The following is a 109,156-nucleotide window of genomic DNA, read 5'->3' as shown; positions in this document are numbered from 1 at the left end:
GCGCGAGGAAGCAACCGAACGCGCGCGCCTCGAAGCGCCATTGGTCGCGCTTGCCGAGCGCGAACGGCCCAAGATCCAGTCGATCCGCGGAGCCAATGCGGCATGACGACCGCCGACGACTTTCCCGAAACGCCCGGCGGGCGGCCGGTCTGGCTGATCACGCTCGCTGACCTTGCGTTGCTGCTGGTCGGCTTTTTCGTGTTCATCCAGGCCAATAGCCATTTGGACGGCCACAAGCTCGCGCAGGGCTTTCGCGCCGGCTTCGGCATCGACAAGGCGCCGGCAGCCGAGGCGAGCCCCGATCCGATGCCCGTTGCCGCTGCCGCGATGCTCGATTTCGCGCCCGGCTCGGCGACGCTGCCGCAATCGCCCGCCGGGCTGGTCGCTTGGGCGCGCGCCGCTGCGGCCGATCCGCGCGTCACGCTCAAGGTGTCCGGCGAAACCGACGGAAGTACCACGGACATCGATCCCGCCAGCGGCAGCCGCGCGGTGCTCGCCGCCGATCGCGCCCGCGCCGTTGCCGCCGCGCTTGCCGCCGCGCATGTCGTCCAACCGGGGCGCCTGACCATCGTCAACGCCCCCGAATCCGCCGGCAAAGGTCGCCGCGCGGTGCTCGTCACCCTGGGTTTTGTCGGAGACCGGCAATGACCGACCGGCAACCGGCAATGCCTTGCCGCTCACGCTTCACGAAGGAGAAAGCCATGCTCCGCATCCTGATCCCCGCGCTCCTCGCCGCCACGCCCGCCGCGGCGCAGAATGCGTTCCAGGACACCGCCGGGCTCGATCGCGCGGTGGCCAGCTTCACCGGCCATGCGATCGGCGAGGAGGGCGGCGCGCGCATGCCGATCGACCACAAGCTCAAGCTGGCGCAATGCCCGACCGTCGCGCTGTCGTGGCACGGCCTCAACCATGACGCGGTGACGGTGACCTGCTCGGGGCCGAACTGGCATGTCTATGTGCCGGTCATCATGCCCGCCGCCGAGCCCAAGAGCCCATCGATCGCGCCGACCGTGATGATGGCGGCCAAGCCCGAGATCGTCATCCATCGCGGCGATCCGGTGATGGTCGAGGCAAGCCAGGCCGGCTTCACCATCTCGCGCGAGGCAGTCGCCCAGGGCGATGCCGCCGCCGGCCAACGCTTCATGGCCAAGGGCGACGGCGACCGCCAGGCATTCCAGGCGATCGCCATCGGCAGCGGCCGCGCCACCCTGCCGGGTTGGCCCATTAATTGATCTTGTTGCGGCGCCGGCCCGCTCCCCACCCCGCCTCCCAAAACATTATGCTGAATGGGAGGCGGGGTGGGGGAGCGGGCCGGTGCCCTAACCGTCGCCAAAGTCGACCCAAAAAAATTCCCGAAATAATTTCTAAAGGAATCCGGGACGCGGTCGTTTTCCCTCGTGTAGCTTCGACACAGAGGACACACGAACCGTGGTCGACCCCGTTGGATCAAAGCCGGTTTCCCCGATCGACCCGCGCGTAGCGCCGGTCGCCGCCGGGCAGCCCGCCGCCAGCGTCACCCCGGTCGCCGATCCGCGCGACGATACGAAGGCCAGCTCGGTCACCGAGGCCGCGCGCCGCGCCGCCGCCCAGCCGCCGGTCGATCACGAGCGCGTCGCCACGCTGCGCGCGGCGATCGCCAACGGCAGCTACCGCCCCGCCCCACAGGCCATCGCCGACAAGCTGCTCGGCGCCAAGCAGGAATGGATCGCCAAATGACCCGTCGCGATGCCCTGGTTCGCGTGATCGACGCTCTCCATACCGAGATAGCCGCACTCAAGGCCAATGACGTTGCCGCGCTCGAGCGCGCGACGCAGACCAAGCTCGCCGCGATCGAGGCGGTTGCCGCGGCTAGCCACGAGGATCTCTCTCCCGAGATCAAGGAACTCGCCTCGGAAGCCAATCGCCTCAACGAGACCGCGCGGATCTACGTCAACCTGATGGCGGCAAATGTTCGCCGCCGCCTGCAAGATTTGACCGGTGCCGCCGGCAACGCCTACGCCCCCGGCCGCGGAATCGCCGCTTACGCGTGAATCCCTCCCGTTCGCGAAGGGCGATTGAGGCGCTCCTCGGGCTTCGACAAGCTCAGCCCGAACGGTTTTCTCACTAGCGCGCGATCACCGTCGGTGAATTGGCACGGCTCTTGCTGAACTGCCCTTCCGTAACAGGAGGCATTTCGCGAACAGCCGATGAGCGTCAATCCGATCACCAGCGCGACGAACAGCGTCACCGCGGCGATCCAGCGTGCCGCGCAAGCGACGGGCGTCGATTTCGATTACCTGCTCGGCCAAGCCAAGGTCGAAAGCGGGCTGCGCGCCAATGCGCATGCCCGCACCTCGAGCGCCTCGGGCCTTTATCAGTTCATCGATCAGTCCTGGCTCTCGGTGGTCAAGAAGCACGGCGCCCAGCATGGCCTCGGCTGGGCGGCCGACGCGATCCAACAGAGTTCGAGCGGCCGCATGACGGTCAGCGATCCGGCGACCAGGCAGGCGATCCTGCAGATGCGCAACGATCCGGCGATCGCCTCGATGATGGCGGCCGAATATGCCTCGGACAATCAGGACGCGCTGCAGAGCTCGCTTGGCCGCGCCACCACCGGCACCGATCTCTATATGGCGCATTTCCTGGGCCTGGGCGGCGCGCGCAGCTTCCTCAAGACGATGGCCGCCAACCCGTCGGCAAGCGGCGCCGCACTGTTTCCTGCTGCTGCCGCCGCCAACCGCAATGTCTTCTATGAAGGCAATGGCGCGCCGCGCACGCTGGCGTCGATCTATCAGCATTTCGCCGACAAGCTCGGCTCGGCCGCCTCGGCGGTATCCGGCGCCGCCGGCACGGTGATGCAGGCCGCCACCGATTCCGCCTCGTCGCTCGAGGCGCTGGCAATGGCCGACGGCTCGACGGTTATACCCGGCCTCGGCGAAAGCGCATCGAGCGCCGCGACCTGGGCCGAGAACACGCTTGCCGCGCTCAACGGCGGCGCCCGCGCCGCGGCGAGCGATGCCTCCTCGCTGATCCGCCCGACCCCGGCGACCGCCAAGCTCGCCTATCTCATGCTCGCCAGTCTCGGAGCCTGACCGACTTATGGCCACTGCCCCCGCCACGTTGCTTTCCGCGCCCCAGGGCAAGGCCGCGCCGATGCTGCGCAGCGCCGCGCTGCCGGTCGCGATCCTGCTGCTCGTCGTGCTGCTCGCCGTGCCGATCCCGCCGGCGATGCTCGACGTGTTCTTCATCATGAACATCACGATCAGCCTCGCGGTGCTGATGGTCGCCTTGAACGCGCAGAAGCCGCTCGATTTCTCGGCTTTCCCGACCGTGCTCCTGTTCGCGACACTATTCCGGCTCGGCCTCAACGTCGCCTCGACGCGCGTCGTGCTGAGCCACGGCCATGAAGGCGATGCCGCCGCGGGCCGCGTGATCGAGGCGTTCGGCAGCTTCCTGATCGGCGGCGATTATGTCGTCGGCATCTTCGTCTTCGCGATCATCGTCATCATCAACCTGATCGTCGTCACCAAGGGCGCCGGCCGCGTCTCCGAGGTTTCCGCGCGCTTCACGCTCGACGCCTTGCCCGGCAAGCAGATGGCGATCGACGCCGATCTCAACGCCGGTCTCATCACGCCCGAAGAGGCCAAGGCGCGCCGCGTCGAGGTCGCCACCGAGGCCGATTTCTACGGCTCGATGGACGGTTCGTCGAAATTCGTGAAGGGCGACGCGATCGCCGGCCTACTGATCCTCGCCGCCAATATCATCGGCGGCCTGATCCTCGGCCCGGTCAGCCACGGCCTGTCGCTCAGCGACGCCGCGCACGATTACGTGCTGCTGGCGATCGGCGACGCGCTGGTCGCGCAGCTTCCATCGCTGATGCTGTCGATCGCCGCGGCCGCCATCGTCACCCGCGTTACCTCCAGCCACGATCTCGCCGGCCAGATCGGCAGCCAGTTTGGATCGGTGAAGACCTGGGCACCGGTCGCCGCGATCCTCGCCCTGCTTGGTGTGATGCCCGGCATGCCGCACCTCGTCATCCTGCCCGCCGCTGCCGCCGCCGGCTATGCCGCCTACCGCCTGCATCAAAAGGCCAAGCGCCCCGCGCCGGCCGTCGCCGAACCTGCCGAAACCGCCGATCTGTCACGAATCGGCTGGGACGAGGTGACCGATGCGATGCAGATCAATCTCGATATCGGTTACGGCCTCGTGCCGCTGGTCGACGAGCGCAAGGGCGCGCCGCTGATGGGCCGCATCACCGGGGTGCGCCGCCAGCTTTCCAAGGAACTGGGCTTCGTCGTGCCGCAGGTGCGCGTGCGCGACGACATCAACCTGCCGCCCTATACCTATCGCGTCGTCGTCGGCGGCGTCACGATGGGCGAGGATTCGGTATCGCCCGACGAGATGCTTGCGCTCGATACCGGCCAGGCGGTCGGTGCGCTGAAGGGCAAGACCGTCAAGGACCCGACCTTCGGGCTCGACGCGACCTGGATCCGCCCCGGCGACGCCGATGCGGCGACTGGACAAGGCTTTCTGGTGGTCGATCCCGGCACCGTTATCGCGACGCACCTCAATCACGCGCTCGGCGCGCATTCGCCGGAATTGCTCGGCCCCGACGAGGTGCAGAAGCTGCTCGACGGCCTCAAGGAGCGCGCCGGTCAGCTTGTCGCTGCCCTGTCGCCCAATCCGCTGCCGCTGACCACGCTGACCCAGGTGCTCAGGAGCCTGCTTGCCGAGGGCATTCAGCTCAGGGAATTTCGCCGCATCGCCAGCGCGATCGCCGTTGCCGCGCAAAAGACGCTGGACGCCGACGAGATCGTCGAACTGATCCGTCCCGAGCTCGGCCCGTTGATCATCGAGAAGCTGTGCGGCGTGCGCGATCCGCTGCGCGTGATGACGCTGGAAGGCGGGCTCGAAGGCCTGCTCGGCCAGGCCGTGCGCGGCGATCCGTCGAAGCGCAACACGATCGAGCCCGATCTCGGCCGCCGCATCGTCGATGCGCTGCAACGCGCCGCGCAGCCGCTGATCGCCGAGGGCAAGCCGTTCGCGCTGGTCGTCCAGCCGGCGATCCGCGTCGCTATCCGCAAGCTGGTAAAAACCGTTCTTCCCGATACGCCCGTCATGAGCTTCTTCGAAGTGCCCGAGGACAAGGCCGTCGAAGTCGTCGCCGTGATCGGCGCCCCCGAGGCGATCCCCGCATGAACGCGATGCCCAATTACAAAGCGAGCTTCGCCGCTCGCACCCCCGCCCCGCTGGGCGAGGCGCCGCTGGTCTATGGCCGCGACGGGCACACGCCCGGCGAGGTCGAGGCGCTGGCGAAGAAGCATCTGCCGCTGGTCCGCCGCGTTGCCTGGCATGTCCATGGCAGCATGTCGTCGGCGGTCGAGGTCGAGGATCTCATCCAGATCGGGCTCGTCGCGCTGATCGAGGCGTCGCGCAGCTTCGAGGATCGTGGGCAAGTCAGCTTCGAGCAATATCTCCTCACCCGCGTGCGCGGCGCGATGATCGACGAGCTGCGGCGCCAGGCGACGCTGACCCGCGGCGCGATGCGCCGGCGCAAGGCGTATAACGAGGCGGTGGCGTCGCTCACCGATGCCCAGGGCCGAGGGCCCGAGGAAGCGGCGGTCGCCAGTCATCTCGGTGTGTCTGTGGAAAAGCTGCGCGCCGATTATACCACCGCCGAGCCGGTTCGCTTCGAGCCGATCGACGACGTCTATTCCGACGACCAGCCGTGGTTCGCCAGCGAAGAGGCCGACGCATTCGAGCAGCTCGCCGAGTCTGATCTGCGCGAGGCACTGGTCGCCGCGATCGGCCGCCTGCCCGAGCGCGAAGCACAGGTCGTCCAGCTCTATTATGTCGAGGAGCTCAATCTCGAGGAGATCGGCCTCGTCCTCGGCGTCGGCGCCGCGCGCGTCTGCCAGATCAAGGCTTCCGCCCACCAGAAACTGAAGAAGGCGCTTGCGGCGCGATTGGGGTGATCGCGTTCCGATCTCCCCGCAGGTGAGTATGTGAAGGCTCTCGCTACTCCCCGTCCGGCCCGAAATTGAGCCGGCGGGTGATGTTGTAGTCGAGCACCGCGACGGCGAAATAGGCGAGCGCCTGCTTGATGCGTTGCCAAGGCCCGGCGTGGCGCTTCCACCACGCCTTGGTGATCCGTTCGCTGTCGGCGATCTCGCCGTGGACATAAGCGCGGACATGGTCAGCGAAGGCCTTGTCCTCGATCCTCAGCATGACCTCCATGTTGAGGAACAGGCTGCGCACATCGAAATTGGCCGAGCCGATGTGCACCGCGTCGTCGACGACGTAGAGCTTGGTATGCAGCTTGGTGAGCTGATATTCGTAGATTTCAACGCCTTTGCGCAGCAGCCCGGCATACGTGAAGCGGGCAGCCGCGATCGTCGCGTTATTGTCTGATTTCGCCGCGGTGATGATCCTGACGCGGGCGCCGCGCCGGCGGCCGGTCCTGTCGAAGCGACGCAGCATCGCCGGGGTCGGGCAGAAATAGGCGGCGATGATGTCGGCGCGCATCGCGTCGCGCAGATCGATGCGCACCGTCCTGGCCCAGGCCGACAGCCGCCGGGTCGGACCGCCGATCAGCCAGCGAAGCGCACCGCGGGTTTCGCTGAAGCGGTAGATCGAGCGGCGCAACGTGCGGATCTTCGAGCGGGGGCCACGCACCCAGGCTGACAAGGCATCGAAATAGCCGGCAATCCGCGCCGCCGCAGGCCCCTCGACGATCAATCCGAGATCGCGCCACGCCTGATCGGCTGGCGTGCCGAAATAGGCGTCGTCGACGTTGAAGCCGCCGATGATCGCACGCGGCGCCTCGCCCTCGGCATCGGCCAGCGCCAGCTTCTGGTGATTGCGCAGCAGATAGCGCCGGCCGAAGCGCGGCTCGAACCGGCAGACCGCCCCCCCAGCCTGTTCAAGCGGCGCGAAGAAATGCTCGTCAGAGACGGTGTCGCTGCCGAACGCATCGACCACCAGCGATACACGAACGCCCCGCTTCGCCGCCGCAAGCAGTGCCGCGCGGACGCGACGCCCCGATGCGTCGTCGCGGTAGATATAATAGATGATCCGGAGCGAGTGTTGCGCGGCGTCGATCAGCTCGATCAGCGCCGCGAGCCGCCGCGGCCCGGTATCGAGCAGCGCCAGTCGGTTGCCGTCGATGGTGAAGATCGGCTGTTCGGCGGGCGCTTCCATCGCGTCGCTGTGCCCGGCAGCTTGGCGCCGGGCAACCCCGATTTCCTTGACTCTGCGCGCCGCCGCCCTTAGGTGACACGCTCTTCATCCCATCGTCGTTTGCGAAGGAAGCGTTTCATGGCGCGCGTTACTGTCGAGGATTGCGTCGACAAGGTTCCCAACCGGTTCGATCTGGTGCTGCTCGCCGCGCAGCGCGCGCGGCAGATTTCCGGCGGCGCCGAGCTGACGCTCGATCGCGATCGCGACAAAAATCCGGTCGTCGCGCTGCGTGAGATCGCCGAGGAGACGGTGCGTCCCAGGCATCTTGAGGAAGCGCTCGTCACCGGCCTGCAGAAGGTGCAGATCGACGAAGAGGATACGCCCGACGAGGTCGGCAGCCTCGCCGCGTCGGCCGAGGCGCTGCGCCTCACCGCCGCCGCGCCGCCGCGCAACACCAATGTCGGCGGCGACTACGAGGGCTGAGCCCCGATCACCAGATGACACGAAGGGCCTGCGGCATCGTCGCGGGCCCTTTGTTTTTGGGCGCGATCTGCCGACATACGCGCTTCGCCACCCTGAATTTGGTTCGGGGTTCATAGAGCAGCGCCAACGCCGCACGAAACGGCAATGATGCACCCTGGATGCTGAAACAAGTTCAGCATGACGAAGGTGTTGAGGCGGGCTAGATGAGCCTCGCATGACCGACGTCGACGATCGCCCCATCCTGTTCTTCGATTCGGGTGTCGGCGGCCTGTCGGTGCTTTCCGAGGCCCGCCGGCTGTTGCCGCAGGCGAGCAATGTCTATGTCGCCGATTCGGCCGGCTTTCCCTATGGCACCAAAAGCGAGGCGGAAATCGCCGCGCGCGTGCCCGCACTGCTCGGGCGGCTTGCCGAGCGATACCATCCACGCCTGATCGTCATCGCCTGCAACACCGCCTCGACGATCGCGCTGGCCGCGGTGCGCGCCGCGCTCGATCTGCCGATCGTCGGCACCGTGCCCGCGATCAAGCCCGCCGCGCTGATCAGCAAGACGCGCGTGATCGGCGTGCTCGGCACCGACGCCACCGTTCGCCAGCCCTATGTCGATCGCCTCGCCGCCGAATTCGCTGGCGATTGCCTGGTGCTGCGTCACGGCTCGGCCGAGCTTGTCGACCTCGCCGAAGCGGAACTGCACGGCCAGCCGACCGCTGACGATTGCTACCGCGCCGTACTGGCCGGGTTGTTCGATCAGCCGGGCGGCGACCGGCTCGACGTGATCGTCAATGCCTGCACTCACTTCCCACTGGTCGCCGACCGCCTCGCCGCCGTGGCGCCGCACGCAGTACGCTTCGTCGATGGTAGCGCCGGGATCGCGCGACGCATCGCGACGCTGACCGAGGGCCAGGGCTGGCCCGAACGGCCGCATGGCCTTGCCGTCTTCACGCGGCGCGACGCCGCTGCCGACGCGCTCGCGCCGGCGCTATCGCGTTTTGGCCTTACCGCGATCGAGTCGCTCTAGATCAGCCGGCCTCGCGCGCCGAAACGGCGAGGACCATCTCCTCGCGGACGAGCGCGGCATAACGATCGGCCATGCGCAGATGCACCGATCGTACCGCGCAATCGCCGGCGCCTGCCGCAAGGCGCCGCTCCTGCGACTCGCGCAAGCTGAAATAGTCCCGATTCCCAGGCGGCCTGTCGATATCGGCCATGACGTGCTCCTTCTCGCCAAACGGAACACCCTTACCCGCCGGACTCGCCTCCATGTCGAAGCCGGCGACCGACTCGCTATACCATCCCGACCGGCCCGGAGTCTTGATCAAGAGCAATTCAATCGCAGGATTTTCGGCCTATCGCCCGAATCACGGGAAAGCGCTGGAAATCGGGCGCTGACGGCGATAGGGAAACCGGTATGGACAGCGACGGCATGGCGACGCGCGGCGTGAATTATTCCCGCGTCTTCTCGCAAGCGATCGACCGGCTCCACGCCGAGGGACGCTACCGGGTCTTCATCGACATCCTGCGCAACAAGGGTGCCTTCCCCAATGCGCGCTGCTTCGCCGGGCATAACGGGCCGAAGCCGATCACCGTCTGGTGCTCGAACGACTATCTCGCGATGGGCCAGCATCCGGACGTGATCGCGGCGATGGAAGAGGCGCTGCACGATGTCGGCGCCGGATCGGGCGGCACCCGCAATATCGGCGGCAACACGCATTACCATATCGATCTCGAGGGCGAGCTTGCCGATCTCCACGGCAAGGAAGCGGCATTGCTGTTCACCAGCGGCTATGTCTCGAACGAGGCGACGCTGTCGACGCTAGCCAAGCTGTTTCCCGGCATGGTGGTGTTCTCGGACGAGATGAACCATGCCTCGATGATCGCCGGCATCCGCCATGCCGGGTGCGAGAAGCGCATCTTCCGCCACAACGATCTCGCGCATCTCGAGGAACTGCTCGCCGCCGAGGATGCCGACGCGCCCAAGCTGATCGCGTTCGAGAGCGTCTATTCGATGGACGGCGACATCGCGCCGATCGCCGATATCTGCGACCTTGCCGATCGCTACAACGCGTTGACCTATCTCGACGAGGTCCATGCGGTCGGCATGTACGGCGCGCACGGCGGCGGGATTTCGGAACGTGACGAGGTTGCGCACCGCTTGACCGTGATCGAAGGCACGCTGGGCAAGGCATTCGGCGTGATGGGCGGCTATATCGCTGCCGATCGCACGGTGATCGACGTGATCCGCAGCTACGCGCCGGGCTTCATCTTCACCACTTCGCTGTCACCGGTTCTGGTCGCCGGCGCGCTGGCCAGCGTCAGGCACCTCAAGGCGTCGTCGGTCGAGCGCGACGGGCAGCAGCAGGCTGCCGAGACGCTCAAGCGCATGATGCGCGAGGCCGGCCTGCCGGTGATGGACTCGACCACGCATATCGTGCCGCTGATGGTCGGCGATCCGGTCAAGGCCAAGAAGATCAGCGACATCCTGCTCGCCGAATACGGCGTCTATGTGCAGCCGATCAATTACCCCACCGTGCCGCGCGGCACCGAGCGTCTGCGCTTCACGCCGGGCCCGGCACATGACGAGACGATGATGCGCGAGCTTTGCCAGGCGCTGGTCGAGATCTGGGACCGGCTGGAGCTCCGCGCGGCGGCGTGATTTGAGGTCTGGCGGGCCCGCGCCCAAGCAGCGACTACCGAACCCGGCCGTTCGTTCGCGCCAAACGTAATTCGGCGAAATCCGTGACGCGCCGTCTGCCCGGTCAGGTCCGCAGCTTGCGGATGAAACCGATGATCCCGGTCTGCCGCGATCGCTTGAGCCGCTCGGCGGCGAGGATCGTCTTCACGCAGTCGAAACATTCCTCGACGTCATCATTGACCAGGACGTAATCATAGCCGTCCCAATGGCTGACCTCGGCCTCCGCGCGCGCCATGCGAGCGTCGATGATCTCCTGCGAATCGGTCGCGCGGCGTTCGAGCCGCTGGCGCAGTTCGGCCATCGACGGCGGCAGCACGAACACGCGCACCACGTCGCCGCCGGCGAGCTGATAGAGCTGCTGCGCGCCCTGCCAGTCGATGTCGAACAGGATATCGCGCCCTTCGGACAGGACGTGAAAGACATCGTTCTTGGGCGTGCCGTACCGCTGGCCGAAAACGTGCGCCCATTCGAGGAATTCGTGGTTCGACACCATCTCGCGGAATTTCTCGAGATCGACGAAATGATAGTCCTTGCCGTCGACTTCACCCTCGCGCGGCGGGCGCGTGGTGTAGGAAACCGACATCGACAATTCGGGCTCGCTGGCGAGCAGCTTGCGCGCGATGGTCGATTTGCCGGCGCCCGAGGGCGAGGAGAGGACGAACAGGACGCCGCGACGTTTGAAACCGTGCGGGTCGTGCTGGATCGGTGCGGCCATGCCCGCTAGTGACCATAGCGAGCCGAGGCGTCAAGCGGGGGACAGGATGGCGCGGGGGAAAAGCTGGGTTCTGGCGGCGCTCGCGGTGGCGGCGGTCGCGGCGATCGCAGAACTGGCGATGGGCCGATCGCCGTTTTGCCCGTGCGGGCATTTCGCCTTGTGGCACGGGGTCGTGCAGTCGAACGAGAACAGCCAGCAGCTCACCGACTGGTACAGTTTCAGCCACGTCATCCACGGCTTCCTGTTTTACGGCGCGACCTGGCTGGCGCTGCGCCGCGCGCCGCTGGGGGCGCAGTTGTTCGTCGCGGTAGTGATCGAATCGGCGTGGGAGGTGCTGGAGAATTCGCCGGTCATCATCGATCGCTACCGCGCGGTGACGATGGCGTACGGCTATGCCGGCGATAGCGTGCTCAACTCGATGTCCGATATCGGCTGCATGGTGATCGGGTTCTTCCTCGCCCGCGCGCTGCCCTGGTGGGCGACGGTGGCGATCGGGATTGTCCTCGAACTGTTCACGCTATGGGCGATCCGCGACAACCTGACGCTCAACGTGTTGATGCTGATCGCGCCGAGCGCGGCGATCCGCGCCTGGCAAACCGCCGGTTAGTCCGCCGCCGTATCGTCCCCCCTCACCTTGTCCCATGCCGCCCCCGCACCGCGCAGGACGAGCCAGCCGACCGCCCAGGTAGCCGCTACGGGGAGAGCGATTTTCAGGACGTTGGCGGTAACCGCGCCGATGATCGCGCCGTCGACCTCGCCATCATCGCCGCTCATCGAGTCGATCGCCGCGCCGACCACGGCGCCGATGGTGGTTGCACTCATAACATGATCCCATTGTTTGTAAGGAGAACGGCGGTGAGCAGAGGCAGTTCCCCGCTTCGAGCTACCGCCCGATCATCGTCTCGGGCCGCACGACGCGGTCGAAGGTCGCTTCGTCGACCAGCCCGAGCTCGAGTCCGGCTTCCTTGAGCGTTTGCCCCTTCTGGTGTGCATGCTTGGCGATCTTGGCGGCGTTGTCATAGCCGATCTCAGGCGCGAGCGCGGTGACCAGCATCAGCGAGCGGCCGACCAGTTCCTTGATCCGTTCCTCGTTCGCCTCGATCCCATCGACGCAGCGTTCGGCGAAGTTGGTCATGCCGGTGCTGAGCAACTGGATCGAGCGGATCACGTTGGCGCCGATCAGCGGCATGAACACGTTCAGCTCGAAATGCCCCTGCGCACCACCGATCGTCACCGCCTGGTTGTTGCCCATCACTTGGGCGGCGACCATCGTCAGCGATTCGCACTGCGTGGGATTGACCTTGCCCGGCATGATCGAACTGCCCGGCTCGTTGGCGGGCAGCGACAGCTCGCCGAGCCCCGAGCGTGGGCCCGAGCCAAGGAAGCGGATGTCGTTGGCGATCTTGTTCAGCGCCACTGCCAGTGTGTTGAGCGCGCCGGAGAAGAACACCAGCCCGTCCTTCGCTGCGAGCTGCTCGAACTTGTTCGGCGCCGGCTCGAAATCGATCCCGGCGATGTCGGAGATCGCCGCCGCCATGTCCTCGGCCCAACCCTTGGGCGCGTTCAAGCCGGTGCCGACCGCGGTGCCGCCGATCGCCAGCTTCTTGAGGTTGCCGTTAAGCGCACCGTCGATCCGCGCCTTGCAGCTGATGAGCTGTGCGGCATAGCCGGAGAATTCCTGCCCGAGCGTCAGCGGCGTCGCGTCCTGCGTATGGGTGCGGCCGATCTTGACGATATGGTCCCAGTCGCGCGCCTTCTTTTCGAGCGCGCCTTCGAGCCGATCGAGCGCGGGGACCAGCGCGTCACGCGTCGCGCGCGCGGCGGCAACGTGGAGCGCGGTGGGGAACGAATCGTTCGACGATTGGCTCATGTTGACGTGATCATTGGGATGCACGGGCGACTTGCCGCCGCGCGTGCCGGCGAGCATCTCATTGGCGCGGCCGGCGATCACCTCGTTGACGTTCATGTTGGTCTGGGTGCCCGAGCCCGTCTGCCAGATGACGAGCGGGAACTGATCGTCGAGCTTGCCGTCGATGATTTCCTGCGCCGCCACCTCGATCGCGTCGGCGATCTTGGCATCGAGCCCGTGCTTGCGGTTCACCCGCGCCGCCGCCTGCTTCACGATCGCCTGGGCATGGACGATGTCGATCGGCATGCGCTCTTGAGGCTCAAACGGGAAATTCTCGATCGAGCGTTGCGTCTGGGCGCCCCAATAGGCGTCGGCAGGCACCTCGATGGCGCCGATCGAATCGGTTTCGGTGCGGGTGTTCGTGCTCACAAAGCCTCCGTCATGCCGGGCTCGTTCCGGCCTTCGCCAGGCAACAAGCTCATCGGCCGCTGCCTATGCGGAACGGTGGACCCCGGAACAAGTCCGGGATGACGACACAACGGCTATTTTTTTCGTTTGAAGTCCACCGAGACGACGTTCGAGCCGTCCTCGATCGGCTCGGCGACGGGGCCGTCATTCTCGGCATCGTCATGCGGCTCGGGCGGCTCGGCGTCCTGCACCTGGAAGCGCAGCTCGAAATTGACCGCGGGATCGTGAAAGCCGGTGATCGCCGCATAGGGAATGACCAGCTTCGACGGCACCTGATTGAAGCTGAGGCCGACCGAGAAGCGCTCCTCGTCGACGATCAGATCCCAGAAGCGGTTCTGCAGCACGATCGTCATCTCGTCGGGGAAGCGTTCGATCAGCCGCTGCGGGATATCGACCCCCGGCGCCTGGGTCTTGAAGGTGATGTAGAAATGATGCTCGCCGGGCAGCCCTTCGGCTGCGACCTGGCCGAGCACGCGGCCGACCACGGCACGCAACGCCTCCTGGACGATTTCGTCATAGGGGATCAGGCTGTCGGGCAGACCATCGCTCATGGCCCCTTGCCTAACGCAGTTTGGCGGTCGGTCAAGATTGCATGGTGCGGCAGAGGCGCTATGGGGGCGGGCATGCGCACCGCCACGATCGCCCGCAACACCAGCGAAACGAAGATCGACGTCACCGTCAATCTGGACGGCACCGGCGTCTATGAGGTGTCGACCGGAATCGGCTTCTTCGATCACATGCTCGAACAGCTCTCGCGGCATTCGCTGATCGATCTCGCCGTCCGGACCGAGGGCGATCTGCATATCGATCAGCATCATACGGTCGAGGATACCGGGCTTGCGATCGGCGAGGCGATCGCCCAGGCGCTGGGCGAAAAGCGCGGCATCCACCGCTATGCCGAAGCGCTGAGCCCGATGGACGAAACGCTGACCCGCGTCGCGATCGACATTTCGGGGCGGCCGTTCCTCGTCTGGAAGACCGAATTCTCGCAGAAGCGCCTCGGCGAGATGGACACCGAAATGTTCGAGCATTTCTTCCACAGCTTCGCGCAGACCGCCGGCGTCACGCTGCACATCGAGACGCTGTACGGGCAGAACAACCACCATATCGCCGAATCGGCGTTCAAGGGGCTGGCGCGCGCGTTGCGCACCGCAGTCGAGATCGATCCGCGCAAGGCCGATGCGATCCCCTCGACCAAGGGGACGCTGTAACCGTGGCGGGCTATCGCAGCGAGGGCCCGCTCTGCCTGATCCTGTTGACCTATGTCGCGCCGCTCGCCGATGTCGACGCGCAGTTGAAGGCGCATATCGACTGGCTGGAGGTCGGCTTCGACGAGGGCGTATTCCTGGTCGCGGGTCGCCGCACGCCGCGCACCGGCGGAGTGATCCTGGCGCGCGGCGAAGCCGACGCGGTGACCGAGGTCGCGCGGAGCGATCCGTTCGTCACCAGCGGCGTCGCCAGTTTCGAGGTTGTGCCGTTCAGCGTCAGCTTCGCGGCGCCGGCGATTAACGACCTGCTGACATGACGATCGCGCTGATCGATTATGGCGCGGGCAATCTTCACTCGGTCGCCAACGCGCTGCAGGCGGCAGGCGCCAGCGATCTCGCGATCACCGCCGATCCCGATGTCCTCGCGACGGCGGATCGGATCGTGCTCCCCGGCGTCGGCGCGTTCGGCGCGTGCGCCGGGGCGTTGCGCGCCGTGCCGGGCATGGTCGAGGCGATCGAGCGGCGCGTTCGTGGCGATGGCGTGCCGTTCCTCGGCATCTGCGTCGGCATGCAGTTGATGGCGGAAACCGGCGAGGAGCTCGGCATTCACCAGGGCCTCGGCTGGATTCCCGGCACGGTGCGCCAGCTGACGCCGACCTCGCCCGCCGCCAAGGTGCCGCACATGGGCTGGAACGACGTCACACCGACCGCGCCGCATCCGTTGATCGAACCCGGCGAGGCCTATTTCCTGCACAGCTACGCCTTCACCGGCGACGCCGTGCTCGCGACCACCAACCATGCCGGCCCGGTTACCGCCGCGATCGGCCGCGACAACATGCTCGGCGTGCAATTCCACCCCGAAAAGAGCCAGCGCTACGGCATCGCGCTGCTCGAAAGGTTTCTCGCATGGCGCCCCTGATCGTCTTCCCCGCGATCGATCTGAAGCAGGGCAAGGTCGTCCGCCTCGCCGAGGGCGACATGGACCGTGCGACGATCTACGGCGACGATCCCGCCTCGCAGGCGCTCGCCTTCGCCGACGCCGGGGCGGAGCATCTCCACGTCGTCGATCTCGACGGCGCCTTCGCGGGCGGATCGGTCAATGGCGAGGTGGTCGGCCGCATCGTCGAGGCCTTCCCCGGCTACGTCCAACTGGGCGGCGGCATCCGCAGCCGCGAGGCGATCGAGCGCTGGTTCGATCTCGGCGTCGCGCGCGTCGTGATCGGTACCGCCGCCTTGAAAGACCCCGATCTGGTCCACGCCGCCGCGAGGGATTTTCCCGGCGGCATCGTCGTCGCGGTCGACGCGCGTGACGGCATGGTCGCGACCGAGGGCTGGGCCGATGTATCGGACGTATCGGTGGTCGACATGGCGCGCCGCTTCGAGGACGCCGGCGTCGCATCGCTGCTGTTCACCGATGTCGGCCGCGACGGATTGCTCAAGGGCGTCAATATCGACGCGACCGTCGATCTCGCTCGCGCCACCGACCTGCCGGTGATCGCGAGCGGCGGCGTTGCCGGGATTTCGGACATCCACCTGCTCGCGCTCCACGCGCAGGATGGCATCGAAGGCGTCATCACCGGCCGCGCGCTCTACGACGGCCGCCTCGATCTCGCCGCGGCGCTCAGCGTGGCGAGGGCAGCGTGAGCGTCCGTGCCCGCGTCATCCCCTGTCTCGACGTTGCCAACGGCCGCGTCGTCAAGGGCGTCAATTTCGTCGATCTGAAGGACGCCGGCGATCCGGTCGAGCAAGCGCGCGCCTATGACGCGGCGGGGGCCGACGAACTGTGCTTCCTCGATATCACCGCCAGCCACGAGGCGCGCGGCACGCTGATCGACGTGGTCCGACGCACCGCCGAAGTCTGCTTCATGCCGCTGACCGTCGGCGGCGGCGTGCGGACAGCCGAGGACGCGCGCGCGCTGCTGCTCGCCGGTGCCGACAAGGTTGCGGTCAATTCCGCCGCCGTCGCGCGGCCCGAGCTGGTCGCCGAGATCGCCGAGCGGTTCGGCAGCCAATGCTGCGTAGCCTCGGTCGACGCGCGCCGCGTCGGCGACCGCCGTTGGGAGGTGTTCACCCATGGCGGCCGCCGCGAAACCGGCATCGATGCAGTGGGCCATGCACTGCGGCTCGCCGAGCTCGGCGCGGGCGAATTGCTCGTCACCTCGATGGACCGCGACGGCACCCGCGGCGGCTACGACCTCGAGCTGATCCGCACGATCGCCGACCAGGTGGCGGTGCCGGTGGTCGCCTCGGGCGGCGTCGGCGGCTTGGGCGACCTCGTTGCCGGCATCCGCGACGGCCATGCCTCCGCCGTGCTCGCCGCCTCGATCTTCCATTTCGGCGAAGCGAGCATCGCCGACGCGCATCGGGCACTGGCCGCGGCGGGTATCTCGGTTAGAAAGCCGATTGCCGTACCCTCGTCATGCTGAACGCGCTTCGGGATGGCCGATCGCACGCGGCGTCTGTCGCTCCGCGGGCGCTGAAACAAGTAAGCGTTGACGAAGGCTGTCGTTAACCCGCTTCCGCTAAGCCGTTCTCATGCGCGCGCTCCTCCTCCTCGCCCTGCTCGCTGCCCCGGCGCTCGCCGACGATCCCGCCGCGCATTCGGGCGTCGCCAAGGTCCGCACCGGGCCGGCGGCATCGGATATCGCGCTGTTCGTGATGGCCGCGATCGGTGTGTGGCTTGCGCGCCGGGCGATGATCCGTCGTGCGCAAAAGCGCCGCGAGGACTAACGCCGCCGCCCCTGCGCCACAATCGGCCCGCCGCAGCGCGGTCGGCCATTGCCAGTAACGAGTCCCGACCCTAAGCAGCTTGGCCCATGGCTTCCGACCAGCTCGACGCGCTCGAAGCGCTGATCCGCTCGCGCCGGGGCGGTGATCCCGACGCCTCCTATGTCGCCCGGCTGTTTGCCAGGGGCCGCGCCAAGATCGCGCAGAAGCTCGGCGAGGAAGCGGTCGAAACGGTGATCGCTTCCTGCTCGGGCGACGATGCCGCGATCGTGCCGGAAGCGGCCGATCTCGTCTTCCATCTGATGGTGCTGTTGGCCGACGCCGGGCTGTCGCTCGACGACGTCCGCGCCGAGCTCGCGCGGCGCGAAGGCTTGTCGGGGCTCGAGGAAAAACGCCAGCGCAAGGAGTGACTTCATGGCTGTCGACGCCACGCAACCCTATGACGATCAGAACGTCTTCGCCAAGATCCTGCGCGGCGAAATCCCCTCGAAGAAGATTTATGAGGACGATGTCGCCTTCGCCTTTCACGACATCAACCCACAGGCACCAACGCATATCCTGGTGATCCCCAAGGGCGCCTATGTCTCGTGGGACGATTTCAGCGCGCGCGCGAGCGACGCGGAGATCGCCGGATTCGCGCGCGCCGTGGGCCGTGTCGCGCGCGAGGCGGGGCTGGTCGAGCCGGGCTATCGCCTGCTCGCCAATACCGGGCCGGACAGTCATCAGGAAGTCGCGCACCTCCACGTCCACATCTTCGCGGGCAAACCCCTGGGGCCAATGCTGGCGCGTTGATTGTCGGCCAGCGATACACCGCCCGATCGCGCAACGGGCTTGCGCGGGGCGCTTTTGCGGTTAGGCTCCCCCGCCATTGCAACCGGCGGTGCGCAATGCGTGCCGTTCTGACCGGGGGACCTGTATGATTTTCGGGCGCGTTAAGCCTCTCGACGCCATTCTGGCGACTGCCGAAAAGAAAGGCCTGCACCGATCGCTCGGCGCCTTCCAGCTTACCATGCTGGGCGTCGGCGCGGTGATCGGCACCGGCATTTTCGTTCTCACCGCCGAGGCCGCGCAAAAGGCCGGGCCCGGCATGATGATCAGCTTCGTGATCGCCGGCTTCGTCTGCGCGGTCGCCGCCTTGTGCTATTCCGAACTGGCCTCGATGGTGCCCGTCGCGGGCTCCGCCTACACTTATACCTATGCGGTGATGGGCGAGCTGCTCGCCTGGATGGTCGGCTGGGCGTTGATCCTCGAATATGCCGTCGGCGCCAGCGCGGTCGCGGTCGGCTGGTCGGGCTATTTCGTCGGCTTCATGGAGCATACGTTCGGCATCGTCATACCGAACTGGATCGCGGTCGGCCCGAGCCAGGGCGGCTTCATCAACCTGCCCGCGGTCGTCATCTCCGGCCTCGTCACCTGGCTGTTGATCATTGGCACGACCGAGAGCGCGCGCGTCAACGCCATCCTCGTGTCGATCAAGGTCGCCGCGCTGACGCTGTTCATCGTGCTCACCGTACCGGTGCTAAAGAGCGAGCAATTCACCCCGTTCCTGCCCAATGGCTGGGGCACGATCGGCGTGATCGGCGCCGCCTCGTCGATCTTCTTCGCCTATGTCGGGTTCGACGCGGTATCGACCGCGGCGGAGGAAACCAAGAACCCGCAGCGCAACGTGCCGATCGGGCTGATCGGCAGCCTGTTGATCTGCACGGTGTTCTACCTGCTGGTGTCGGCCGGCGCGATCGGCACGATCGGCGCGGAGCCGGTGCGCGGCCTGGCCGGCGAGATCCTCGCCCCCGGCTCGCCCCAGCTTGCCGATCGCTGCGCCCAGATCGTCGCGTCGGGCGCCACCGAGCCGCTGGCGTGCAGCCATGAAGCGCTGGCCCATGTGCTGCGCTACGTCGGCTGGACCAAGATCGGTAACCTGATGGGTCTGGCCGCGTTCATCGCCCTGCCCTCGGTCGTGCTGATGATGATGTTCGGCCAGACCCGCGTTTTCTTCGTGATGGCGCGCGACGGGCTGCTGCCGGCGAGCCTCGCTAGCGTGCATCCGAAATGGCATACCCCGCATGTGGTGACCGCGTTCACCGGCATCGTCGTCACGCTGGCGGCGGCATTCCTGCCGGTCGGCCAGCTTGCCGATTATTCGAACTCGGGCACATTGTTCGCCTTCGCGATGGTCGGCGTCGCCGTGCTCGTCCTGCGCCGCACCGATCCGGGTCGCCACCGGCCGTTCCGTACGCCGCTGGTGTGGATCGTCGCGCCGCTGGCGATCGCCGGGTGCGTGGCGCTCTATCTGTTCCTGCCGCTGCTGGCGCAGATGGTGCTGTTCGTCTGGGGCGGGATCGGGCTGCTGGTCTATTTCGGCTACAGCCGCTCGCGCAGCCATGTCGGGCGCGGGATCATCGAAATCGACGGCGATCCCAATCTCCAGCCCGAACTGGCCGAACCGATCGACCGCTGATCGGCGCCGGCGCAAAAAAGGGGCCGCGAGCACCACGCTCGCGGCCCCCTTTTTGTTATTCGGCAGCGGAAATCGGCTAGCGCAGGGTTCAGCCCGAGGGCCGAACCCGAACTGGCCGACGCTCAGCCGAGCTTCCTCGCGATCAGCGCCTTCATGTCGCATTGCGGCCGCGCGCCGACATGGCTGATGATCTCGCCCGCGCAGATCGCGCCCATGCGCAGCGAGGTTTCGAGATCGTGGCCCTGCGCCTGGCCGTGCAGGAAGCCGGCCGCGAACAGATCGCCGGCGCCGGTCGTGTCGACGACGCGGTCGATCGGTTCGGCCTCGACCGAGACGTGCTTGCCGTCGCGCACCGCCATCGCGCCCTTCTCGCTGCGCGTCGCGACCAGTGTCGGAACCTGCGGCGCGATGCGATCGACCGCGACTTGCCAGTCCTCGGTCTCAGCGAGGGCGAGCAGCTCGTTCTCGTTGGCGAACAGGATGTCGATCAGGCCGTCGGCGATCAACGCGCGGAAATCGTCGCCGTGGCGCGAGATGCAGAAGATGTCCGAGAGCGTGAAGGCCACCTTGCGCCCCGCCTTGCGCGCGACCTCGATCGCGGCGCGCATCGCCGCGCGCGGCTCCTCCGGATCCCACAGATAGCCTTCGAGATAGAGGATCGCACCATCGGCGATGAGATCGAGGTCGAGCGCGCTTTCGGGCAGGAATTGCGAGGCGCCGAGAAAGGTGTTCATCGTCCGCTGCCCATCGGGCGTAACGAAGATCAGGCAGCGCGCGGTGGTCGGATCGCCGGCACGCGCCGGGGTATCGAAATGAATGCCGAGCGAACAGATGTCGTGCGCGAAGATCTGGCCCAGTTCGTCATCGGCGACCTGGCCGATGAAGCCGCATGTGCCGCCCAGCGCCGCGATGCCCGCAACGGTGTTCGCGGCCGATCCGCCCGAAACCTCCTGGCCCGGCCCCATCTTGGCGTAGAGCGCATCGGCGTCCTCGGGCGAGAACATCAGCTGCATGGATCCCTTGGTCATGCCTTCCTGGGCGAGGAAGGCGTCGTCGGCCTGGGCGAGCACGTCGACGATGGCATTGCCGATCGCGACGACGTCGAAACGGGGAGAGGTCACGCAAGTCTCCTGCGAAAGAACGGGAAGAGCGGCCGAACGGCCGGATGGGCGTGCGTTAAAGCCCATGGCGCATCACTGCAACCGCTCGCCGCTGACGCCCCTTGCCCGCGGTGCTGCCACGCGGCAGGAGGAAAGCGATGACGCGCCTGCTGCCCCTCGCCCTCGTTGCGCTGCCGCTCGCCGGCTGCGTCAGCGCCCCCGTCGCCCGCCCGACCAAGCTGCCCGATCGTGCCCCGCCCAGCTTTACCGACGTCGGCCTGGAACGCGTGATGGGGCAGAGCGCGCCGGCGCTGATCGCGCTGTTCGGGGAGCCTGATGCCGATGTTCGCGAAGGTGATGCGCGCAAGCTGCAATTTGCCGGGCCGATCTGCGTGCTCGACACCTATCTCTACCCCAAGCACGGCAAGCAGGTGGTTACCTATGTTGACGCCCGCCAGCCGAGCGGCGCGGCGATCGACCGTGCGAGCTGCGTTGCCGCCCTCACCCGGCGCAAGGGCGGCAAGTAATTCGAATCAAAGGACGAAACGGCTGAGATCGGTGTTGCGGGCAACCTCGGCGAGTTGCGTGTCGACATAGGCCGCGTCGATCGTCAACTTCGCGCCGGCGCGATCCTCGGCGTCGAAACTGATCTCCTCGAGCAGCTTTTCCATCACCGTCTGCAACCGCCGCGCGCCGATATTCTCGATCTCGCTGTTCACCTCGGCGGCGATCCGCGCGACCGCCTTGATACCGTCCTCGGTGAACGTCACCTCGACGCCTTCGGTCCCGATCAACGCCTTGTATTGCTGCGGCAACGAGGCGGTGGTGTCGCTGAGGATCGAGACGAAATCGTCCTCGGTTAGCGCCTTCAGCTCGACGCGGATCGGCAAGCGGCCCTGCAGTTCGGGCAAGAGGTCGCTGGGTTTCGCGACGTGGAAGGCACCCGACGCGATGAACAGGATATGGTCGGTCTTCATCGGCCCGTATTTGGTCGCGACCGTGGTGCCCTCGATCAGCGGCAAGAGGTCGCGCTGCACGCCCTCGCGGCTGACCGAACCGCCGCTGCGATGCTCGGACATGGCGATCTTGTCGATCTCGTCCAGGAACACGATGCCGTTGGCCTCGGCATCGGCCAGCGCGACACGGCTGACCTCGTCCTGATCGAGCCGGGCGTCGGCTTCCTCCTCGACCAGCTTGTCCCACGCCGCGGCAACGGTGATCTTGCGGCGCTTCTTCTGGCCGCCGCCGAACGCCTTGCCCATCATGTCGGAGAGGTTGATCATGCCGACCTGCCCGCCGCCGGGAATCTCGAACGGCATCTGCGGCGCGGCTTCGAGATCGAGCTCGATCTCCTTGTCGTCGAGATGGCCGTCCTTGAAGCGCTGGCGAAAGGCCTCGCGCGTCGCGGTCGACGAATCCTTGCCGGTCAAGGCATCGAGCAGACGGTTCATCGCCGCTTCCTCGGCCTTGTCCTTCACCGCGGCGCGGCGGCGCTCCTTCTCCAGCCGGATCGCTTCCTCGACGAGATCGCGGGCGATCTGTTCGACATCGCGGCCGACATAGCCGACCTCGGTGAACTTGGTCGCCTCCACCTTGACGAACGGCGCATCGGCGAGCTTCGCCAGCCGCCGCGAAATCTCGGTCTTGCCGCAGCCGGTGGGGCCGATCATCAGGATGTTCTTGGGCGTTACCTCGTCGCGCAGCTCGGCCGGCAATTGCTGACGGCGCCAGCGGTTGCGCAGGGCCACCGCGACGGCGCGCTTGGCGTCCTTCTGGCCGATGATGTGTTGATCGAGCGCGGCGACGATCGCCTTCGGAGTCAAATTGTCGTTCATTGGTCTCTCAAGTGGAAGTGCGCGCCATATCGGTAGCGGGGGACGGTCGATCAAGCGCAGGCCAGCCGCCGGGCGATCGCGCTGTGCCGCGCGATCAGGCGCTGGGTGGTGGCGGGATCGACCTCGGTCGACCAATCGCCGCGATCCGCGGTGCCGCCGAGGATGACGCCGTCGCTGCGCGAGAACATGTACATGCCGTTCCCGGTTTCAACGGCATAGTCGACCTCCGGCTGGGGCAACAGCACGGCGAGCTGGCCGCGCATCGGCGTGATCTCGTCATCGCCGAACAGCGCGCCGGCGCCGAGGCCGGTGCAATTGAACACGAGGCTTTCGGGCAGCGCCGCAACCTCGGCGGGCGATGCGAAGGCGCGGACATCAACGCGGCCGCCGGCGATCCGGATATCGCGCAGCATCGCCCGCAGGAACCGCGGCGGTTCGATCAACATGCCATCGAACTGGCCGACATATTTGTAATCGAACCCGCGCGCGCCGGCGCCGAGATCGCGCGCCTCGGGCAGCATCGATTGCATCAGCCGATCGGTGTCGCTGTCGCCCGGCGCGCGATCCGACAGCAGATAGTTCGTCATCCAGCGCACGCCATAGTCGTCGCCGATCATGATCTGATAGCGCTGATAGGCATAGCTTGCCGCAGCGACGAGCTGCTGCTCGAACGCGGGCGTGAGCTTGTCCGAATCGTAGAGGATCGACGGATACCATTGCCCGCCGGCGATGTTCGAGGTCGTCTCCGGCGGCAGCGCCTCGGCATAGATCGTCACCGGATAGCCCGCTTCCTGCACGAGGCGTGCCGTCGTCAGCCCGACCACGCCCGCACCGAGCACCGCGACCGGCCCCTGGTGGCCCGGCAACCCGAGATTGGTCGCCAGCCGCGAGGTGCCCCAGGACAAGGTGATACCCGATCCGCCGTGGCCGTAATTATGCACCAGCGTCTTGTCGCCGAAGCTCTCGGCACGGACGACGAAGCCCGAGGGACGGTAGGGCCGCAAGCCGACCAGCGTGCGGATCACGCGATCGGCGGCGACATTGACGCGGGGGAGACAAGCGGCGTGCGCTGTGGCGGGCCTGACGCCCGCCGCGCAGCCTGGGAGCGCGAGGGCGCCGGCCCCGGCAATGACGGAGCGCCGCGAAATACTTCCAGTTCCCCGGCGAAGGCCGGGATCCAGTCGGGAAAGCGGTTGTAACGACGCGCGGCGCCCGACAACCGAAACCTTCCCCCCTGGGCCCCGGCCTGCGCCGGGGTGCGGTGACGTCACGAAGCGCTCTCCAGCGTCTCCACGGTGAGGTTGTCGTTGGTATAGACGCAGATTTCCGCGGCGATCTTCATCGCCCGCCGGGCCAGCGTCTCGGCATCGGGCTCATATTCGGCAAGCGCGCGCGCCGCGGCGAGCGCATAATTGCCGCCCGATCCGATCGCCGCGATCCCGCCATCGGGATCGAGCACGTCGCCATTGCCGGTGAGGATCAGCGTCACATCCTTGTCGGCGACGATCATCATCGCTTCCAGATTGCGCAGATATTTGTCGGTCCGCCAGTCCTTGGCGAGCTCGACCGCGGCGCGCAGCAGCGCACCGTGATGCTGTTCGAGCTTGCGCTCCAGCCGTTCGAGCAGGGTGAAGGCATCGGCGGTGGCGCCGGCGAACCCGGCCAGCACCTTGCCATCGGCAAGCGTGCGCACCTTGCGCGCGCTCGGCTTCATCACCGTCTGACCCATCGAGACCTGCCCGTCGCCGGCGATCACCACCTTGCCGTTCTTGCGCACGGAGACGATCGTCGTGCCGTGCCACGTCATGTCGTTGCTCATGGCGCGGCATATGGGGTAATATCGGCGCCGCCGCAACGCGGGGGCCTGTCGCGTCTGTGCTATAGTTCGATCATCGAAAGCGTCATCGTTCCCGCGTCCGCGAAGCGAAACAGGGGGATGGAACCTATGGCATCGCATTTCGACCACGGGGCGCCGGCCGGCATCGCCGCTCGCGCCAAGCGACTGATCCTGCAACCCAAGGCCGAATGGCCGCGCATCGACGCCGAGCCGATGAGCGTGCGCGGCATCATGACCGGCTGGGTAGTGCCGCTGGCCGCGATCGGGCCGGTGGCGCAGCTGATCGGCTCCCTGCTGTTCGGCTACGGCCTGTTCGGCATCCATTACCGCCCGACCATCGGCGCGGCGATCACCACCGCGGTGCTGGCCTATATCACCGCGCTGATCGCGACCTGGGTGCTGGCGCTGGTGATCGATGCGCTGGCGCCAAGCTTCGACGGCACCAAGAATCCGGTCCAGGCGATGAAGGTCGCCGCATTCTCGGCGACCGCGGGCTGGCTCGCCGGCATCTTCGGGCTGATCCCGAGCCTGGCCTTTCTCGGCCTGCTTGGCCTCTACAGCCTCTATCTGCTCTATCTCGGCCTGCCGCTGCTGATGAAGGCGCCGGCGGAAAAGGCGATGAGCTACACGATCGTGACGATCATCGTCGCGGTGGTGCTGTTCGTCGCGGCCGGGATGATCACCGGCGCGATCGCGCGCGCCCTGGTGCCCGCACCGCGGCTCGGCGACGGCACCATATCGGGCAGCGTCACCGTGCCCGGCGTCGGCAAGATCGATCTCGGCAAGCTGCAGGACGCGAGCAAGCAAATGCAGGCCGCGGCCGATTCGGCCGAGGGCAAGGCAGCCGCGGGCACGCCGAGCGCGATCGATCCGGCGGCGCTCCAGGCGATGCTGCCCGGCGCGATCGACGGCTGGCAGCGCACCGAGACCGAGAGCAGCGGCGGCGGCGCAGCGGGCATCGCCGGCAGCAACGCCAGGGCGACCTACGCCTCGGGCGACGACAGCTTCACGCTCTCGATCACCGATTCGGGCACGCTGGGATCGATCGCCACGCTGGGCGGCGCGCTGACCGGGCAATCGAGCCGGCAGACCGCGACCGGCTATGAAAAAACCGCGATGGCCAACGGCCATATGGTGCACGAGCAATGGGATAACAGCGCGCATTCGGGCAGCTACGGCACGATGGTCGCCAGCCGCTTCATGGTTTCGGCCGAGGGCAGCGCGCCGAACATCGACACGCTCAAGCACGCCGTCGCCGCGATCGATCCGGACAAGCTCGCCTCGCTCGGCAAATAACCGGCGCGAGTTGCCCGACGACGCCATCTGGTGCAGGGCCGGCGGGGTTGATCGGGGGAAGCCATGCCGCGCCTGCATTTGAGACCGGTTCAGTTCGTCGATTCGCCGGCCGGCCATGCCGACGGCGCGGTGGCGCGGCTCGCCGGCGGGATGCTGTGGTTCGCCGCTTACGAGCTGATCGAGGACGGCGTGCGCCGCACCGTGCCGCTGGCCGATCTCGGCGAGCGCCTGCGCGACGACGCCCGCGCCGCCGAGCTGCACGCGCGGATCACCGGCCCGCGCGCGCCGCTGACGCTGGGCAACCGCACGTTGCGGTTCGATCAGCCGCTGGTCGCCGGTATCCTGAACGTGACCCCCGACAGCTTTTCCGATGGCGGCGCGACGCATGGCGATCCCGCCGCGGCGGCCGAGGCCGGGCTGGCGATGATCGAAGCGGGCGCGGCGCTGATCGATCTCGGCGGCGAATCGACCCGCCCGGGCGCGCCGCTGGTGTGGGAAGGCGAGGAAGAGGCGCGCGTGGTGCCGGTCGTCGAGCGGCTGCGCGCATCGGGCGCGCCGATCTCGATCGATACGCGCAAGGCGCCGGTGATGGAGGCCGCGCTCGCCGCGGGGGCGCATCTGGTCAACGACGTCTCGGCGCTGCTGTGGGACGATCGCGCACTCGACATCGTGTGCCGCGCCGGCTGCCCGGTGGTGCTGATGCACTCACCCGATCCGAAAAAGGGCCCGCATGGCGAAGCGCGCTACGGCCATGTTCTCACCGACGTGTTTGACTGGCTGGAAGCGCGCGTCGCCGCCGTCGTCGCCGCCGGCGTGCCGCGCGAGCGGATCGTGGTGGATCCCGGCATCGGTTTCGGCAAATCGCTGCAGGACAATCTCGCGCTGATCAACGGGCTGGCGCTGTTCCACGGGCTCGGCTGCCCGATCATGCTCGGCGCGAGCCGCAAGCGGATGATCGGCGCGCTGTCCAATGCCGCGCCGGTCGATCAGCGGCTCGGCGGCTCGATCGCGCTGGCGGTGAAGGGCGCATCGCTCGGCGCGCAAGTGCTGCGCGTTCACGACGTGGCGGAGACGGTGCAGGCGCTCGCCGTGTGGCGCGGGTTGCAGGACCAGGCGCTGGTCGCGCTCTAGGGTGCGCAGGTATTCAGCCCAGGGCGGGCTGCAAAGCGCGGCTTTCTGCGCTTCCGGTGCTCACGTGCCTTAAGCACGCTGCGCGCCGGTTCTCGAAAGCCACCCTTTTCGCCTCACCCCGGACTGAATCCCCGCACACCCCAAAGTTTATCTCACGGATGCCGTCATGCCGAACTTGGTTCAGCATGAAGATGTTTATACGGGTTTTTCCCGATCCACGGCCGTTCGCCCGACAGGTTGGATTTGCCGCGCGCTCAGCTCTTGCCGACCTCGCTGACGCTGCCGGCGAATTCCTCGAAATCGCGCGCCTCGCGGAAATCCTTGTAGACACTCGCGAAGCGGATGTAGGCGACCGAATCGAGGCCTTTCAGCCCCTCCATCACCATCTCGCCGATCTGCTTGGCGGGGATTTCCGGATCGCCCTGGGTTTCCAGCCGGCGCTGGATGCCCGACACCAGCTTCTCGATCATCACCGGATCGATCGGCCGCTTGCGCGTGGCGATCGCGACCGAGCGCATCAGCTTGTCGCGATCGAACGGCTCGCGCTTGTCCTCGCTTTTCAGCACCCACAGCTCACGAAGCTGGATCCGCTCGAACGTGGTGAAGCGCGCCGCGCAGCCCTCGCATTGCCGCCGCCGCCGGATCGCGGCGCCGTCCTCGGTCGGGCGGCTGTCCTTGACCTGGCTCGCTTCGTGGCCGCAGAACGGGCAGCGCATTATTGTGTGTCCTGACGGACGCCGGCGCGGAAGCGCTGCACGTCACTCATAAATCGGGAAGCGCTCGCACAAGGCACGAACCCGCTCGCGGACATTGGCCTCGACCTGCGCGTCGCCCGCCTCACCATTCTTGCGCAGGCCATCGAGCACGTCGGCGACCATGTTGCCGATCTCGCGGAACTCGGCCGTGCCGAAGCCGCGCGTCGTGCCGGCCGGCGAGCCGACGCGGATGCCGCTGGTCTTGACCGGGGGAAGCGGATCGTTGGGGATGCCGTTCTTGTTGCAGGTGATGCCGGCGCGCTCCAGCGCCTCGTCGGCATCCTTGCCGGTGACGCCGAGCGGGGTGAGGTCGATCAGCGCGAGATGCGTGTCGGTGCCGCCCGAAACGATCGCGGCGCCGCGCTCCTTCAGCGTCGCGGCGAGCACCTTGGCATTCTCCACCACGGCGGCGGCATAGCCCTTGAAGCCCGGCTGCAGCGCCTCACCGAACGCGACCGCCTTGGCGGCGATGACGTGCATCAGCGGCCCACCCTGCAGCCCCGGGAACACCGCCGAGTTGATCTTCTTGGCGATCGCTTCGTCATCGGTCAGCACCATGCCGCCGCGCGGGCCGCGCAGCGTCTTGTGCGTCGTGGTGGTGACGACATGGGCATGACCGAACGGCGTCGGGTGCACGCCGCCCGCAACCAGCCCGGCGAAATGCGCCATGTCGACCATGAAGAACGCGCCCACCGCGTCGGCGATCTGGCGGAAGCGGGCGAAATCGATGTGGCGCGGATAGGCCGAGCCGCCGGTGATGATCAGCTTGGGGCTGTGCTCCTTCGCCAGCCGCTCGACCTCGTCGTAATCGATCAGGTGCGTGTCCGGCGTGACGCCGTATTGCACGGCGTTGAACCACTTGCCGCTCATCGCCGCGCGCGCGCCGTGGGTCAGGTGCCCGCCCGAATCGAGGCTGAGCCCCATGATCGTCTCGCCGGGCTTGACCAGCGCCAGCATCACCGCGCCATTGGCCTGCGCGCCCGAATGCGGCTGGACGTTGGCGAAACCGCAGCCGAACAGCTGCTTCGCGCGATCGATCGCCAACTGCTCGACCTCGTCGGACGGATGGCAGCCCTGATAATAACGCTTGCCGGGATAGCCTTCGGCATATTTGTTGGTGAACACCGAGCCCTGCGCCTCGAGCACGGCCTTGGAGACGATGTTCTCGGATGCGATCAGCTCGATCTGGTGCTGCTCGCGCTTCAGCTCGTGCTCGACACCGGCGAACACCGCCGGGTCGGCCGCGGCGAGGCCGCGCGTGAAGAAGCCGTCGGGCTGGACGTCGGAAAGGGCGGTCGGGTTGCTGCTCATGCGGGTTCCTTCGCGAAAGCGGGATGGCCGAGCTTGTCGACGCGGCCCCCGTGACGGCCGCCGGCAAAATCGGTCGAGAGAAAAGCGGTAATGCAGGCCTTGGCCATGTCCTCGCCGGTCAGCCGCGCGCCGATCGCCAGCACATTGGCATCATTATGCTCGCGCGCCAGCGTGGCGGACAGCGGCTCGGAGACGAGCGCGCAGCGGCACGCCGGATGACGATTGACCGCGATCGAAATGCCGATGCCCGATCCGCACAGCGCGATCCCGCGTGCCGCCCGGCCCGCCGCGATCGCCTCGGCAAGGCGGTAGCCGTAATCGGGATAATCGACGCGCGCGTCGTCATACGGGCCGAGATCGTCGACCTCATGCCCAGAATCGCGCAGCCACGCGGCAAGCGCGCCCTTCAGCGCGACGGCGGCGTGATCGGAAGCGATGGCGATGCGCATCGTGGCGGCGCCCTTCGACAGTGAACGAATGGCCGCGTCTTTAGGCGAGGCGGACGGCGAACGCCACAGGAGATCAACCCTGCCCGGCAAGATCGAGGAAACGCGCGCCCGCGTCGAAATCGGCACGATGGGCATCGCGCGCGCGGGCGGCGAGTTCGTCCTCGCCCCATTGCTCGGCCTGCCAGTCCTCGTCGATGCGCGCGGCGCGCCAGATCGAGTCGGCATCGGCTGCGCCGTCGCCGAGCGCCAGCGCCGCCACCAGCGAGCCGGTGACGGTGACGACCGGCGACAGCCCGGCCAGCTCGAACGGCGTGCATGCCGCCACCGCCTCGGCGAGTCGCGCGACGGTCGCTTCGGGCTGCGGCCGGTGGATGACGCCGGTGGCAATCTCGAAATGCACGTCGTAGCGGCGCCGCGCCCAATCGAGCAGCGGATCCCAGGCATCGCGCTGGCGAGCGACCAGTTCGTCGGGCGTCTCGGCACGATAATAGAGCAGATCGCTCTCGCCATAGCGGGCGAGGCCCGCCGCGAACGCCGCGGGATCGGGCGCGATACGATCGATCGCGGCATTGGCCAGCCCGGTCATCGGCATCGCGCGCGGATCGATCTCGCCATCGACCGCGCGCCATTCGTCCGCCACCGCCTCGGCCAGGCCCGCATTGGGCAGCACCAGCGGCGCGCGGCCCGGCGTGCGCACCGGCCGCCCGTCGAGGCGAACCTCGCCATCGACGATCGTCACCGCTTGCCAGAAGCGCTTCATTCGGGCGGCGTCCGCCAGCGATGCGCGAGCGAGCGCGGCACGATCGCGATCATCGCCAGCGCCGCCAGCACGATCGCCGCGCCGAGCAGCTTGTCGATCGTCGCGGTCGCGCGGGCGAGCAGGACCAGCCCGAACACCGCGCCGGCGGTGCCGATCAGCCGCACTGCGACGAGCGCGAAATAGCGGGTACGCGCGGTGGTGTCGGGATCGCTCATCGCGCCTGCCTCATCCATTCGGCGATCGCCGGCCGCCCCGCCGCCGCGATCGCCTCGGCCGCCGCGAGACGTGCGGCATCGGGCTTGTTCTGGCCCAGCTTGGCGGTGCCGCGCCACGCCCGCACCGTCATCGCGAACCCGGTGATGCCGCGCAGCAGCGCATCGAGCGCCGTGGCGTCCATCTTGTCGCGTGTCCACGCCGGCTTCGGCGCGAGCCGCGCTTCCTGCGCCGCCGCCAGCGCGTCGATCTGCGCGATCAGGCCGGCGCGATCGAGCGCCTCGACCGGCCCTTCAAGCTCGACCGCCAGATAATTCCAGGTCGGCACCTGATTGTGATCGAGCCCATACCAATCCGGGCTGACATAGCCATCGGGGCCGAGCACGGTGAACAGCGCGGTCGCGCCGGCGAGATGCCGCGTCAGGCCGTTGCCGCGCGCGAGGTGGAACAGCAGCCGGTCCTCGCCATCCCACACCGCCGGCAGATGCGCGACGCGCGGCCCGTCGGGCGTCGCCGCGAACAACGCGCCGAAGCCGATTTCCGCCACCAGCTGGCGCATCGTCCCCCGGTCTTCCCAGCGAAAGGCCTGATTGGGGTGCATCAGCCGCGCCGCCGGCCGCGTTCGCCGCGGCGTTCCTTGCGCACCGTCTTGGCATGCGCCTTCGCCCGCGCTTTCTGCGTCGCGCGGCTCGGCGGCGGGGCGTCTTCATCAAGCCGCATCGCATCACCCAGCACGGGATCGAAGCCGAGCAGCGCCATGCTCTCGCGAAAATGATCGGGCAGATCGGCCGAGACGTCGAGCTTGCCGCCATCGGGATGATCGATACGGATGCGCCGCGCGTGCAGGTGCATCTTGCGGCTCACCCCACCAGTGAGGAACGCCGCCTGCCCGCCATATTTGCCGTCGCCGACGATCGGGTGGCCGATCGCCGCCATATGCGCGCGCAACTGGTGCGTGCGCCCGGTAAACGGCTGCAGCTCGACCCAGGCGGCGCGATTGCCGGCGCGCTCGATCACCCGATAGCGGCTGCGCGCGGGCTGGCCGTTCTCCTCATCGACGTGCATCTTCTCGCCGCCGGTGCCGGGCTGCTTGGCGAGCGGCAGATCGATCATGCCATCATCGATGCTCGGCACGCCGACGACCAGGGCCCAATAGACCTTCCGCGCCGTCCGCCCCGAAAAGCTCTTGGCGAAGAATGCCGCGGCGCGCGCCGTGCGCGCCAGCAGCAGCGCCCCCGACGTATCCTTGTCGAGCCGGTGGACCAGCTTCGGCCGCGCCTCGGCATCGAATTGCAGCGCATCGAGCAGCCCATCGACATGATCGTGGGTCTTGGTGCCGCCCTGCGTCGCCAGCCCCGGCGGCTTGTTGATGACGATCGCCTGGGGATCGCGATGGATCACCATCGCACGGGCATAATCGACCTGATCGGGGCTGAGCGGCGGCCGCTCGCGCTTCGGCCGCGCCGGCTTGTCCTTGACCGGTTCGAGCGGGGGGACGCGGATCACCTGCCCGGCGACGAGACGATCGCCCGGCGTCGCGCGATTGCCATCGACGCGCAATTGCCCGGTGCGCGCCCATTTGGCGACGATCGTGTAGGTCGTTTCCGCCATGTGCCGCTTGAACCAGCGATCGAGGCGGATGCCGTCATCATCCTCGCCAACGGTGAACTGGCGGATTTCGGGCGAAGTGGCGGAAGGCGCGGGCATGATCCGCCCGCGTTAGCGCGATTGGCCGCTCGCCGCTACATCTCGTCTGAACGGCACCGGCCCGCTCCCCCACCCCACCATCCAGTCAGCATAATGTCTTGGGTGGTGGGGTGGGGGAGCGGGCCGGTGCCGCAGCAACGACTCACTTTCCGTTGTTGACGACCAGATCGACCGCGCTGCCGCCGCCATCGGCGGGATCGACGAACACGACATAGGCGCCACCGTCCTTTGCCCGCGTGCCACCGAGCACGCGCTCGCGCCCATCGGTCTGCTGCTCGCCGTCATAGCCGGCCTTCACCGCCTGGGTATAATACCAGTCGATCACCCGGTCCGCCGCAGCGGTGGTGGTGAAGCTGACGACGCGGAGCGCGCAGCCCGGCTTGTTCGATCCCGCCGCTTCGCTGACCTGGGCGCCGGGATAGACCGGCAGATCGCCGAGCCGGTTGACCCAACCGGCCGAATATTTGACGTCCGCCGAGCAATTGCCCTCGCCTTTCTGGCGGCTGGCAAGCTCGCCCAGCGTCAGCGCGCCCTTGCGCGAGGCGCATTGGGGGCAATCCTTGCCCGCGGCGGGCGCGTGGCGCAGCGGGCCGCTCGCCTGATCGGCACCCGCCGTCGCGGGAGCTTCCGCCGAATAGGGCTTGGCCGGCGGCCGCACCGCGGCGCCGTTGGCTTGCTGCGTCAGCGCCGGATCGACCATGATCTGATCGTTGAGCGCGCCGGCCAGCGCCGGATCCTGATCGTTGGCAGTCAGGCTGTTGTCGAGCGCATCGACCTGCTTGCGGTTCGAATGGCAGCCCGCGAGCAGCGCCGCGGCGGCGATGGCGAGCGGAACATGGTAGCGGAGCGACATCGGCAATTCCCCTTTGTTACGGGGGAATCTCGCGCAAAGCGTCAACAAAGCAATAATGATTCCGATGAAATCGCCCGAGCCGGCCGCCATGTCCCATCGCGGCACGAAACGCTTGCGCAACAACCATGGCGATCACATGTTGGCGGCATGTTCAACATCATCTCGATCCTGATCGGCTTGTTCGCGTTGCTTTGCGCGATCCCCGCCTTCATCCCGTTCCTCGGCGCGCTCAACTGGATCGTCGTGCCGATCGCCGTCGTCGGGCTGGTGTTCGGCATCTTCTCGTCACACAATAGTGGCCGCAACCTCAACATCCTGGTGATCGTGATCGGCGTGATCCGCCTGATGCTCGGCGGCGGGATTTTCTGAAGGGTCTGGCGCCGAAGTCCGGCACTGGCCGGCTCACCCCAGGCTGGCGCGAATGCCGTCGATCACGAATTGCGAGGCCAGCGCGGCGAGCAGCACGCCGAGCAGCCGAGTAATCACCGCCTCGATCTTCTGGCCCATGATCCGCATCAGCGGCCCGGCGAGCAGCAGCGCCGCCAGCGTGAGCAGCAGGATCGACCCCATCGCGCCGAGGATCACCAGCGTGCGCTCGATCCCGTGCCCGCGTGACATCAGCAGCATCACCGAAGCGATCGAGCCCGGACCGGCGATCATCGGCATCGCCATCGGGAAGATTGACACGTCCTCCACCTCGGGCGTGTCGATGATCTTCTGCGCGCGATCCTCGCGCCGCTGGGTGCGCTTTTCGAACACCATTTCGAGCGCGATCAGGAACAGCATGATCCCGCCCGAGATACGGAAACTGTCGAGGCTGATGCCGAGCGCCCTGAGGATATCCTGCCCGAACAGCGCGAACACGAGCAGGATCGCGGCGGCGACCATCACCGCGCGCAGCGCCATCGCGCGGACGTGCGTGCGATCGACCCCGGCGGTGAGCCCGGCATAGATCGGCGCGCAGCCCGGCGGATCGATCACCACGAAGAAGGTGATCAGCGACGAGACGAACAGCCCGGCGAGCCCGGTCGTCGGCATCACAAGGCGTCTTCGTCGAGCGCGAAGCCCTCGGCCCGCGCGGCGGAGACGAGCGTGTTGTGCATCAGGCAGGCGATCGTCATCGGGCCGACCCCGCCCGGCACCGGCGTGATCGCGCCTGCGACCGATGCTGCGCTGTCGAAATCGACATCGCCGACCAGCCCGTCCTCGGTACGGTTGATGCCGACGTCGATGACCAGCGCGCCGGGCTTGATCCAATCACCCTTGATCATCTGCGGCCGGCCGACCGCGGCGACGACGATATCGGCGCGGCGCACCACGCTGGACAGGTCATGCGTCTTCGAATGCGCGATGGTGACGGTGCAGCTTTCCTTGAGCAGCAGCGCCGCCATCGGCTTGCCGACGATATTCGAGCGGCCGACCACCACCGCGTCGAGCCCGGCGAGATCGGCGCGCTGGTCCTTGAGCAGCATCAGGCAGCCGAGCGGCGTGCACGGCACGAAGCCGGCAAGCCCGCTCGCCAGCCGCCCGGCGTTGACCGGGTGGAAGCCATCGACATCCTTGTCGGGATCGATCCGGGTAATCACCGCGCGCTCGTCGATCTGCGGCGGCAGCGGCAATTGCACCAGGATGCCGTCGACCGACGCATCGGCGTTGAGGCGATCGACCAGGGCGAGCAGCACGTCCTGGCTGGTGTCGGCGGGCAGGCGATGCTCGAAGCTCTCCATGCCCGCGGCAACCGTCGCCTTGTGCTTCGAGCGTACATAGACCGCCGAGGCCGGATCGTCGCCGACCAGCACCACCGCGAGCCCCGGCTTGCGGCCGATCGCCGCGGTGAAGCGCGCCACCTCGCCCGCCACCCGCTCGCGCAGGCCGAGCGCGAAAGCCTTGCCGTCGATGATCGTCGCGGTCATCTCGTCGTCCTCACATCGGCATGCCATAGGCGATGTTGAGCGCCAGGCGGTTGAGCACGATCGAGATGATCCCGATCAGGATCAGCACCACCGCGGGCGAGAAATCGATCGCACCGGTATTGGGCAGGATGCGGCGGATCGGCCGGTACATCGGCTGGCACAGCCGCTGGATACCGTCATAGAGCGAGCGGACGAAGCCGTTGTAGGTGTTGACGACATTGAACGCGATCAGGATCGATAGCACGAAATCGGCGATGACGATCCACCACACGACGTCGAGCAACACCTGAAGAATCTGGATGATGGTGAGCAAGCGGGTCCTCCCGGAGGCGTAACGATAGTGCTTTAGCGAAATAAGGCGGCGAACGACAGCCTCAACGCCCGACCAGCGTGCCCGCGCCGCGGCGGGTGAAGATTTCGAGCAGCATCGCGTGCGGCACCCGGCCGTCGAGGATCACCGCCGCTTCCACCCCGGCCTCGACTGCGGCGATGCAGGTCTCGAGCTTGGGGATCATGCCGCCGGTGATCGTGCCGTCGGCGCGCAACTCGGCGATGGCGGCGGCATCGAGATCGGTCAGCAGATTGCCGCTCTTGTCGAGCACGCCGGCGACGTCGGTCAGCAGGAACAGCCGCTTGGCGTCGAGCGCGCCGGCGATCGCGCCGGCCATCGTATCGGCGTTGATATTGTAGGTATGGCCGTCGGCGCCGATCCCGATCGGGGCGATCACCGGGATCATGCCCGAGGCCGAGACGGTGTCGATCACCGTGCGATCGATCGCCTCGGGCTCGCCGACAAAGCCGAGATCGACCGCGCGCTCGATATTGCTATCGGGATCGCGCGTCGTGCGGCTGACCTTGGCCGCGCGGACGAACCCGCCGTCCTTCCCCGAAATGCCGACGGCGCGGCCGCCGGCGGCGCCGATCCAGCCGACGATCTCCTTGTTGATCGCGCCGGAAAGGACCATCTCGGCGATCTTCGCGGTTTCCGCATCGGTGACGCGCAGGCCATCCACAAAGCTCGATTCGACACCGAGCTTCTTGAGCATCGCGCCGATCTGCGGGCCACCGCCATGCACCACCACCGGGTTGATGCCGACCGCCTTCAGCAGCACGACATCCTCGGCGAAATCGCGCGCCAGCTCGGGATCGCCCATCGCATGGCCGCCATATTTGACCACGAAGGTGGCGCCGGCATAGCGCTGCAGATAGGGCAGCGCCTCGGTCAGCGTCTCGGCCTTGGCAAGCATCGCGGGATCGGGGGCGTGAGTCATGCCCGCGCCCTTAATCGACCGCCGCGCGGCCGTCACCCCCATGCGGATCAGGCGTCGGCATGCTCGCGCGTCTCGGCGGCCGGCGCGGCGAGCGCCCGCTCGGCCGCGATCATGTAATCGCGCGTGATCGGCAGCGTGTGGCGATCGCGAGCGAATTGGAGCTGGTAATTGACCAGCCCGCCGTATCGGAACGCGGCATCGGCCCCGGCGAGATAGAATTGCCACATGCGATAGAAACGCTCGTCGTACAGCGCGACGATCGCCTCCTTCGCCGCCACCGTGCGCTCGTACCATTTCTTGAGCGTATGGGCGTAATGCAGCCGCAGCACCTCGACATCGGTCATCAGCATGCCGAGCCCTTCATACCCGCGCGCGATCTCCGACAGCGCCGGATTGTAGCCGCCGGGGAAGATGTATTTGGTCGTCCAGTCGTCGGTGACGCTGGGCTTGCCCTGGCGGCCGATGGTGTGGATCAGCATCACGCCGTTCGGCGCCAGCAGGTCGCGGCACTTGCGGAAGAAGGTGCGGTATTGCGGCGGGCCGACATGCTCGAACATGCCGACCGAGACGATGCGATCGAACGTGCCCGTCACGCTGCGATAATCGATCAGCTCGAATTTGACCTTGTCGGCGACGCCGGCTTCCTCGGCGCGGCGGCGGCAGACCTTGATCTGCTCCTCCGACAGAGTGACGCCGAGCACTTCGGCACCGGTTTTTTCGTGGATGTAGAGCGCCATCCCGCCCCAGCCGCAGCCGATGTCGAGCACCCGCATCCCTGGCTCGAGCGCCATCTTCGCAACGATATGCGCCTTCTTGTCGAGCTGCGCCTGATCGAGCGTCTCGTGCTCGGGATCGGTCCAATAAGCGCAGCTATATTGGCGGTCGCGATCGAGGAACAGATCGTAGAGCCGGTCGGAAAGATCGTAATGGTGCGCGACGTTGCGTTTCGACCGGCGCGCCATGTTGACCCGATCGATACGATGCTTGATCGCGCCGACGCCGCGCGCGATCGCGCTGCCGTCGAGAAAATCGGAGCCGCCGCCATAAGGCGAATTGGCCTTGGCGAGGCGGATGACGTCGTAGATGTCGCCTTCCTCGACCGTCACCCGGCCGTCCATATAGCCTTCGCCGAACTTGAGCGCCGGATTGCGCATGATCTCGCCGAGCATGCGATTGTCGTGGATACGGATCGTCACCGACGGGAAATCGGGGCTGGGATCGGGCGACCCGTAGGCCTTGGCCTGCCCCTTGTGGTCGATGACGGTCATCTGGCCGCGCTTGATCCCGCGCGTGAGGAAGATGTCGATCAGAGCCATGACGGCCTAGTTACTTATCAAATTCCAGCATACCAGTCATAATTTACACGATCCTCCCAATAGCCCCCCTTGCCGAGCCCGATTCCGGCGAGACTGGCGACCGCATCGATCGCCATGACGTACTTGGCCTGCTTGTAGCCGAGCTGCCGTTCGACCCGCAGCCGCAGCGGCGCGCCATGCGCGACGGTGAGCGGCGCGCCGTTCATCGCCCAGGCCAGGATCGTCTGCGGATGGAAGGCATCGATCAGGTCGATCGATTCGTAATAGGGCGTGCCGCCGATCCGATCGGCGCAGGTGAACACCACGTAGCGCGCGTCGCGGCGGATGCCCGCGGCCTTGAGCAACGTGCCGAGCAGCGGGCCATGCCACTGGCCGATCGCGCTCCATCCCTCGACGCAATCGTGGCGGGTGATCTGGGTGCGCGCCGGCAGCCGCCGCAGCCGATCGAGCGGAATCGACAAGGGCTTCGCGACCATGCCGCCGATCGCCAGCCGGTAATCGGCGAAGCGGTTGGCGACCATCGCGTTGTAGCTCGGCGTATCGGGATTGGCGGTGCCGTTCGACCGGAACACCGGCGACATCTGAGCCGTGCTATATTCGGGCGCCAGCGCATCGCGATTCATCAACGCGCGCTGCAGCCCGCGCTGCATGTCCTCGCCGGAGAACAGGATGCGGCGCGCCGCCGGCACCTGGACGACCTTGTCGCAGCCGGAGAGCAGCGCCCCGGCCCCCAGCGCGCCGGTGGTGACCAGCCGGCGGCGCGTGATCAGCCGGCTCATCGCGGCTCCTCCGGCACGTCCCACCAGCCGGTAATCATCGATTTCACCTCGTTGATCGGATCGGCCAGGATCACCAGCGCCAGATGGACGATGATGAACCCGACGATCAGCGCCATGCCGATGAAATGCAGCGAGCGCGCCGATTGCCGCCCGCCGGTAACGACCAGCAGCCACGGCCACGCCGCGTCCATCGCCGGCGACATGGCAAGGCCGGTCAAGAGCATCAGCGGAATGAGCACGAAGATGGTGACCACGTAGCTGAGCTTCTGCAGCGTGTTGTACGCGCCGGGACGTTCGGGATCGTGGAAGCGGAAGGCGAGATGCGCCTTGACGTCGGCCCAAAGGTTGCGCGGCGCAACTTCTCGCCGCCGCACGCGCAGATCGCGCTGGAAATGCCGGTTGACGAGGCTGGCGATCATGAACGCCAGCAGCCCGAAGCCGAGCACCAGCGCGAAGAACAGGTGCCAGCGCCGCGAGATGGCGAGATTGTAATGGGCGGGAATCGTCAGCCAGCCCGGCCAATGCGGCAGGTTGAGCCAGGGCGAATCGAAATTCGCGCCATATTGCCCCCAGTAAAGATGCGGATGCGCGTTGAGGATGCCGAGCCCGCTGCCGATCATGATGAAGATCGTCAGCGCGTTGAGCCAATGCCACAGCCGCGTCGCCAGCCGGTGGCGGAAGATCGTGAAGCGCTCCTCCGGGACGGCGTCGACGGTATCGTCCAGCGGTTCGGCGTGCGATGCCATATGTGCTCCTCGCTCGGCCGATCGATCGCGCGACCGGTCCTTCGCCCCACTTGACCCGATCGTTACAGCGATCATCTGATCGCGCAATGACCGATTTCCATTTTTACGAGCCCGCCGCCGGCCATGGCCTGCCGCACGATCCCCTGAACGCGATCGTCGCGCCGCGCCCGATCGGCTGGATTTCCACCGTCAGCGGCGCAGGCGTGCGCAACCTGGCGCCCTACAGCTTCTTCAACGCGATCAATTATTCGCCGCCGCTGGTCGCCTTCTCGTCGATGGGCTGGAAGGATTCGGTCGCCAATGTGAAGGAAACCGGCGAGTTCGTCTGGAACCTCGCGACTCGCGGGCAGGCCGAGGCGATGAACGCAAGCTCGGCGACGGTGCCGGCCGATGTGGATGAATTCGCGCTTGCCGGCGTCGGGTCGCTGCCGTCACGCCTCGTCCGCCCCGATCGCGTCGCGGGCAGCCCGGTGCAGTTCGAGTGCCGGCTGACCCAGTTGATCCGGCTCGAGACCAAGGAAGGCCGGGCGCTCGACCAATGGCTCGTGATCGGCGAGGCGATCGGGGTGCATATCGATCGCGACTGCCTGGAAAACGGCGTCTACCAGACCGCGCGGCCGCACCCGATCACGCGCGGCGGCGGCCCGGCCGATTATTTCGAGATCACCCAAGACGCGCTGTTCAGGATGCGTCGCCCGGGCTGAAACTGTCCCGCAGCCGCGCCCAGCCGATGGCGAAGGTGAGGAGGCAAGCCAGCCCCGCGGCGATATAGGGAATGGGGTGCCCCACCTCGTACAGGCCGACTCCGATCGACGGACCGAGCACGAAGCTGGCGCCGTTGATCGAGGTCACCTTGCCGGCCACCGATCCCTGCGCCGCCGGGCCGACCGCGAGCGAGGCCCCCGCGGTATATCCGGGCCGCGCGAACCCGAATCCCATCGAAGCGAGCGCATACGCCACCGCGATTGAATAAAGCGACGTCGCCAGCCCGGTCAGCACCGTGCCCGCCGCCGCCAGCGCGAGGCCGGTGAGTACCAGCCGGCGCGGGGTCAGCCCGAACAGCGGGATCAGCCCCCATTGCACGAGCAGTGCGGCGCCCGCGCCCATCATCAGCACGAGCCCGGTCGGCTCCAGCGCCTGCGCCGGCGGCAAGTGCAGCCGATCGATCACCAGGAAGCCGATCGCCTGCCCCGTCATCGCCTGGGCATGGCCGCTGACGAGGCCGATCGAGAGCCATGGCCGCACGCGCGGATCGCGAACCGAGACGGGCTCGATCCCCTCCGCCGTCGCCGCGACCACGCTGGCGCCGGTCGACTGGCCGCCGATCGACGGATAGCTCGCCGCCGCGCCATGGCCCTCATGATAGCCGCTGTCGCGCCGCAGCGTGCCGCGCACCGCGATCCACATCGCGATGCCCAGCGCGCAGGCGAAGAAGGCCGGGCCGGCCAGCCCGATCTCGATGCCGCCGAGCGATCCCATCTTGAGGAACGGCGCGATCGCCGGCCCCATGATCGTGCCCAGCCCGGTCGCCGAGGCGAGCAGCGTCAGCGCGCGCGTCCGCTCGTCATGCGCGGTCTTGTCGGCGACCAGCGCCTGCACCGCCGGCGGCGCCGCGGACCCGAACGCGCCGTAGACCAGCCGCCCGAGGATGAACAGCGCGAACGCCGTCGATCCCGCGATCCAGCCGTTGATCCCCGCGGCGAGGAACAGCCCGCACGTCCCAAGCGACACCGCATATCCGCCAAGCCCGGTGAGGATCATCGCCCGCCGGCCGTGCAGATCCGATCGCCGTGCCCAGATCGGCGCGGCGATCACCCACAGCAGCGCGGAAACCGAAAAGCACGCCGCCACCGCGCTGTCTGCCACCCCCAGCGAGCGGCCGAGCGCGGGGAGCACCGATTGCAGCGCGGTATTGCCCGCGGCGATCGTCAACATCACCGCGAACAGCAGCGCGAATTCCCGGCTGATCGCGGGGCGCGGCGTCATCCGCGCCGCCAATAGTAGCTGCGCGAGACTTCGGCGACGGCGACCTCGTACGCGTCATACCAGCGCCCCCGGCCGGCATCGCGGATGCGCGCGTGATCGGGATGGTCTCGCCAGGCGCGCGCGCTGGCATGATCGGCCCAATAGCTGATCGTGATGCCGGCCCCGCCCGCCTCGCGCACGCTGGTGATACCGCGATAGCCGGGCTGCTGCGCGGCGAGCGCTTCCATCGCCTCGGCCGCCGCGGCATAGCCGGCATCGTCGTCAGCATTGCGCTGCGACACGAAGATCACGGCGATCTGGCCGGCGCGCTCCCCCTCCATGCGGACAGTGAATAGGCGCTTCCGATCGCGGCGCAAACCCGGTATGGCGCCCGGCACGAAACCCCGGCGCTTGAATTGTCGTTGCATTCTTGCGATCGAACCCGTTCCAGCAACTGATAGGAAGCCCATGCCCAGCACGACCACCGCTGCCCGGCGCGCCCGTACCCGTCGTCCCGCCGGTATGCCGTCACCCTGGGGCATGTTCCTGCGCGGATTCATCAAGCATCCGGTGATGGTCGGATCGGTGATGCCGTCGACCCAGAAGCTGATCGACAAGATGCTGAGCCGGGTCGATTGGGCCAATACCAAGCTGTTCGTCGAATATGGCCCCGGCGTCGGCACCTTCTGCCCGACGGTGCTCTCGCACATGGCGCCCGATGCGCATTATATCGCGATCGACACCAATCCCGATTTCATCCGCTATTTGCGCCACACGATCACCGACAAGCGCTTCTTCGCGGTTCACGGCTCGGCCGCCGACGTGCGCCAGATCATCGCCGACCACGGCCACGAGCATGCCGATTACATGCTGTCGGGCCTGCCCTTTTCGACCCTGCCCGATGGTGTCGGGCCGACCATCGCGTCGGAAACCTTCGCCGCACTGCGCCCCGGCGGCGCTTTCCTGGTCTATCAATTCTCGCCCAAGGTGAAGGATTTCCTGATCCCCCACGCCGATCGCATCGATCATGCGATGGAATGGTGGAACGTCCCGCCCGCGCAACTTTATTGGGCGTGGAAGGACTGAGCCGCGCCCTTACTTGAGCAATTCCGCCCGGATCCGCGTCGCGCGGACCGATAGCCGGACTTCGAGCGCGAACATCACCAGCCCGGCGACCAGCATCAGCATCGCCAGGATAAACGCCAGCGCGACGATCGTGCCGATGTGCAGCGTCGCCAGCTCGCCGATGAACAGCAGCGCGACCACCGCGCAAGTCGCGATCGCGCTGCCGGTGCACAGGAACAGCGCGATGTTGATCCCGCGCATCCGGCGATCGAGCAGGCGCAATTCCCACACATGGCGATCATGCTCGCGCCCGCTCGAGCTCGGGTGGAGCTGTTCAAGCACGCGCGCGCGATCGATCACCCGCGACAGCCGCCCGGCGAGCAGGTTGAGCACCCCCGCGATGCCGGCGAGCATGAATACCGGGCTCAGCGAGAGCTGGATGGTCTGCGCGATTGTGGTGACGGCGGGGAACATTTCCATGGTTCGGCGCATGATGCGGGGAAAAGAGCGCGTTGGGAAGAGGAGCTCGCCGATGATTACCTGTCTTACCGATCCCACCGACGGGGTCGTCGAACTGACCGTCGCCGGCAGCGTGGCGCGCGCCGATTACGATCGCGTCGTCGCCGAAATGGATGGCGCCATCGCGGCGTTCGGCAAGCTGCGCCTGATCGAAACGATCGAGCAGATCGGCGCGATCGACAGCTCGATCTGGTGGCAGGACATCAAATGGGGCTGGCATCACCTGAAGGATATCGCGCGCTGCGCGGTCGTTACCGACAGCGGCTGGATCGGGCCCGTCACGCGTGCGGCAGGCGCGCTGCTGCCCGCCGAAGTGCGCGTTTTTCCGCTTGCCGATATCGACGGCGCGCGTGCCTGGGTGCGAGAAGGCTGACTCTCAGCGAACCACGGTTCGCGTATAGAGGTGCCAAGTCGCATAGCCGAGCCACGGCAGCACCACCGCGAGGCCAATCGCGAACGGGATCATGCCAAGCGCCAGCAATGTTGCCACGCGCAGACCCCAGCCGAGCATCACGCGCGGATTGTGGCGGAACGCGGCGAGCGAGGTGCGGATCGCGGTGCCCGCCTCGACTTGCTGGTCGACCACCATCGGGAAGGCGATCACCGAACTGGCCAACGTCGTCAGCGCGAAGGCCAGCCCGGCAAGGTTGCCAAGCACGATCAGCGCCCAGCCCTGCGGCGTCGAAAACACCCGCGCGAGGAAATCGCCCATGCCGTCCGGCGTCGCATAGCCCATCGTCGCGCCGTAGATCGCCCAGGCGACCGCCAGCCAGGCCAGCCACATCAGCCCGAGCCCGAACGCCAGCGCGACCAGCGGTTCACGCGCGCGGCCGCGCATCGGATCGAAGAAATGCGCCCAGCCGGCATCGCGCCCCTCCTCCTCGCGCCGCGCGATCTCGTAGAAGCCGCTCGCCACCGCCGGACCGGCGATCGACAGCCCGGCGACCAGGGGAAACAGCAGCGGCAGCAACGGCTGGTTGAAGGCGACATAGACGGCAACGGCGCAGATCAGCGGGTAGAACAGCCCGGCCAGCACCAGGTCGCTGCGCTTGTGCGTCAGATCGCGCCAGCCCTGCGCGAGCGCCCATCGCAGGTCCGCGACATGGATCGTCCGGATCTCGGGCAGATCGGCGGCGGGCGCGGAGCGGAGTGCGTGGGAGCGCATGGCACAAGTCCTTCAGGCTGGCGGGGGGCAATATCCTCTCGTCTTCATGCCACCGATATACACCCGATCCGGCCTTATCCCAAGCGCGTCAGGCGCGGCGGTAGCGGAAGTACCAGACCTCATGCCCCTGGCGGCGCGCCTTGCGCTCGTAGCGCGTCTCCGGCCAGTCGGCCGGGCGGGTCAGAAAATCGGCCGGGTTCCGTGCCTGCCAGGCGAAATCGCGGCGGCGGTTCATCACCATCATCGACCAGCGGCAATAGGTCGGATCGTCGGTGCCGAGCCGGAACTCGCCGCCCGGCTTGAGCTTCGCCGCGATCAGATCGAGCGGCCCGTCGTTGATCATCCGCCGCTTGGCGTGGCGCGCCTTGGGCCAGGGATCGGGATGGAGCAGATAGACCCGATCGAGGCTGGCATCGGGCAGCCGCTCGATCACGCTCAGCGCATCGCCCATGTGCAGGCGGACATTACCAAGGTCGCGATCGCGGATATGGCCGAGCGCGCCGACCACGCCGTTGAGGAACGGCTCGCAGCCGATGAAGCCGCGATCGGGGTGCGCCTCGGCCTGCGCGGCGAGATGCTCGCCCGAGCCGAACCCGATCTCGACTTCCAGCGGCCGCGCATCGCCGAACAGCGTTGCCGCATCGAGCGACGCGCTCTCGGGCACGCTCAATCGCGGCAGCCACGCCTCGACCAGCGCGGCCTGCCCGGCGCGCAACTTGTGCCCCTGGCGGCGGCCGTAGAGGCGGCGGATCGTCGTCGGATCGTTCATCGCTGCGCCGCTAGGCCACCGCGCTATCGGCTGGCAAGCCTCAGGGCCTAAAAGTGGCAGGGCGGGCCGGTGTCCTCGTCGCCTTCCTGCCGGCGCAGGATCTTGTATTGGCGGCCGTCCGATCGCCACACGCCGACGCAGGTGCCCGGTCCGCCCGCCATCAGGTCGGGATAGCCACCGGCGCCGGTCGGCTTCATGAAGCGGTCGAGTATCCCCGTCACCTGCATCATCTGCGCCCAGCCGCCGGGCGTCGCGCGCAGGATGGTGAATTCCTGGCCCGAATTGCCGTAGCATTGATAGCCCGAGTCGGTGACGATCACCTCGGGGCGGCCGTCATGATTGAGATCCTTGATCTCGACGCTCTTGGCATCCGCTTCCGATGCTCCCTCGCAGCCCTTCCACACCGCACCGCTGCGGGTCAGGCCAGCGGCGCGCATGATCGCGTCCTGCTCGGCCGGGCGGAGGGCGGCGAAGGTGACGGACGCCTTCCAGCCGTCGGTCGGATAGCCGCGCGCACGCGCCGGTGGTGCCGATTTCGCCGCCTCCGCCGCTGCCGCTTCGCGTGTCGACGCGCCGCCCTCGCCTGCGATACAGGGGGTTATATAGGCATAGGATTCATGGTGGCGCACACCGGGACAATCGCCGTTGCCCGGCTTGACCTCGACATCGATCCAGCCGTCTGTGCGGGTCTTGTCGAAGCTGAGGATCGCGTCCTCGGCAATCATCTGCCCCCAACGGCCGTCGTCGCTGCGGACCATCAGCGCGTAATAGGCGCCTTTGGGATAATAGCATTTGACATCGACGTCGGCGACATGCGCTTCGGGCCTGCCATCGCCGTTCAGATCGATAAACTGGACACGCGGGTTGCTGGCATGTCCGCAGCGATTTTGCAGGTGACCATCGACCAGTTCGAAGCCAGCGTTCCGGAACAGTTGGATCGCCTCCGCGGGCGCCATTCTGGGCATCGGCGCGGTCTGCGCAAGCGCGACGTTTGGCAAGGCCGACAGCGATAGAGCAAGCAGCAGTCGAAACATCAAACGCCCCCCGACGCAGTTTCCGCGCCGGGGAGCTTAACATGAATCAATTTAACGCGCTATTTGAAACGTCAGGCGACCGCCGCCTTCAGGTCGTCGACCAGATCGGTGCGTTCCCAGGTGAACAGATCACCATCGGGCGCGCGGCCGAAATGGCCGTAGGCCGCAGTCGGCTGGTAGATCGGCGCGTTGAGCTTCAGATGCTCGCGGATGCCGCGCGGCGTCAGGCTGACGAGCTTGGGCAGCACTTCCTCGAGCCTGGCTTCGTCGACCGTGCCGGTGCCGTGCGTATCGACATAAACCGACAGCGGCTCCGAAATGCCGATCGCGTAGGAAAGCTGGATCGTGCACTTCTTGGCCAGCCCCGCCGCCACCACGTTCTTGGCGAGATAGCGCGCGACATACGCCGCCGAGCGATCGACCTTGGTCGGATCCTTGCCCGAGAACGCGCCGCCGCCGTGCGGGGCCGCGCCGCCATAGGTGTCGACGATGATCTTGCGCCCGGTGATGCCGGCGTCACCGTCCGGTCCGCCGATCTCGAACAGCCCGGTCGGATTGACGTAGATCGCCTTGTCCTCGGGCATCCAGCCCTCGGGCAGCGTCTCGGCCATCACCTGCATCACGTAATCGCGCAGCTTCTTCTGGCCCTCGTCGCTCGACAGCGCCGCCGAATGCTGGGTCGAGACGACCAGCGCGGTCGCCTTGACCGGCTTGCCGTCGACATATTGCAGCGTCACCTGGCTCTTGGCGTCGGGCTCGAGGAAATCGACCTTCTTGCCGTGGCGATCGGCCGCCATCCGTTCGAGGATGCGGTGCGAATAATAAAGCGTGGCGGGCAGCAGGTCGGGAGTCTCGTCGGTAGCGAAGCCGAACATGATGCCCTGATCGCCGGCGCCTTCGTCCTTGTTGCCCGCGGCGTCCACGCCCTGCGCGATATGCTTGGATTGCGCGTGCAGATTGTTCTGGAACTCCGCGGTCTGCCAGTGAAAGCCGTCCTGCTCGTAGCCGATCTTGCGCACCACATCGCGCGCGACCGCCTCGATCTTCGCCTTGCCGCCCTCGGTCAGATTGCCGTCCTCGTCGATCAAGTCGCGATCCGAGGAGCGGATTTCGCCCGACAGGATGATCTTTTGCGTCGTCACCATCGTCTCGCAGGCGACGCGCGCCTGCGGATCGGTGGCGAGCAGCAGATCGACCACGGCGTCGGAAATCTGGTCGGCAACCTTGTCAGGATGGCCTTCGGAAACCGATTCGGAAGTGAAGATGTACGAAGAGCGCATGAAAATTCCCTTGAAACTGTAAGGGTTGAGCATCGAAAGCCTGATATAAAGCTTTCCTTATATGCGCATCTAACGCGCGCGGCGCCGGATTACAACGGCCACCAGGCACAGCGCGGCCGCGACGATCGCCGCCCACCAGTTGCCGAGCAGCGAAAAAGGGGTGGGCGGCAGCGCGCCGGGCATCGGCAATTGGATCGCGCCGGCGTGATGCAGCGGCAGCGCGCCGAGCAGGCGGCCATCGGCGGCGATCACCGCGGAGATGCCGGTCGGCGTCGAGCGCAGGATGGGTACCCCTTCTTCGATCGCACGCATCCGCGCCTGTGCGAGGTGCTGCGGGGGGCCCCAGGAGCCGAACCAGGCATCGTTGGACGGGTTGAAGATCAAGGCGGGCCGATGCTTTTCATCCACCACTTCGCCGGAGAAGACGATCTCGTAACAAACCTGCCCGCCGATCTTGCCGAAGCCGGGCAGCGTGAAATCGCGCGGGCCGGGGCCGGGCTTGAAGTCGGTATCGCCGGGCACCAGCCGCGACAGGCCGAGCGGCCGCAGCAGCCACGGCATCGGCAGATATTCGCCATAAGGCACCAGATGCGCCTTGTCGTAGCGGCCGAGAATGCGGGCATAAGCGTCGATCGCGAAGATCGAATTGGTGCCATAGGTCAGGTGGCCGGCCTTATCGAACAGCAGCCCGTCGCCGCCGGTCAGCAGGATATCGCGCGGGCCGAGCTTGGCGGCGATCCGTGCGCGGGTGAAGCTGGGCCAGCCCTCGTAATAATATTGGAGCGGATAGCCGTCCTCGAGCATGTAGCGCACCGCACCTTCGGGCCAGACGATCAGCCGCGGCCGGGCGCCGGGATGGCCGGAAAGGCCGAGCAGGGCCTCGAAGCTCGTCTCGGTATAATCGGGCGCATCCTGATCCTCGAGCCCGAGGTTGGGCTGGACGACGCGGACCAGCGGCGCGTTGGGCCGGGCCGGCGCGGTATTGTGGAAATTGACGGTAACGATAATCGTCGTCGCCGCGGCCACCACCGCCGTGAGCACCCAGCGCCGCCCCACGAGCAGCATCAGCGCGCCGGCCGCGACGATCGTCAGCCCCGACAGTGCATAAGTGCCCACCCAGGCCGAGGCGCGCGCCACCGGCAGGATCGCGACCCAGATCACGCCGATCGGATCCCAAGCATAGCCGGTGAACAATTCGGCGCGCAGCCATTCGGTGACGATCCAGCCCGCGCCCGCGACGAGGACGAACGCCGCGCCCGGCGGCGTCACGGCATCGCCCGTCGCGCGCGGGCTGGCCAGTCGCCAGGCCAATCCGGCGGCGGCCGCGGGGAACACCGCCAGGTACAGCGCCAGCGCGATCGGCGCGCCGTAGCCGAGCCAATGCGGCATATTGTCCTGATAGGTGAAGGCGTGCTGGATCCAGTTGTTGTTGATCGTGAAATGGCCGAAGCCGAACCACCAGCCGCGCCACAGCGCCGCCTTCACATTCGGCGCGTCATGGACCAGCCACAGGAACGCGGCGAGTGCCGGCACCGCCAGCCACCACGCCTGAAGCGGCGCGAAACCGCACGCGGCCGCCGCACCGAGCAGAACCAGGATAAGGGGAATGGCGAGGCGCCGCATCGCCAGGCGCTATTGCGTGATTCGGCGACGGTTGCAATCGCGCCCCGCATCCCTGCCGAAATAAGCGCCCCCGTCGAGGCGGATGCCTATCTGTTCAGCCAAGCCAGGCCCAGAAGATCAACCCGATCATCGCAATCGGTGCCAGCAGCACCGACAACGCGCCGACCCATCCCCATTTACGATAGGCGATTTCGCCGAGACCCTCCCATATGGCCTGAACGAATATCTCCCCGATCCAATCCATCCGTCGATCATGCCCGAGCAAACGGTTGGTCGCAACGGACCACCGCCAGCTACGCCGCTGGACGCCTGCCGGCACCTCGCTTATGCCGCGATCAACCATATTTCCGGACAATCGAGGGACATCGCATGAGCCGCCATCTTGGTGCCGCTGGTCTGATCGCGCTGGCCGCCGCCGCGCCCGCTTTTGCCCAGGCGCACGATCCCGGCCCGAACGCGCCGGTGAGCTACGACGTCAGTTTTCCCAATGCAGTGCACCACGAAGCGCGAATCAGCGTCACCTATCGCAACCTCAAGCCGGGTACGGTCGAATTCCGCATGGCGCGGTCGTCGCCCGGCCGCTACGCGCTCCACGAATTCGCCAAGAACGTCTATTCGGTGTCGGCCGTCGACGGCGCCGGCAGGCCGCTGGCGATCGAGCGCCGCGATCCGTACAGCTGGCGCGTGCCGACGACGGGCGGCACGGTGACGCTGCGCTACACGCTCTACGGCGATCATGGCGACGGCACCTATGCGCAGATCGATCCGACGCACGCGCATCTCAACATGCCGGCGACCTTCATGTGGGCGGCGGGGCATGACGACGATCCGATCCGCGTCACGTTCCACCCGATCGATCCCGCATGGAAGATCGCGACGCAATTGCCGCCGTCGGCGGGCGCCGCGGACACCTTCTGGGCGCCCAACCTGCAATATTTCATGGACAGCCCGACCGAGCTGTCCGACTTCCAGCTCAGGACATGGAAGGTGCAGGGCAACGGCAAGACCTACACTTTCCGCCTCGCCGTTCACAGCGAGGATAGCGCTGCCGATGTCGATCATTTCGCAGCGATGATCGAAAAGCTGATCCAGCAGCATATCAAGCTGTTCGGCACCCCGCCCGATTACGATTTCGGCACCTACACTTTTATCGCCGATTACATGCCGCAGATCAGTCGCGACGGCATGGAGCATCGCAACTCGACGATGATCAGCAAGCCCCTGTCTTTGCATGATGGCAATTTCGAACAGATCGATACCGTCGCCCACGAATTCACCCATGCCTGGAATGTCGAGCGGTTGCGCCCGCAGGGCATCGAGCCGTTCGATTTCACCCGCGCCAACGCGACGCGATCCTTGTGGTTCGCCGAGGGTTTCACTCAATATATCGGCCCGCTGATGGTGCGTCGCGCCGGCGAGAGCAGCGTCGACGACTGGCTGGACCAGATGGGCGAAACACTGAGCCGCGTCGTCACCGGCCCCGGGCGCCGCTACGGCTCGCCGCAGGAAATGAGCCTGCGCGCGCCGTTCGTCGACGCGGCGACCGCGATCGACGCCACCAATGGCAACATCTACACCTCTTATTACCCCTATGGCGCGGTGATCGCGCTGGCGCTCGATCTCGAATTGCGCGAACGCTACAAGCTCAGCCTCGACGCCTATATGCGGCACATGTGGCGGCGCAACGGCATGGAGCAGGCCGATTACGCCCCGGCCAGGCCCTATTCGCCGCGGGATCTCGAGGATGGGCTCGCCGAGCTGACCCATGATCCCGCGTTCGCCAAATCGTTTTTCGACGCGACGATTCGCGGCAGCGCATTGCCCGATTTCGCGCCGCTGCTGGCACCCGCCGGGCTGATCCTGCGCGCCGCGCATCCCGGCCAGGGCTGGATCGGCACCAGCGACGTTACCGCAGGAAACGACGGGGTGACGCTCGACGATATTCCCTCGCCCGACAGCCCGCTCTACCAGGCCGGGGTCGATCGCGGCGACACGCTGGTCGCGCTCGGCAATGCCCGGATCGGCACGGCCGACGACTGGACCGCCGCGCTCGCCCCGCTCAAGCCCGGCGAGCAGGTGATGCTGGTCTATCGCAACCGCGGCGGCGAGCATCGCGTGACGCTGACCGCCGCCGCCGATCCGACGCTGGAGATCGTCCGCGCCGAGGCGACCGGCGGCACGCTCACCGCCAGCCAGCAGGCGTTCCGCGATGACTGGCTCGGCACAGCGCGTTGAGTCGATTGGGAGGTGTGTTTGATCGATAAGACGCCTATATCGTCCTGATGACCGACGCGATCCGCCCCTTCCACCTCGCCTTTCCGGTGCGCGACCTCGCCGAGGCGCGCGCTTTCTATGGCGGCCTGCTCGGCTGCCCGGAGGGGCGGCATTCGGACCATTGGATCGATTTCGACCTGTTCGGCCATCAGATCGTCGCGCATCTCGATCCGGGCGCAGGCATCGCTCGGCACGCCAATCCGGTCGACGGCAAGGCGGTGCCGGTGCCGCATTTCGGCGTCGTGCTGACGATGCACGCCTGGCAGACGCTCGCCGACCGGCTGGCGGCGGCTGGCACCGCGTTCGTGATCGAGCCGCACATCCGCTTCAAGGGCGAGACCGGCGAGCAGGCGACGATGTTCTTCCGCGATCCCAGCGGCAACGCCCTCGAGTTCAAGGCGTTTGCCAACGACGCGATGATCTTCGCGCGCGACGAGGAGACGGCATGATGGGCGAGCCCGTTGAAATGGATATCCCGCACAAGCTCGGCAAAGCGGGCGTGCATGAACGGCTCGATCGCGGCATCGGCAAGCTCGCCACGATGATTCCCGGCGGCGCAATGGTCGATCATCGCTGGGACGGCGATACGATGCACTTCACCGTCCAGGCGATGGGCCAGACGATCGCCAGCCGGCTGGAAACCTTCGAGGACAAGGTCCACGCGGTGATCGATCTGCCGCCGATGATGGCCTTGTTCGCCAACCAGGTGAAGGCGATGCTCCAGAAGGAAGCGCCAAAGCTGCTGGAATAGCGGGACGCGTTGAGCGGGCGAACGGTCGGGCAATCCGCATCGTATCGATCGAGATGACCGCGGCCCCGTACCGCGGCGGCCTTGCGGCAAAGTGGTCGGGGCGACTGGATTCGAACCAGCGACCCCCACACCCCCAGTGTGATGCGCTACCAGGCTGCGCTACGCCCCGACCATGGGCCGGCCCGCGATCGGGCGGACCGGAGCGGCGGCCTCTATCGCCGAGTCCGCTGCGATGCAAGCCGCGAGACAGCGCCGCGACGAGCCGAATGTTGCTTATGACGGGTTGAGGTGTTAGCGCGCGGCGCTTGATGCCGGTGCGGGTTCCCCGTGCCGCACCCATTGCTTTCAGGACGCCATGTTCGCAACTCCCGCTTATGCCCAGGCCGCCGGTGGCGCCGCCGCCAATGGTGGCCTTGCCGCGAGCCTGATCAGCTTCGCACCGCTGATCATCATCTTCATCGCCTTCTGGTTCCTGTTCATCCGCCCGCAGAGCAAGCGGATGAAGGAGCAGCAGGCGCAGATCGCCGCCGTCAAGAAGGGCGACGAGGTGACGACCGCCGGCGGCGTGATCGGCAAGGTGACCAAGGTTTCCGACGACATCGTCGAGGTGGAGATCGCGCAGGGCGTGCGCGTTCGCGTCGTCAAGTCGACGCTGACCGGGATCAGTCCGCTCGGCGGCAAGCCGGCGAACGACTGAAGCCATGCTCGATTTCCCCCGTTGGAAGATCACTTCGATCGTCGGCCTGCTCGCCGTGCTGATGGCGCTGTCGATCCCGAGTTTCTTCGGTGAGACCGCCACATCCAAGTGGCCGATCCATCCGCATGTCAACCTCGGGCTCGATCTCGCCGGCGGCTCCTATCTGCTGCTCGAAGGCGACATCAAGGATCTGCAGGGCTCGCGCCTCGCCGCAATGCGCGATTCGGTGCAGCAGGAAATGCGCACCGACGGATCGCCGATCGGCATCGGCGACATCTCGATCCAGGGCGGCAAGCTGTCCTTCATGGTGCGCGACGTGTCGCAGGTCGATGCGGCGCGCGAGCGCCTGCTCAAGATCACCGGCTCGGGCGCCGGCCTGTCCGGCCAGCGCGACTGGGACATCAGCGTGGTCGATTCGACCCGCTTCGTCCTCACCCCGACCGAGGCGGGGCTGCAGGAAGCTGTCAAGAACGCGATGGCCGATGCGACCGAGGTGGTCCGCCGGCGCATCGACGCGCTCGGCACCAAGGAGCCGACGATCGTCCAGGAAGGCACCGATCGCATCGTCGTTCAGGTGCCCGGCCTGCAGAACCCGCAGGCGCTGAAGGACCTGCTCGGCAAGACCGCCAAGCTCGAATTCAAGATGGTCGACGTCAATGCCGATCCGGCGGCGATCGCCAAGGGTATCGCGCCGGTGGGCGACGAGATCCTGCCAATGGCGGATAACCCGCAGCAGAAGATCGCGGTCCATCGCACGACGATTATCTCCGGCGACATGCTGGACGACGCGCAGCAGAAATACGATCAGAACAATCAGCCCGATGTCGTCATCCGGTTCAATTCCGAAGGCGGGCGCCGCTTCGCCAAGGTGACGCAGGAAAATGTCGGCAAGCCGTTCGCGATCATCGTCGACAACCAGGTGATTTCCTATCCGCGGATCGATGAGCCGATCCTGGGCGGCACCGCGTCGATTTCAGGCGGCGGCTTCACGGTCGAGAGCGCCAACAATCTCGCCATCGCACTGCGATCGGGCAAGCTGCCGGTCAACCTCAAGGTGATCGAGGAGCACACCGTCGGCGCCGAACTGGGCAACGATTCGATCCACGCCGGCATCATCGCCTCGGCGATCGCGCTGGCCGCGGTGATCGTCTTCATGGCGGTGACCTATGGCCGGTTCGGGCTCTATGCCAACCTCGCGGTCGCCATCAACCTGTTCGTCATCCTCGGCCTGATGGCGCTGCTCAACGCGACGCTCACGCTCCCCGGTATCGCCGGCTTCGTGCTGACGATCGGCACCGCGGTCGACGCCAACGTGCTGATCAACGAGCGTATCCGCGAGGAGCGACGACGCGGGCGCAATGTCGTCCAGTCGGTCGAACTCGGCTACAAGGAAGCGAGCCGCACGATCTTCGAAGCGAATGTGACGCACGGCATCGCCGGGCTGATCATGCTGATCCTCGGCTCCGGCCCGATCAAGGGGTTCGCGATCGTGCTGCTGCTCGGCATCGCCACGTCGGTGTTCACCGCCGTCACCTTCACCCGCATGCTGGTCGCGATCTGGCTTCGCCGCAATCGCCCCAGCGAAATCCACATTTGAGAGCGGGAACGGTCCCATGCGCCTGCTGAAACTCGTCCCCGACAACACCAACATCGATTTCGTCCGCCTGCGCTACATCGCGTTTGCGGTGACGACATTGCTGACCATCGGCGCCATCGCGCTGGTCTTCGCGCGCGGCCTCAACATGGGCGTCGACTTCGAAGGCGGCCTGATGATCGAGGAGCATTTCCAAACGGCGCCGCCGCTCGACGAACTGCGCTCGACGATCGACGGCCTCAACGTCGGCGACGTCGCGCTGCAGCCGTTCGGCGATCCCAAGGTGATCTCGATCCGTCTGCCGCAGCCGCCGGGCACCGACGAGGGCCGCACCAACGCGGTGGTCAAGAAGGTCGAGACCGCCGTCGCGGCCAAATTCCCCGGCGCCGAATTCGCCAAATACGATACCGTCTCGGGCAAGGTTTCCGATGAACTGATCCATCGCGGCATCATGGCGGTGCTGGTCGCGATCTTCGCGATCGGGCTGTTCGCGATCTTCCGCTTCGAATGGCAATTCGGCATCTCGACCGTGGTCGCGATCCTCCACGACGTGCTGATGACATTGGGCTTCTTCGCGCTGACGCAGCTACAATTCGATCTCAACATCGTCGCCGCCGTGCTGACGATCATCGGCTATTCGATCAACGACAAGATCGTGATCGACGACCGCATCCGCGAGAACATGCGCCGCTATCGCAAGATGGAGATGCGCGAGATCGTCAACCTGTCGGTCAACGAGACGCTGCCACGTACGGTGATGACCTCGCTGACGGTGATCCTGGCGCTGGGCGCGCTGCTGCTATTCGGCGGCTTCGTGCTGCACGGCTTCACCGCGGCGATGATCCTTGGCGTGATCGTCGGCACCTATTCGTCGATCTACGTCTCGTCGTCGCTGCTCATCACGCTCGGCCTGCGCGCCGAGCCGCCCGAAGCCAAGGGCAAGGCCGCCGGAAAGGCAGAGCGGATCAGGCCGCAGGGCGAATAGCGCCATGCGTTTCGAGCGCGAGAAGAACCCGGACGGGCCGCTGGTCAACGGCTTCGTCCGCGGCGGTTTCCGCGTCGACGAAAATGTCTATCGCGCGCTTCTGCTGTCCGCGAACCGCGCCGACGGCTGGACGCCACCGCCGCTCGACGCGCTCGACGAGGCCGCGCTCGCCTCGGTCCTCGATCTCGATCCCGTGCCGGAATTCCTGCTGCTCGGCACCGGCGCGACGCTCGTCCGTCCGCCGCAGTCGCTGGTTGGCGCGCTGGAAAAGCGCGGCATCGGCATCGAGCCGATGGACAGCCGCGCCGCCGCCCGCGCTTGGGGCGTGCTGCGCGGCGAGGGCCGCTGGATCACCGCCGCGCTGTATCCGTTCGCCTGAATCGAACCGCCATCGGGGTCAGCCAGCCACCGACGTTCGTCCTGAGCTTGTCGAAGGACGCTTCCCCGGCCCGGTCGATCGCGAAGCCGCCCTTCGACAGGCTCAGGGCGACCGGAAGCGGTGTGCCGTAGGCCTCCTGCGGCTACTCCACCCAATCGAGCCCGATGTCGCGATAGACGCTGCGATCCTCGTCCCAGCCCTCCTTCACCTTGACGTGGAGATAGAGGTGGACCGGGCGATCGAGCAGCACCGCCAGCTCGGCGCGCGCTTTCGCCCCGATCTCGCGAATCCGGCTGCCCCCCTTGCCGAGCACGATGGCGCGCTGGGTGGGCCGTTCGACGAGGATCTGCTGGTGGATTTCCGCCGAGCCGTCGGGCCGCTCCTTGAACGCCTCGGTCTCGACCGCGCTGGCATAGGGCAATTCGGCGTGGAGCTGGAGATAGAGCTGCTCGCGCGTCACCTCGGCGGCGAGCATCCGCTCGCTGGCGTCGGACACCTGATCCTCGGGGAAATGCCACGGCCCCGCCGGCATCGCCGCGGCCAGCGCGCGCTTGAGCTCGGGCAGCCCGTCGCCGGTCGCCGCCGAGACGAAGAAGGTCTCGGCGAACGGCAGCATCTCGTTGAGCCGCTGCGCATGCGTCAGCAGCTTCGGCTTGTCGGCAATGTCGACCTTGTTGAGGATCAGATATTTGGGTTCGCGGCGACCGGCGAGCGCCTCGACGATGGCCGTCACCTTCTCGCCGAGCCCGCCCTTGCCGTCGACCACCAGCGCCAGCACATCGGCGCCCTCTGCCCCGCCCCAGGCCGCCGCCACCATCGCGCGGTCGAGCCGGCGCTTGGGCTCGAAAATGCCCGGCGTGTCGACCAGCAGGATCTGCGCCTCTCCCTCCAGCGCGACCCCCATCAGCCGCGTGCGCGTGGTCTGCGCCTTGGGGCTGACGATCGCTACCTTCTGCCCGACCAGCGCGTTGACCAGCGTCGACTTGCCCGCATTAGGCGCGCCAACGACGGCGACGAGTCCGCAATGCTGCGTCACGCCAATTGCTCCAGCAGCGCCCTGGCGGCGGCGGTTTCGGCTTCCTGCTTGCTGGCGCCGCTGGCGGTCGCCTCGGCCTGTTGGCCGACCGAAACGCGGATGGTGAAGCGCGGGGCATGATGCGGGCCCGAGCGATCGAGCACCTCGTAAGCGGGGGGCTTGCGATTGTGCGCCGCCGCCCATTCCTGCAGCGCCGACTTGGGATGCTGCGGGGCGGCGGCATGGGAGTGGACGAGATCCGCCCAGGCCCGCCGCACGAAGCCGCGTGGCACCTCCAGCCCGTGATCGAGATAGAGCGCGCCGATCAGCGCCTCCATCACATCACCCAGCACGTTGTCGCTATTCGCCGCGCCATCGTCGCGCGCCTGCTTGCCGAGCCTGAGGTGCGGCCTGACGTCGATCGTCCGCGCCACCTCGGCGCACACCGCGCCGGTGACGAGCGCGTTCAGCCGCTTCGACAGCGCGCCTTCGGGCTCGTCGGGAAACAGCTCGAACAGCCATTCGGCCATCACCAGCCCGAGCACGCGGTCGCCGAGAAACTCCAGCCGCTCGTAATTGGCGCTGGCCTGGCTGCCGTGCGTCAGCGCGCGCTCGTACCGGCCAAGGGCGCCGGGCGCTGCGCCGAAGGTCTGCTCCAGCCAGTCGGCAAGGTCGCTCATCAGAAGCCGTGCCCGATCCGGCTCCAGCGCGCGGCGGATACCCATGTCCACGGCTTGATCCATTCCGCCGACCCGTCGGTCGACCAGAAGGTGATGAGCGCGCGGCCTTCGAGATTGACCATCGGCACGTAGCCGAGCCCGCCCGCCTCGACGGGGAAGCGGCTGTCGCCCGAATCGTCGCGATTGTCGCCCATCATGAACACCGAATCGGTCGGCACGTGATAGACGGCGGTATCGTCCGCATCGGGATAGTCGCCGCGGTCGAGCACCATATAGCTCTTGCCGTCGGGCAGCGTCTCGCGGAACTGGTGATAGCGGCACACCGCCTGGCCCGACGCGTTACGCGTGGCGAACGGCGGCGGGCAATTGGGCTGATCCTCGCCCGGCGGGATGCTGGTGTTGTAATTGGGCGAGAGCGGGATGACGAAATCACCGACCTTCTGGCGCGACACCGGCTTGCCGTTGAGGATGATCTGGCCATGCTTCACCTGCACCGTGTCGCCGGGCAGGCCGATCACGCGCTTGATGATATCCTCATGGCTGCGCGCCGGGCTCTTGAACACCACGACGTCGCCGCGGTGCGGCGTGTGCGGAAACAGCCGGCCGGGAATCAGCGGCACGCTCCACGGCAGCGAATTCCTCGAATAGCCGTAATTCCATTTCGACACGAACAGATAGTCGCCGATGTAGAGCCGCGGCAGCATCGATTGCGAGGGGATCGAAAACGGCGCCAGCAGGAAGCTCCTGAACACAGCGACGAAGATCACCAGCTTGACGAGGAACAACAGCGTATCGGCCAGCTCGGAACGCTGCTTGCCGGCTTTGCCGCGAAGGCGGGCGGTATCGGATCGGGCCATGTTGCGGCTTTGCGCACGCGCGCGCGGGGCCGTCAAGCGCGGACCTTTGTCGCTTTGGGGCGTTGTCCCCACGCAGGCCACGCACTAGGTGCTGGCGCGACGATCCTTATTCTTCGGAGTCCTTGCCATGTCGAAAGCCGATTGGAGCGCGATTGAAGCGCTCGACCCGCCGCATCTCGAGCAATTGTTCAAGGAAGATGACGGTCGCGTCGCCCGGCTCAGCCTCGACGTCGCAGGCATCCATTTCGACTGGTCGAAGACGCATCTGACGCGCGACGCCATCGCCGCGTTCGAGAAGCTGGCCAAGGCCACCGACCTCGCCGGCAAGCGCGAGGCGATGTTTGCCGGCAAACACGTCAACGTCACCGAGGATCGCGCCGCCGAACACACCGCCGAGCGTGGCGAGGGCGCGGAGGAATCGGTCGCCAAGGCGGGCGCGCTCCATGCCCGGATGCGCGCGCTGATCGACGCGATCGAAAGCGGCGCGTTCGGTGAGGTGCGCCACATCCTGCACACCGGGATCGGCGGCTCGGCGCTGGGGCCGCACCTGCTGGTCGATGCGCTGGGGCGCGAGGACAGCCGCTACGACGTGGCGATCGTCTCCAACGTCGATGGCGTGGCGATGGAGGATGCGTTCAAGCGCTTCGATCCCAAGGCGACGCTGCTGGTGATCGCGTCGAAGACCTTCACCACCACCGAGACGATGCTCAACGCCGCCAGCGCGCTGCAATGGATGACCGAGGGCGGCGTCGAGGATCCCTATGGCAAGGTCGTCGCGCTGACCGCCTCGCCCGACAAGGCGATCGAATGGGGCGTCGACGAAACCCGCGTGCTGCCCTTCTCGGAAAGCGTCGGCGGGCGCTATTCCTTATGGTCGTCGATCGGCTTTCCCGCCGCGCTGGCGCTGGGCTGGGACGCGTTTCAGGAGCTGCTCGACGGCGCCGCCGAGATGGACCGCCATTTCCGCCTCGCGGCACTTCACGAGAATGCGCCGGCGCTCGCCGCCTTCGCCGACCTGTTCTACACCCAGGTCAAACATGCCGAAACGCGGGCGCCGTTCGCTTATGACGAGCGGCTGCGGCTGCTGCCCTCCTATCTCCAGCAGCTCGAGATGGAATCGAACGGCAAGGGCGTCACCGTCGAGGGCAAGCCGGTCGGCCGCCCCACCGCGGCGATCACCTGGGGCGGCGTCGGCACCGACGCGCAGCACGCGGTTTTCCAGCTGCTCCACCAGGGTACGCACCTCGTGCCGGTCGAGTTCATCGGTGTGATCGAAGCCGGCGATACGCTCGCCGGGGATCACCACCGCCAACTGCTGATGAACATGTTCGCGCAAGGCGCCGCGCTGATGAGCGGCCGCGCCAACGATGCCGATCCGGCGCGCAGCTATCCCGGCGACCGGCCAAGCTCCACGCTGCTGCTCGACGCGCTCGATCCGCACACCTTGGGTGCGCTGATCGCGTTCTACGAGCATCGCGTGTTCGTGAATGCGGTGCTGCTCGATATCAACCCGTTCGACCAGTTCGGCGTCGAGCTGGGCAAGGAAATGGCCAAAGCGGCGGACAAGGGCGGGCAATCGTTCGACGCCTCGACCGACGATCTGATCGCGCGGGCGTTCGGATAAACGCCCCCCCCCGCGGTCACGCTGAACTTGTTTCAGCATCCATGGTGCAACACCTGTCTCGTTCGGAACAGTCGTTGCGCCATGGACCCTGAACCAAGTTCAGGGTGACGAACAAGGAAACGGAAATGGCTTCTTACGACTACGACCTGTTCGTCATCGGCGCCGGCTCGGGCGGGGTGCGTGCGGCGCGGGTGTCGGCGGCGCACGGCGCCAGGGTGGCGATCGCCGAGGAATATCGCGTCGGCGGCACCTGCGTGATCCGCGGCTGCGTGCCCAAGAAGCTGCTCGTCTACGGCGCGCATTTCGCCGAGGACATCCAGGATTGCGCCCGCTTCGGCTGGCACGTCGACGGCTGCCGGTTCGACTGGGCGACGCTGCGCGACAATGTGCTGGCCGAGGTCGATCGGCTCAACAAGGCCTATACCGACACGCTGGAGAGCCATGGCGTCGAGGTGATCCTCGATCGCGCGACGCTGACCGGCCCGCACGGCATCCGGCTGGCGAGCGGGCGCGAGGTGACGGCCAAGACGATCCTGATCGCCACCGGCGCGACACCGCACGTGCCGGGCTGCCCGGGCCACGAACATGGCATCACCTCCAACGAGGCGTTCCACCTCGACGCGCTACCCGAGCGCATGCTGATCGCCGGCGCCGGCTATATCGCCAACGAATTCGCCGGCGTGTTCAACGAGTTCGGCGTCAAGGTAACGCTGATCAACCGCACCGACACGATCCTGCGCGGCTATGACCATTCATTGCGCGACCGGCTGCTCGACATTTCGATCAAGAAGGGGATCGATTTCCGCCTCAACGCCGATTTTCGCGGCATCACCCGCAATGACGACGGCAGCCTGACGGTCGAGATGACCAACCACGAGCCGGCGATCGTCGATTGCGTGATGTTCGCCACCGGCCGCGTGCCCAATACCGGCGACCTCGGCCTCGATGCCGCCGGCGTCGAATGGGACGAGAAAGGCGCGATTCGGGTCGATGACGACAATCGCTCGACCTGCGAGAGCATCTATGCGGTGGGCGACGTCACCAACCGCATCCAGCTCACGCCGGTCGCGATCCGCGAGGGCCAAGCGTTCGCCGACACCGTGTTCGGCGGCAAGCCGCACAAGGTCGATTACGATAACATCCCCTCGGCGGTGTTCAGCCACCCGCCGATCGCGTCGGTGGGGCTGACCGAAGCCAAGGCGCGCGAGAAGCTCGGCTCGATCAAGGTCTACCAGTCCGATTTCCGGGCGATGAAGAACGTGCTGGCGGGCCGCAACGAGCGTGCGCTCTACAAGATGATCTGCGATGCCGAGACCGATCGCGTCGTCGGCCTGCACATGATCGGTCCTGACGCGCCCGAGATTCTCCAGGCGGCGGCGGTCGCGGTCAAGGCCGGCCTCACCAAGGCCGATTTCGACCAGACCGTGGCGCTCCACCCAACGATGGCCGAGGAACTGGTGCTGCTCAAATAGGCCATTGCGACGCTGTTAACCATTCGCCGCTAGGCAAGCGGCATGCATCTGATTGTCCATATCGGCTTCCACAAGACAGCATCGACCTTCCTGCAGTCGCTGCTCAACGAAAACCACGCCGCGCTCGCCGAGCGCGGCATCTGGTACGCGCCGTGCCCGCGCGATTGCCCCGAACATCACCCGATCGCCTGGGCGCTGATGGGCGGCGACACCGCACCGTTTCAGGCAGTGTTGCGCGATGCAGCCGCCAATGGCTGCCACACCGTTTTGTTCTCGTCGGAAGAGCTGGAATGCGTGCCCTTCAACCAGCAGCTTGCCGACCTGATCGAGAGCACCGCGCTGGCCAGCGGCGTCAAGACGATCGAGTGGGACGTCGTGCTGCGCGATCCCGGCGAGTATTTCGCCAGCCTGCACGCCCAGCTTCATTGGCACACTTATGCCGATTCGCTGTTCATGTTCACCGAGGTGATGAACAAGGGCATGTTGTTCATGTCCGACCCGATGCCGAAATCGGGGACGCGGCCTTATTGGTTCTTCTGCTTCGATCACCACAGCTATGTCGGCAATTTCGTCCGCTCGACCGCGGCGCCGGTGCATGTTCACGATTATGCCGATGGCCAGCCGTTCCCCGGTTGGCGGATGCTCGATCGGATCGGCGCGCTCGATGCGCTTGTTCGGCCGGCCGGCAACCCCAACGCCTGCAACCCGCGCCGCGACGAGCTGAAGATCGCCAGCGGCTTTTGTGATCGCGTGATGGAGGCGGTCAACGCACCGCAATGGCTGCCCGAGCTGGCACCGGCGATCGAAGATTGCCTGCGCGCCAATCTGGCCGGCGTTCCGGTATTCGCCGAAGCGGTGGGCAAGCGTTACGGCCCCAGCTATCGCGCCGCGATCCGCGAATTTGGCCCGGCCGACGTACGCGAGGTCGCGAAAGCGGGCTAGGATCGATCGCGATTCGGACGTGTTGTGGTTGCCGATCGCGCCGTTGATCGCGAGAATCGGCGCGACCGCGATGGCGCGCCATGGCCGAGGCGCGGCCGCCGCCGACGATGTAATATTTAGACGGCGGCGGCGCGTTCGTGCAGAACCGATTCAGCCTGGCTGAATCCTATTCGCGGTCGCGCGGCTTGAGCATTCCGGGGCCGACAAAGCCGATCGGCTGGATCGCCGCGGCGTCTTGCTTCAGGCGGGCTGCCATCTGCTCGTAATCCTTCTCCATCTCGGGCGTCACCGATGCGCGTGAATCGTCGAGCGCCGTTTCGAAATCGGCCATCGTCACCTGCTCCGACGACAGCGACTTGCGCAGCGCAGCCAGGCCGGCGCGGCGAACCAAGTCTTCGAGGTCGGCGCCGGTGAAGCGATCGGTGCGCACGGCCAGAGCGTCGAGATCGACGTCCTCGGCAAGCGGCATCTTCTGCGTCTGGATCGACAGGATGCGGCGGCGGCCCTCCTGGCTGGGCACGCCGACATAGATCAGCTCGTCGAAGCGGCCGGGGCGCAGCAGCGCGGGATCGACCAGGTTGGGCCGATTGGTCGCCCCGATCACGACGACCGACTGCAGCTCCTCAAGTCCATCCATCTCGGCAAGGATGGTGTTGACCACGCGTTCGGTGACCTGCGGCTCGCCCAACCCGCCGCCGCGTGCGGGGACAAGGCTGTCGAGTTCATCGATGAAGATCACCGTCGGCGCGACCTGGCGGGCGCGGGCGAACAGGCGGGCGATCTGCTGTTCGCTCTCGCCATACCATTTGCTGAGCAGATCGGACGATTTGGTGGCGATAAAGTTCGCCTCCGCCTCGCGCGCGACCGCCTTGGCCAGCAAGGTCTTGCCGGTACCGGGTGGGCCGTAGAGCAGGAAGCCCTTGGCCGGGCGGATGCCCAAGCGGCGGAACGCGTCGGGGTCCTTCAGGGGCAGCTCGACGCCTTCCTTGAGGCGCTCCTGCGCCTGGTCGAGACCGCCGACATCCTCCCAGCGGACCTGCGGCGCCTGGACCATCACTTCGCGCATGGCGGAGGGCTGGACGCGCTTGATCGCCTCCATGAAATCCTCGCGCGTCACCGAGAGATCGTCGAGCACCTCCGGCGGAATCGTGCCTTCCTCGAGGTTGAGGCGTGGCATGATGCGGCGCACCGCCTCGATCGCCGCTTCGCGGGTCAGCGCGGCGAGATCGGCACCGACGAAGCCGTAGGTAGTGCGGGCCAGCTCGTTCAGGTCGACCTTGTCGCCCAGCGGCATGCCGCGGGTGTGGATACCGAGGATTTCGCGGCGGCCACGCTCGTCGGGCACGCCGACGATGATCTCGCGGTCGAAGCGGCCGGGGCGGCGTAGCGCCTCGTCGATCGCCTCGGGCCGATTGGTCGCGGCGATGACGACGAGATTGGCTCGCGCCTCGAGCCCATCCATCAGCGTCAGCAGCTGCGCGACGAGGCGCTTTTCGGCCTCGCCCGACACCTGGCCGCGCTTCGGCGCGATCGAATCGATCTCGTCGATGAACACGATCGACGGCGCGTTCTTCGAGGCTTCCTCGAACACTTGACGGAGGCGTTGCTCCGATTCGCCATAGGCCGAGCCCATGATCTCGGGGCCGTTGATCAGGTAGAATTGCGCCGCCGATTCGTTGGCGACCGCGCGGGCCAACCGTGTCTTGCCGGTGCCGGGCGGGCCATGCAGCAGCACCCCCTTGGGCGGATCGACCCCGAGCCGCTGGAACAACTCGGGATAGCGGAGCGGCAGCTCGACCATCTCGCGCAGTTGGTCGATGGTCGAGGCCATGCCGCCGATATCGTCATAGGTGACATCGGCGCGGCGCGATTGCTGCGGCTCCTCATATTCGGGGCGCAACTCGATTTCGGTATTCTCGTCGATATGGACCACGCCCTTGGGGTTGGTCGCCACGACGACGAGACGGATTTCCTGCAGTGCGTAAGCCGGCGCACGGAGGAATTGCTGGACGTTGGGCGGGATATTGTCGACGCGCTGCTGCCCGGCGGTGGCGACGACGTCGCCCTGGCACAGCGGCCGGCCGACGAACGTGCGCTTCAGCGCGTTGGACGACCCCTGCAATCGCAGATTCTGTTGAGCCGGCGCGAACACCACGCGGCTCGCCGGCTTCGATTCGACGCGGCGGATCTCGACATATTCGCCCGATCCCGCGCCAGCGTTGGCGCGCTGCAGGCCATCGAGGCGGATGATCTCCAGCCCCTCGTCCTCCGCATAGGGAAACACCGCGCGCGCCGGCGTCGAACGCTTGCCGACGATCTCGATCACGTCGCCCTCGGCAAGGCCGAGCTCGCCCATCAGCGCGCGCGGCAGATGGGCGATCCCGCGCCCCGAATCCTCTGGCCGCGCATTGGCGACCTGCAGCTTGCGCAGTGGCGGCGTTTCGCTGTCGGCCATGGAAATCCCTTCGAAGCGGTTCGCGATTGAAGCGCGCCAGATAGGATCGGGGTTCCCGCATTGCGAGGGCGGCAGCGCCGGCCGTTACCGGTAACCAACAAAAAAAGGGCCGGCCAAAAGGCCAGCCCGTGAAAGTTTTTAGGAGAGGATGCCTGAAAGGCCTGCCCTATGTGCGGCGCAGCAGGGTTTTGTGCAAGTGCGAAATGGATAATTAGGATTGCAAATTATGCAATTCAGGGGTTGGCGCATCACAGCGAGATGCGCATATTTGTCCGATCACCATCGTTGCTGATGCAACGCACAAGAGGAAGAGCCGATGCGCCGCCTGCCCCCGCTGACCGCGATCGAAGCCTTTGTCGCGGTCGCGCGGCTGGGCTCGATCAAGGCCGCCGCGCAGGAACTGGCGCTGTCGCCGCCGGCGTTGAGCCGTCGCGTTCAGGCGCTCGAACGCTTCATCGATCGGCCGCTGTTCGAGCGGCGCCACCAGGCGATGGTGCTCAACGACGACGGCACGCAATTGCTCGCCCAGGTATCGCCGGCGCTCGATCAGCTGTCCAACGCGGTCGAGGCGATGACCAGCCCGGCCGAGGTATTGCGGCTGCGGCTCAGCATCCTGCCGCTCTACGCCTCGCAAAAGCTGTTTCCGCACCTTGGCGAATTGCGCGCGACGCATCCCGAGTTGCATATCGACATCGATACCACCAGCCATGGCCTGTCGCGGCTCGGCGAGGGCGTCGATGTCGCGATCGCGCTGGCGCGGTCGATCGACCCGGCGCTCTACGCGCGGCGGCTCGATCGCAATCGCGTCTATGCGATCGCCAGCCGCAAGCTGGTCGAGGGCCCCGATCCGGTCACCCGGCCCGAGCAGCTCGCCGGGCTGACGGTGATGCTCCACCGCGACATGCCCGACACCTTCACCGCGTGGCGCCGCGCGGTCGGGCTGGACGAGCTCGAGCCGGCAGCGATCGATCATTTCGATTCGGGCGCGCTGATGCTCGAGGCGGCGGCGCAGGGGCTGGGCGTCGCGTTCATGCACGAAAGCCATTTCGACGAGGCGAGCGACCCGCGGCTCGTGCGGCTGTTCGATATTCCGGTCGAAAGTCCGTACAGTTATTGGTTCGTCTGCCGCCCGCGCGCGCTCACCCAGCGCCCGGTGCGCCTGTTCCACGACTGGGCGATCCGCGTGCTGGAAGAGAAATAGAAGGCCCGCTCCCCAGGCGGGCTTCCGCAGAATATCGCGTCTGCGAGGCCGGATGGGGAGCGCGCCGGTGCCTTATGGCTCAGCGAAGCTGAACCTGGATTACGCCGCGCGCATCTTGACGATCTTGCCCGGGTTGGCCGGCGGCTCGCCCTTGGGCAGCGCATCGATCAGGTCCATGCCATCGGTCACTTCGCCCCAGACGGTATATTGGCCGTCGAGGAAGCGGGCGTCGTCGAAGCAGATGAAGAATTGCGAATTGGCGCTGTTCGGATTCTGCGTGCGCGCCATCGAGCAGACGCCGCGGACATGCGGCTCCTTCGAGAATTCGGCCGGAAGATCGGGCTTTTCCGAACCGCCCATGCCGGTGCCGGTGGGATCGCCGCCCTGCGCCATAAAGCCGGGGATCACGCGGTGGAACACGACGCCATCGTAAAAGCCTTCGTTGGCAAGGCCGGCGATGCGCTCGACATGCTGGGGCGCGAGATCGGGGCGCAGCTTGATCGTTACGTCGCCGCCGTCGAGCGTCATCGTCAGCGTTTCGGGAGTGTCGGCCATGCGCATATCCTTCTATGGGCGTTCCTGTTTCCCTCTGCGCCCTAGCGGCGCCCGCCCGTGCTGGCAAACCAAGAGGCGTTGGCATCGGTGGCGCGTGCCGCTAAGGGGGCGAAGTCGCGAGCAACCAGGGCCGGAGGTCGACCGATGAGCGAGACCGAACTCACGCCCGAAGCCGAAACCGAATCGGCGCAGCTCGACGAGGACGACCGCCTCAAGCCCGAATTCGTCCGCGCGGTGCTCGACGCCGTCGAGGATGGGCGCCCCGGGGACGCGCGCGAGCTGGTCGAGCCGCTCCATCCCGCCGACATCGCCGATCTGTTCGAGCTGACGCCCGCCGACGAGCGCCCCGATCTCGCCAAGGCGATCGCCGGGCTGCTCGACGGCGAGGTGTTCGCCGAGATGAACGATTATGTCCGCGAAGATCTGATCGACGCGCTCGAGCCGCACCAGGTCGCCGACATCGCCTCCGAGCTCGATACCGACGACGCTGTCGCGATCATCGAGGACATGGACGTCGAGGATCAGCGCGAGGTCCTTCGCGCGATGGAGCCCGACGACCGCGCGGCGATCGAGGAAGCGCTCAGCTATCCGGAAGAGACTGCCGGCCGCCTGATGCAGCGCGAGCTGATCGCAGCGCCCGAGCATTGGACCGTCGGCGATGTGATCGATTATCTGCGCGCCGACGACCAGTTGACCACCGATTTCTGGGAAGTCTTCGTCGTCGATCCGGGGCACAAGCCGATCGGCACCTGCAAGCTCTCGTGGATCCTGCGCACGCCGCGCTCGGTCAAGCTGGGCGATGTGATGCAGCGCGAACAAACGCTGATCCCGGTCGACATGGACCAGGAAGAGGTCGCGTTGCGCTTCCAGAAATACGGCCTGATCTCCGCCGCGGTCGTCGATGCGACCGGCCGGCTGGTCGGCATGATCACCGTCGACGACATCGTCCACATCATCCAGGAGGAAGCGGGCGAGGATACGCTGTTGCTGTCCGGCGCGGGCGACGGCGACATCAACGAGCCAATCCGGCTGACCGTGCGGACGCGGCTGATATGGCTCATCGTCAATCTCGGTACCGCGATCGTCGCGTCGTCGGTGGTCGGATTGTTCCAGGGCGAGATCGGACGGTTTGCCGTGCTCGCGGTGCTGATGCCGATCATCTCGGGCATGGGCGGCAATGCGGGGACGCAGACGCTGGCGGTGGTCGTCCGCGCGCTGGCGACCAACCAGCTGACCAGTTCGAACACCTGGTGGATGATCGTCCGCGAATTCCGCATCGCGCTGGCCAACGGCGCGTCGCTGGGATTGATGGTCGGGATCGGCAGCTATCTGATCTACGGCAATCGCGATCTGTCGATCGTCATGGGCACGGCGATGCTGTTCAACAATCTCGTCGCCGGGCTGGGCGGCGTGTTCGTGCCGATCGCGCTCGACAAGGCGAAGATCGATCCGGCGGTGTCCTCGGCGGTGTTCGTGACGACGCTGACCGACACGATGGGCTTCTTCTCGTTCCTCGGGCTCGCTACTTTGTGGGGGCTTGGCGGCTGACTTGTCGCTGGCGCGCCGCATGCCCAGATCGGCGGTATGGCGCTCCATATCACCAAGGTCGCGTTCGGCGCGGCGAGCCTCGATCATCTCGTCGAGCGGCTGCGGCAGCGCGCCGAAGCGGGACCGGTGTTCCTGACGACACGATACCTGCCCAAACGGCACGAGGAGATTGCCGGGCAGGGCTCGCTCTACTGGATCGTCAAGCACCAGCTCGTCGCGCGCTCGCCGATTCTCGGCTTCGGTGAGGCGGAAGGCGGGCGGGTCGCGATACACATCGATCCGGTCCCCGTGCTGGTCGAGGCGCGGCCCAAGCGGGCGCACCAGGGCTGGCGCTACCTCGAGGCGAACGACGCCCCCGCCGACCTCGCCGGCGGCACGAGCGGCGTCGCCGAGCTGCCACCCGCCTTGATCGGAAAACTTGCCGAACTGGCGCTGATCTAGCGTTGACAAGCGCGCGGCCCCTCGCCTAGAGCGCGCGGCCTACCCCGTGCCCAGATGGCGGAATTGGTAGACGCACCAGCTTCAGGTGCTGGCGGGGGTTACCCCGTGGAGGTTCGAGTCCTCTTCTGGGCACCAATACTGGCTCTGGATACGTCCAGCATCGTCCAGTAAGCGGCTGGTTTCACAGCATTTCTAGACCGAGAATCGCCAGACACCGTCCGGCGAAATCCGGCTAAGAGCACCAGCAGCAGCAGCACCAAAATGTTGCTCTTTTTGGTGCTCTCGGATCGACCCGGCATTGCTGGGAAAACGACCATGCTTACCTACATTCAGATCAACGCCGCCAAGCCGAGAGAGAAGGCCTGGAGCCTTTCCGATTCTCAAGGTCTCTATCTCGTCATCCAACCCAACGGCTCGAAGCTGTGGCGCTTCAGATACCGCTTTCTCGACAAGCAGAAGAATCTTCATCTCGGAGGGTGGCCAACGATAAGCCTCGCGGACGCGCGGGTCCGGCGCGACGAGGCCAGGAAGAAGATTGCCGAAGGAATCGATCCAGCGCTGGAAAAGAAGCGCGCCAGGATCGCCGCCAAGTACGCCGCGGCGAACACCTTCGAGGCCGTCGCCAGGGAATGGCTGGTCAAATGCGAACGAGACGGCCTTGCACCGGTCACCATTGATAAGATTCGCTGGCTGCTCGCCAAGTCCTATCCGCTCATCGGCAACATCCCCATCGCGCAGATCACGCCTCACGAAGCGCTTGCCGTGCTCCGCAAGGTCGAGGCCACCGGCGCCTACGAAAGTGCAAGACGCATGCGCAGCGTGCTCAGCCGGGTATTCCGCTATGGGGTAGCGACAGTTCGTTGCGAAAAGGATGTCGCGGCCGACCTGCGCGGCGCGATCGCCGTGCCCAAGGTCAAGCACTTCGCAGCAATCACCCGGCCGTCTGAAGTGGGGGCGCTGCTCCGGGCGATTGACGGCTATCGGGGGCACAAAGTGACGGTGATGGCCATGCGGCTCTCGCCGCACGTGCTGCTGCGCCCGGGCGAGCTGCGGCAGGCCGAGTGGGCAGACATCGACTTCGAGGAAGCGACCTGGTTCATCCCGGCGGAGCGCATGAAGATGCGTCGTCCCCACCGAGTGCCGCTGTCGCGGCAGGTAATTGCGATGCTCAAGGAACTGCACGAGCACACGCATTGGTGGAAATACCTGTTTCCGTGCCTCGGCAAGCCGCGCAAGACGATGTCGGAGAATGCCGTGAACCAGGGTTTGCGCAAGCTCGGCTACACCACCGAGCAAATGACCGCGCACGGCTTCCGGGCGATGGCGGCGACACTGCTAAACGAGATGGGCGAATGGAACCCCGACGCGATCGAGCGCCAGCTCGCGCACGTCGACACCAACCAGGTCCGCCGCGCCTATGCCCGGGGCGAGTATTGGGACGAGCGGGTACGCATGATGCAGCACTGGTCGGACTACCTCGATCAACTGCGCGATGGCGGTGCTGTACTGCGGCCTGATTTCAGGGCTGGCCGGAAAGCATGACTCTCGATGTTTCGAGGCGCCGGGCGTCCAGCCCGACGCTTCGATCCGGCAGCTGGTAGAGCGCGATCTATCGAGCTTCGAGCCGCCCTATGATTTTGTGGTTGTCGAGATATGTCCGTTGAAGCCGGACTTGGACGGGCATTCCTAAAATCTGGCAGTCACACGTCGCGACCGCGCGGCAGCCGAACGGGTTCGGTATGCGGCTACGCTACGTCCCCAACTGGAAGTAGATCAACCTGGCGTGTCCGCGCTCGATGGTCCGTTGCCCGTAAGGAGCTTCAGGCTTCGATATTGCACCAGCGTCGCCCGTCCGACCTTCGTTGTTTCGAGATCGCCCGACTGGATGAGCTCATAGATCCGGGATCGGCTGAGCCCGGTAATCCGGGCGGCAGTCATGACTCGCACCGTCAGCGGCTCGATCCTGGTTTCCCATGCCCGCTCGATCATTTCTGGCCCCGCAATCTGGCATCGCGCCTGCGCATGAAGTTGCGGTCGCCCTCGAGAAACGCGGCCAGCATCGCAGGTACGAGCTCGGCGATCGCCTCCTCCACTCCGTAGGTTTCGGCATAGACCGCCGCATAATCCTGCAGTGCTGCCTGCAGGTCGGGCGTGATACTGATCGAGAGCTTCACCGGGGTTCGGTCGGGCAGCTTGCCGAGCTTGAGATCGACCATGTCAGTTCCTCCCCGCCGGCGCGAACACCAGATCCTTGTGGACCACCAGCCTGACCGGCGTGCCGGGGCGGATCGTGATCGTCGGCTGCATGCCGAGATTGCGCTTGGTGATCTGGTCGCCGGCGCGCGACACGGTGTCTTGCGTCGACATGCGGACCGCCTGGACCAGATCGCTCTGGCCCGAGAGCGAGAGCTCCGACCCGACCCCGAGCACGGTCGAAAGCACCACGCCCTTCAAGAGCTGCCAGGTGTGGAAGTCGACCTTGTCCTCAAGTCCGGCATAACCTGACGGATCGGTGGCCGGCACATTGTCGATTCGCAAGCTGCTGCCATCGGGCATCACGATCCGCTGCCAGACGATGAGCGCGCGCTTCTGCCCGAACGCCACGACGCTGTCGTAACTGCCGATGAGGCGCGCGCCCTGCGGAATCAGCAGTAGATGCCCCGTCGCGCTGTCATAGACATTCTCGGTGACCTGGGCGGTGACGAGCCCCGGCAGGTCGGAGCGAAGTCCGGTGATGAGGCTCGCAGCGATCACGCTGCCTGCCGACAAAGTGTAGGGCGACGCCAGCGGCGCGAGCGCGTGCGGATTGACGTCGCCGCGTGAATCAAGACCGGAAACGAACGCTTGCTTGCGGCCCTGCGCGTTGGGGTCGTTGGTCGGATCGAGCGCAAGCTTCTGCGTGGCGGACGTCGCTGTGCTCACCGGGACCGCGGTGCCGGATGCCGCATCGGAAGTGCTGCCGACTTTTCGGTCCTGCACCAGCACGCCGGATTCGCGCGCGGCCCTGATCTCGCCGAGCCGGCGTTCGCGATCGGCCGCTTCCGACTGCTGGAATTGCTGGTCGGTCGGGCCGGTCGCCAGTGCCAATTGCTGCTGCCGCTCGAGAATCGGCTTGCCGAGATCGCCGGGAAGCGGCGGGCCGAGCTGTGGCACCTGTCCATAATTGGCGGGAGTGCCGGCAAGCGCATCGACGGCCGGGCGCCCATCCGGCTGCGACAATTCCTCCTGCGCTGAAACCCCGCGGGACAGGCGCGGCTTCAGCGCCATCCAGATCACCGCAACGAGGCTGATCGATCCCAGGGCGGCGATGGCGATGATCACGCCCTTCTTGAACCGTATTGCTCGTGGCGGCCGCGAGCGGATCGCCAGCGTCTCGGGGTCGAGCTTCGCGGGCAGCGGGGCCACCGCCCCGTCCATCGGGCCGGCACTCACGACCGCCTCCGTCCGGCCTGTCCCTCGCCGGTTCGAGTGATCCGGACGACGTCCTGGGGCTTGAGGCCCAGTCGAAGTTCCGCCACGGCAAAGATACGGTCGACCACATAATAGCGGCCCTGTACCCGGTAATTGACGAGGCTCGCCGTGCCCCTGGCATCGACGAGGAACAGCGGCGGCGCCTCGCCTTCGCCGATGCTGGCCGGGAACTCGATGAACGTCTGCCGCCCGTCGTCGAAGGCGCGCAAGGGCCGCCAAGCCGGATGATCGCCGTCTATCGTGTAACCGAAGTTCAGCCGCTCGATATCGAAACCCGATGCGACCGATCGAGCCGCGCGCGCCGCGTCCGCCGGTTCCGCTGCGGCCTTGAGCGCAAGGAGCTGGTCGGCAGGATAGGTCCAGGAAAGCGCCGACATGGCGGTATGCGCGGTGCTGGTCAGCGCCAGGTGATAGGTCCGCCGGTCGGTGGTGATGACGAGGTTTGTCGCAAGTCCCTCGGTAAACGGCTTCACCAGCACATGCGTGCGTTTGGCGTCGCCCGCGTCGCTTCCCCCGCTTGTCGCATCGCCGATCACCCAGCGGACCGTGTCGCCCGAAGCGACCGCGCCGAGGTTCTCGCCGGGCTGCAGCGCGATGTCGGTCACCTGCCCCGGTGCGGTCAGCAGATGGTAGATGACGCCGTCGCTATACGGATAGACCTGCACCCCACCCAGATAGCCGCCGGTCGTGGGATCGAGCGTGGCGGCGCGATTGGCGGCGCGGACGCGCAGTTCGCCGGCCGATGGCGGCATACGCCGATGGTGCGGGCCTCGTCTTGCAGCGTCGGGCGATGACGACGCAGCACGCGCCTTGGTCGGCAGCGCGACGGCAGGCGCCGGCGGTGGCGTGATGGTCGGCGAAGCTGGCGCAATTGGCGTCGTCTGGGCGACGGCGGGAGCAGCGAGGGTGAGCGCCGTTGCGGCGAGCAATGCGAAGTTCATGGCTGGGTCTCCTGACCTGCGGGGGTGCCGAGCGTCGGATCGAGCGGCGATTTACCGGGGATGCCCACCGGCGGCGGCGGTGTGGCGCGCACCGGCACGATCACTGTTGGCGTCGATTGTGACAGGTTGGAACCGGCCGGCTCGAGTTCCCGGCTCCAGTCGATCGCATCGACGTAGAGGCCCAGCGGATTCCTGCGGAGCACGTCGGCGCTTTTCGGCGGCACCGTCCGAACGGTCAAAATCGCGGTCCAGTGCGACGTGCTCGCCGGAGCACCACGCTCGAAGGCGGTCTCGATCCACTTGACCTGGAACGACGTGTCCGAGGCACGCACCACGCTTGTCACCTGCACCGAGACGGTACGCTCGCCGACCTGCGCGAACGGATCGGCCGTGCGGGCATAGTCGCCCAGGAACACCGCGCCGCGTTTTGTCGCGAAGTCGTAGGCCGAGAGCCAATTGGCTCTCATGAGCACGGGATCGAGCGAGACCGAGCGCACGTCCTCGATGAAGCGCGAGAGGAACCACGCGATCTGGGGGTCGGTCGGATGATAGGTCCTGTCGGCGGGCTCCACCGCGCGCGCTTCACCCAGGCGATCGACCTCGACCACGTACGGAACCACGCGGCTCTGCAGCGACTGCCAGAGCAGGCCTCCCGAAAGCGCGCTTGTCAGCCCAAGGCAGCCGAAGGCGATCAGCCGCCAGCTGTGCGCCTGGACCCGCGCCGAGCCGATGCGCTCGTCCCACAATTGGCCGGCGCGCTGATAAGGCGTTTCCGGTTCGGGGGTGCGCCCATAGCGCTGAACCGCTCGCTTGAAGATCATGAGGATCAGTCCTCCCTTTCCTGGATGTCCGGAGTGACGCCATGACCACCGCGGTCGCCTGACTGGACGGCCTGAACGGCGGTCTGGCGGTGGTGGCGCGAAGTCTGCTGGGTCTTCATCGCGCGTGCCCAGCCGGGCATTGACGACGTGCCGTCCGAAGCATCTCCGGCAGTGGATGGGCCGTGTCCGGCCATCGCGTCGAACGCGCCTCGACGACCGGCCGCGGCCGCGTCGCCAAGCCCGAGCGTCGCCGACAGGCGTGAGCGTGCAGCACTGCCGGCCGCCCTCGCCATGCCGCCGATGCCGGCACCGATGCTGGCCGAGCCTGCCCCTTCCTGCCCGAGTGTGTAGGCCGTCGACGCCGCGGCCCCCATCGACGCACCCGCCCGCACCGCGCCGATCCCGGCGGCCGCAAGCCCGCCTCCAGCCCCAATAGCGGCCGCACCACCGAGATACATGATCCCGCCCGCGCCGAGCGCTGTCCCGAGCGCAGCGCCTGCACCGAGTTGCGGCCCACCCGCGACGAGGCCTGAAGCGATGCCCGGACCGAAAATGCCAAGCCCGAACAGGGCAAGGCTTGCGAGCACCAGGCTCATCGCCTGGCCGATATCGGGCTCCTGTCCCTGCAACGCGGTGGTGAACTGGGTGAAGTAGCCGGAACCGATGCCGACGATGACCGCGAGGACCATTACCTTGATCCCCGAGCTGACGACGTTCCCCAGCACGCGCTCGGCGAGGAAGCTGGTTCGGTTCCACAGCGCGAAGGGTACGAGGATGAAGCCGGCCAGACTGGCCAGCTTGAACTCGAGGATCGTGACGAACATCTGCACGGCGAGAATGAAGAAGGCGAGGATCACGATGATCCACGCGACCAGCAGCACGACGATGGTCAGGAAATTGTCGAAGAAGGTCGTGAAGCCGAGATACTGGTTGACCTGTTCGAGCAGCGGCCAGGCGGCCGAGAAGCCGGTTCCGGCGAGCCGTCCGGGCTTCAGCAGATCGTCCGCCGTGATCGTCCCGCCGCCGGCGGTCAGCCCGGCCTGTGCAAACGAGCGGAAAATGATGTCGGCGAGGGACGAGAAGCTGTTCAGGATGAAGGCGAAGGCGCCGATATAGAGGATCTTCCGGATGAGGCGCCCGAGCACGTTGTCTTCGCCGCCAAGCGCCCAGAACAGACCGGCGAGGGTGATGTCGAGCGCGATCAGCGTGCGCGACAGGAAGCTGACGTCGCCGCCAAGCAGGCCAAACCCACTGTCGATGTAGGTGATGAACGCCGCCAGGAACTGGTCGATGATGTTGAGATCGTTCACCTCTCGTCCGCTTTCGGAAGTCTGGAAGGGAACCGCGGGACCCGCCCCCGTTGGCCGGGGGCATGGCCTGGGGGCGAAGGGGCCCCGCGGCGGCGCCGACAATCATGCGCGCATTGCCGGCGCCTGTCGGTCAGTGCCCGCCACAAGGGCTAGTGCTGCGTGTAGGCACGTCCCGATCCGAGGAATTTCGCCGCCGCGCTCTGCGCGTCGCTGCGGGACTGATTGCTGTTCGCGCGTTCGATCGCGTCGGCACGAAACTGGGCCGCCACCAGCGTCTGGAGCTGGAACTGCTGCTTGGCGACGAGCGCGAGGAGCTGGTTGGTGGCCTGACCGACCTGCAGCGCGCCCTCGGCACCCTGGCTGCGGTCGACGATACTCGCGAGCGCGGCCTGGTCGGCGGCGATGTTTTCCACAACCTGAGCCTGGACGGCCATGGTCTGCCTGTAGGCCGCCGTCGACATGTCGAGGCGCTTGCGAGCGTCGATCACATGATAGTCGTTGGTCAGGGCCGCGTCGAAGCTGGTCGGATATTGCGCGCTCAACTGCTGGTCGAGGCCGGCGACGTGGAACTGGATGCCCTGCGCCTGCGCCATCAGCTGGTCGATCTGCTGCATCCTCTGCTGGAGCTGCTGCACCTCCGGAAAACCGATCGTCGTCAGGTTCTTCTCCTCGTTGATCAGGCTCTGCGCCTGGCTCTGCAGCATCCGGATCTGGTTGTTGATCTGCGTGAGCGTGCGGGCCGCCGTCAGGAGGTTCTGGCTGTAGTTCGAGGGGTCGAACACGGTCCATTGTGCTCGTGCCGGCGTCGGCGTCACGATCATGCCCGTGACCATGGCGCCGGTGGCGCCCAGCCCCAGTGCCGCGGCGATGACATACTTTTCGAGGCGGTGTTTCTTCGTCACTGGAGGTCTCCTTTCGGGTGGGAGGGGGGAAAGCCCGGGCGTCGGGAATCGGCCGAGCAACTCGGCGGCCCAGCCGAGATCGGCGGATTCGAGGAAGCGGGCGGCAAAATCGGCAGCGCCGTGTTCGGCGAGGATCGCGTCGATCCGCTTCTGGCTTGTGGGGTCGGAGGCGCCGCACAGTGCGAGAGCGATGGGGCCGAGGTCGAGCTCGACCAGCCGATTGCCGCGCGCCGACTGCAGGTAATAATGCCGTTTGGGCGTTGCGTGGCTGACGAGTTCGACCTGCCGGTCGTTGAGCCCGAAGCGTTCGTAAGCTGCGCGCGACTGCGGTTCGATCGCCCGGTCGTTGGGAAGCAGGATGCGTTGCGGGCAGCTCTCGATGATGGCGGGTGCGATGACGCTGTCGGCAATGTCGGCGAGGTTCTGCGTCGCGAACAGCACCGCGACGTTCTTCTTTCTCAGTGTCTTCAACCACTCGCGGATGCGCGCGGCGAACAGCGGATGGTCGAGGAAGATCCAGGCTTCGTCGAGGACGAGCAGCGTCGGCCGCCCATCGAACCGCTCTTCCAGTCGATGGAACAGATAGGTCAGCACCGGCGCGACGACGCTCGTTTGGCCCAGCAGCGCCTCGGTTTCGAAGCACTGGACATCGGCAAGAGCGAACCCGCTCTCCGCCGCGTCGAGCAGGGCACCATGCGGTCCGTCGAGCGTATAGGGCTGGATCGCGGTCCTGAGCGCATTCGACTGGAGGAGAAGACTGAGCCCCGTCATTGTCCGCTCCTGTGTCGGCGCGGAGGCGAGACTGGTCAGCGCCGACCACAGCATGTCCTTGACCTCGGGGGTGACGGCCTGCCTTTCGGCTTCGAGCAATGCGCCGATCCATTCGGCAGCCCAGCGGCGCTCGGCCGCGTCATGGATGCGCATCAGCGGCTGAAAGGCCAGTGCCTCGCCGTCGACCTCGCCGGAACCCAGCGCATGATGCGCGCCGCCCATCGCCAGGACGGCGGCGCGCGCGGACAGGCCCTTGTCGAAGATATACACCTGACTTCGCGCGTATCGCCTGAACTGGAGCGCAATGAGGGCAAGCAGCACCGACTTGCCCGCGCCGGTCGGGCCGACCACCATCATGTGCCCGACGTCGCCGACATGGGTCGACAGGCGGAACGGGGTCGAGCCTGACGTCTGCGCGGTCAGCAATGGCGGGCCGTCGAGGTGCGCGTTGCGGATCGGGCCAGCCCAGACCGACGACAGCGGCATCAGGTGAGCCAGGTTGAGCGTATGCACGATGGGCTGGCGGACATTGGCGTAGGCATGACCGGGGAGCGAGGAAAGCCAGGCCTCGACCGCATTGACGCCCTCGCGGATCGTGATGAATCCGAGGCCGCCGACGATCCGCTCCACCGCACGGACCTTGTCTTCGGCCCGGGCGCGATCGGCGTCCGAAATGGTAATCGTGGTCGTCAGGTAGCCGAACGCGACATGGTCGCCGCCCAGGGCCTGCAACGCCAGGTCGGCATCGGCGACCTTGTTGTCGGCGTCCGAGTCGAGCAGCTGCGCCGGCTGATTGTACATCACCTCGCGCAGCAGCGCGGTGATCGACTTGCGCTTGTTGAACCATTGCCGACGCAGTTTCGTCAGCAATTTCGTCGCGTCGGCCTTGTCGAGGGCGATGAACCGCGTTGCCCAGCGATAGGGAAAATCGGCTTCGTTCAGCGCATCGAGAATCCCCGGCCGGCTCATATTGGGAAAGCCGGTGACGGTGAGCGTGCGCAGATGCCGATTGCCGAGCTTCGGCTCGAGGCCGCCGACCAGCGGCGCATCGGCGAGCAGGCCATCGAGATAGATCGGCGTCTCGGGCATCGCGACCGGATGACGCCGGTTCGAAATGCAGCCATGCAGGTACGTCAGCAACTCGTCTGAGGTAAGCGCGCGGACCTCGGGCATGAAGGCGGCGAACAGATCGAGTGCCCGGGTCGTCTCCGCGACGAAATTGGCCAGCGCCCCGCGCCAGTCGCGACCGGCATCGGCACCCGGCCGATCGACCAGCGAACGGCCCGCGGCATCGGCGCCATCGGGCGCGGGAAGCCAGGTCAGCGTCAGGTGGTAGCGGCTCTCGTAATGGCTGCCCTCGGCCGCGAACCGGGCCCGGCGCTCCTGGTCGACCAGCCACGAGGCGGCGTCGGGAAAGGTGCTGTCCGGATACCCCAGCGCCTCGCGGCGCTCGGCTTCGAAGTGGAGCACCCAGCCGGTGCCGAAGCGCTTCAGGACATTGTTGGCCCGCGCACAGGCGGCGAGAAGTTCCGCTTCCGTTGCGCTTTCGAGATCGGGCCCGCGGAAGGCGAAGGTTCGCTGCAGGCTACCGTCCTTGTTGAGGACCACGCCGTCGGCGACCAGCGCCGCCCAGGGCAGATGGTCGGCAAGCCGGTCGGCGTTCTGGCGATATTCGCGCAAGGCTAGCATGACAGATAGCTCCGCTGGCGCAGGTGACGGACGAGCACGGGCCCGAAAGCGGGATCGCGCCGCGCGGCGAAGACGGCGACGCTGTGACCGACCGCCCAGACGACGACCCCGGCGATCCATTGCTGCAGGCCGAGACCGATCGCGGCGGCGAGCGTGCCGTTGACGATCGCGAGGCCGCGCGGGGCACCGCCGAGCAGGACCGGCGCCCCGAGGCTCCCGTGGATGGGGACCTCGAAGCCCTCGCTATGGCCTGTGTGATGCGTGGGCGCGCTCACGAGATCAGCGCCCCACCGCCGAAGCTGAAGAAGGAAAGGAAGAAACTCGACGCGGCGAACGCGATCGACAGGCCGAAGATGATCTGGATGAGGCGTCGGAAGCCGCCCGCGGTCTCGCCGAACGCGAGCGTCAGGCCGGTGACGATGATGATCATCACGGCGATGATCTTGGCGACCGGCCCCTGGACCGAATCGAGTACCTGCTGGAGCGGTTGCTCCCATGGCATGCCGGTGCCCGCGGCCCAGGCCCGGCTCGAGAGCATCAGCCCGACACCGATGGCCGCGCCAGAAAGGGAAAAGGTACGCGGGCCGGGCAACTTGAGGGCAAGCGAATACATGGGTCAGTCTCCTCGGGCTTTGGACTGCGGGATGATGTCGACGAGGGCGTAGCCGCCTTGCGCATCGAGGCCGGCGACGCGGGCAATGGTCTCGACCCGGCGGGCAAGGCCACGTCCGGCGATGAAAACGACGAGATCGATGGCATCGGCGATCAGCGGACGCGGCACGCTGGCCACCGCCTCCTGGACGAGCTGTTCGATCCGGTAGAGCGCCGACCGCGCGGAATTGGCGTGTACCGTCGCGATCCCACCCGGATGGCCGGTATTCCAGGCCTTCAGCATATCGAGCGCTTCGGGGCCGCGGACCTCGCCGACGATGATGCGGTCGGGCCTGAGCCGCAGGGTCGAGCGCACGAGATCCGCCATCGTGACCCAGCCGGCGCGCGTTCTGAGCGCGACCACGTCGGGGGCGTCGCACTGAAGTTCGCGCGTGTCCTCGATCAGGATCACACGTTCGTCGAGCTGCGCCATCTCGGCGAGCAACGCGTTGGCGAGCGTGGTCTTGCCCGAAGACGTGCCGCCGACCACGAGCACGTTGCGGCGCTCCACGATCGCATCGGCGAGGATGCGCGCGGCGTCGCCCGACATGATGCCGTCGGCCACATAGTCGGCCAGCGTGAAAATCCGCGCAGCAGGCTTGCGGATCGAGAAGCACGGCGCAAGCGCTACCGGCGGCAGCACCCCTTCGAACCGTTCGCCCGCGCTGCCATCGTGGGGCGGCAGCTCGGCAGATACGATCGGCCGATCGCCATGGACTTCGCTGCGGGCATGACTGGCGACGAGACGGATGATGCGCTCGGCCTGCGGCGCCTCGAGCCGCACCTGGGTATCGACGCGCCCTTCACCGAGCATGTCGACACGAAGCGCTCCGTCGGGGTTAACCATCACTTCGATTACTCGAGGATCAGAGAGCGCTGCGACGATGGCTGGTCCCATCGCGGTGCGCAGCATGGCGCGCCGGCGCTCTCCCGAGATGGGTGAGCCGCTCATCGTGCCACCTCGTCGGTCTCGGCGGTTCCCAGGGTCCGGCGACCCGTCGCGACCTGTCGCCCGACCTGCGTGACGAACGCTTCGAACCGCTTGGCACCGAGCGCGCGCCCGGCGGCGTCGTTCTCCGCGAGCGGCGTCTGGATCGCGAGCTCGAAGCGGATGAACAGCGCCAGCGTCTCGAGGATCACAAAGCTGTCGCGGTCGATCCGACTGATCGCATGGGTCAGGCGGTCGAGCCGGATAGCGAACCGGTCTTCGAGGTCGCTGGTCCCGCGGCGGTTGAGCCATGCCGTGACGGCATCGGCAAGGATCGCCGACTTGCTCGCACCCGGTTTCGAGGCAAGCGCTTCGAGACGGTCGGACAGCGGCCGGGGCAGGAACAGCTGGTAACGGACCTGGTTCTTGGCGCGTTCCATCGTTCAGAGACCCAGCTGCAGATCGTCGGGCCGGCTCGATGCTGTTTCGAGCCCGTATGCGGTGCGCGCTGGTCCGGCAGCCTGGGCGCGGTCCATCGCGCGTCGCTCCGCCGCCTGATCGCCATCGTCCTCGCCGAGCCCCAGCGGGTCGCTGACGTCGGGTTCGATGACGATGGCGGGCTCCTGCTCCTGGCCGGGATGACGGGCCTGTTCACGCCCGTCGGCATCGATGCCTTCGTGGTCATCGCTGCTCGCGGCGAGGCGCAGGTCGGTGTCGCGAACCTGTCCCGCCCAGTCGTCGCCGCGCGGGGCAGGACGATCGGTATAGGTGTTTGCACCGAGAACCGGCGCGGGCAGCACGCGAGCGGTGAAACGGCGATCCTCGTAATAGCGCAGTTTCTGCGCGCGGATCGGGCGATGGCCGGAGATCAGCACGAGTTCGTCGCGGGGCGCGAGCTGCATGACTTCGCCCGGCGTCAGCAGCGCGCGCGCGGTTTCCTGACGGCTGACCATGACGTGCGCGAGCCAGGGCGCGAGCCGGTGGCCGGCATAATTGCGCATCGCCCGCTGCTCGGTCGCGGTGCCGAGCGCATCCGAGATCCGTTTCGCGGTGCGCTCGTCGTTGGTCGAGAAGGCGACCCGGACGTGACAATTGTCGAGGATGGCGTTGTGTTCGCCGTACGCCTTTTCGATCTGATTGAGGCTCTGCGCGATGAGGAAGGCGCGGACGCCGTAGCCCGCGAGGAAGGCGAGGCTGGTCTCGAAGAAGTCGAGCCGGCCGAGCGCCGGAAATTCGTCGAGCATCATCAGCAGGCGGTGCTGGCCTGTGGTGACGCCATCCTTGGGGTTTGCGTGCAGATGTTCGGTCAGGCGGCGGCCGATCTGGTTGAGGATCAGGCGGACCAGCGGCTTGGTGCGGCTGAGGTCCGAGGGCGGCACGACGAGATAAAGCGACACGGGATGCGCTGCGTCGACCAGGTCGGCGATGCGCCAGTCGGACGCGGAGGTGACGGCCGCGACGGTGGGATCGCGATACAGGCCGAGGAACGACATCGCGGTCGACAGCACGCCCGAGCGTTCGTTCTCGCTCTTGTTGAGCACCTCGCGCGCCGCCGAGGCGACGACCGGATGAACCACCGGTTGCGCGTCGTCGCCCAGATGATTGGTGGTCATCATCCGCCTGAGCGTGGCGGCGAAGCTGCGCTGCGGATCGGAGAGGAAGGTCGCGACCCGCGCCAGCGTCTTCTCCTCTTCGGCGTAGAGGATGTGGAGGATCGCGCCGACCAGCAGCGAATGGCTGGTCTTCTCCCAGTGGTTGCGGCGCTCGAGCGCGCCTTCGGGATCGACCAGGATGTCGGCGATGTTCTGGACGTCGCGGACTTCGTTGGCGCCGCGCCGGACTTCGAGCAGCGGATTGTAGCGCGCCGAACGGGCATCCGTAGGGTTGAACAGCAGGCAGTGCGAGAAGCGGGCGCGCCAGCCGGCGGTCAACTGCCAGTTCTCGCCCTTGATGTCGTGGACGATCGCGGAGCCGGTCCAACCGAGCAAGGTCGGCACGACGAGGCCCACCCCCTTGCCCGACCGCGTCGGCGCGAACGCCATGACGTGTTCCGGACCGTCGTGACGAAGATAAGCGCCTTCCGCCTTGCCCAGGAACACGCCAGCGTCGTCGAGCAGTCCGGCGCGGGAAATCTCTCTCCGGCTTGCCCAGCGGGCCGAGCCATAGGTGGTGACATCGCGGGATTGCCTTGCCCGCCAGAGCGACCCGAATATCGCCGCGCCGCAGCCGACAAAGCCACCACTCCCGGCGATCGCGCCCGCGCGATCGAAGACATTCGGCGCGTAGGCATCGAAATGATACCACCAGGGGAAGATCGACCAGGGGCGATAGACCCGCCAATCGCCAACCACGAACCAGGGCGTTCCCAGCTCCGGTTGCCAGGCCAGTTTCCATGCCGCCCATTCAGTGGCGAACCAGAGACCCGCGATCACGACGGCGAAGACCGCGATCATCTGGCCGATGAGAAGCTTGGTGGGCGTCATGCGGGCTCCGACCCGCTTTTGCCGACATCAGTGTCTGCGGGCTCGGCCCTAATGTCTCAGGTGTGCCGGTCGATGGGCAGGGACCGGCCGGGGACAGTGGCGGCTCTTGTGGGGACACTCGAAAGCGGCGCGCTTCCCGTAACGCGCTTCCCGTTCGATGGTATCGCCCGGCACCAGGCCATCGCGCCCGTCGATCGAATGCCGGCAAGCGCGGCACGATCGTGCCCGATGGTGATGCATCGGAAACACTTGCATCGAGCCCGCCTGAAACGCATGGTCCGGATGCGGAGCAGATCGTCGGCACCACGCAGTCTTTCTTCTCCGGCTGATTGAAACGCGCCCGACCAGAGGGTCCGGCAGCACAAGCAGCGCGCCGTCCAGGAGTGCCAAGCGTCAGCGCGGTACGCCTCGTTCACCGTGCTGCCCTGCTTTCGTTTCGAGGTGTCCATGCCTTTGCTGGGTCACGCGGCGCGGTGCACGCCGCATCTTCGGGCGCGCCCCCGTGGCTGACGATGTGAAGCGGCAATCACCGCCCGCTGCGTCCTGGCTGGCCGACCTGTTCAAGCGGGAACGTCCTCGCGCTGCGCGACGGATCCGCCGTCATGTCGCCAACGCGGAAGAAGCCGCCGACGTCGTGCAGGACGCATTCGAGCGTCTCGTGACGCTGCGCCGCGACGAGATCAAAGGGGCGCCCGAAGCCTATCTGCGGCGCGTCATCCGAAATCTCGTTGTCGACCGAGCGCGGCGAGCGCGATGCCGGCCGTCGACCGTCGCACTGCTGGACGAGATACACTTGCCGAGCGTCGCGCCCGAACAGGAGGACGCCCTCGAGGTGGAAGATCTTCATCGACAGTATCGCGATGCGGTGCAGCACCTTACCCCCCGGACGCGCGAAGTTTTTGTCCTGCACCGGGTGGATGAATTGACCTATACCGAGATCGCGGCGCGCCTCGGCATTTCGGTCAGTACGGTCGAATACCATATCATGCGCGCCCTCGTTCATCTCGATGAGGCGCTGCGGCAATGACGGGGCAGGAAGACAGCGACGGCGATGCGGGGCAGCTGCGCCAGGAAGCGGCGGCGTGGTTCGCGCGCATGCGTGGTCCTGAAGCGGAACAGCATCGCGGCGCTTTCGAGGCCTGGCTGGCGCGCGGCGCGCTTCACCGCGCGGCGTATAATCGCATCGCCGAGACGTTCTCGGCGGGAAAGGTGCTGAAGGACGAGCCGCAAGGCACTCTGGGTTTCCTCAAAAAAAGCTCGGTTCGCGCCGGCATGCTGGGCGGCATCCTGATGTTCTTCGTGCTCGTCGTTTGGGGCGTCGCTGGCGACCGTTCGCCGACGACACCGGCCGGAAGCAGGGGCGCTACCCAGTATGTCAGCGTCATCGGCCAAATGCGGCGCATCCCGCTCGCCGATGGGTCGGTGGTGACGCTCGACAGCGATTCGCTCCTGTCGGTTCGCTTCGACCGCACGTCCCGATATCTTCGGCTCGAACGAGGCCGTGCGCGCTTCGAGGTCAGTCACGACGGCCGGCCGTTCGCGGTGATCGCGGGAAACGACCGCGTCGTCGCTCACGGTACCGTCTTCGACGTCGGCTATCGCGATGACGGGAGCATCGAAGTCGCGTTGCTGCGCGGCGCGATCGACGTGAGCCGCCTCGAACCCGGGAAAGGTCGATCAGCGCGACGGCAGGTCACGCTCGAACCCGGCCAGCGGCTCGTGGTCGCGCCGCATTCCGATCTGCCGGCGCCGGAGGCGATCGGTCATGAAGCGGATTGGACGCGCCAGTTGGCGATCTTCGACCGCGCGCCCCTGTCCGACGTGGTTGCCGCTGCCAATCGCTATAGCGTCGACAAGATCGTCATCCCCGACCCGGCGGTCGCTCGACTGAGGGTGTCCGGGACCTTCCGCATCGTCGATGCAAGGCGCCTCTGCACCCGTCTCGCAGAGGTGTTCGGACTGACGGTCGACGAAAGCACACCTGGAATCATCGTGCTGCGTCGCCAGCCTCCGAAATAAATTCGGTTTGTTGCCCTAAGGGGGCGACCCCGCGGTGCGTCATCTCCTCCAGCGCGCTTCCTGCGCAAGGGGGAGAGATGCACAATGGCAAGACCGTCGTTCACAGCCTGTTTGATCGTCAGCATGCTCGCCTGTCCGGCCGCCGTCGCCGCGCAGGCGACCGCGGCAAGCGTCCAATTCTCGCTTGAGCCGCAACCGCTCGACCGGGCGCTCACCGAAGTTGGACGCCTGACGGGACGCGAAATCATCGTTGCTGCGGATGCCGCCCAGGGCAGGACGTCGCCGCGCCTCGATGGCCGGATGAACGCCGACGAGGCGGTTCGACGCCTGCTGGTCGGAAGCGGTCTCGTCGCCGAGTTTCGCGACGATGCCATCCTCGTCCACAGACCGCTAACGGCGGATCAGGGCGGTGCGTCGGGTGGCGACATCCTCGTTACGGGATCACGGATCAGGGGCGAAGCGTCGGCCTCGCCGGTCCAGGTGATCACAGCGCAGCGGATCCAGAACGCCGGCCAGTCCGACCTCGGCGATGTCGCGCGCTCCCTGCCGCAGAGCTTTGGCGGCGGCCAGAACCCCGAGGTAGGGCTCGGCGTTACGGGCGCCAGCGAGAATCAGAACGCGGCCTCGAACCTCAACCTGCGCGGGCTGGGAGCGGATGCGACGCTCACCCTTCTGAACGGACATCGCCTTTCATACGACGGCACCGGCCAGGGCATCGATATTTCGTCGATCCCGCTGGCGGCGGTCGACCGCATCGAGATCGTGCCCGACGGCGCGTCGGCGCTCTACGGGTCCGACGCGGTCGGCGGGGTTGCCAACGTCATCCTGAAGCGGGACTATCGCGGGCTCGACACCAGCGCGCGTGTCGACGTTCCGACCGATGGCGGCGGCGTCCGGCAACTTTATACGGCCACCGCCGGATCCAGCTGGGATGGCGGTGGCGGGCTGGTCACGGTCGATCTCGATCACTCGGACCCGGTCGTTGCCGGCGAGCGCGACATCACTCGATCGCTCGCCCCTTCCTCGACGCTCGTGCGCGACCAGAGCCATCAGGGCGTCGTCGCCACACTGCACCAGCAGCTCGTCCCCGCGATCACGTTCGAAATGGACGCGCTCTATTCCTCGCGGCGCTCATCTGGCGAGACGCCTTATACCGCTACCGGGACCAGCCTGGACTTTGGGCAAACCGACACGTCCACGACGAGGTCGCTGGAATTTGCGCCGCGCCTGGTGATCGACGCCTCGCCCGCTTGGCAGATCACGCTCGACGGTCTGTGGGGCGATGACCGCCTGAAGTTTGATTCGCTCGGCTATTCGGCCGGCGCCGTCTTCTCCCGGTTTGCGGGATGCATCTGTAATAGGATGGCCTCGGTCGGCATCAACGCCGAGGGGCCACTGTTCGACATGCCCGGAGGATCCGCGCGGCTCGCCGTCGGCGCCGGCGTTCGCCGTGCAGACCTTCATTACCTCGAGACAGGATATGCCGACTTCGATCGAGGTCGGACCACGACTTTCGGCTATGGCGAACTTGCTCTGCCTTTCATTTCGTCGCGGAACGCAGTCCCCGGACTCCAGCAGCTGCTCCTGAACCTCGCCGGACGGTATGAACGCTACGGCCGCGACGGCGTTCTCAGCCCGAAGCTCGGGCTTGTCTATACGCCGGTGCCAGGCCTGGACCTGAAGGCGACATGGGGCCGATCGTTCAAGGCGCCGACGCTCTTCCAGCAATATTCGCCGAGCACGCTTACCGTCCTGAACGCTACCGATCTTGGCTATTCCAGCTATCCCGCCGGATCGACGATCGGCATCTTCAGTGGCGGAAATCTCTTCCTGCGCCCGGAGCGGGCACAAACCTGGTCGGCGACGGTAGCCGTCCACCCCGTTGGCCTATCCGGCGCGCACCTGGAGCTCAGCTATTTCGCCGTGGATTTCGTGAACCGCGTGCAGGTTCCGGTGCAAAGCGTGTTCAACGCACTGGGCAACCCCCTCTACGCCGCTTTCATCAGTTATTCGCCATCGCCCGAGCAGGTCGCGGCCGCCTTGGCCGGCGCAAGCGGCGGACTGAGCAATCAGACCGGGCGGCCGTTCGACCCGGCGCAGCTCGTCGCGATCATCGACCAGGGGTATCACAACGTCACGCGCGAGCATGCCGAGGGTGTCGACGCGGTGGCGGGCTACCGGATCGACATGGGCACCCGCCGGTCGCTCGACCTTGCGATCGACGCCAGCTACCTGACCAGTCGCCGCAGGATCATCCCTTCCGCTCCCGAGATCCCCCTGGCGGGTACGCTGTTCAATCCGCCGCGCTTTCGCGGGCGGGCGGGAGCGACCTGGTCGATCTCCGATCTGACGGTTGCCGGCTTCGTCAATTACGCTGGCGGTGTCGATGACGAGCGAACCGCAGCGACCGTCAGAGTTCATGGACAGACGACCGTCGACCTCTCGGCTCGTCTGTCACTGTCGACGCCCGGCATCCTGAGCGGGACGACGCTCTCGGTGAGTGTCCGCAACCTGTTCGATGCCATGCCGGCACCGATCGCGACCAACTTCGTCTATGCCGCGCCTTACGACACGACCAATTATTCGGCGATCGGCCGGGTTCTCGGGCTTCAGGTGTCGCACAAATGGTAAGCGGCACATCACCGCGTCGCCAAGGCCGCCTCGTCGGATTGGGATCAGCCTTTGCCCTCGGCTGCGCAGCTTCGTCGGCGCACGCCACCGACTGCGCCGTGTTCGCTGCGTCGCCGGTCGCCTCGGCCCGAGGGATCGCCGTTACCCCGCACGATCTCAGCGCGGTGCGGGAATTCGGGCAGAGCGACAACAGCACCAATCAGGGACCGGCGTTCGGCGTGTCGCCCGGCGGCGCAAGAATCGCGCTCGTCATCCGCCGCGCCGATCCGGCGCGCAACCGGTTCTGCCAGGCGCTGGTCATCACCTCCCGCCGCGCGGGTGTTGCGCCCAAGGTGATTCCGCTCGACGTGCAGCCGCTTCATCAGCCTTATGAAATGCGCGGCGTGCTCGCGCACGACGGCCTGATCAGCGCCAACCCACCCCGCTGGTCATCTGATGGCGACACGGTTGCCATCCTGGCGGCCAGGCATGGCATCGTCCAGGTTCTCGGCGTGAACGCAAAGACCGGTCACAGCCGGTTCCTGACCGATGCCCCAGGCGGTGTGATCGATTTCGCATGGTCGGCCGACGGGAAGGCCCTGGTTTACTCGACCCGGGCCGGGCTGGCGGCATTTCGTGCCGCGACCGACCGCGAAGCGCTTCGCGGTTACCATTATGATGCCCGCGTCGTGCCGACGACGTCTCCGCGACCACAGCCCCCGGCGGCGCTCCCGATCTCCTATCGCACGGTCTTGCTGACGACAGCCCGCGATCGGCCAGCGACCGACGCGGAGCGCACGCTGCTCGATCCGGCGTCCGCATCCGGAGAGCAAAAGGACGCTGTCGCCACCGCAAGTCTGCCCGGCGGGGCGCGTGCGTGGCTCGTTCCCGCCGATCATTCCAGCTGGCAGCCGGTCATCAACCTGTTCGCGAGCGTCGATGGCACCAGGGTTGTTTGCGACGCGCCCGCTTGTTCCGGCTATCTGACGAATCTCTGGGCCGATGGGCGACACTTTCTGTTTCTGCGACGGGAAGGATGGGGAGACAGCGTCACGGCTGTTTACCGCTGGCGGCCGGGAGCGCCGCCGGAGCGCATATTCGCAACCGAAGATCTTCTCGCGGGCTGCGACGTGGCCGCTGGTTTGCTGATTTGTGGACGCGAAGCATCGCTGCAGCCGCGGCGCTTATGGTCGCTCAGCCTCGAAACGGGGCAACAGTCGATCATCTTCGATCCCAATCCCGGCTTTGCTCGCCATGCCCTTCCGCGGGTCGAGCGTCTCCACTGGAACGATCCGCTGAACGTGCACGGCTATGGCGACCTGGTACTGCCGCGAAGCGCGGCACCATCGGCCGGCTATCCGATGATCATCGTCCAATATCGCACGCGAGGCTTTCTCAAGGGCGCGATCGGTGACGAATTTCCGATCCTCGCGTTCGCCGCCCATGGCTTTGCCGTGCTCAGTGTCGAAAACGCGCCCGACTATGCGTCACTCGTCTCCGATCCGTCTGTCCGGACGCCCGCCGAGGCAGTGCGTCTCGACATCACCGACTATCATGCGCGCAAATTGCAGTTCGACAATTTGATGGCCGGCATCGCCGAAGCCAGGGCGCACGCTTCGATAGACATGCGGCGCCTCGGCATCGCCGGTGTCAGCGACGCCGCGTCGAGTGCCGTCTACGCCCTCAACAACAGTCACCTCTTTGCGACGGCGTCGCTGGGCTCGCCGGTATGGGATCGCTTCATGTTCGAGGTCGGCGGGCCGGCGTTGCGCACGGCGTTCGCCGCTTACGGCTTTCCGTTCGATGGCCCCGCCGCCAGGTCGTTCTACGAGCCGATCGCCCTTGCGCCCAATGCCACGACCCTGCGGACACCGATCCTCGTGCAATTTCCTGGTGAGGAATATCTCGCCGGGCTCGGCGCGATTTCCGCGCTCGAAGCGGCGAACGCCCCGATCGACGTCTACGTCTTTCCAGGAGAGCCGCACATAACGGGGCAACCGGCCCATCGGCTGGCGATGTACCGGCGCAATCTCGCCTGGTTCGACTTCTGGCTGCAGGGCCGCGAGGACGAGGACGATGCCAGTGCCGAAGAGCTCGCACGCTGGCGCGCGCTTCGCGCTCAGCTCTGCCCCGGTCCGACAAAAGACGGCGTACCGAGCCAGCTCTGCACCCAGGCTTCGACATCGACCAGCGCGGTCACCCGAAGATAGCCATCCCCGCGCAAGGGGCCTTGCGTGCCGAGCGCCTGATCGATGGCGGCAAGATCGATCAGGCCTTTCGCCGCCAGATGTCCGTCGTTGAGGATTGCTCGGATCGCCCCCCGTTGTGTCGACACCATCCGGGCGTCGAACGCACCCGGACTTCCCTTGGCCCGGCGGTCGATCACGGCGGCCGGCAATCGGTCGCGGAACGCGTCGCGGGCGACCATGCGGTTCATGCCCGCACGGCACCAGAGCCATGTCGGGACCCGCAGACAGGCCTCGATGACGGGCTGCGACATCAGCGGCGCTATCACTGCTGCTTGTTGGGGCGCCACCACCGCCTCGAGGTAGTTCTGAATCCCGACGAGACCGGCAACATGAGCCTGCTTTCCCGGCAGGGTGGCGGCGGGGATGGTTTCAAACCATGGATGGCATTCGGGCAGACCAGCCCGGTCGATCGCGGCCCGCGTCAGCAGGCGCGGGTTTCGACGCCAGTGAAATCGTCCCCGGTCGACCAAGGCCTTGCGCAGCGCCGCTCGCCGGATCCGCCACCGCGACACCTGCGTCATCGCGGACAGGCTGTCGAGCACGGCCCGGCGCACGTCGTGCGGCTGACCAGCCAACCAGGCGTCCAGATACGGCGTCGACGATGTCAAATAGCAGAAGATGTTATCGCCGCCGCCGCCATGAAAAAGCGCGCTGGCTCCGGTAGTCGCGACCGTCTCCGCCCAGATTCGATCGAACGCCTGCGCGAACAGGCGCGACACCGGCCTCGGCAACGACGCCGCGTGCGATCTTCGCGGATCGATCGCTTCGATGCTCATCTGCTGTTCGATCAAGTCGAGTTCCTGCCGGTCAGCGACCGCCCTTGCATATTGCCGCTCGTCTCCGAGCGGCTCGTGGGTCGCGAGCGTGACCGCCGCTGCGGCACCCGTGGTGCAGGCCGCGACGATCGAGGAATCGAGCCCGCCCGACAGGCTGACCAGAGGCCGGGCGTAACGATCGGACCAGGCACCGACGGTATCGGCTACCGCTCTGCGAACCACCTCGGCAGCCTCTCGCGAATCGTCGATCCGCCGATCGCTCGAGGTGAAGTGCCAGGGCGTCCATGCCTGGTCGGCACGTGGTCTCCGCTCTCCGACGGTCAGGCGAAACCCCGGCATCAGCTCCCCGACGCCCTCGATACAGGTGCGACGTGTTCGACGATCCGGCCAGAGCAGGTGTGCGGCTACGCCCCGCCAGTCGATCTCGCCGGTGACCAGGCCGAGCGACGTACAGGTCCGGACGTCCGACGTGACCACATGGGCCGTCCCCAGGCACGAGACATAGCAAGCGGTAGCGCCGGATGGATCTCGGACGATGGTGACGCCGCCGCGTTCATCCACGAGGAACGCGATGTAGCTTCCCCAATAATGATCGATCAGGAACGCGCCGCCGCTATGGTGACAGTCATCGATTTGAGATTCCGCAAGACGCGACGCCGGACGACCCGTCTGGCGGTCGAACAGCGTGCCGATGATGGCTCCGCGTTCGCTACCGAGGTCGACCCGGTCGGTGCGGGGATCGCATACGAGCATTAACGTCGGAAGATCGAGGGCGATGGTCAGGCCAGGTGCCCGCTGCGACGCGCTACGCATCGCGTCGCAATCATGGCCTGCTACGGCGATGTAGCGCGCGCTCATTGGACGACGAGAATCGGCTCGAACGACGCGGCGTGGTCGATCTCCTCGTTGAGCAGCCGATCGTCTGACTGGACCCAGCAATGCGCGGAGAACGGCTCGGCCCTGACCGCGATCACCAGCTGCGCGGCGCATGCAGCCGATCGAAGGTGGCGGGCCAGCGCAAGCGAGCGCAACAGGCAGGCATCGTGCGCGGTCGCGTGTCCCGACAACCAGTCATGCGCGCAGACGATGCGATCACGGCACTCAGCCATTGCCGTGCTGGAGCGCGCCGGCATGGCCTCGATCCGCGCGAGCTGGAGGAGTGCAGCACGAAAACCGCCAAGGCCTATCGCGAGCCGGGCGGCGACGAGATGGTAGATCGCCGACAGACGAACCGTCCAGCCGGACGGGTCGTCGGGAACCCCGCGTTCGACCAGCGGGCGACTCGATCGGGGCGCCATCAATGCGCGAAAGTTCTGGGTATTGGCCTCGATTCCGGTGGCCGCGGTCAACGCTCGCCGCGCGCGATCCGAGATCGGCTCGCCCGCCAGCAACCTCAGCAGCGCGTCGTTTTCTGTCGGCGAGAGCGCGAAATAGCGGTCCAGCGCACAGTCGAGGAAGATCGCATGCCCATGCGCGACAGCAAGCGCCATGTCAGGAACGGAAGCAGAGGTCATCGCACCCGGCACTGCCAAGGAGGGCGGCGTTCCACCGCCGCCCTCACCGAGCCTCAGTCCCGGCTCAGTCCGAAGGTCGGCAGCAGGCCGATCCCTTCGGGGGAGCCGACATGGCCACCCCTGGTTTCACGGCTGGCCTTGCCGAGATCGACGACCTTGCGGTCAACATCGTTGCGCTTCATCGTTCTTGCTCCTGGTTTACTGCCGCTCGATTGCGACACCGACGATCCTTTGCCGAACCGCGCCGATCACAAAGCCGATACGCGGCATATCCGGCACCAAATATTCGGCCATGTCGCACCCGGTGCCGGGCCGGACGGAGCCCGGGTCGCCAGCTCGTCGAACGGCCGGCTATTGGGCGCGCTTCCGGGACAGGATCATCGCTTCGAATGCCGTGATCGTGGCGGCGTCGGCATGGTCGGGGATCGGTCCGAGGTCGTGCCCGTCGGCATCCTGCAGGATCATCCAGTCGCGCGACCGGGCGGCACGGCGGGCGACGCGCAGCGTCGCGCCGCTCGCGGCGAGTTCGCGATTCAGCGCATCGGCGAATTGTTCGAACAATATCGTGTCGGCTGTCGTCATCTCGACCTCCCAGCGCCCGGCCAGCCGGCGACACGGACGAAATCCGCGTCGGCGCTGAACCGGGTGTTGGAAACCTAAGACAAGCAAAGGCGCGAACGCCTTTAGGCCGGGGGCCCTGGACATACACGTCCGCCACCCGGTCGCTCGAAGCTCCGACTCTTGTCTTGGGGTTTCCACGCCCCACGCTCCCCCAACGAAGGAGCGCGATGCCGCTTCTAGCGGATCGCGGGGGCGGCGTGCAATCGGGCTTGGCAGGCGGGCGGCAGCATCAGTCGCCGCCCAGCATCAGGGCGGCCGCGTCGCGCCACGCGCGCAGCAGTGCCGCGAGCGCTTCGAACAGGGCGTCCGACAGCGCAATGAAGGTCCGCCTGCCGTCATGCGGGTCGGCGCGTGCGATGAATCCGCCCTGCCGGACGAGCATGCGTATCCGCCGCAGCGCGGTGCTCTGTGGCACGTTCGCGCCGATCACCAGGCTGGACATGGCGACGTCTTCACCCGCTACCCGGGCGACGAACAGGTCGAGCATCATGTCCCAGACCGGATCGGCGAAATGCTCGGCGCCCAGCGCCTGTTCGCGCCGACGCCGCTGCTGGAGGAGCAGCCGCGCGAACCGAGCCTCATCGACGAAGACGCTGTCCGGCGGATCGGTCCCGCTTTGCAAGGGGCCGCCGGGCGCCATTGCCTCTCAGCCGAGTACAATCGCGCGTCCGCGCAGGTGCGATCCTCCGGGCGCCAGGTCGTTCACCGATCAGGCGGCCGCCAGGCCGTCGAGAGAGGCATGATATTGCTCGATCAGCGCCTGCTGTTCGGGGCTCATGTCGTCGGCGAACCGGAAGAATTCGGGCAGGTCGCCGCGCAGCAGTTCGGCCGGACTGCGCCCTTCGAAATTGTTGAGGCCGGCGAACCGCTGGCGATAGCCGACCAGATCGGCCAGCGCCGGGCTGAAGGTTCGGGCCACCGACGGCGGATAGGCGAGCCACGGATTCTCGTCGGGCAGCAGCCAGTCGTGGCAATAGCTGAAGATCATCCCGCGGCGCGGCTTCGCCGAGCGGTTGGCGCCCCCCGAATGCAGCGTCTGTCCCAGGAACACGATCGCCGAGCCCGCCGGCGCGACCGCCGAACGCGCGTCGACCTCGCGCGGCAGCATCTCGTTCCAGTCGCCGTGATTGCTGCGCGGCCAGACCCGGGTCGCACCATTGTCCGCGGTGAATCCGTCGAGCGCCCACATCACGTTGACCATGTAGGTCACGGGCGGCGTCTTCGCGCAGCGCCACATGTCGTGATCGCGGTGCGGCGTCTGGACCGGCGCGCCGGGATGGATCTCGATCGCCTGGGTCAGGTTGAGCTGGACCGACGCATCGCCAAGGGCCGACTGCACCAGCGCCATGATCACCGGATGAAGGGCGAAGACGTCGGGATCGCGCAACCGGCTCAGCAGTCGCCCGAAGCGCTTGGTGGTGTGTCCGTAGAACAGGCCGTCGCAGAACGGCGCCTGCGCGAAGCACGGCGCCAGGTCGTCGCGGGCGCGTTCGAGCGCCCAACCGCCAACGGCGTTTTCGAGGATGAGATATCCCTCGTCGCGCAGCCTTTCCGACAGCGCCAGGACATCGAGTGCGCCGGTCGACACGTCATGGATCGTCATCGTGCTTCTCCTGGTTCAGGCGGCGAGCGGGAGGTCGAACTCGACCACGCGCATCATTGTCGGCTCGAAAGCCCAGTCGGGGGCGAGCTGGTGCAGCGTCTGCGAGGTGATGCGGATTTCGAGCGCGCCGAGCAGGCAGCCGCCGACCGTCTGCGGCAGGCCGAGCGGGCGGACGTCCCAGCCGGCAGCGAGGATCTGGCTCAGCCATCCCATTTCGGCGACGCCGGTGTACGAGCGGATACCCGCCATCAGCGCATATTCGACGAACGACCGGACCAGTTGCTTGCGTGCCGCGAGCCGCGCGGTACGGCCGATCCCGGCAGCCAGGCAGAAGCGGGTGATCTCGCGGACATCGGGACCACGCGGCACGTCGCCCTCGCACAGCTGCGGAAAGAGACTGCCGAGAATATGTGGGCGATCGGTCCTGAGCAGGCGCGCCGAGGCGAGATGGGTGCCGGTGGCGGGATCGCGCACCACCAGATAGACCGCCTCGTCGTCGTCGAACGCATCGCGCTCGTAGGTGCCGTCATGCGGTATCGGCCAGCCGAGCAGGTCGACGAACACGCGTTTGCGCGCCGCGTGCATCGCCGCCAGCACCTGGGTGTGCCGATCGCGATTATAGCGGTTGATGAGGGTGACCATTGCCGTCTCCTTTGCGTGAGACTGCTGGTCGACCATATCGGCGGGCGCCGTGCTTCCCCCCTTTAGGGGGGAGGGAGCATCAGGACGTCGCTGAGCGCGATCTGCCCGTCGTAAACGACACGCAGGACGAGCGGGGTGCGGCGGCTGACCCCATAGCGATGGCGCGCCTCGTCGAGATATTCGGTGACCGTATCCTCGGCGATGCCGAGCGCGACAGCCGTTTCGCGGTCGCTGTAGCCCCGCCCGGCGAAGACGATGCAATCGAGCTGGCGCGGCGAGAGGCGGGGCGGCGGCTCGGGGTGTCGGGCGCGCTTGCGCCCCAGGCGGCGCGCGGCATGGAAGGCATAGGCGCCCGACAGCTGGGCGGCGGGCAAGGACGCGGCCGGCAGTGCATGCCCGGTCGCGACCGCGAAGCTGCACGAGCCGTTGGCCTCGCCGGGAATGTTCGCCGGCACGGTGAACCCGTCCTCGATCCCGGCGCGACGCGTGCGCTCGCGCACCCGTCGATGAGCGGGCGTCACCGTGATGAGCCGCGCGATCTGGTCCCAGGTGAAGCCGACGTTGATGCGGTGACTGGCGAGGTGAACCGGGTCGCTCGTCGCCATGCGATCCTCGAGATATTCGTCGACCCAGGCCGCCGGATACGACCACAAGGCGATCGCCTCGCCGTCATGATCGTGCAGGTCGACGTGATGGACGAGCGCGAAATAGTCGAACCCGAGCCGGCAGGCGTGATCGCTCAGCAGGTCTTTGAGCTCGGACGGAAACCGACAGCGCGCCGCTGCGCTGACGAACCGCTGCACCTCTTCGAATTGTCCCATCGCAACTTCCCCGATGCTGCAAGGCGGCAATGTGCCGCCATGGACAGATCAAACACACCCGGCGGCATCAGCCGAAAACAATAAGTACCAGACTGGCACCAAGTCGTAAGAATATGACAACGCAAACAGTAACCTGCATCTTGGTGCTGTTGGATGGACAAGCGGTGATCCGTCGTCTTCGACCGGGCACCTCCAGGATATGTCGCATTCTGGGCTCATTCGGCGGCGGCCCCGTCGGCCGACAGGGCCAGGAGAACGACCCGCGACGCAATCGAGCGACGGCGCCTGTGATAGCGGCGCAGCAATCGGCCGAGCAGCGCGAGTGAGGCGGCGGCGCGCTCGATCGCCGCCAGTTCGTCCGCCGAGTCGGGAAGCAATTGCGCCTCGAGGCGGCGATAGCGATCGAGCCGATCATCGAGCCGGGCCATCACGCGGACGAATTCTGCATTCCCGGTCGCTCGTGCCAGCGCGGAGAAGACCTGTCGCGGCCGATCAGCGGAGCCGGGCGCGCCTTCCGGAGACATGTCGAGGTCGGCGCCGCGAGTCCAGCGAAGCGCCAGGGCGGTCAACCGCTCATGCAGGTCGATGAGCGCGATCAGGTCGGCTTCGCCGACCGGCGCCGGTCGCAGACCGCCCTTCGGATGCAGGTCGAGCAACCCCTCGCCGAGCAGCCGCATCGCTGCTTCGCGCACCGGCGTGGTGCTGACATCATAGCGGGACGCCAGTTCGGCGAAGTCGAGCCGGACATGGATGCTCAGGACTCCGCTTGCGACATCTTCCTTGAGCTGCGCGTAGACGCGCTCGCTGATCGTATCCGGGTCGCTCATTCACCCGTCCTCGCCACTCTCGACTGAACGGGACCGGCGCACATGTGCCGCGCCCCGCAGTGCGCGCAAGCTGTTGGACCTGCGCAAGCGTGGCGACAACGCGAACAAGTGCCGGAGTGGCTCGATCATGACGATGGGCGACCGTCGATCGGTCGCGGTGCAGGACGATTCCGTTCGTGCCTGGTCCTATGGCGGTTGCGCGACGACACAACCCGCCGCCGCCAGGGCCCGGGTTGCATGGCCTCCGGCCATGCGGCCCGCGCCAGCCCTGCGCGGCGGGTTCCCCGGCGCTGAAGCGCCGGTGCGTCGTCGACGCTCGGCCCGCCATCGGCGGACCGGCCTCGATCGGGATCGTCCGATCCTCACCGGAGCCGAATTCATGCGCTTTCTCGCCACTCTCTTTCGCCATGCCGGGTTCTCGCTCGGCATCCGCCGGCGGGCGTCGGCCCTCCACACCGATCCAGGCGCGCGCCTTCGCGCGGCCTGCGCGCGGCTCCCCGAGCCGGCGCGGTCGGTCTATCTGCTGAGCGCGCGCGACGGCCTGTCGTTCGGCGAGATTGGCGTGCGGCTCGACCTGTCGGTCGCGGTCGTCGAGCGTGAACTCGCGACCGCGCTCTACCGGCTGGCGAGCGACGATATCGGCGTGACATCGGGTCCGCTCGACAGCTAGGTTCGAGTATCATGCGAACCGATCTCGATCACCTGCCAGCGGCCAAGCAGCGCGAACTCGAGCGTGTCGTCGAAATCCTGTTCGAGGAATTCGGCGACGCCAACGGTCTCGCCACCGGCAAGCGCAAGGCCGGGCGCATTCTCAAGATCATCCTGTTCGGCAGCTATGCCCGCGGCGGCTGGGTCGACGAGCCGCATACTGCCAAAGGCTACCAGTCCGACTACGACCTGCTGATCATCGTCAACCAGGCCGAGTTGACCGACCGCGCGACCTACTGGCATCGCGCCGAGGAGCGGCTGATCCGCGAGATGACGATCACCAGGACGATACGGACGCCTGTAAATTTCATCGTCCACACGCTGCAGGAAGTGAACGACGCGCTTGCCCACGGCAGGTTCTTCTTCATCGACATCGCCCGCGACGGCGTCGCGCTTTACCAGGCCGACGACAAGCCGCTCCACAGCCCTCGGCCAAAGACGCCGCAGCAGGCGCTCGAACTGGCGCAGGAATATTTCGATGAATGGTTTCCTGCGGCGATGCGAAAGTTTGAACTGGCAAACGACGCACTTCGGAAGGAATTCCTCAAGGAATCCGCGTTCCTGCAGCATCAGGTCGTTGAGAGCCTTTACCATTGCCTGCTGCTGGTCTGCACCTTTTACACGCCCCACGTTCACAACATCGCCTTCCTGCGCAGCCAGGCCGATAAGCTCGATCCGCGGCTCGTCCACATCTGGCCTCGCGCGACGCGGGCCGACCGGGCGCGGTTCGAGAAGCTCAAGGAAGCGTACGTCAAGGCGCGCTATTCGAAGCATTATCGGATCAGCGCTGACGAACTGACCTGGCTCGCTGCTCGGATCGAAGAACTCGGCCAGGCTGTTCAAGCGGTTTGTTCGGATCGGCTTCGCGCGCTGACACGAGCCGTGGAGCAATCTGCCTGAGCGCGACTGCTGGAGCTAACTCTGCTGCTGGCGGTTGGTCCCCCCCTTGAGGGGGGTGCCTCCAAGTCTGCCTCGCGACCAGTCTGTCGTTCTCGATCATTGATGGGGAGCGGCACGATGGAGATTTCGCGCAACGACAATTTGTCGAGACCTGCGTCACCATGACCGCCGATTGGCAGAGCGCAAAGGCCTATCAGGGCCTGCGTGCAGCCGGTCGATCGGCGCTCGCCTGGGAAGTCCTTCGGCGCGATCCCGATTACCCTTGGGCAGCGCGAGCGGCCAAGAGCATTCTCCCCGTGGCTGCGCCGGATGCGTTCGTCGCTCGCTGGGGGCTGTACTTTCGCGGAAGACCCAAACCGACCCTTCGATCACGCGCGCGTCATTTGGAGCGCTGCCGTCGATCCGACTGTTCTGACGGTGTCCGCCTGCGCTGCCGGCGACGGATTCTTCGACCTGTCCCGCCAGCCCCATTCGGTTGCGGTCGATCGGCGCGGCCATGAGCATGTCGTCATTAGAACGCCGGGCAGCACGCTACGTTTGGATGTTATATCGGGAACAGTTCTCGCTGGCCCGGTTACGCTACGGGTGCACCTGGATTGCACAACTATGATCCCGTCCAGGCTATCGGGGCTTGATCGCCTGCTGCGGCTCATCGGTATTCGCGACCCGGGCCGCCGACCGCCCCGCTCCGATCCAAGGTTGGCACGCCTCGTCGAGGCGCTTCGCGTAGCCGACGCTTTGGCCGATGGTGCGAGCCTACCCCGGATCGCTGCTTCGCTTCGCGGCGCGCAAAGCGCTTCCGCCGATTGGCCCGGCGCCGGTGAAAGCATCAAATCGTCGGCTCGCCGCAAGGTCGCCCTCGCACGGCAGCTCACCGCCAAGGGGCCAGCCGCGATTATGAATGGAAAAGTTTAGGTCGGAGTTCGGGGCCAAGCAGTTTTCCGGTACGGCAGTCCGCGAGTCGCTTTCCCGGCTCAGCTTCCAGAATTCAGACAAGCCGCAGTTCAGACCGAATTTCAGCTCTGACCGCAAGCGCCAACATAGCCGTCGTACTGGACCGCAAAACGGATCGCTGGCAGCCGCCCTTCGTTCATGGACATCCTCAGCCCGACCGGATAGCTGGAATAGGGTGGGTAGCGGAAAGGCGGCCGGCAAGTCGCCTCATGCGCTTTCGGAGCGGCATCCAGATAGCTGAAATGCGAAAGGGGGCGGTCTGTGACCGCCCCATCTGGACTTCCAAAGCTATCGATTACGCGGGCTTGGCACCTGGGGCGCCACATTTGGCAAACTTGCCCTTCGTATCCTTGCAGCGAACCGGCTTGGCGGGCTTCTTCTCGGCGCATTTGATGAACTTGCCATGTGCGTCGCGGCAATGGGTGGCGGCGAAGCTCGGGGTCGTGGCCATCGTGAGAACGGCGGCGGCGAAAGCGATCGAACGAAGCATCGTTGATCTCCTGCTCATGTTCAGCGGTTCGATGCTGCACCGCTTCGCTTCGATCGGCAAATGACATCGTGTTCATAAAGTCTGCACGTGTTGACGATAGGCGTGATCGGCCGACTATCGCGATTGGCGGCCATCTATGCGAGCGATGCTATTAGCGGCTGGACTGCTGGGTCTGTTAGCCACGCCGATCAGCGCCGGCGGGCAATCCAGACACCCGGCGCCGGCGACCTGTTCCGCAGGGACCTATACCAACAGCCGAGGCAACGAAGTCTGTCGGCCCGTGCGAGCCAATCGGCCTCCGGTCGGGGCGACAGCGAAATGCCGCGACGGCACCTATAGCTTCTCGCAGAGCTATCGCGGGACGCGCTCGCACCACGGCGGGGGCAGACCTGGCTATAGCCGACAGCGGTCGAGCTTCCCCCGTGTGAGGGCAGCCAGCAATCAGTTCGGCAACGCCGCACGCTCAAAAGCTAGTCCCGCATCGATCGCAGCATCCGCAATGGCCGGAAAATAGCGGAGCTCGACAATCAGGGCGGCACCATCCCAGCTAGATTCGTCCGGGGCCATTGCATCCAACCAGCGCTCTCCTCGTATGGTCATCGGCTCGATTTGTGCGAGCCCCGCATGCCTGGTCGCCAACAAATCGGCGCCGGCGCCGGGTGGCACCAGCGCCTCTACGAGTTTTCGGGTTTCGGGAGGTAAGAGACCCATTTGCGGACTAGGTCAGATTGTCCGGTATCCCGCCAGCAAGACTCGCACCGGAATGGATGGATCGCCTATCTCAAATCAAGCCAGCCGAGCGCATGCTCGAATGCGCCACGGGGCTCACGATGATATGATCGTGCACAGCGATCCCGAGCGGTTTACCGGCCTGAATGATCGCCCGCGTGACGTCGATGTCGGCACGGCTTGGAGTGGGGTCGCCGCCTGGGTGGTTGTGGACCAGGATCATCGATGCCGCCTCGAGCTCCAGTGCTCTCGCGATCACCTGGCGGACATGGAAGCTGCACTCGTCGATCGTCCCGGTCCACATCAACTGGTCCTTGATCAGGTAATGGCGGGTATTGAGGTAGAGGACTCGCACGCATTCGACCTGGCGCTGGGCAAGGTCTGCTCTGAGGTAATCGATCAACGGCTGCCATGCATTGAGTAGTGGGCGATCAGCTATCCGGCCACGGGCGAGGTGGGTGGCGGCCCGGTGGAACGACGCAAGGTGGCGGACTGCATCCAAATCTCTCGTGACGCGCAAATGCTGCGCGTTTCCGGCACCGAATATTGCGGGAAACGCGCCGAATTCTTCGAGCAAGATTGCAGCGGTGCGCGTCGGCGTTGCAGTGGTGCCCAGGATCCATTCGAGATGGAGGAGATCGGCTCGCACGCTGCCGACTTCGGGCCGGTCGGCATTGGGCGCCGCTGTGGCTATCAGCGCGTTGCGCACGGACCGCATCCCCGCAATACTAACCTGGCCCGCCATCGGCCGTAGCTCAGTGAGTGTACGGGCGCCTTTTCGATGGGTGAAGCGCGAAGGTCGCGGTTCCGACCGCGAGCAACAGAAGAGACGGATAGCCACCACTGCCCGTCATGATCGCGTAGGCAAGCCGGGACATGCCTGGCACCGCCAGCTTGGCTATGTGCGCCGTGACGACGACAAACTGCAACGCCGACGCTGCGTAGAGCCATCTCCTTTCGTATCGGACGAGGAACACAATCAGGACGATCAGAAGCCCTAGATCCACGCTCGCCACACCGACATCGACCGTGCGATACGCATGCGACAACGGTGCCCGGACCAACGTCTCCGTGACGGCAGCGCATAGATAGGCAATTCCTGCCGATTTCTCCGCCGGGCCGCCCCATTTCATCGCGGTCCCGACGGCGAGCAGCAGAGCCGGCCAAAACATCCAGACATAGAAGATCGTCCAATTCGGCATGTGGTCGACCGGACCACCGATGGCGTGCCCGGTCAACCGTTGTCAGGAATATCAGGCAACCACCCGCAGCGGTTCCTGCAGGGCTGCCTCATTGGGCGGGCATTCGGGCACATATTCGATAAAGCCGAGCTCCTCGGTCAGCTTCGACAGTTGCTCGTGAGCTTCGAGCATCTTGGCTCGGCTGGCGATCGCGAGGCGGGCGCTCTCGGCGACCAGGTCGATTACCGACGTCCCCGTCGAGGGTTTCAAGGACGCGGCGGAATGCCGCTCGATCAATGTCCCCGAACACACCGATAGCTGGGCCGCCGCGGTGATGATCGCTGCTTCCGCAGGGAGGAACGCGGACGCAACATCGCTCCCGAGCGATTTGCGAGCCTCGACGATATGACGATATTTATTGAACATGAGCAGTCTCCAGCCCGCAGGCGGAGACCTGCGGGTTATTGTCGTTGCTGATATGGCTGGATGAGATTCGCGAGCGACTGAGCATCCCGGCCCAATTGCGGCGCTGCGAGCAACAGGATCGCAAGCGCGGCAGCAAGGCCGGCTACTATTGCGACTACACGAAGCGTTCTGTGCCGTCGTTCACCGTTTCCCCCCCGCCGGTCAAACTGAGCCAGTGGCTCGTGGAAGCTCGTCGGTGTGGGAATTTCCCGAACCTTCGAGCCGTGTTCAGTTGGCGGCGGCGAGGTTGGGAAGTCGACCGGAGGAAAATCACCGGTCAGTTTTTCACCGGCGGTAGCCGTCTTGCCTTCTTCCCAGATGCGGACCGCATCGCGACGGCTGCGCGCGCCCAAAGCAGCGACGGCGGCCGCGATGTGCCCATCGACCGTGTGCGGCGAGATGCCAAGACGTTCCCCGATCTGCGCCGAATCGAGATGATCGGCGACGCCTTCGATGCATTGCCGCTGTCGGCGCGACAGCGTGCCCCCCTTATTTCGACCCATAATGGGACTAGTAGCGCGGACCTTCGCCAAGCTCACGCCAAAACCATTGCTACTTCCGAAGATCGCCGTCGGAGGAATTACATCCATATCGGATCAAACGGCTCCCGTTTGGTTCAAGCGAGGGCATGCCACGCATGAACAATGCCGATAAAGCGGCGCGCCATGTTCGATCGATTCGTTCAGCTTCAGGAGGCGGTCAGGGATGCCTTGCGTGAGGCAGACGACCTATGGGTTCACAGTCCTCGCGGAAGCGCCGAGGCCGTGGCATTGTCCGACGTAGGCATCGGCCTCGAGCGCGCAGCCCTGGCCATGGCGCAAATTACAGGCTCGCCGGTGCTCAGCGGGTCGGATTTCACAGAAACGACCAAAGCGCTGACACGAACGCCGTAACGGCAAGAACAGTGACGATCGAGGCTTCAATGTCGAGGACTGTGGGGCGCTTCATTGCGGATGGCCGTCTCGAAGCAGATCCAGTTGAGCGGCGATTTCCTTCCAGCGCTCGATCCCTTCCAAATCACCTGCCAACGCCAGCGCCCCGATCCGCTCGGCGATGAATCGCGGCGCATCCGGCCGGTCGTCTCTAAACCGCTTAAGGAGTCAGCGACAATGGCACCGAGTTGATCTCGCCCGTCGTTTGCGCCGGTCATGGAATTCGTAACCTTCACTGAGCCTGCGTCGAAGCGTCTTCATCGGGTCTAAGATATTTTGCAAAGAAGGCCATCTCACGATTGTAGAGATCGCGAAGTCCGGCGCCCTCGAAGACATGACCTTGGTTTGGATATCTTAGAAGTGTCACCTTCTTTCCCGCATACCGAAGCGCCTGATACATTTCGATCGTGCCGAGCAGAAAACTGCCGTCATCGTCTCCGTCCGCGAGCAGCACCGGAGTCGTGACGTTTTTGGCACGAAAGACCGCCGAAAGCCTTACCCACGCGTCGGCGTCGTCGAGCGGCGAGACCCCCGCCCATTGCGACAACATGCCCCACTCCCCGTAGAGCAACGGCTCGCCCGTCCAATTTGGGATAACCGGCGCGACAATCACCGCGCATTTGAAGCGAGGCGTTTGCGTGATGAGATAGTCGGCAACGCCGCCGCCGTTGCTATGCCCGTAAACGCACATGCGACCGGGATCGACGAGGCCGCGCCGGACTAGTTCATCGACGCCACTCATCACGTCGTCCTTCATCGTGTCCCAGCCCTTCGGCCCCTTGCTTGCCGCACAATAGTCGGCCGCGCCGGTGCAATTCACCCACACATGCGGCGCGCGCGCTTGATACGGCTTGAACACCATATATCCCGCCGCGGCCCAGGCTTGATTGCCATACATCGGAAACATCCAACCCGCCCCGCTGTACTGCGGATAAGCATCGACAATGAGCGGGTACCGCCGACCCGGAACGTAATCCGGCGGATAAAGGAGCGCTCCGTTCAGGTCGAAGCCAGCCGCGGTCCGATAGCTGATGGTCTGAATGCGCCCAAGCTCGAGATCATGCTTGGGGGGTGGCGCCAGTGAGGCCAGCTTTCTTCGAGCTTTTCCGCGAACCGATCCCAAAAATATCTCGGAGTCAGCGGCCATTTCTTCGGAGTTTGGCCGCGGTTCAAGCCAAGCAAGCGAGCCGTCTCCTGCTCGCGACCAGAAATACCCGATATGCGAATAGAGTGGTTTGGGCGCATCCTTCCCAAATGACAATCGACCGAGCGTTTTGACATGATCAACGACATAGGACAGCAACAGCCCATTGCCGTCGTCAGTCCACTGATAATTTTGTAGAAATATTCCGAGAGCGTAATCTTTGAGTTGATGCCCGGTCCGCGCGTCGACGATGCGTATGGTCGGCTTGGCACCGTAATTGCCGACGAGGAATGCCAGACGCTTGCCATCGGGTGACCACCGCGGCTGGAATTTTAGATCTAGCCCGCTCGCGAGTACGGTTTCGCGACCGCTACGGAGGTCCAGCAGACGAATTTCGCCGCTTTTCGCGGTCACGATCTTCGTGTTCTCGGCAATCGAGGCATAGGCGATCATATTACCATCCGGCGAGAAGACCGGATGGAAGAAAGCTCCCGGGCCGCTTTCAACCGTGTGCTCCTTGCCGGAGGCCACATCGACGATGTGAAGTCGGTTAACGAGCTTCCTCGTGAGATCGGGTTTGCGGACGTCGAAGCGCCAGCCGTCGCTCGATTCGACGACGCCTCCTTCGGCAATGCCCGGTCTCGTGAATACCCCGGAAAGAACAGAGTCGATTGATGACGTGCCATCCAGCACCATCGGCTCATTTTCAGCACGCCGAACCGCATAGGACTCGCGTGATGCAAAGACGATCTTCGAGCTATCCGGGGACCAATCGAAACGAAAAGCTTCAAGCGGAAATCCGGATACACGGGTGAGCGGATCAGGATCGACGCCGTGAGGAAAGGACGTCAGTTGCCATGCGGAAGGGGCGCCGAGCCGCCAAGCCCATAGTTGCATGGTGCCGTTACGGATCGAATAGAGTGCGAGATATTTTCCGTTCGGCGACCATAATGGAAGAACTCCTTCGCCGATATCGTTTACGACTTTCCCCGACGTGGCATCGATGATCCTGATCTTCCGGTTATAGTCCTCTGCGACATGTTTCCCGTCCCCGGAAAGGTCGATCGTCGTGATCGCGTTATAGGGAATCTTGACCATGTCATCGAATGTGACCTTGTGGCGGTCACCATGAACCGACCTGCCGGCGGTGGCTACGGCTGCCGATGACACAGACAATGCCAGAGCCGATACCGCCAGACGCGTGACCTTGTTGAGCTTAATCATTTCAGCCCCCCTTCCCGATTATCACTTGATGAAATCAGAGCGTCATCGAGATGGTGAGGTTCACTGTGCGTCCGATTCCCGAGTAATTTGTGGAATCATATGTCGGCCTGTAAACGGTCAGTGCCTTCATATATGGCGGTGACACATCGAAAATATTGCTGAAGGCGAGATTGAGGGAAACGCCCCTCAATATACCGGCCCCAAAATCGTAATTGCCGACCAGGTCGATCGTGGTCATAGAAGACCCATCCGTTGCGGGCGTGACGAGATTGTTGGTGACCCCGCCAATCTGGTTCACAGCCGATGAAATCGTCAGCCCCCGCTGCGACCAGCTCGCAGCCATCCTTCCCCTGAATTTCGGCGCGAAGAAAACCACGCCGGTAATTGCCGTTTTGGGCGCTAGGCTGGTGACTTTGCGCGTACCTTTGAGGAACCATGCGGCGTTGCCGTTGATCGTCAGATGCCCGCCGAGAAACCGGCTAACGTACCGTCCAGAGAGATCGATTGTAGAGACGTGATCCGCGGCGGCGTTGATGTAGCGATTGTCGACGATCGCGTAGACTTCGGAAGGATCATATGGCCGAGGTGAATAGTCTGGGTTGCCTTCGTTTAAAAAGAAGCTTCCAACAGGAGAGCCTGCCGCGGCGAAGGCAGCATCCTGCTCAGCGGTCGTTGGCGCATTCGTCACGAATTGCTGCGCTGCCGGGTCCACCAGAGCGGCGGTATAATCGGAGACGGCTTGGACGGCACGGTCAGTGTAGCGGACATCGGACCAGCTCAGATCAAGCGCTAGCCCCGGCACCATATCCGGCGTGATGCCGAAACCGGCGGTGAAGGTCTTCGCGCGTTCCGGCTTCAGATCACGATTGCCGCCCCACTGCAGCATGATTGTGCGGCCGGCAGGGGCACCGCCAAACGACGCTGATGGCAGATAATACAAAACCGAGGCTTGATATTGCTGAAGCAGGGCGGGCGCCTTGAAGCTTCTGCCCCAGCTTGCTTTCACTTCGAGCCCGGGAACCAGACCCCAGATAACGCCCAGCTTCGGTGTGACCGTTTCTCCGAAGTTGTCATAATGTTCGTAGCGAACCGCACCATCGATGGAGAGACACGAAACGAAAGGGATATGCTGCGCTTCAGCAATGAATGGCAACCTAGTCTCGACATAAGCGGAATAGCTGGTGTTATGACCAGAAACGTCCCCGGGTTGGCTGCCGGCCACAACTTCACGCAAATTGCCTCTTCGCCATCCGATGCCGAACGACGTTCGCACCTCGCCGCCCGGGAGCTTGAACAGCGACCCTTCGGCATCCACGCCGACAGCCTGGCTGTCGTTGACGCTTTGCTCCTGATAGAAGAGGGTGCGTTCGCCGGTCGTGAGACTGTAGTAATCGTTTTTATAGTTTGTCGTATCGCGATTGAAGTCGGCGTTGAGGTTTAGCTGCCAATCCTTCGATATGTCGATAGCTAGGCGGGGAGCGATGTGCCACGCTCGGGCGCCAGTCAGCTGGATAACGTCATAGGTAGAAACCAACTCCTGGCGAGCATCTCTATCTGAAAACAGCGCGTCGATCGAGAATGTCGTCGACGGCCCGATTTTCTGGTGCCCCGTCAAAACGACGCTTTTCTGGGTAATCGATGGGTAGATCTGTGTGCTTTCGGGGATCGTGTCGAGAAAATCTCGCTGCGAAGCCGAAATCGCAGTGTTGTGTAAAATGTCGCCCGCAATCAGGAGGCCGCCAGATTGCCAGACCTTTCCGCCGACTGCGGAAAAGTCCGACTGCTCGTAGCCCCCGTCCGTCGCTGTTCCGACGCGAGCCGACAGCCCTACGCCGTCATAATCGCGCCTTAGCATCACATTGGCGACGCCGGCTACGGCGTCGGAACCGTATACGGCCGACGCTCCGTCGAGCAGCACCTCAACGCGATCGATCGCCGCCACGGGGATCGCAGATATGTCGACCGCCTCGAACGGGCCCTCATAGGACATGCGTTGGCCGTTCAACAGCGTCAGCGTCGCGCCAGGCCCCAGTCCGCGAAGGTTGAAGGCGGAGCCGCTCGAAATATTCTGGTTGGTGATCGAGCCGCCGCCTGCCCCGACACCGGGATTCTGCCCTCCGGAAAAGTTTTCCGGTATTGACCGGGCAACCTCGCCGAGATTGTTGAAGCCACCCTGTCGGATTTGCTGCTGCGTGATCGTGACGACGGGCGAGGCCACCTCAGCGCCGCGGATATGAGTACCGGTAACGACGATCGTTTCGGCGTCGTTCGGAGCGACAGACTCGTCACTGACGGAGGTCTGATCCGTTGAGGCGCGCACCATCAATACGCCGGAGGAATCGATTTCCACCTTGAGGCCCGTGCCCGAAATCAGCGCCTTGAGCGCCTCTTGCACCGAATACCGACCGTGAAGCCCCGAGACCCTGCGGCCCCGCACCAGGTCTTCGGAATAGATGATCTGTTGCGACGAGATTTGCGAGAAATCCGTAAGAGCCTGACCGAGCGACTCCGCCGGAATGTCGAACTGGTAGGTCGGATCCTTGGCATATGCCTCGTCGACAGTGCCGAAGAACGCCGCTCCGACGAACGCGGACGTCAGCAACAATGCGCCCCAGCGCCGATTTCCGATCATGTGATGCCCCCTTCATCAAGGCGCTCCCCAATCCGGGCAGCGTTCCCATGAAGGCAAGAACGGAGCGTAGCGAAAATCCTCAATTCGCCGCTCAAAAATATTTCGCATCACTGTCGCTATGGCGTCACGAACTGCGCTGCAACATGATGTCATTGTCAGCGGTCGTCGTAGCCTGGACCGGGAAATAGTTAGTCACCGCGCTGACGAAGGAACCGACGTCGCCGGCGTTAAAGACGCCGCTGATCCTCAGCGAGGCAACTGACGGATCAACAATCACGGGCCGCTCGGTATAGCGGTTTATGCGCGCAACGGCCCCCGCCAATGTCTCGTTCCTGAAAATGAGATGGCCCGATTCCCAGGCCGTCGCAGTTTGCAGATTGACGGCCTCTATCACCGGCGCGCTATTCGGCGACGCGATCATCTCCTGGCCAGCCGCCAGCGATAACGGTCCCCTCACCTTCCCGCCTAGCCCCGGGTCCCGCGATTCCGCATCCTTGATGACGACATGGCCCCGGATCAACGTCACGAGCACCTTCCCTCTGACCTTCTCGACGTTGAATGACGTCCCGACCGCAACCACGGTTTCGGTTCCGGCAGTCACGGCAAACGGTCGGGCCACGTCATGCGCGACATCGAAGCGGGCACGACCTCGGTCGAGCTCCAGCACGCGGGCATTGTCGCTGTAGCGAACCCTTACCTCTGTGTCGGAATCCAGCGAAATCCTTGAGCCATCGGGCAATGCGGCGACACGCCGTTCCCCGACATCCGTTTCATAGACGCCAGCCCTTTGTCGGATAGTGTACAAGACACCGCTGCCCAGCAGGGCAATGACGAGTAGTGCTGCCGCCGCGCGCGCGACCCAGCGCCTCGGTCGCCAGTGACCGAAGCCCACGTGATGCGGTCGCTGCAACGCAGCGCGACGCATCTCCAGCAATTCGGGCGACGCTCCGATTTCGACCAACGCTCCATGACCATCTTCGACAGCATGAAAGGCTCGCCGATTTTGCTCGTCACTCATCCACTCCAGAAACACCAATGAGCGTTCCAAGGCGGGGTCATTACTGACGCGCAGCTGCCACTCGGCCGCTGCCTCGAGCCGGAACCTATCTTCAGGAGAAAGTTCAGAAAAGCTGCTCATGGGCGCAGGAACCTCGCGCCAAGGTGCGCCATACCTTTCATGACGTGCTTTTCCACCGCACTCACAGAAATCCCATGTAAGGCCGCAATATCGCGGTGGCGCATGTTCTCAAGCCGCGAAAGGATGAAAACATCGCGCGTGCGCTCACTGAGTTCTCCTAGTGCCAACAAAACTTGATCCAGCGTTTCACGCCCGATGAGAACGCGCTCTGGATGCCGATCCTCGACGAGGCTCGGTGTATTGATCGCGTTCTCAAAGGCATTTTCCCAGCTTCGATGGGCGCTGGCTCTACGCGACACCTGCGCCCGGGCACGATCCTTAAGAAGATTCGACGCGATCACGAAGATGTAAGCGTCGGCTGCTTTGCCTTGCGGCTTGTCAGGATGACGGGTTAAGCGCGCGAAGACCTCCTGCGTCAGATCCTCGGCTTCGCCACGGTCATACACTCGCTTTAGAAAATAGCCGAACAGGACGGAGCGGTAGCGCCGGTCGAGTTCTTGCCAGAGCCGCCCGGTTTCATTGGTGACGTCGGCGTTCCTGTCCTTGTGCATGCGTCGTCCTTCTCGCGAAGACTACGCGCGGAAGACCTGAAACCGAAGAAAGATATTAAGTGAGGAATAATGAGTGGGGCACGTTTATAGGAGGTTTCCCACTTGCTCGTCCTGACCACGCGATGAAGTTCTGGGCAGATCGCCGCCTTCGATGTGGCGGCCGAACTTCACCAACGTCGTCTGGATTTCCCCCGAGCGCGCAGTCCCTTTTTCAGCACAGTAGATGAGAGGCTCGGCTGCCGCGCAGGCCGGCGATACCGGTCGCTGTCGCCGTTCCGGCCTCGACCAAACGAGCATGGTTTTCTGAGGAAAACACGGCAAAGAATCTAAATCAATAATGTCCGACTAGATAATTTCTAAAGAACTTTTCACTCCTGGTCCAAAGATCGTGCAAATTTCCGGGACTCGATATAAGTGAACCGCGCCGGGTTTGCCGGAGGCTCCAACTCCTGAGAAGGTGGAGCCTGTATGAGCAAGACGACGAACAAGTTTGCGCCGGAGGTCCGCGATCGTGCGGTGCGGATGGTTTTCGATCACGAGCG

The 109,156-nt window shown here is 65.9% G+C and carries 123 protein-coding genes, 2 tRNA genes and 3 pseudogenes (1 of these 128 cut by a window edge); 55 read left to right on the top strand and 73 right to left on the bottom strand.

Features of this window, described 5'->3' with window-relative positions; translation table 11 throughout:
* The 8 genes from K7G81_RS14205 to fliA form a co-directional block, all read left to right on the top strand.
* Positions 1–106, top strand: the 3' end of a protein-coding gene (locus K7G81_RS14205; protein WP_223031475.1) for a motility protein A. Its footprint begins 575 nt before the window's first position; the window shows 106 of its 681 coding nt (coding positions 576–681); its start codon lies beyond the left edge, outside the window; the stop codon is at positions 104–106.
* The gene (locus K7G81_RS14200; RefSeq protein WP_223031474.1) at positions 103–648 is read left to right on the top strand and encodes a flagellar motor protein MotB; all 546 of its coding nucleotides are present in this window, start codon (positions 103–105) and stop codon (positions 646–648) included. The genes K7G81_RS14205 and K7G81_RS14200 overlap by 4 nt, the downstream gene beginning before the upstream one ends.
* Positions 649–701: 53 nt before the next feature.
* Entirely contained in the window at positions 702–1,232 is a 531-nt protein-coding gene (locus K7G81_RS14195) for a hypothetical protein (protein ID WP_223031473.1), read from the top strand.
* 196 nt (positions 1,233–1,428) lie between these two features.
* Entirely contained in the window at positions 1,429–1,716 is a 288-nt protein-coding gene (gene flgM, locus K7G81_RS14190) for a flagellar biosynthesis anti-sigma factor FlgM (RefSeq protein WP_223031472.1), read from the top strand.
* The gene (locus K7G81_RS14185; RefSeq protein WP_223031471.1) at positions 1,713–2,030 is read left to right on the top strand and encodes a flagellar protein FlgN; all 318 of its coding nucleotides are present in this window, start codon (positions 1,713–1,715) and stop codon (positions 2,028–2,030) included. Before flgM ends, K7G81_RS14185 begins: the two co-directional genes overlap by 4 nt.
* A gap of 156 nt (positions 2,031–2,186) precedes the next feature.
* Positions 2,187–3,071, top strand: a complete 885-nt coding sequence (locus K7G81_RS14180) for a lytic transglycosylase domain-containing protein (RefSeq protein ID WP_223031470.1) — start codon at positions 2,187–2,189, stop codon at positions 3,069–3,071.
* 7 nt (positions 3,072–3,078) lie between these two features.
* A complete protein-coding gene (gene flhA / locus K7G81_RS14175; RefSeq protein WP_223031469.1) occupies positions 3,079–5,178 on the top strand; it encodes a flagellar biosynthesis protein FlhA in 2,100 nt (699 codons plus the stop codon).
* On the top strand, positions 5,175–5,954 hold the full coding sequence (gene fliA, locus K7G81_RS14170; RefSeq protein WP_223031468.1) for an RNA polymerase sigma factor FliA: 780 nt from the start codon (positions 5,175–5,177) through the stop codon (positions 5,952–5,954). Before flhA ends, fliA begins: the two co-directional genes overlap by 4 nt.
* Positions 5,955–5,997: 43 nt before the next feature.
* Here fliA and K7G81_RS14165 read toward each other — a convergent pair whose 3' ends face one another.
* Entirely contained in the window at positions 5,998–7,179 is a 1,182-nt protein-coding gene (locus K7G81_RS14165; RefSeq protein ID WP_223031467.1) for a phospholipase D-like domain-containing protein, read from the bottom strand.
* A 117-nt stretch (positions 7,180–7,296) separates the two neighbouring features.
* Here K7G81_RS14165 and rpoZ point away from each other — a divergent pair, with 117 nt between their 5' ends.
* Entirely contained in the window at positions 7,297–7,641 is a 345-nt protein-coding gene (rpoZ, locus tag K7G81_RS14160) for a DNA-directed RNA polymerase subunit omega (protein ID WP_223031466.1), read from the top strand.
* A 214-nt stretch (positions 7,642–7,855) separates the two neighbouring features.
* Positions 7,856–8,656, top strand: coding sequence for a glutamate racemase (gene murI / locus K7G81_RS14155; protein WP_223031465.1), 801 nt, complete (start codon positions 7,856–7,858; stop codon positions 8,654–8,656).
* 1 nt (position 8,657) lies between these two features.
* Here murI and K7G81_RS14150 read toward each other — a convergent pair whose 3' ends face one another.
* A complete protein-coding gene (locus K7G81_RS14150) occupies positions 8,658–8,957 on the bottom strand; it encodes a hypothetical protein (protein ID WP_223031464.1) in 300 nt (99 codons plus the stop codon).
* A gap of 119 nt (positions 8,958–9,076) precedes the next feature.
* On the opposite strand from K7G81_RS14150, the gene hemA reads away from it, so the two are divergent.
* Entirely contained in the window at positions 9,077–10,291 is a 1,215-nt protein-coding gene (hemA, locus tag K7G81_RS14145) for a 5-aminolevulinate synthase (protein ID WP_223031584.1), read from the top strand.
* 103 nt (positions 10,292–10,394) lie between these two features.
* Here hemA and gmk read toward each other — a convergent pair whose 3' ends face one another.
* On the bottom strand, positions 10,395–11,045 hold the full coding sequence (gmk, locus tag K7G81_RS14140) for a guanylate kinase (protein ID WP_223031463.1): 651 nt from the start codon (positions 11,043–11,045) through the stop codon (positions 10,395–10,397).
* 46 nt (positions 11,046–11,091) lie between these two features.
* On the opposite strand from gmk, the gene K7G81_RS14135 reads away from it, so the two are divergent.
* Positions 11,092–11,652, top strand: coding sequence for a DUF2585 domain-containing protein (locus K7G81_RS14135; RefSeq protein WP_223031462.1), 561 nt, complete (start codon positions 11,092–11,094; stop codon positions 11,650–11,652).
* Here K7G81_RS14135 and K7G81_RS14130 read toward each other — a convergent pair.
* The 3 genes from K7G81_RS14130 to K7G81_RS14120 all read right to left on the bottom strand — a co-directional run bounded on the left by K7G81_RS14130 (position 11,649) and on the right by K7G81_RS14120 (position 13,913).
* Positions 11,649–11,867 carry a hypothetical protein gene (locus tag K7G81_RS14130; protein ID WP_223031461.1) on the bottom strand — a complete coding sequence of 73 codons (219 nt, stop codon included), beginning with the start codon at positions 11,865–11,867 and terminating at the stop codon, positions 11,649–11,651. The genes K7G81_RS14135 and K7G81_RS14130 overlap by 4 nt on opposite strands.
* Positions 11,868–11,928: 61 nt before the next feature.
* Positions 11,929–13,323, bottom strand: a complete 1,395-nt coding sequence (fumC, locus tag K7G81_RS14125) for a class II fumarate hydratase (protein ID WP_223031460.1) — start codon at positions 13,321–13,323, stop codon at positions 11,929–11,931.
* A gap of 113 nt (positions 13,324–13,436) precedes the next feature.
* Positions 13,437–13,913: an SspB family protein gene (locus K7G81_RS14120; RefSeq protein WP_223031459.1), complete on the bottom strand. Its 477-nt coding sequence runs from the start codon at positions 13,911–13,913 to the stop codon at positions 13,437–13,439.
* Positions 13,914–13,985: 72 nt separating this feature from the next.
* Here K7G81_RS14120 and hisB point away from each other — a divergent pair, with 72 nt between their 5' ends.
* The 9 genes from hisB (at position 13,986) to K7G81_RS14075 (ending at position 19,755) form a co-directional block, all read left to right on the top strand.
* Positions 13,986–14,573 (top strand): imidazoleglycerol-phosphate dehydratase HisB, encoded by a 588-nt coding sequence (gene hisB / locus K7G81_RS14115; protein WP_223031458.1) that lies wholly within the window; start codon positions 13,986–13,988, stop codon positions 14,571–14,573.
* Between the two features lie 2 nt (positions 14,574–14,575).
* Positions 14,576–14,887, top strand: coding sequence for a YciI family protein (locus K7G81_RS14110; protein WP_223031457.1), 312 nt, complete (start codon positions 14,576–14,578; stop codon positions 14,885–14,887).
* Complete coding sequence (gene hisH / locus K7G81_RS14105) at positions 14,884–15,489, top strand: imidazole glycerol phosphate synthase subunit HisH (RefSeq protein ID WP_223031456.1); 606 nt, start codon at positions 14,884–14,886, stop codon at positions 15,487–15,489. The genes K7G81_RS14110 and hisH overlap by 4 nt, the downstream gene beginning before the upstream one ends.
* Entirely contained in the window at positions 15,477–16,214 is a 738-nt protein-coding gene (hisA, locus tag K7G81_RS14100) for a 1-(5-phosphoribosyl)-5-[(5-phosphoribosylamino)methylideneamino]imidazole-4-carboxamide isomerase (protein WP_223031455.1), read from the top strand. Before hisH ends, hisA begins: the two co-directional genes overlap by 13 nt.
* Positions 16,211–16,996, top strand: coding sequence for an imidazole glycerol phosphate synthase subunit HisF (gene hisF / locus K7G81_RS14095; protein WP_223031454.1), 786 nt, complete (start codon positions 16,211–16,213; stop codon positions 16,994–16,996). The genes hisA and hisF overlap by 4 nt, the downstream gene beginning before the upstream one ends.
* A gap of 109 nt (positions 16,997–17,105) precedes the next feature.
* The gene (locus K7G81_RS14090; RefSeq protein WP_223031453.1) at positions 17,106–17,300 is read left to right on the top strand and encodes a hypothetical protein; all 195 of its coding nucleotides are present in this window, start codon (positions 17,106–17,108) and stop codon (positions 17,298–17,300) included.
* Positions 17,301–17,386: 86 nt separating this feature from the next.
* The gene (locus tag K7G81_RS14085; protein WP_223031452.1) at positions 17,387–17,707 is read left to right on the top strand and encodes a phosphoribosyl-ATP diphosphatase; all 321 of its coding nucleotides are present in this window, start codon (positions 17,387–17,389) and stop codon (positions 17,705–17,707) included.
* 4 nt (positions 17,708–17,711) lie between these two features.
* Positions 17,712–18,089, top strand: a complete 378-nt coding sequence (locus K7G81_RS14080) for a histidine triad nucleotide-binding protein (RefSeq protein ID WP_223031451.1) — start codon at positions 17,712–17,714, stop codon at positions 18,087–18,089.
* Positions 18,090–18,213: 124 nt separating this feature from the next.
* Complete coding sequence (locus K7G81_RS14075; protein ID WP_223031450.1) at positions 18,214–19,755, top strand: amino acid permease; 1,542 nt, start codon at positions 18,214–18,216, stop codon at positions 19,753–19,755.
* A 122-nt stretch (positions 19,756–19,877) separates the two neighbouring features.
* On the opposite strand, the gene K7G81_RS14070 is transcribed toward K7G81_RS14075, so the two are convergent.
* On the bottom strand, positions 19,878–20,876 hold the full coding sequence (locus K7G81_RS14070; RefSeq protein ID WP_223031449.1) for an adenosine kinase: 999 nt from the start codon (positions 20,874–20,876) through the stop codon (positions 19,878–19,880).
* Between the two features lie 137 nt (positions 20,877–21,013).
* Here K7G81_RS14070 and K7G81_RS14065 point away from each other — a divergent pair, with 137 nt between their 5' ends.
* Positions 21,014–21,382 (top strand): hypothetical protein, encoded by a 369-nt coding sequence (locus K7G81_RS14065; protein WP_223031448.1) that lies wholly within the window; start codon positions 21,014–21,016, stop codon positions 21,380–21,382.
* A 6-nt stretch (positions 21,383–21,388) separates the two neighbouring features.
* Here K7G81_RS14065 and hslU read toward each other — a convergent pair whose 3' ends face one another.
* From hslU to hslV, 3 genes are all read right to left on the bottom strand, one after another.
* Positions 21,389–22,690, bottom strand: coding sequence for an ATP-dependent protease ATPase subunit HslU (gene hslU / locus K7G81_RS14060; protein WP_223031447.1), 1,302 nt, complete (start codon positions 22,688–22,690; stop codon positions 21,389–21,391).
* A 50-nt stretch (positions 22,691–22,740) separates the two neighbouring features.
* A complete protein-coding gene (locus K7G81_RS14055) occupies positions 22,741–23,820 on the bottom strand; it encodes an FAD-dependent oxidoreductase (protein ID WP_223031583.1) in 1,080 nt (359 codons plus the stop codon).
* 137 nt (positions 23,821–23,957) lie between these two features.
* Positions 23,958–24,509, bottom strand: coding sequence for an ATP-dependent protease subunit HslV (gene hslV / locus K7G81_RS14050; protein ID WP_223031446.1), 552 nt, complete (start codon positions 24,507–24,509; stop codon positions 23,958–23,960).
* Between the two features lie 126 nt (positions 24,510–24,635).
* On the opposite strand from hslV, the gene K7G81_RS14045 reads away from it, so the two are divergent.
* Together K7G81_RS14045 and folP are read left to right on the top strand one after the other, a co-directional pair.
* The gene (locus K7G81_RS14045; RefSeq protein ID WP_223031445.1) at positions 24,636–25,823 is read left to right on the top strand and encodes a Yip1 family protein; all 1,188 of its coding nucleotides are present in this window, start codon (positions 24,636–24,638) and stop codon (positions 25,821–25,823) included.
* Between the two features lie 63 nt (positions 25,824–25,886).
* Positions 25,887–26,954 carry a dihydropteroate synthase gene (folP, locus tag K7G81_RS14040; protein WP_223031444.1) on the top strand — a complete coding sequence of 356 codons (1,068 nt, stop codon included), beginning with the start codon at positions 25,887–25,889 and terminating at the stop codon, positions 26,952–26,954.
* Positions 26,955–27,208: 254 nt separating this feature from the next.
* On the opposite strand, the gene nrdR is transcribed toward folP, so the two are convergent.
* The 8 genes from nrdR to K7G81_RS14000 all read right to left on the bottom strand — a co-directional run bounded on the left by nrdR (position 27,209) and on the right by K7G81_RS14000 (position 33,002).
* A complete protein-coding gene (nrdR, locus tag K7G81_RS14035; RefSeq protein ID WP_223031443.1) occupies positions 27,209–27,670 on the bottom strand; it encodes a transcriptional regulator NrdR in 462 nt (153 codons plus the stop codon).
* A gap of 42 nt (positions 27,671–27,712) precedes the next feature.
* On the bottom strand, positions 27,713–29,020 hold the full coding sequence (glyA, locus tag K7G81_RS14030; RefSeq protein WP_223031442.1) for a serine hydroxymethyltransferase: 1,308 nt from the start codon (positions 29,018–29,020) through the stop codon (positions 27,713–27,715).
* Positions 29,017–29,469 carry a ribose 5-phosphate isomerase B gene (gene rpiB, locus K7G81_RS14025; protein WP_223031441.1) on the bottom strand — a complete coding sequence of 151 codons (453 nt, stop codon included), beginning with the start codon at positions 29,467–29,469 and terminating at the stop codon, positions 29,017–29,019. The genes glyA and rpiB overlap by 4 nt, the downstream gene beginning before the upstream one ends.
* Positions 29,470–29,542: 73 nt before the next feature.
* Entirely contained in the window at positions 29,543–30,229 is a 687-nt protein-coding gene (locus K7G81_RS14020) for an ATP12 family chaperone protein (RefSeq protein WP_223031440.1), read from the bottom strand.
* On the bottom strand, positions 30,226–30,444 hold the full coding sequence (locus K7G81_RS14015; RefSeq protein ID WP_223031439.1) for a hypothetical protein: 219 nt from the start codon (positions 30,442–30,444) through the stop codon (positions 30,226–30,228). Before K7G81_RS14015 ends, K7G81_RS14020 begins: the two co-directional genes overlap by 4 nt.
* Positions 30,441–31,043 (bottom strand): FMN-binding negative transcriptional regulator, encoded by a 603-nt coding sequence (locus tag K7G81_RS14010; protein ID WP_223031438.1) that lies wholly within the window; start codon positions 31,041–31,043, stop codon positions 30,441–30,443. The genes K7G81_RS14015 and K7G81_RS14010 overlap by 4 nt, the downstream gene beginning before the upstream one ends.
* Entirely contained in the window at positions 31,043–32,149 is a 1,107-nt protein-coding gene (locus K7G81_RS14005) for an RluA family pseudouridine synthase (RefSeq protein ID WP_223031437.1), read from the bottom strand. Before K7G81_RS14005 ends, K7G81_RS14010 begins: the two co-directional genes overlap by 1 nt.
* Before the next feature lie 142 nt (positions 32,150–32,291).
* Positions 32,292–33,002: a hypothetical protein gene (locus K7G81_RS14000; RefSeq protein ID WP_223031436.1), complete on the bottom strand. Its 711-nt coding sequence runs from the start codon at positions 33,000–33,002 to the stop codon at positions 32,292–32,294.
* Positions 33,003–33,149: 147 nt separating this feature from the next.
* Between K7G81_RS14000 and K7G81_RS13995 the strand changes: the two genes are divergently transcribed.
* The gene (locus K7G81_RS13995) at positions 33,150–33,371 is read left to right on the top strand and encodes a hypothetical protein (protein WP_223031435.1); all 222 of its coding nucleotides are present in this window, start codon (positions 33,150–33,152) and stop codon (positions 33,369–33,371) included.
* A gap of 33 nt (positions 33,372–33,404) precedes the next feature.
* Here the strand turns inward: K7G81_RS13995 and K7G81_RS13990 are convergent, their stop codons facing one another.
* From K7G81_RS13990 to K7G81_RS13960, 7 genes are all read right to left on the bottom strand, one after another.
* Positions 33,405–34,040: a MarC family protein gene (locus K7G81_RS13990; protein ID WP_223031434.1), complete on the bottom strand. Its 636-nt coding sequence runs from the start codon at positions 34,038–34,040 to the stop codon at positions 33,405–33,407.
* On the bottom strand, positions 34,040–34,915 hold the full coding sequence (gene folD, locus K7G81_RS13985) for a bifunctional methylenetetrahydrofolate dehydrogenase/methenyltetrahydrofolate cyclohydrolase FolD (protein ID WP_223031433.1): 876 nt from the start codon (positions 34,913–34,915) through the stop codon (positions 34,040–34,042). Before folD ends, K7G81_RS13990 begins: the two co-directional genes overlap by 1 nt.
* A 10-nt stretch (positions 34,916–34,925) precedes the next feature.
* The gene (locus K7G81_RS13980; RefSeq protein ID WP_223031432.1) at positions 34,926–35,228 is read right to left on the bottom strand and encodes a YggT family protein; all 303 of its coding nucleotides are present in this window, start codon (positions 35,226–35,228) and stop codon (positions 34,926–34,928) included.
* Between the two features lie 61 nt (positions 35,229–35,289).
* Positions 35,290–36,186: an acetylglutamate kinase gene (gene argB, locus K7G81_RS13975; RefSeq protein ID WP_223031431.1), complete on the bottom strand. Its 897-nt coding sequence runs from the start codon at positions 36,184–36,186 to the stop codon at positions 35,290–35,292.
* 47 nt (positions 36,187–36,233) lie between these two features.
* Positions 36,234–37,502, bottom strand: a complete 1,269-nt coding sequence (locus K7G81_RS13970; protein WP_223031430.1) for an SAM-dependent methyltransferase — start codon at positions 37,500–37,502, stop codon at positions 36,234–36,236.
* Positions 37,503–37,519: 17 nt separating this feature from the next.
* On the bottom strand, positions 37,520–38,281 hold the full coding sequence (locus K7G81_RS13965; RefSeq protein WP_223031429.1) for a molybdopterin-dependent oxidoreductase: 762 nt from the start codon (positions 38,279–38,281) through the stop codon (positions 37,520–37,522).
* Positions 38,278–39,027 carry a cytochrome b/b6 domain-containing protein gene (locus K7G81_RS13960; protein ID WP_223031428.1) on the bottom strand — a complete coding sequence of 250 codons (750 nt, stop codon included), beginning with the start codon at positions 39,025–39,027 and terminating at the stop codon, positions 38,278–38,280. Before K7G81_RS13960 ends, K7G81_RS13965 begins: the two co-directional genes overlap by 4 nt.
* An 86-nt stretch (positions 39,028–39,113) precedes the next feature.
* Here K7G81_RS13960 and K7G81_RS13955 point away from each other — a divergent pair, with 86 nt between their 5' ends.
* A complete protein-coding gene (locus K7G81_RS13955) occupies positions 39,114–39,731 on the top strand; it encodes a flavin reductase family protein (protein WP_223031427.1) in 618 nt (205 codons plus the stop codon).
* Here the strand turns inward: K7G81_RS13955 and K7G81_RS13950 are convergent.
* Both K7G81_RS13950 and K7G81_RS13945 read right to left on the bottom strand, forming a co-directional pair.
* The gene (locus K7G81_RS13950; RefSeq protein WP_223031426.1) at positions 39,709–41,013 is read right to left on the bottom strand and encodes an MFS transporter; all 1,305 of its coding nucleotides are present in this window, start codon (positions 41,011–41,013) and stop codon (positions 39,709–39,711) included. The genes K7G81_RS13955 and K7G81_RS13950 overlap by 23 nt on opposite strands.
* Positions 41,010–41,420, bottom strand: coding sequence for an antibiotic biosynthesis monooxygenase family protein (locus K7G81_RS13945; protein WP_439649554.1), 411 nt, complete (start codon positions 41,418–41,420; stop codon positions 41,010–41,012). Before K7G81_RS13945 ends, K7G81_RS13950 begins: the two co-directional genes overlap by 4 nt.
* A gap of 40 nt (positions 41,421–41,460) precedes the next feature.
* Between K7G81_RS13945 and K7G81_RS13940 the strand changes: the two genes are divergently transcribed.
* The gene (locus K7G81_RS13940) at positions 41,461–42,078 is read left to right on the top strand and encodes a class I SAM-dependent methyltransferase (protein WP_223031425.1); all 618 of its coding nucleotides are present in this window, start codon (positions 41,461–41,463) and stop codon (positions 42,076–42,078) included.
* 9 nt (positions 42,079–42,087) lie between these two features.
* On the opposite strand, the gene K7G81_RS13935 is transcribed toward K7G81_RS13940, so the two are convergent.
* Positions 42,088–42,537: a DUF2721 domain-containing protein gene (locus K7G81_RS13935; RefSeq protein ID WP_223031424.1), complete on the bottom strand. Its 450-nt coding sequence runs from the start codon at positions 42,535–42,537 to the stop codon at positions 42,088–42,090.
* Between the two features lie 52 nt (positions 42,538–42,589).
* Here K7G81_RS13935 and K7G81_RS13930 point away from each other — a divergent pair, with 52 nt between their 5' ends.
* Complete coding sequence (locus tag K7G81_RS13930) at positions 42,590–42,949, top strand: SpoIIAA family protein (RefSeq protein ID WP_223031423.1); 360 nt, start codon at positions 42,590–42,592, stop codon at positions 42,947–42,949.
* 3 nt (positions 42,950–42,952) lie between these two features.
* Here K7G81_RS13930 and K7G81_RS13925 read toward each other — a convergent pair whose 3' ends face one another.
* From K7G81_RS13925 to K7G81_RS13900, 6 genes are all read right to left on the bottom strand, one after another.
* On the bottom strand, positions 42,953–43,741 hold the full coding sequence (locus K7G81_RS13925; RefSeq protein WP_223031422.1) for a DUF2189 domain-containing protein: 789 nt from the start codon (positions 43,739–43,741) through the stop codon (positions 42,953–42,955).
* 88 nt (positions 43,742–43,829) lie between these two features.
* Positions 43,830–44,510: a tRNA (guanosine(46)-N7)-methyltransferase TrmB gene (gene trmB / locus K7G81_RS13920; RefSeq protein ID WP_223031421.1), complete on the bottom strand. Its 681-nt coding sequence runs from the start codon at positions 44,508–44,510 to the stop codon at positions 43,830–43,832.
* A gap of 47 nt (positions 44,511–44,557) precedes the next feature.
* Positions 44,558–45,544, bottom strand: coding sequence for a hypothetical protein (locus K7G81_RS13915; RefSeq protein ID WP_223031420.1), 987 nt, complete (start codon positions 45,542–45,544; stop codon positions 44,558–44,560).
* Positions 45,545–45,615: 71 nt separating this feature from the next.
* Entirely contained in the window at positions 45,616–46,824 is a 1,209-nt protein-coding gene (gene metK / locus K7G81_RS13910; RefSeq protein ID WP_223031419.1) for a methionine adenosyltransferase, read from the bottom strand.
* A gap of 69 nt (positions 46,825–46,893) precedes the next feature.
* A complete protein-coding gene (gene lnt, locus K7G81_RS13905; RefSeq protein WP_223031418.1) occupies positions 46,894–48,447 on the bottom strand; it encodes an apolipoprotein N-acyltransferase in 1,554 nt (517 codons plus the stop codon).
* Positions 48,448–48,541: 94 nt separating this feature from the next.
* A complete protein-coding gene (locus K7G81_RS13900; RefSeq protein WP_223031417.1) occupies positions 48,542–48,691 on the bottom strand; it encodes a hypothetical protein in 150 nt (49 codons plus the stop codon).
* A 125-nt stretch (positions 48,692–48,816) separates the two neighbouring features.
* Between K7G81_RS13900 and K7G81_RS13895 the strand changes: the two genes are divergently transcribed.
* The 3 genes from K7G81_RS13895 to K7G81_RS13885 are packed head-to-tail and all read left to right on the top strand — an operon-like array spanning position 48,817 to position 51,472.
* Positions 48,817–50,682, top strand: coding sequence for a M61 family metallopeptidase (locus K7G81_RS13895; RefSeq protein WP_223031416.1), 1,866 nt, complete (start codon positions 48,817–48,819; stop codon positions 50,680–50,682).
* Positions 50,683–50,729: 47 nt separating this feature from the next.
* Positions 50,730–51,170, top strand: a complete 441-nt coding sequence (locus tag K7G81_RS13890; RefSeq protein WP_223031415.1) for a VOC family protein — start codon at positions 50,730–50,732, stop codon at positions 51,168–51,170.
* The gene (locus tag K7G81_RS13885; protein ID WP_369412114.1) at positions 51,167–51,472 is read left to right on the top strand and encodes a polyhydroxyalkanoic acid system family protein; all 306 of its coding nucleotides are present in this window, start codon (positions 51,167–51,169) and stop codon (positions 51,470–51,472) included. The genes K7G81_RS13890 and K7G81_RS13885 overlap by 4 nt, the downstream gene beginning before the upstream one ends.
* A 92-nt stretch (positions 51,473–51,564) precedes the next feature.
* Here the strand turns inward: K7G81_RS13885 and K7G81_RS13880 are convergent.
* Positions 51,565–51,641 (bottom strand) — tRNA-Pro (locus K7G81_RS13880).
* Positions 51,642–51,827: 186 nt separating this feature from the next.
* Between K7G81_RS13880 and yajC the strand changes: the two genes are divergently transcribed.
* Genes yajC through K7G81_RS13860 form a run of 4 tightly spaced genes read left to right on the top strand, consistent with a single transcriptional unit; the run spans position 51,828 to position 55,127 of the window.
* Positions 51,828–52,169, top strand: coding sequence for a preprotein translocase subunit YajC (gene yajC / locus K7G81_RS13875; RefSeq protein WP_223031414.1), 342 nt, complete (start codon positions 51,828–51,830; stop codon positions 52,167–52,169).
* Positions 52,170–52,173: 4 nt separating this feature from the next.
* Complete coding sequence (gene secD, locus K7G81_RS13870; protein ID WP_223031413.1) at positions 52,174–53,766, top strand: protein translocase subunit SecD; 1,593 nt, start codon at positions 52,174–52,176, stop codon at positions 53,764–53,766.
* 16 nt (positions 53,767–53,782) lie between these two features.
* On the top strand, positions 53,783–54,748 hold the full coding sequence (secF, locus tag K7G81_RS13865) for a protein translocase subunit SecF (protein WP_223031412.1): 966 nt from the start codon (positions 53,783–53,785) through the stop codon (positions 54,746–54,748).
* A 4-nt stretch (positions 54,749–54,752) separates the two neighbouring features.
* Complete coding sequence (locus K7G81_RS13860) at positions 54,753–55,127, top strand: Mth938-like domain-containing protein (protein ID WP_223031411.1); 375 nt, start codon at positions 54,753–54,755, stop codon at positions 55,125–55,127.
* Positions 55,128–55,269: 142 nt separating this feature from the next.
* Here K7G81_RS13860 and era read toward each other — a convergent pair whose 3' ends face one another.
* From era to lepB, 3 genes are read right to left on the bottom strand one after another with little or no spacing between them, the layout of a single operon-like run.
* A complete protein-coding gene (gene era, locus K7G81_RS13855) occupies positions 55,270–56,169 on the bottom strand; it encodes a GTPase Era (protein WP_223031580.1) in 900 nt (299 codons plus the stop codon).
* The gene (rnc, locus tag K7G81_RS13850; RefSeq protein ID WP_255587071.1) at positions 56,160–56,822 is read right to left on the bottom strand and encodes a ribonuclease III; all 663 of its coding nucleotides are present in this window, start codon (positions 56,820–56,822) and stop codon (positions 56,160–56,162) included. Before rnc ends, era begins: the two co-directional genes overlap by 10 nt.
* The gene (lepB, locus tag K7G81_RS13845) at positions 56,822–57,679 is read right to left on the bottom strand and encodes a signal peptidase I (RefSeq protein WP_223031409.1); all 858 of its coding nucleotides are present in this window, start codon (positions 57,677–57,679) and stop codon (positions 56,822–56,824) included. Before lepB ends, rnc begins: the two co-directional genes overlap by 1 nt.
* 127 nt (positions 57,680–57,806) lie before the next feature.
* On the opposite strand from lepB, the gene pgi reads away from it, so the two are divergent.
* The 3 genes from pgi (at position 57,807) to K7G81_RS13830 (ending at position 61,717) form a co-directional block, all read left to right on the top strand.
* Positions 57,807–59,303 carry a glucose-6-phosphate isomerase gene (gene pgi / locus K7G81_RS13840; protein WP_223031408.1) on the top strand — a complete coding sequence of 499 codons (1,497 nt, stop codon included), beginning with the start codon at positions 57,807–57,809 and terminating at the stop codon, positions 59,301–59,303.
* A gap of 125 nt (positions 59,304–59,428) precedes the next feature.
* Positions 59,429–60,775 (top strand): glutathione-disulfide reductase, encoded by a 1,347-nt coding sequence (gene gorA / locus K7G81_RS13835; protein ID WP_223031407.1) that lies wholly within the window; start codon positions 59,429–59,431, stop codon positions 60,773–60,775.
* A gap of 42 nt (positions 60,776–60,817) precedes the next feature.
* Positions 60,818–61,717 (top strand): hypothetical protein, encoded by a 900-nt coding sequence (locus K7G81_RS13830; protein WP_223031406.1) that lies wholly within the window; start codon positions 60,818–60,820, stop codon positions 61,715–61,717.
* 166 nt (positions 61,718–61,883) lie between these two features.
* Here K7G81_RS13830 and K7G81_RS13825 read toward each other — a convergent pair whose 3' ends face one another.
* Positions 61,884–64,172 (bottom strand): CDC48 family AAA ATPase, encoded by a 2,289-nt coding sequence (locus K7G81_RS13825; protein WP_223031405.1) that lies wholly within the window; start codon positions 64,170–64,172, stop codon positions 61,884–61,886.
* 316 nt (positions 64,173–64,488) lie between these two features.
* On the opposite strand from K7G81_RS13825, the gene K7G81_RS13820 reads away from it, so the two are divergent.
* Positions 64,489–65,373 (top strand): LysR substrate-binding domain-containing protein, encoded by an 885-nt coding sequence (locus tag K7G81_RS13820; protein WP_223031404.1) that lies wholly within the window; start codon positions 64,489–64,491, stop codon positions 65,371–65,373.
* Between the two features lie 99 nt (positions 65,374–65,472).
* Here the strand turns inward: K7G81_RS13820 and K7G81_RS13815 are convergent, their stop codons facing one another.
* Positions 65,473–65,928, bottom strand: a complete 456-nt coding sequence (locus K7G81_RS13815) for a peptidylprolyl isomerase (RefSeq protein WP_223031403.1) — start codon at positions 65,926–65,928, stop codon at positions 65,473–65,475.
* A gap of 144 nt (positions 65,929–66,072) precedes the next feature.
* Between K7G81_RS13815 and mgtE the strand changes: the two genes are divergently transcribed.
* From mgtE to K7G81_RS13795, 4 genes are all read left to right on the top strand, one after another.
* On the top strand, positions 66,073–67,476 hold the full coding sequence (gene mgtE, locus K7G81_RS13810; protein ID WP_223031402.1) for a magnesium transporter: 1,404 nt from the start codon (positions 66,073–66,075) through the stop codon (positions 67,474–67,476).
* A 36-nt stretch (positions 67,477–67,512) separates the two neighbouring features.
* Positions 67,513–67,917 (top strand): DUF1489 family protein, encoded by a 405-nt coding sequence (locus tag K7G81_RS13805; RefSeq protein ID WP_223031401.1) that lies wholly within the window; start codon positions 67,513–67,515, stop codon positions 67,915–67,917.
* 48 nt (positions 67,918–67,965) lie between these two features.
* Positions 67,966–68,052 (top strand) — tRNA-Leu (locus tag K7G81_RS13800).
* A gap of 180 nt (positions 68,053–68,232) precedes the next feature.
* Complete coding sequence (locus tag K7G81_RS13795) at positions 68,233–69,459, top strand: tyrosine-type recombinase/integrase (protein ID WP_223031400.1); 1,227 nt, start codon at positions 68,233–68,235, stop codon at positions 69,457–69,459.
* A gap of 231 nt (positions 69,460–69,690) precedes the next feature.
* On the opposite strand, the gene K7G81_RS13790 is transcribed toward K7G81_RS13795, so the two are convergent.
* The 13 genes and pseudogenes from K7G81_RS13790 to K7G81_RS13735 all read right to left on the bottom strand — a co-directional run bounded on the left by K7G81_RS13790 (position 69,691) and on the right by K7G81_RS13735 (position 81,884).
* Positions 69,691–69,906 carry a helix-turn-helix domain-containing protein gene (locus K7G81_RS13790; RefSeq protein WP_223031399.1) on the bottom strand — a complete coding sequence of 72 codons (216 nt, stop codon included), beginning with the start codon at positions 69,904–69,906 and terminating at the stop codon, positions 69,691–69,693.
* Positions 69,903–70,133: a DUF2274 domain-containing protein gene (locus K7G81_RS13785; RefSeq protein WP_223031398.1), complete on the bottom strand. Its 231-nt coding sequence runs from the start codon at positions 70,131–70,133 to the stop codon at positions 69,903–69,905. The genes K7G81_RS13790 and K7G81_RS13785 overlap by 4 nt, the downstream gene beginning before the upstream one ends.
* 1 nt (position 70,134) lies before the next feature.
* A complete protein-coding gene (locus K7G81_RS13780) occupies positions 70,135–71,334 on the bottom strand; it encodes a TraB/TrbI/VirB10 family type IV secretion system protein (RefSeq protein ID WP_223031579.1) in 1,200 nt (399 codons plus the stop codon).
* Between the two features lie 11 nt (positions 71,335–71,345).
* On the bottom strand, positions 71,346–72,329 hold the full coding sequence (trbG, locus tag K7G81_RS13775; RefSeq protein WP_223031397.1) for a P-type conjugative transfer protein TrbG: 984 nt from the start codon (positions 72,327–72,329) through the stop codon (positions 71,346–71,348).
* Positions 72,326–73,150, bottom strand: coding sequence for a conjugal transfer protein TrbF (gene trbF, locus K7G81_RS13770; protein ID WP_223031396.1), 825 nt, complete (start codon positions 73,148–73,150; stop codon positions 72,326–72,328). Before trbF ends, trbG begins: the two co-directional genes overlap by 4 nt.
* Before the next feature lie 5 nt (positions 73,151–73,155).
* A complete protein-coding gene (gene trbL / locus K7G81_RS13765; RefSeq protein WP_223031395.1) occupies positions 73,156–74,460 on the bottom strand; it encodes a P-type conjugative transfer protein TrbL in 1,305 nt (434 codons plus the stop codon).
* A gap of 149 nt (positions 74,461–74,609) precedes the next feature.
* Complete coding sequence (gene trbJ, locus K7G81_RS17850) at positions 74,610–75,293, bottom strand: P-type conjugative transfer protein TrbJ (protein WP_255587095.1); 684 nt, start codon at positions 75,291–75,293, stop codon at positions 74,610–74,612.
* A gap of 105 nt (positions 75,294–75,398) precedes the next feature.
* Positions 75,399–77,822, bottom strand: a pseudogene (trbE, locus tag K7G81_RS13760) (conjugal transfer protein TrbE); the annotation flags it as partial.
* Complete coding sequence (locus tag K7G81_RS13755) at positions 77,816–78,097, bottom strand: VirB3 family type IV secretion system protein (RefSeq protein WP_223031393.1); 282 nt, start codon at positions 78,095–78,097, stop codon at positions 77,816–77,818. The gene K7G81_RS13755 and the pseudogene trbE, both read right to left, overlap by 7 nt.
* A complete protein-coding gene (locus K7G81_RS13750; RefSeq protein WP_223031392.1) occupies positions 78,094–78,435 on the bottom strand; it encodes a TrbC/VirB2 family type IV secretion system protein in 342 nt (113 codons plus the stop codon). Before K7G81_RS13750 ends, K7G81_RS13755 begins: the two co-directional genes overlap by 4 nt.
* Before the next feature lie 3 nt (positions 78,436–78,438).
* Complete coding sequence (gene trbB, locus K7G81_RS13745; RefSeq protein WP_223031391.1) at positions 78,439–79,425, bottom strand: P-type conjugative transfer ATPase TrbB; 987 nt, start codon at positions 79,423–79,425, stop codon at positions 78,439–78,441.
* Positions 79,422–79,841 (bottom strand): CopG family transcriptional regulator, encoded by a 420-nt coding sequence (locus K7G81_RS13740; RefSeq protein WP_223031390.1) that lies wholly within the window; start codon positions 79,839–79,841, stop codon positions 79,422–79,424. The genes trbB and K7G81_RS13740 overlap by 4 nt, the downstream gene beginning before the upstream one ends.
* 3 nt (positions 79,842–79,844) lie before the next feature.
* Positions 79,845–81,884 carry a conjugal transfer protein TraG gene (locus tag K7G81_RS13735; RefSeq protein ID WP_223031389.1) on the bottom strand — a complete coding sequence of 680 codons (2,040 nt, stop codon included), beginning with the start codon at positions 81,882–81,884 and terminating at the stop codon, positions 79,845–79,847.
* A gap of 502 nt (positions 81,885–82,386) precedes the next feature.
* Here K7G81_RS13735 and K7G81_RS13730 point away from each other — a divergent pair.
* The 5 genes and pseudogenes from K7G81_RS13730 (at position 82,387) to K7G81_RS13715 (ending at position 88,723) form a co-directional block, all read left to right on the top strand.
* Entirely contained in the window at positions 82,387–82,911 is a 525-nt protein-coding gene (locus K7G81_RS13730; RefSeq protein ID WP_223031388.1) for an RNA polymerase sigma factor, read from the top strand.
* Positions 82,908–83,060, top strand: a pseudogene (locus tag K7G81_RS18065) (FecR/PupR family sigma factor regulator); the annotation flags it as partial. The gene K7G81_RS13730 and the pseudogene K7G81_RS18065, both read left to right, overlap by 4 nt.
* 33 nt (positions 83,061–83,093) lie before the next feature.
* Positions 83,094–83,903 (top strand): FecR family protein, encoded by an 810-nt coding sequence (locus tag K7G81_RS13725; protein ID WP_369412121.1) that lies wholly within the window; start codon positions 83,094–83,096, stop codon positions 83,901–83,903.
* A gap of 84 nt (positions 83,904–83,987) precedes the next feature.
* Positions 83,988–86,534: a TonB-dependent receptor gene (locus K7G81_RS13720; protein ID WP_223031386.1), complete on the top strand. Its 2,547-nt coding sequence runs from the start codon at positions 83,988–83,990 to the stop codon at positions 86,532–86,534.
* A gap of 98 nt (positions 86,535–86,632) precedes the next feature.
* Complete coding sequence (locus K7G81_RS13715; protein WP_223031385.1) at positions 86,633–88,723, top strand: Atxe2 family lasso peptide isopeptidase; 2,091 nt, start codon at positions 86,633–86,635, stop codon at positions 88,721–88,723.
* Here K7G81_RS13715 and K7G81_RS13710 read toward each other — a convergent pair.
* From K7G81_RS13710 to K7G81_RS13670, 9 genes are all read right to left on the bottom strand, one after another.
* Positions 88,633–90,396: an asparagine synthase-related protein gene (locus K7G81_RS13710; protein WP_223031384.1), complete on the bottom strand. Its 1,764-nt coding sequence runs from the start codon at positions 90,394–90,396 to the stop codon at positions 88,633–88,635. The two genes, K7G81_RS13715 and K7G81_RS13710, sit on opposite strands and share 91 nt — an antisense overlap.
* Positions 90,393–91,052 carry a lasso peptide biosynthesis B2 protein gene (locus tag K7G81_RS13705; RefSeq protein ID WP_223031383.1) on the bottom strand — a complete coding sequence of 220 codons (660 nt, stop codon included), beginning with the start codon at positions 91,050–91,052 and terminating at the stop codon, positions 90,393–90,395. The genes K7G81_RS13710 and K7G81_RS13705 overlap by 4 nt, the downstream gene beginning before the upstream one ends.
* A 53-nt stretch (positions 91,053–91,105) precedes the next feature.
* A complete protein-coding gene (locus K7G81_RS13700) occupies positions 91,106–91,234 on the bottom strand; it encodes a benenodin family lasso peptide (RefSeq protein ID WP_223031382.1) in 129 nt (42 codons plus the stop codon).
* 169 nt (positions 91,235–91,403) lie between these two features.
* Positions 91,404–91,634 carry a hypothetical protein gene (locus tag K7G81_RS13695; protein WP_223031381.1) on the bottom strand — a complete coding sequence of 77 codons (231 nt, stop codon included), beginning with the start codon at positions 91,632–91,634 and terminating at the stop codon, positions 91,404–91,406.
* Positions 91,635–91,902: 268 nt separating this feature from the next.
* Positions 91,903–92,313 (bottom strand): helix-turn-helix domain-containing protein, encoded by a 411-nt coding sequence (locus K7G81_RS13690; RefSeq protein WP_223031380.1) that lies wholly within the window; start codon positions 92,311–92,313, stop codon positions 91,903–91,905.
* A 69-nt stretch (positions 92,314–92,382) separates the two neighbouring features.
* The gene (locus K7G81_RS13685) at positions 92,383–93,276 is read right to left on the bottom strand and encodes a phytanoyl-CoA dioxygenase family protein (RefSeq protein ID WP_223031379.1); all 894 of its coding nucleotides are present in this window, start codon (positions 93,274–93,276) and stop codon (positions 92,383–92,385) included.
* A 15-nt stretch (positions 93,277–93,291) separates the two neighbouring features.
* Positions 93,292–93,918, bottom strand: coding sequence for an acyl-homoserine-lactone synthase (locus tag K7G81_RS13680; RefSeq protein WP_223031378.1), 627 nt, complete (start codon positions 93,916–93,918; stop codon positions 93,292–93,294).
* A 62-nt stretch (positions 93,919–93,980) separates the two neighbouring features.
* On the bottom strand, positions 93,981–94,739 hold the full coding sequence (locus K7G81_RS13675) for a LuxR family transcriptional regulator (RefSeq protein ID WP_223031377.1): 759 nt from the start codon (positions 94,737–94,739) through the stop codon (positions 93,981–93,983).
* Positions 94,740–94,954: 215 nt separating this feature from the next.
* Positions 94,955–95,566 (bottom strand): GntR family transcriptional regulator, encoded by a 612-nt coding sequence (locus tag K7G81_RS13670; protein WP_223031376.1) that lies wholly within the window; start codon positions 95,564–95,566, stop codon positions 94,955–94,957.
* 73 nt (positions 95,567–95,639) lie between these two features.
* Here K7G81_RS13670 and K7G81_RS13665 point away from each other — a divergent pair, with 73 nt between their 5' ends.
* The 6 genes and pseudogenes from K7G81_RS13665 to K7G81_RS18055 all read left to right on the top strand — a co-directional run bounded on the left by K7G81_RS13665 (position 95,640) and on the right by K7G81_RS18055 (position 99,132).
* The gene (locus K7G81_RS13665) at positions 95,640–96,236 is read left to right on the top strand and encodes a sigma factor-like helix-turn-helix DNA-binding protein (RefSeq protein ID WP_223031375.1); all 597 of its coding nucleotides are present in this window, start codon (positions 95,640–95,642) and stop codon (positions 96,234–96,236) included.
* Positions 96,237–96,247: 11 nt separating this feature from the next.
* Entirely contained in the window at positions 96,248–97,174 is a 927-nt protein-coding gene (locus tag K7G81_RS13660) for a nucleotidyltransferase and HEPN domain-containing protein (RefSeq protein ID WP_223031374.1), read from the top strand.
* Positions 97,175–97,335: 161 nt separating this feature from the next.
* Positions 97,336–97,458: pseudogene (locus K7G81_RS18060) on the top strand (transcriptional regulator domain-containing protein); the annotation flags it as partial.
* Between the two features lie 25 nt (positions 97,459–97,483).
* Positions 97,484–98,089, top strand: a complete 606-nt coding sequence (locus K7G81_RS17845) for a DNA -binding domain-containing protein (RefSeq protein WP_255587066.1) — start codon at positions 97,484–97,486, stop codon at positions 98,087–98,089.
* Positions 98,090–98,493: 404 nt separating this feature from the next.
* Entirely contained in the window at positions 98,494–98,682 is a 189-nt protein-coding gene (locus K7G81_RS13645) for a hypothetical protein (RefSeq protein ID WP_223031371.1), read from the top strand.
* A 72-nt stretch (positions 98,683–98,754) separates the two neighbouring features.
* The gene (locus tag K7G81_RS18055; RefSeq protein ID WP_223031370.1) at positions 98,755–99,132 is read left to right on the top strand and encodes a DUF3761 domain-containing protein; all 378 of its coding nucleotides are present in this window, start codon (positions 98,755–98,757) and stop codon (positions 99,130–99,132) included.
* On the opposite strand, the gene K7G81_RS13635 is transcribed toward K7G81_RS18055, so the two are convergent.
* From K7G81_RS13635 to K7G81_RS18050, 5 genes are all read right to left on the bottom strand, one after another.
* Entirely contained in the window at positions 99,060–99,284 is a 225-nt protein-coding gene (locus K7G81_RS13635; protein WP_223031594.1) for a hypothetical protein, read from the bottom strand. The genes K7G81_RS18055 and K7G81_RS13635 overlap by 73 nt on opposite strands.
* Positions 99,285–99,399: 115 nt before the next feature.
* Positions 99,400–100,056: a JAB domain-containing protein gene (locus K7G81_RS13630; RefSeq protein ID WP_369412113.1), complete on the bottom strand. Its 657-nt coding sequence runs from the start codon at positions 100,054–100,056 to the stop codon at positions 99,400–99,402.
* 46 nt (positions 100,057–100,102) lie between these two features.
* Complete coding sequence (locus K7G81_RS13625; protein ID WP_223031368.1) at positions 100,103–100,549, bottom strand: hypothetical protein; 447 nt, start codon at positions 100,547–100,549, stop codon at positions 100,103–100,105.
* A 51-nt stretch (positions 100,550–100,600) separates the two neighbouring features.
* On the bottom strand, positions 100,601–100,954 hold the full coding sequence (locus K7G81_RS13620) for a hypothetical protein (protein ID WP_223031367.1): 354 nt from the start codon (positions 100,952–100,954) through the stop codon (positions 100,601–100,603).
* Between the two features lie 35 nt (positions 100,955–100,989).
* Positions 100,990–101,496: a LuxR C-terminal-related transcriptional regulator gene (locus K7G81_RS18050; protein ID WP_369412120.1), complete on the bottom strand. Its 507-nt coding sequence runs from the start codon at positions 101,494–101,496 to the stop codon at positions 100,990–100,992.
* Positions 101,497–101,658: 162 nt separating this feature from the next.
* On the opposite strand from K7G81_RS18050, the gene K7G81_RS13610 reads away from it, so the two are divergent.
* Positions 101,659–101,886 carry a hypothetical protein gene (locus tag K7G81_RS13610; protein ID WP_223031365.1) on the top strand — a complete coding sequence of 76 codons (228 nt, stop codon included), beginning with the start codon at positions 101,659–101,661 and terminating at the stop codon, positions 101,884–101,886.
* A 51-nt stretch (positions 101,887–101,937) separates the two neighbouring features.
* Here the strand turns inward: K7G81_RS13610 and K7G81_RS18125 are convergent, their stop codons facing one another.
* The 6 genes from K7G81_RS18125 to K7G81_RS13585 all read right to left on the bottom strand — a co-directional run.
* The gene (locus K7G81_RS18125; RefSeq protein WP_439649556.1) at positions 101,938–102,048 is read right to left on the bottom strand and encodes a hypothetical protein; all 111 of its coding nucleotides are present in this window, start codon (positions 102,046–102,048) and stop codon (positions 101,938–101,940) included.
* Between the two features lie 109 nt (positions 102,049–102,157).
* Positions 102,158–104,293 (bottom strand): S9 family peptidase, encoded by a 2,136-nt coding sequence (locus tag K7G81_RS13605; protein WP_223031364.1) that lies wholly within the window; start codon positions 104,291–104,293, stop codon positions 102,158–102,160.
* 34 nt (positions 104,294–104,327) lie between these two features.
* A complete protein-coding gene (locus K7G81_RS13600) occupies positions 104,328–106,925 on the bottom strand; it encodes a TonB-dependent receptor (RefSeq protein ID WP_223031363.1) in 2,598 nt (865 codons plus the stop codon).
* A 124-nt stretch (positions 106,926–107,049) separates the two neighbouring features.
* Positions 107,050–108,063, bottom strand: coding sequence for a FecR family protein (locus K7G81_RS13595; protein WP_223031362.1), 1,014 nt, complete (start codon positions 108,061–108,063; stop codon positions 107,050–107,052).
* Positions 108,060–108,614, bottom strand: coding sequence for an RNA polymerase sigma factor (locus K7G81_RS13590; protein ID WP_223031361.1), 555 nt, complete (start codon positions 108,612–108,614; stop codon positions 108,060–108,062). Before K7G81_RS13590 ends, K7G81_RS13595 begins: the two co-directional genes overlap by 4 nt.
* A gap of 345 nt (positions 108,615–108,959) precedes the next feature.
* Positions 108,960–109,156, bottom strand: a 197-nt coding sequence (locus K7G81_RS13585; protein ID WP_223031360.1) for a hypothetical protein, incomplete at its 5' end; no start/stop codon positions are given.

This window comes from Hephaestia mangrovi, assembly GCF_019880555.1.
Taxonomy (GTDB): Bacteria; Pseudomonadota; Alphaproteobacteria; order Sphingomonadales; family Sphingomonadaceae; genus Sphingomonas; species Sphingomonas mangrovi.
Note: the sequence above shows the minus strand (reverse complement) of the source record. Positions and strands in the feature narration are given on the sequence as shown.

Bases quoted from the DNA above. Each gene is read 5' to 3' on its own strand.
- K7G81_RS14065 (WP_223031448.1), top strand. From the start codon at position 21,014: ATGACGCGCCTGCTGCCCCTCGCCCTCGTTGCGCTGCCGCTCGCCGGC.
- secF (WP_223031412.1), top strand. From the start codon at position 53,783: ATGCGCCTGCTGAAACTCGTCCCCGACAACACCAACATCGATTTCGTC.
- trbF (WP_223031396.1), bottom strand. From the start codon at position 73,150: ATGATCTTCAAGCGAGCGGTTCAGCGCTATGGGCGCACCCCCGAACCG.
- K7G81_RS18055 (WP_223031370.1), top strand. From the start codon at position 98,755: ATGCGAGCGATGCTATTAGCGGCTGGACTGCTGGGTCTGTTAGCCACG.
- K7G81_RS14075 (WP_223031450.1), top strand. From the start codon at position 18,214: ATGATTTTCGGGCGCGTTAAGCCTCTCGACGCCATTCTGGCGACTGCC.
- K7G81_RS13860 (WP_223031411.1), top strand. From the start codon at position 54,753: ATGCGTTTCGAGCGCGAGAAGAACCCGGACGGGCCGCTGGTCAACGGC.
- argB (WP_223031431.1), bottom strand. From the start codon at position 36,186: ATGACTCACGCCCCCGATCCCGCGATGCTTGCCAAGGCCGAGACGCTG.
- folP (WP_223031444.1), top strand. From the start codon at position 25,887: ATGCCGCGCCTGCATTTGAGACCGGTTCAGTTCGTCGATTCGCCGGCC.
- K7G81_RS13590 (WP_223031361.1), bottom strand. From the start codon at position 108,614: ATGCACAAGGACAGGAACGCCGACGTCACCAATGAAACCGGGCGGCTC.
- rpoZ (WP_223031466.1), top strand. From the start codon at position 7,297: ATGGCGCGCGTTACTGTCGAGGATTGCGTCGACAAGGTTCCCAACCGG.
- K7G81_RS13915 (WP_223031420.1), bottom strand. From the start codon at position 45,544: ATGTTTCGACTGCTGCTTGCTCTATCGCTGTCGGCCTTGCCAAACGTC.
- trmB (WP_223031421.1), bottom strand. From the start codon at position 44,510: ATGAACGATCCGACGACGATCCGCCGCCTCTACGGCCGCCGCCAGGGG.
- hslU (WP_223031447.1), bottom strand. From the start codon at position 22,690: ATGAACGACAATTTGACTCCGAAGGCGATCGTCGCCGCGCTCGATCAA.
- K7G81_RS13960 (WP_223031428.1), bottom strand. From the start codon at position 39,027: ATGGCATCGCACGCCGAACCGCTGGACGATACCGTCGACGCCGTCCCG.
- pgi (WP_223031408.1), top strand. From the start codon at position 57,807: ATGTCGAAAGCCGATTGGAGCGCGATTGAAGCGCTCGACCCGCCGCAT.
- K7G81_RS13940 (WP_223031425.1), top strand. From the start codon at position 41,461: ATGCCCAGCACGACCACCGCTGCCCGGCGCGCCCGTACCCGTCGTCCC.
- K7G81_RS13600 (WP_223031363.1), bottom strand. From the start codon at position 106,925: ATGATCGGAAATCGGCGCTGGGGCGCATTGTTGCTGACGTCCGCGTTC.
- trbB (WP_223031391.1), bottom strand. From the start codon at position 79,425: ATGAGCGGCTCACCCATCTCGGGAGAGCGCCGGCGCGCCATGCTGCGC.
- K7G81_RS14080 (WP_223031451.1), top strand. From the start codon at position 17,712: ATGGCTGTCGACGCCACGCAACCCTATGACGATCAGAACGTCTTCGCC.
- K7G81_RS13670 (WP_223031376.1), bottom strand. From the start codon at position 95,566: ATGAGCGACCCGGATACGATCAGCGAGCGCGTCTACGCGCAGCTCAAG.
- K7G81_RS13965 (WP_223031429.1), bottom strand. From the start codon at position 38,281: ATGAGCCGGCTGATCACGCGCCGCCGGCTGGTCACCACCGGCGCGCTG.
- K7G81_RS13705 (WP_223031383.1), bottom strand. From the start codon at position 91,052: ATGACCTCTGCTTCCGTTCCTGACATGGCGCTTGCTGTCGCGCATGGG.
- K7G81_RS13675 (WP_223031377.1), bottom strand. From the start codon at position 94,739: ATGGGACAATTCGAAGAGGTGCAGCGGTTCGTCAGCGCAGCGGCGCGC.
- K7G81_RS14120 (WP_223031459.1), bottom strand. From the start codon at position 13,913: ATGAGCGATGGTCTGCCCGACAGCCTGATCCCCTATGACGAAATCGTC.
- nrdR (WP_223031443.1), bottom strand. From the start codon at position 27,670: ATGCGCTGCCCGTTCTGCGGCCACGAAGCGAGCCAGGTCAAGGACAGC.
- K7G81_RS13625 (WP_223031368.1), bottom strand. From the start codon at position 100,549: ATGCCGAATTGGACGATCTTCTATGTCTGGATGTTTTGGCCGGCTCTG.
- K7G81_RS13740 (WP_223031390.1), bottom strand. From the start codon at position 79,841: ATGGAACGCGCCAAGAACCAGGTCCGTTACCAGCTGTTCCTGCCCCGG.
- folD (WP_223031433.1), bottom strand. From the start codon at position 34,915: ATGACCGCGACGATCATCGACGGCAAGGCTTTCGCGCTCGGCCTGCGC.
- fliA (WP_223031468.1), top strand. From the start codon at position 5,175: ATGAACGCGATGCCCAATTACAAAGCGAGCTTCGCCGCTCGCACCCCC.
- murI (WP_223031465.1), top strand. From the start codon at position 7,856: ATGACCGACGTCGACGATCGCCCCATCCTGTTCTTCGATTCGGGTGTC.
- trbG (WP_223031397.1), bottom strand. From the start codon at position 72,329: ATGAACTTCGCATTGCTCGCCGCAACGGCGCTCACCCTCGCTGCTCCC.
- K7G81_RS13620 (WP_223031367.1), bottom strand. From the start codon at position 100,954: ATGTTCAATAAATATCGTCATATCGTCGAGGCTCGCAAATCGCTCGGG.
- trbJ (WP_255587095.1), bottom strand. From the start codon at position 75,293: ATGGTCACGGGCATGATCGTGACGCCGACGCCGGCACGAGCACAATGG.
- K7G81_RS14185 (WP_223031471.1), top strand. From the start codon at position 1,713: ATGACCCGTCGCGATGCCCTGGTTCGCGTGATCGACGCTCTCCATACC.
- K7G81_RS13950 (WP_223031426.1), bottom strand. From the start codon at position 41,013: ATGACGCCGCGCCCCGCGATCAGCCGGGAATTCGCGCTGCTGTTCGCG.
- K7G81_RS14005 (WP_223031437.1), bottom strand. From the start codon at position 32,149: ATGCCCGCGCCTTCCGCCACTTCGCCCGAAATCCGCCAGTTCACCGTT.
- metK (WP_223031419.1), bottom strand. From the start codon at position 46,824: ATGCGCTCTTCGTACATCTTCACTTCCGAATCGGTTTCCGAAGGCCAT.
- K7G81_RS13780 (WP_223031579.1), bottom strand. From the start codon at position 71,334: ATGGACGGGGCGGTGGCCCCGCTGCCCGCGAAGCTCGACCCCGAGACG.
- K7G81_RS13735 (WP_223031389.1), bottom strand. From the start codon at position 81,884: ATGACGCCCACCAAGCTTCTCATCGGCCAGATGATCGCGGTCTTCGCC.
- K7G81_RS13990 (WP_223031434.1), bottom strand. From the start codon at position 34,040: ATGCCGACGACCGGGCTCGCCGGGCTGTTCGTCTCGTCGCTGATCACC.
- hslV (WP_223031446.1), bottom strand. From the start codon at position 24,509: ATGAGCAACGACATGACGTGGCACGGCACGACGATCGTCTCCGTGCGC.
- K7G81_RS14020 (WP_223031440.1), bottom strand. From the start codon at position 30,229: ATGAAGCGCTTCTGGCAAGCGGTGACGATCGTCGATGGCGAGGTTCGC.
- K7G81_RS13825 (WP_223031405.1), bottom strand. From the start codon at position 64,172: ATGGCCGACAGCGAAACGCCGCCACTGCGCAAGCTGCAGGTCGCCAAT.
- K7G81_RS13830 (WP_223031406.1), top strand. From the start codon at position 60,818: ATGCATCTGATTGTCCATATCGGCTTCCACAAGACAGCATCGACCTTC.
- K7G81_RS13795 (WP_223031400.1), top strand. From the start codon at position 68,233: ATGCTTACCTACATTCAGATCAACGCCGCCAAGCCGAGAGAGAAGGCC.
- K7G81_RS13970 (WP_223031430.1), bottom strand. From the start codon at position 37,502: ATGGCTCTGATCGACATCTTCCTCACGCGCGGGATCAAGCGCGGCCAG.
- K7G81_RS13935 (WP_223031424.1), bottom strand. From the start codon at position 42,537: ATGGAAATGTTCCCCGCCGTCACCACAATCGCGCAGACCATCCAGCTC.
- rnc (WP_255587071.1), bottom strand. From the start codon at position 56,822: ATGAGCGACCTTGCCGACTGGCTGGAGCAGACCTTCGGCGCAGCGCCC.
- hisA (WP_223031455.1), top strand. From the start codon at position 15,477: ATGGCGCCCCTGATCGTCTTCCCCGCGATCGATCTGAAGCAGGGCAAG.
- K7G81_RS13660 (WP_223031374.1), top strand. From the start codon at position 96,248: ATGCGAACCGATCTCGATCACCTGCCAGCGGCCAAGCAGCGCGAACTC.
- K7G81_RS13710 (WP_223031384.1), bottom strand. From the start codon at position 90,396: ATGAGCGCGCGCTACATCGCCGTAGCAGGCCATGATTGCGACGCGATG.
- K7G81_RS14090 (WP_223031453.1), top strand. From the start codon at position 17,106: ATGCGCGCGCTCCTCCTCCTCGCCCTGCTCGCTGCCCCGGCGCTCGCC.
- gmk (WP_223031463.1), bottom strand. From the start codon at position 11,045: ATGGCCGCACCGATCCAGCACGACCCGCACGGTTTCAAACGTCGCGGC.
- hisB (WP_223031458.1), top strand. From the start codon at position 13,986: ATGCGCACCGCCACGATCGCCCGCAACACCAGCGAAACGAAGATCGAC.
- K7G81_RS13685 (WP_223031379.1), bottom strand. From the start codon at position 93,276: ATGACGATCCATGACGTGTCGACCGGCGCACTCGATGTCCTGGCGCTG.
- secD (WP_223031413.1), top strand. From the start codon at position 52,174: ATGCTCGATTTCCCCCGTTGGAAGATCACTTCGATCGTCGGCCTGCTC.
- K7G81_RS13790 (WP_223031399.1), bottom strand. From the start codon at position 69,906: ATGATCGAGCGGGCATGGGAAACCAGGATCGAGCCGCTGACGGTGCGA.
- K7G81_RS13785 (WP_223031398.1), bottom strand. From the start codon at position 70,133: ATGGTCGATCTCAAGCTCGGCAAGCTGCCCGACCGAACCCCGGTGAAG.
- K7G81_RS14085 (WP_223031452.1), top strand. From the start codon at position 17,387: ATGGCTTCCGACCAGCTCGACGCGCTCGAAGCGCTGATCCGCTCGCGC.
- K7G81_RS14165 (WP_223031467.1), bottom strand. From the start codon at position 7,179: ATGGAAGCGCCCGCCGAACAGCCGATCTTCACCATCGACGGCAACCGA.
- K7G81_RS13945 (WP_439649554.1), bottom strand. From the start codon at position 41,420: ATGCAACGACAATTCAAGCGCCGGGGTTTCGTGCCGGGCGCCATACCG.
- K7G81_RS14000 (WP_223031436.1), bottom strand. From the start codon at position 33,002: ATGTCGCTCCGCTACCATGTTCCGCTCGCCATCGCCGCCGCGGCGCTG.
- K7G81_RS13955 (WP_223031427.1), top strand. From the start codon at position 39,114: ATGACCGATTTCCATTTTTACGAGCCCGCCGCCGGCCATGGCCTGCCG.
- K7G81_RS13605 (WP_223031364.1), bottom strand. From the start codon at position 104,293: ATGATTAAGCTCAACAAGGTCACGCGTCTGGCGGTATCGGCTCTGGCA.
- K7G81_RS13610 (WP_223031365.1), top strand. From the start codon at position 101,659: ATGTTCGATCGATTCGTTCAGCTTCAGGAGGCGGTCAGGGATGCCTTG.
- glyA (WP_223031442.1), bottom strand. From the start codon at position 29,020: ATGAGCAGCAACCCGACCGCCCTTTCCGACGTCCAGCCCGACGGCTTC.
- K7G81_RS18050 (WP_369412120.1), bottom strand. From the start codon at position 101,496: ATGGGTCGAAATAAGGGGGGCACGCTGTCGCGCCGACAGCGGCAATGC.
- mgtE (WP_223031402.1), top strand. From the start codon at position 66,073: ATGAGCGAGACCGAACTCACGCCCGAAGCCGAAACCGAATCGGCGCAG.
- K7G81_RS14045 (WP_223031445.1), top strand. From the start codon at position 24,636: ATGGCATCGCATTTCGACCACGGGGCGCCGGCCGGCATCGCCGCTCGC.
- K7G81_RS14180 (WP_223031470.1), top strand. From the start codon at position 2,187: ATGAGCGTCAATCCGATCACCAGCGCGACGAACAGCGTCACCGCGGCG.
- K7G81_RS14015 (WP_223031439.1), bottom strand. From the start codon at position 30,444: ATGAGCGATCCCGACACCACCGCGCGTACCCGCTATTTCGCGCTCGTC.
- K7G81_RS14130 (WP_223031461.1), bottom strand. From the start codon at position 11,867: ATGAGTGCAACCACCATCGGCGCCGTGGTCGGCGCGGCGATCGACTCG.
- K7G81_RS13695 (WP_223031381.1), bottom strand. From the start codon at position 91,634: ATGACGACAGCCGACACGATATTGTTCGAACAATTCGCCGATGCGCTG.
- K7G81_RS13925 (WP_223031422.1), bottom strand. From the start codon at position 43,741: ATGCGCTCCCACGCACTCCGCTCCGCGCCCGCCGCCGATCTGCCCGAG.
- K7G81_RS13900 (WP_223031417.1), bottom strand. From the start codon at position 48,691: ATGGATTGGATCGGGGAGATATTCGTTCAGGCCATATGGGAGGGTCTC.
- K7G81_RS13820 (WP_223031404.1), top strand. From the start codon at position 64,489: ATGCGCCGCCTGCCCCCGCTGACCGCGATCGAAGCCTTTGTCGCGGTC.
- lnt (WP_223031418.1), bottom strand. From the start codon at position 48,447: ATGCGGCGCCTCGCCATTCCCCTTATCCTGGTTCTGCTCGGTGCGGCG.
- K7G81_RS13895 (WP_223031416.1), top strand. From the start codon at position 48,817: ATGAGCCGCCATCTTGGTGCCGCTGGTCTGATCGCGCTGGCCGCCGCC.
- K7G81_RS17845 (WP_255587066.1), top strand. From the start codon at position 97,484: ATGCGTTCGTCGCTCGCTGGGGGCTGTACTTTCGCGGAAGACCCAAAC.
- K7G81_RS13680 (WP_223031378.1), bottom strand. From the start codon at position 93,918: ATGGTCACCCTCATCAACCGCTATAATCGCGATCGGCACACCCAGGTG.
- K7G81_RS13995 (WP_223031435.1), top strand. From the start codon at position 33,150: ATGTTCAACATCATCTCGATCCTGATCGGCTTGTTCGCGTTGCTTTGC.
- yajC (WP_223031414.1), top strand. From the start codon at position 51,828: ATGTTCGCAACTCCCGCTTATGCCCAGGCCGCCGGTGGCGCCGCCGCC.
- K7G81_RS13720 (WP_223031386.1), top strand. From the start codon at position 83,988: ATGGCAAGACCGTCGTTCACAGCCTGTTTGATCGTCAGCATGCTCGCC.
- K7G81_RS13690 (WP_223031380.1), bottom strand. From the start codon at position 92,313: ATGGCGCCCGGCGGCCCCTTGCAAAGCGGGACCGATCCGCCGGACAGC.
- K7G81_RS13805 (WP_223031401.1), top strand. From the start codon at position 67,513: ATGGCGCTCCATATCACCAAGGTCGCGTTCGGCGCGGCGAGCCTCGAT.
- K7G81_RS13595 (WP_223031362.1), bottom strand. From the start codon at position 108,063: ATGAGCAGCTTTTCTGAACTTTCTCCTGAAGATAGGTTCCGGCTCGAG.
- K7G81_RS14010 (WP_223031438.1), bottom strand. From the start codon at position 31,043: ATGCACCCCAATCAGGCCTTTCGCTGGGAAGACCGGGGGACGATGCGC.
- K7G81_RS13885 (WP_369412114.1), top strand. From the start codon at position 51,167: ATGATGGGCGAGCCCGTTGAAATGGATATCCCGCACAAGCTCGGCAAA.
- K7G81_RS14135 (WP_223031462.1), top strand. From the start codon at position 11,092: ATGGCGCGGGGGAAAAGCTGGGTTCTGGCGGCGCTCGCGGTGGCGGCG.
- K7G81_RS13815 (WP_223031403.1), bottom strand. From the start codon at position 65,928: ATGGCCGACACTCCCGAAACGCTGACGATGACGCTCGACGGCGGCGAC.
- K7G81_RS13930 (WP_223031423.1), top strand. From the start codon at position 42,590: ATGATTACCTGTCTTACCGATCCCACCGACGGGGTCGTCGAACTGACC.
- K7G81_RS14195 (WP_223031473.1), top strand. From the start codon at position 702: ATGCTCCGCATCCTGATCCCCGCGCTCCTCGCCGCCACGCCCGCCGCG.
- K7G81_RS14200 (WP_223031474.1), top strand. From the start codon at position 103: ATGACGACCGCCGACGACTTTCCCGAAACGCCCGGCGGGCGGCCGGTC.
- K7G81_RS13890 (WP_223031415.1), top strand. From the start codon at position 50,730: ATGACCGACGCGATCCGCCCCTTCCACCTCGCCTTTCCGGTGCGCGAC.
- K7G81_RS13750 (WP_223031392.1), bottom strand. From the start codon at position 78,435: ATGTATTCGCTTGCCCTCAAGTTGCCCGGCCCGCGTACCTTTTCCCTT.
- K7G81_RS13700 (WP_223031382.1), bottom strand. From the start codon at position 91,234: ATGAAGCGCAACGATGTTGACCGCAAGGTCGTCGATCTCGGCAAGGCC.
- flhA (WP_223031469.1), top strand. From the start codon at position 3,079: ATGGCCACTGCCCCCGCCACGTTGCTTTCCGCGCCCCAGGGCAAGGCC.
- gorA (WP_223031407.1), top strand. From the start codon at position 59,429: ATGGCTTCTTACGACTACGACCTGTTCGTCATCGGCGCCGGCTCGGGC.
- lepB (WP_223031409.1), bottom strand. From the start codon at position 57,679: ATGGCCCGATCCGATACCGCCCGCCTTCGCGGCAAAGCCGGCAAGCAG.
- hisH (WP_223031456.1), top strand. From the start codon at position 14,884: ATGACGATCGCGCTGATCGATTATGGCGCGGGCAATCTTCACTCGGTC.
- rpiB (WP_223031441.1), bottom strand. From the start codon at position 29,469: ATGCGCATCGCCATCGCTTCCGATCACGCCGCCGTCGCGCTGAAGGGC.